96 protein-coding genes, 1 tRNA gene and 6 pseudogenes (1 of these 103 cut by a window edge) are annotated in these 112,749 nt (G+C 70.6%); 51 read left to right on the top strand and 52 right to left on the bottom strand.

Annotated elements, in window-relative coordinates:
• Nucleotides 1-247 precede the first annotated feature (247 nt).
• The 12 genes from EAT51_RS04640 to EAT51_RS04690 all read left to right on the top strand — a co-directional run bounded on the left by EAT51_RS04640 (nt 248) and on the right by EAT51_RS04690 (nt 13,382).
• Complete coding sequence (locus EAT51_RS04640; protein ID WP_130514586.1) at nt 248-2,905, top strand: sensor histidine kinase; 2,658 nt, start codon at nt 248-250, stop codon at nt 2,903-2,905.
• The gene (locus tag EAT51_RS04645; RefSeq protein ID WP_130514587.1) at nt 2,889-3,602 is read left to right on the top strand and encodes a response regulator; all 714 of its coding nucleotides are present in this window, start codon (nt 2,889-2,891) and stop codon (nt 3,600-3,602) included. The genes EAT51_RS04640 and EAT51_RS04645 overlap by 17 nt, the downstream gene beginning before the upstream one ends.
• Nucleotides 3,603-3,839: 237 nt before the next feature.
• A complete protein-coding gene (locus tag EAT51_RS04650) occupies nt 3,840-4,622 on the top strand; it encodes a DOPA 4,5-dioxygenase family protein (RefSeq protein WP_130514589.1) in 783 nt (260 codons plus the stop codon).
• A gap of 96 nt (nt 4,623-4,718) precedes the next feature.
• Nucleotides 4,719-5,105, top strand: coding sequence for a BlaI/MecI/CopY family transcriptional regulator (locus EAT51_RS04655; RefSeq protein WP_130514591.1), 387 nt, complete (start codon nt 4,719-4,721; stop codon nt 5,103-5,105).
• A gap of 2 nt (nt 5,106-5,107) precedes the next feature.
• On the top strand, nt 5,108-6,949 hold the full coding sequence (locus EAT51_RS04660; RefSeq protein ID WP_130561364.1) for a M56 family metallopeptidase: 1,842 nt from the start codon (nt 5,108-5,110) through the stop codon (nt 6,947-6,949).
• A 488-nt stretch (nt 6,950-7,437) separates the two neighbouring features.
• Nucleotides 7,438-8,829, top strand: coding sequence for an MATE family efflux transporter (locus EAT51_RS04665; protein ID WP_130514595.1), 1,392 nt, complete (start codon nt 7,438-7,440; stop codon nt 8,827-8,829).
• Nucleotides 8,826-9,260, top strand: coding sequence for a glyoxalase superfamily protein (locus EAT51_RS04670; protein ID WP_130514597.1), 435 nt, complete (start codon nt 8,826-8,828; stop codon nt 9,258-9,260). Before EAT51_RS04665 ends, EAT51_RS04670 begins: the two co-directional genes overlap by 4 nt.
• A 166-nt stretch (nt 9,261-9,426) precedes the next feature.
• The gene (locus tag EAT51_RS04675) at nt 9,427-10,077 is read left to right on the top strand and encodes a hypothetical protein (RefSeq protein ID WP_130514599.1); all 651 of its coding nucleotides are present in this window, start codon (nt 9,427-9,429) and stop codon (nt 10,075-10,077) included.
• A gap of 6 nt (nt 10,078-10,083) precedes the next feature.
• Entirely contained in the window at nt 10,084-11,415 is a 1,332-nt protein-coding gene (locus EAT51_RS04680) for an XVIPCD domain-containing protein (protein WP_130514601.1), read from the top strand.
• A gap of 290 nt (nt 11,416-11,705) precedes the next feature.
• A complete protein-coding gene (locus tag EAT51_RS04685; protein ID WP_130514603.1) occupies nt 11,706-12,356 on the top strand; it encodes a hypothetical protein in 651 nt (216 codons plus the stop codon).
• A 6-nt stretch (nt 12,357-12,362) separates the two neighbouring features.
• Nucleotides 12,363-12,503 carry a hypothetical protein gene (locus tag EAT51_RS20225; RefSeq protein WP_165421902.1) on the top strand — a complete coding sequence of 47 codons (141 nt, stop codon included), beginning with the start codon at nt 12,363-12,365 and terminating at the stop codon, nt 12,501-12,503.
• Nucleotides 12,504-12,710: 207 nt separating this feature from the next.
• Nucleotides 12,711-13,382: a hypothetical protein gene (locus tag EAT51_RS04690; RefSeq protein WP_130514605.1), complete on the top strand. Its 672-nt coding sequence runs from the start codon at nt 12,711-12,713 to the stop codon at nt 13,380-13,382.
• Nucleotides 13,383-13,412: 30 nt separating this feature from the next.
• Here the strand turns inward: EAT51_RS04690 and EAT51_RS04695 are convergent.
• Both EAT51_RS04695 and EAT51_RS04700 read right to left on the bottom strand, forming a co-directional pair.
• Nucleotides 13,413-14,588 (bottom strand): annotated as a pseudogene (locus EAT51_RS04695) (ribonuclease H-like domain-containing protein); the annotation flags it as partial.
• Nucleotides 14,570-17,110, bottom strand: a complete 2,541-nt coding sequence (locus tag EAT51_RS04700) for a DEAD/DEAH box helicase (protein ID WP_130514609.1) — start codon at nt 17,108-17,110, stop codon at nt 14,570-14,572. The gene EAT51_RS04700 and the pseudogene EAT51_RS04695, both read right to left, overlap by 19 nt.
• Before the next feature lie 200 nt (nt 17,111-17,310).
• Between EAT51_RS04700 and EAT51_RS04705 the strand changes: the two genes are divergently transcribed.
• The 4 genes from EAT51_RS04705 (at nt 17,311) to EAT51_RS04725 (ending at nt 20,181) form a co-directional block, all read left to right on the top strand.
• A complete protein-coding gene (locus EAT51_RS04705) occupies nt 17,311-18,294 on the top strand; it encodes an AI-2E family transporter (RefSeq protein ID WP_130516108.1) in 984 nt (327 codons plus the stop codon).
• A 175-nt stretch (nt 18,295-18,469) separates the two neighbouring features.
• A complete protein-coding gene (locus tag EAT51_RS04710) occupies nt 18,470-18,955 on the top strand; it encodes a hypothetical protein (RefSeq protein ID WP_130514611.1) in 486 nt (161 codons plus the stop codon).
• A gap of 4 nt (nt 18,956-18,959) precedes the next feature.
• Nucleotides 18,960-19,412 carry a hypothetical protein gene (locus tag EAT51_RS04715; protein ID WP_130514613.1) on the top strand — a complete coding sequence of 151 codons (453 nt, stop codon included), beginning with the start codon at nt 18,960-18,962 and terminating at the stop codon, nt 19,410-19,412.
• Nucleotides 19,413-19,713: 301 nt separating this feature from the next.
• Nucleotides 19,714-20,181 (top strand): hypothetical protein, encoded by a 468-nt coding sequence (locus EAT51_RS04725; RefSeq protein WP_165422686.1) that lies wholly within the window; start codon nt 19,714-19,716, stop codon nt 20,179-20,181.
• On the opposite strand, the gene EAT51_RS20545 is transcribed toward EAT51_RS04725, so the two are convergent.
• The 3 genes and pseudogenes from EAT51_RS20545 to EAT51_RS20745 form a co-directional block, all read right to left on the bottom strand.
• Complete coding sequence (locus EAT51_RS20545) at nt 20,178-20,561, bottom strand: helix-turn-helix transcriptional regulator (RefSeq protein ID WP_228257834.1); 384 nt, start codon at nt 20,559-20,561, stop codon at nt 20,178-20,180. The two genes, EAT51_RS04725 and EAT51_RS20545, sit on opposite strands and share 4 nt — an antisense overlap.
• A gap of 81 nt (nt 20,562-20,642) precedes the next feature.
• Nucleotides 20,643-20,729 (bottom strand): annotated as a pseudogene (locus EAT51_RS20835) (hypothetical protein); the annotation flags it as partial.
• Nucleotides 20,730-20,818: 89 nt separating this feature from the next.
• A pseudogene (locus EAT51_RS20745) lies at nt 20,819-21,145 on the bottom strand (AraC family transcriptional regulator); the annotation flags it as partial.
• Between the two features lie 91 nt (nt 21,146-21,236).
• Between EAT51_RS20745 and EAT51_RS04735 the strand changes: the two are divergent.
• A complete protein-coding gene (locus tag EAT51_RS04735) occupies nt 21,237-22,070 on the top strand; it encodes an oxidoreductase (RefSeq protein ID WP_130514619.1) in 834 nt (277 codons plus the stop codon).
• A 281-nt stretch (nt 22,071-22,351) separates the two neighbouring features.
• Here EAT51_RS04735 and EAT51_RS04740 read toward each other — a convergent pair whose 3' ends face one another.
• Nucleotides 22,352-23,059, bottom strand: a complete 708-nt coding sequence (locus EAT51_RS04740) for an outer membrane protein (RefSeq protein ID WP_165421901.1) — start codon at nt 23,057-23,059, stop codon at nt 22,352-22,354.
• 628 nt (nt 23,060-23,687) lie between these two features.
• Here EAT51_RS04740 and EAT51_RS04745 point away from each other — a divergent pair.
• Both EAT51_RS04745 and EAT51_RS04750 read left to right on the top strand, forming a co-directional pair.
• Nucleotides 23,688-24,641, top strand: a complete 954-nt coding sequence (locus EAT51_RS04745; RefSeq protein WP_228257816.1) for an alpha/beta hydrolase — start codon at nt 23,688-23,690, stop codon at nt 24,639-24,641.
• A gap of 43 nt (nt 24,642-24,684) precedes the next feature.
• Nucleotides 24,685-26,172 (top strand): OprO/OprP family phosphate-selective porin, encoded by a 1,488-nt coding sequence (locus EAT51_RS04750; protein ID WP_130514623.1) that lies wholly within the window; start codon nt 24,685-24,687, stop codon nt 26,170-26,172.
• Here the strand turns inward: EAT51_RS04750 and EAT51_RS04755 are convergent.
• Entirely contained in the window at nt 26,157-27,275 is a 1,119-nt protein-coding gene (locus tag EAT51_RS04755) for an HDOD domain-containing protein (protein WP_130561365.1), read from the bottom strand. The two genes, EAT51_RS04750 and EAT51_RS04755, sit on opposite strands and share 16 nt — an antisense overlap.
• 164 nt (nt 27,276-27,439) lie before the next feature.
• Nucleotides 27,440-28,039, bottom strand: coding sequence for a nitroreductase family protein (locus EAT51_RS04760; RefSeq protein WP_130514626.1), 600 nt, complete (start codon nt 28,037-28,039; stop codon nt 27,440-27,442).
• 332 nt (nt 28,040-28,371) lie between these two features.
• Here EAT51_RS04760 and EAT51_RS04765 point away from each other — a divergent pair, with 332 nt between their 5' ends.
• Both EAT51_RS04765 and EAT51_RS04770 read left to right on the top strand, forming a co-directional pair.
• A complete protein-coding gene (locus EAT51_RS04765) occupies nt 28,372-30,540 on the top strand; it encodes a sensor domain-containing diguanylate cyclase (RefSeq protein WP_130514628.1) in 2,169 nt (722 codons plus the stop codon).
• Between the two features lie 234 nt (nt 30,541-30,774).
• Entirely contained in the window at nt 30,775-31,137 is a 363-nt protein-coding gene (locus EAT51_RS04770; protein WP_130514630.1) for a hypothetical protein, read from the top strand.
• 443 nt (nt 31,138-31,580) lie between these two features.
• Here EAT51_RS04770 and EAT51_RS04775 read toward each other — a convergent pair whose 3' ends face one another.
• The gene (locus EAT51_RS04775; protein ID WP_130561366.1) at nt 31,581-33,407 is read right to left on the bottom strand and encodes a family 43 glycosylhydrolase; all 1,827 of its coding nucleotides are present in this window, start codon (nt 33,405-33,407) and stop codon (nt 31,581-31,583) included.
• 140 nt (nt 33,408-33,547) lie between these two features.
• Here EAT51_RS04775 and EAT51_RS04780 point away from each other — a divergent pair, with 140 nt between their 5' ends.
• From EAT51_RS04780 to EAT51_RS04805, 5 genes are all read left to right on the top strand, one after another.
• The gene (locus EAT51_RS04780) at nt 33,548-33,901 is read left to right on the top strand and encodes a hypothetical protein (RefSeq protein WP_130514634.1); all 354 of its coding nucleotides are present in this window, start codon (nt 33,548-33,550) and stop codon (nt 33,899-33,901) included.
• A gap of 138 nt (nt 33,902-34,039) precedes the next feature.
• Nucleotides 34,040-34,930, top strand: a complete 891-nt coding sequence (locus EAT51_RS04785; protein ID WP_130514636.1) for a TauD/TfdA dioxygenase family protein — start codon at nt 34,040-34,042, stop codon at nt 34,928-34,930.
• A gap of 78 nt (nt 34,931-35,008) precedes the next feature.
• Nucleotides 35,009-36,079 (top strand): ABC transporter substrate-binding protein, encoded by a 1,071-nt coding sequence (locus EAT51_RS04795; RefSeq protein ID WP_130514638.1) that lies wholly within the window; start codon nt 35,009-35,011, stop codon nt 36,077-36,079.
• Between the two features lie 19 nt (nt 36,080-36,098).
• Nucleotides 36,099-36,905 (top strand): ABC transporter ATP-binding protein, encoded by an 807-nt coding sequence (locus tag EAT51_RS04800; protein WP_165421914.1) that lies wholly within the window; start codon nt 36,099-36,101, stop codon nt 36,903-36,905.
• Nucleotides 36,902-37,783: an ABC transporter permease gene (locus tag EAT51_RS04805; protein WP_130553968.1), complete on the top strand. Its 882-nt coding sequence runs from the start codon at nt 36,902-36,904 to the stop codon at nt 37,781-37,783. Before EAT51_RS04800 ends, EAT51_RS04805 begins: the two co-directional genes overlap by 4 nt.
• A 63-nt stretch (nt 37,784-37,846) precedes the next feature.
• On the opposite strand, the gene tcuC is transcribed toward EAT51_RS04805, so the two are convergent.
• The 3 genes from tcuC to EAT51_RS04820 form a co-directional block, all read right to left on the bottom strand.
• Complete coding sequence (tcuC, locus tag EAT51_RS04810; RefSeq protein WP_130553967.1) at nt 37,847-39,136, bottom strand: MFS transporter; 1,290 nt, start codon at nt 39,134-39,136, stop codon at nt 37,847-37,849.
• 323 nt (nt 39,137-39,459) lie between these two features.
• Nucleotides 39,460-40,665, bottom strand: a complete 1,206-nt coding sequence (gene fabV, locus EAT51_RS04815; RefSeq protein WP_130553966.1) for an enoyl-ACP reductase FabV — start codon at nt 40,663-40,665, stop codon at nt 39,460-39,462.
• Nucleotides 40,666-40,768: 103 nt separating this feature from the next.
• Nucleotides 40,769-41,401, bottom strand: coding sequence for a LysE family translocator (locus EAT51_RS04820; RefSeq protein ID WP_130553965.1), 633 nt, complete (start codon nt 41,399-41,401; stop codon nt 40,769-40,771).
• Between the two features lie 169 nt (nt 41,402-41,570).
• Between EAT51_RS04820 and EAT51_RS04825 the strand changes: the two genes are divergently transcribed.
• Complete coding sequence (locus tag EAT51_RS04825; RefSeq protein WP_484565991.1) at nt 41,571-43,562, top strand: bifunctional 2',3'-cyclic-nucleotide 2'-phosphodiesterase/3'-nucleotidase; 1,992 nt, start codon at nt 41,571-41,573, stop codon at nt 43,560-43,562.
• 27 nt (nt 43,563-43,589) lie between these two features.
• Here EAT51_RS04825 and eutC read toward each other — a convergent pair whose 3' ends face one another.
• From eutC to EAT51_RS04850, 5 genes are read right to left on the bottom strand one after another with little or no spacing between them, the layout of a single operon-like run.
• Complete coding sequence (gene eutC / locus EAT51_RS04830) at nt 43,590-44,369, bottom strand: ethanolamine ammonia-lyase subunit EutC (RefSeq protein WP_130553963.1); 780 nt, start codon at nt 44,367-44,369, stop codon at nt 43,590-43,592.
• The gene (locus EAT51_RS04835) at nt 44,366-45,769 is read right to left on the bottom strand and encodes an ethanolamine ammonia-lyase subunit EutB (RefSeq protein WP_130561368.1); all 1,404 of its coding nucleotides are present in this window, start codon (nt 45,767-45,769) and stop codon (nt 44,366-44,368) included. The genes eutC and EAT51_RS04835 overlap by 4 nt, the downstream gene beginning before the upstream one ends.
• Entirely contained in the window at nt 45,766-46,452 is a 687-nt protein-coding gene (locus EAT51_RS04840; RefSeq protein ID WP_130553961.1) for an RraA family protein, read from the bottom strand. Before EAT51_RS04840 ends, EAT51_RS04835 begins: the two co-directional genes overlap by 4 nt.
• On the bottom strand, nt 46,449-47,252 hold the full coding sequence (locus tag EAT51_RS04845) for an HpcH/HpaI aldolase family protein (RefSeq protein WP_130553960.1): 804 nt from the start codon (nt 47,250-47,252) through the stop codon (nt 46,449-46,451). Before EAT51_RS04845 ends, EAT51_RS04840 begins: the two co-directional genes overlap by 4 nt.
• On the bottom strand, nt 47,245-48,120 hold the full coding sequence (locus tag EAT51_RS04850; protein ID WP_130553959.1) for an alpha/beta hydrolase family protein: 876 nt from the start codon (nt 48,118-48,120) through the stop codon (nt 47,245-47,247). The genes EAT51_RS04845 and EAT51_RS04850 overlap by 8 nt, the downstream gene beginning before the upstream one ends.
• Before the next feature lie 287 nt (nt 48,121-48,407).
• Here EAT51_RS04850 and EAT51_RS04855 point away from each other — a divergent pair, with 287 nt between their 5' ends.
• From EAT51_RS04855 to EAT51_RS04875, 5 genes and pseudogenes are all read left to right on the top strand, one after another.
• On the top strand, nt 48,408-49,190 hold the full coding sequence (locus EAT51_RS04855; protein WP_205956271.1) for a helix-turn-helix transcriptional regulator: 783 nt from the start codon (nt 48,408-48,410) through the stop codon (nt 49,188-49,190).
• 183 nt (nt 49,191-49,373) lie between these two features.
• Nucleotides 49,374-50,297: pseudogene (locus tag EAT51_RS04860) on the top strand (proline iminopeptidase-family hydrolase).
• Complete coding sequence (locus EAT51_RS04865; protein ID WP_130553958.1) at nt 50,294-51,148, top strand: nitrilase-related carbon-nitrogen hydrolase; 855 nt, start codon at nt 50,294-50,296, stop codon at nt 51,146-51,148. The pseudogene EAT51_RS04860 and the gene EAT51_RS04865 overlap by 4 nt, the downstream one beginning before the upstream one ends.
• 79 nt (nt 51,149-51,227) lie before the next feature.
• Nucleotides 51,228-53,447, top strand: a complete 2,220-nt coding sequence (locus EAT51_RS04870; RefSeq protein WP_165421900.1) for a TonB-dependent siderophore receptor — start codon at nt 51,228-51,230, stop codon at nt 53,445-53,447.
• A 76-nt stretch (nt 53,448-53,523) separates the two neighbouring features.
• On the top strand, nt 53,524-54,762 hold the full coding sequence (locus tag EAT51_RS04875) for an MFS transporter (RefSeq protein WP_165421899.1): 1,239 nt from the start codon (nt 53,524-53,526) through the stop codon (nt 54,760-54,762).
• Nucleotides 54,763-54,977: 215 nt separating this feature from the next.
• Here the strand turns inward: EAT51_RS04875 and EAT51_RS20555 are convergent.
• The 3 genes and pseudogenes from EAT51_RS20555 to EAT51_RS04890 all read right to left on the bottom strand — a co-directional run.
• A pseudogene (locus EAT51_RS20555) lies at nt 54,978-55,082 on the bottom strand (IS5/IS1182 family transposase); the annotation flags it as partial.
• A 290-nt stretch (nt 55,083-55,372) separates the two neighbouring features.
• Nucleotides 55,373-56,434 carry an ATP-binding protein gene (locus tag EAT51_RS04885; RefSeq protein WP_130553955.1) on the bottom strand — a complete coding sequence of 354 codons (1,062 nt, stop codon included), beginning with the start codon at nt 56,432-56,434 and terminating at the stop codon, nt 55,373-55,375.
• Nucleotides 56,431-57,162 (bottom strand): response regulator, encoded by a 732-nt coding sequence (locus tag EAT51_RS04890; RefSeq protein ID WP_130553954.1) that lies wholly within the window; start codon nt 57,160-57,162, stop codon nt 56,431-56,433. The genes EAT51_RS04885 and EAT51_RS04890 overlap by 4 nt, the downstream gene beginning before the upstream one ends.
• Before the next feature lie 148 nt (nt 57,163-57,310).
• Between EAT51_RS04890 and EAT51_RS04895 the strand changes: the two genes are divergently transcribed.
• Entirely contained in the window at nt 57,311-58,459 is a 1,149-nt protein-coding gene (locus tag EAT51_RS04895) for an efflux RND transporter periplasmic adaptor subunit (RefSeq protein WP_130553953.1), read from the top strand.
• A gap of 15 nt (nt 58,460-58,474) precedes the next feature.
• Nucleotides 58,475-61,600, top strand: coding sequence for a multidrug efflux RND transporter permease subunit (locus tag EAT51_RS04900; protein WP_130553952.1), 3,126 nt, complete (start codon nt 58,475-58,477; stop codon nt 61,598-61,600).
• Between the two features lie 193 nt (nt 61,601-61,793).
• On the opposite strand, the pseudogene EAT51_RS04905 reads toward EAT51_RS04900, so the two are convergent.
• Both EAT51_RS04905 and EAT51_RS04910 read right to left on the bottom strand, forming a co-directional pair.
• Nucleotides 61,794-62,184, bottom strand: a pseudogene (locus tag EAT51_RS04905) (transposase); the annotation flags it as partial.
• Between the two features lie 151 nt (nt 62,185-62,335).
• A complete protein-coding gene (locus tag EAT51_RS04910) occupies nt 62,336-63,760 on the bottom strand; it encodes an amino acid permease (RefSeq protein WP_130561369.1) in 1,425 nt (474 codons plus the stop codon).
• A 124-nt stretch (nt 63,761-63,884) separates the two neighbouring features.
• On the opposite strand from EAT51_RS04910, the gene EAT51_RS04915 reads away from it, so the two are divergent.
• Nucleotides 63,885-64,697 (top strand): NYN domain-containing protein, encoded by an 813-nt coding sequence (locus EAT51_RS04915; protein WP_130530109.1) that lies wholly within the window; start codon nt 63,885-63,887, stop codon nt 64,695-64,697.
• 75 nt (nt 64,698-64,772) lie between these two features.
• Entirely contained in the window at nt 64,773-65,096 is a 324-nt protein-coding gene (locus tag EAT51_RS04920) for a thioredoxin family protein (RefSeq protein WP_130514667.1), read from the top strand.
• Between the two features lie 335 nt (nt 65,097-65,431).
• Here the strand turns inward: EAT51_RS04920 and stpA are convergent, their stop codons facing one another.
• Nucleotides 65,432-66,697 carry a glucosylglycerol 3-phosphatase gene (stpA, locus tag EAT51_RS04925; RefSeq protein WP_130553950.1) on the bottom strand — a complete coding sequence of 422 codons (1,266 nt, stop codon included), beginning with the start codon at nt 66,695-66,697 and terminating at the stop codon, nt 65,432-65,434.
• 112 nt (nt 66,698-66,809) lie between these two features.
• Nucleotides 66,810-67,196 (bottom strand): winged helix-turn-helix transcriptional regulator, encoded by a 387-nt coding sequence (locus tag EAT51_RS04930; RefSeq protein ID WP_130553949.1) that lies wholly within the window; start codon nt 67,194-67,196, stop codon nt 66,810-66,812.
• Between the two features lie 158 nt (nt 67,197-67,354).
• On the opposite strand from EAT51_RS04930, the gene EAT51_RS04935 reads away from it, so the two are divergent.
• Nucleotides 67,355-67,969 carry an NAD(P)-dependent oxidoreductase gene (locus tag EAT51_RS04935; protein WP_130553948.1) on the top strand — a complete coding sequence of 205 codons (615 nt, stop codon included), beginning with the start codon at nt 67,355-67,357 and terminating at the stop codon, nt 67,967-67,969.
• 94 nt (nt 67,970-68,063) lie between these two features.
• Here the strand turns inward: EAT51_RS04935 and EAT51_RS04940 are convergent, their stop codons facing one another.
• The 3 genes from EAT51_RS04940 to EAT51_RS04950 form a co-directional block, all read right to left on the bottom strand.
• Entirely contained in the window at nt 68,064-68,651 is a 588-nt protein-coding gene (locus EAT51_RS04940; RefSeq protein WP_130553947.1) for a TetR/AcrR family transcriptional regulator, read from the bottom strand.
• Nucleotides 68,652-68,726: 75 nt separating this feature from the next.
• Nucleotides 68,727-70,859, bottom strand: coding sequence for an ATP-dependent DNA helicase DinG (dinG, locus tag EAT51_RS04945; protein WP_130514672.1), 2,133 nt, complete (start codon nt 70,857-70,859; stop codon nt 68,727-68,729).
• 253 nt (nt 70,860-71,112) lie between these two features.
• Entirely contained in the window at nt 71,113-71,928 is an 816-nt protein-coding gene (locus EAT51_RS04950; RefSeq protein WP_130561370.1) for a dioxygenase family protein, read from the bottom strand.
• 102 nt (nt 71,929-72,030) lie between these two features.
• Here EAT51_RS04950 and EAT51_RS04955 point away from each other — a divergent pair, with 102 nt between their 5' ends.
• Both EAT51_RS04955 and EAT51_RS04960 read left to right on the top strand, forming a co-directional pair.
• Entirely contained in the window at nt 72,031-72,975 is a 945-nt protein-coding gene (locus tag EAT51_RS04955; RefSeq protein ID WP_130514674.1) for a LysR family transcriptional regulator, read from the top strand.
• Nucleotides 72,972-74,351 (top strand): FAD/NAD(P)-binding protein, encoded by a 1,380-nt coding sequence (locus tag EAT51_RS04960; RefSeq protein ID WP_130514675.1) that lies wholly within the window; start codon nt 72,972-72,974, stop codon nt 74,349-74,351. Before EAT51_RS04955 ends, EAT51_RS04960 begins: the two co-directional genes overlap by 4 nt.
• Nucleotides 74,352-74,421: 70 nt before the next feature.
• Here the strand turns inward: EAT51_RS04960 and cls are convergent, their stop codons facing one another.
• The 12 genes from cls to EAT51_RS05020 form a co-directional block, all read right to left on the bottom strand.
• Nucleotides 74,422-75,843, bottom strand: coding sequence for a cardiolipin synthase (cls, locus tag EAT51_RS04965; protein ID WP_130514676.1), 1,422 nt, complete (start codon nt 75,841-75,843; stop codon nt 74,422-74,424).
• Between the two features lie 427 nt (nt 75,844-76,270).
• A complete protein-coding gene (gene rpmG / locus EAT51_RS04970; RefSeq protein WP_122231031.1) occupies nt 76,271-76,438 on the bottom strand; it encodes a 50S ribosomal protein L33 in 168 nt (55 codons plus the stop codon).
• 9 nt (nt 76,439-76,447) lie between these two features.
• Entirely contained in the window at nt 76,448-76,684 is a 237-nt protein-coding gene (gene rpmB, locus EAT51_RS04975; RefSeq protein WP_014159265.1) for a 50S ribosomal protein L28, read from the bottom strand.
• A 226-nt stretch (nt 76,685-76,910) separates the two neighbouring features.
• Nucleotides 76,911-77,168 carry a hypothetical protein gene (locus EAT51_RS04980; RefSeq protein ID WP_130514678.1) on the bottom strand — a complete coding sequence of 86 codons (258 nt, stop codon included), beginning with the start codon at nt 77,166-77,168 and terminating at the stop codon, nt 76,911-76,913.
• A 97-nt stretch (nt 77,169-77,265) separates the two neighbouring features.
• The gene (locus EAT51_RS04985; protein ID WP_130514680.1) at nt 77,266-78,036 is read right to left on the bottom strand and encodes an enoyl-CoA hydratase-related protein; all 771 of its coding nucleotides are present in this window, start codon (nt 78,034-78,036) and stop codon (nt 77,266-77,268) included.
• Nucleotides 78,029-79,543: a 3-hydroxyacyl-CoA dehydrogenase gene (locus EAT51_RS04990; protein ID WP_130561371.1), complete on the bottom strand. Its 1,515-nt coding sequence runs from the start codon at nt 79,541-79,543 to the stop codon at nt 78,029-78,031. Before EAT51_RS04990 ends, EAT51_RS04985 begins: the two co-directional genes overlap by 8 nt.
• Entirely contained in the window at nt 79,536-80,138 is a 603-nt protein-coding gene (locus EAT51_RS04995; RefSeq protein ID WP_130514684.1) for a glutathione S-transferase family protein, read from the bottom strand. Before EAT51_RS04995 ends, EAT51_RS04990 begins: the two co-directional genes overlap by 8 nt.
• Nucleotides 80,138-81,364 carry a CaiB/BaiF CoA transferase family protein gene (locus tag EAT51_RS05000; RefSeq protein ID WP_130514686.1) on the bottom strand — a complete coding sequence of 409 codons (1,227 nt, stop codon included), beginning with the start codon at nt 81,362-81,364 and terminating at the stop codon, nt 80,138-80,140. The genes EAT51_RS04995 and EAT51_RS05000 overlap by 1 nt, the downstream gene beginning before the upstream one ends.
• 55 nt (nt 81,365-81,419) lie before the next feature.
• Entirely contained in the window at nt 81,420-82,196 is a 777-nt protein-coding gene (locus EAT51_RS05005; RefSeq protein WP_130514688.1) for an enoyl-CoA hydratase/isomerase family protein, read from the bottom strand.
• Between the two features lie 141 nt (nt 82,197-82,337).
• A complete protein-coding gene (locus EAT51_RS05010; protein ID WP_130514690.1) occupies nt 82,338-83,135 on the bottom strand; it encodes an amidohydrolase family protein in 798 nt (265 codons plus the stop codon).
• The gene (locus tag EAT51_RS05015) at nt 83,132-83,701 is read right to left on the bottom strand and encodes a carboxymuconolactone decarboxylase family protein (protein WP_130514692.1); all 570 of its coding nucleotides are present in this window, start codon (nt 83,699-83,701) and stop codon (nt 83,132-83,134) included. Before EAT51_RS05015 ends, EAT51_RS05010 begins: the two co-directional genes overlap by 4 nt.
• 100 nt (nt 83,702-83,801) lie before the next feature.
• Entirely contained in the window at nt 83,802-84,782 is a 981-nt protein-coding gene (locus EAT51_RS05020; RefSeq protein WP_130514694.1) for a LysR substrate-binding domain-containing protein, read from the bottom strand.
• 231 nt (nt 84,783-85,013) lie between these two features.
• Here EAT51_RS05020 and EAT51_RS20235 point away from each other — a divergent pair, with 231 nt between their 5' ends.
• From EAT51_RS20235 to pcaF, 5 genes are all read left to right on the top strand, one after another.
• Entirely contained in the window at nt 85,014-85,157 is a 144-nt protein-coding gene (locus tag EAT51_RS20235) for a hypothetical protein (RefSeq protein WP_165422688.1), read from the top strand.
• Nucleotides 85,158-85,285: 128 nt separating this feature from the next.
• Nucleotides 85,286-86,137, top strand: a complete 852-nt coding sequence (locus EAT51_RS05025; protein WP_130514696.1) for an alpha/beta fold hydrolase — start codon at nt 85,286-85,288, stop codon at nt 86,135-86,137.
• 95 nt (nt 86,138-86,232) lie between these two features.
• Nucleotides 86,233-87,507, top strand: coding sequence for a porin (locus EAT51_RS05030; protein ID WP_130514698.1), 1,275 nt, complete (start codon nt 86,233-86,235; stop codon nt 87,505-87,507).
• 94 nt (nt 87,508-87,601) lie between these two features.
• The gene (locus tag EAT51_RS05035; protein ID WP_130514700.1) at nt 87,602-88,921 is read left to right on the top strand and encodes an MFS transporter; all 1,320 of its coding nucleotides are present in this window, start codon (nt 87,602-87,604) and stop codon (nt 88,919-88,921) included.
• Nucleotides 88,922-88,947: 26 nt separating this feature from the next.
• Nucleotides 88,948-90,147: a 3-oxoadipyl-CoA thiolase gene (gene pcaF / locus EAT51_RS05040; protein ID WP_130514703.1), complete on the top strand. Its 1,200-nt coding sequence runs from the start codon at nt 88,948-88,950 to the stop codon at nt 90,145-90,147.
• Between the two features lie 48 nt (nt 90,148-90,195).
• On the opposite strand, the gene EAT51_RS05045 is transcribed toward pcaF, so the two are convergent.
• From EAT51_RS05045 to galE, 3 genes are all read right to left on the bottom strand, one after another.
• Complete coding sequence (locus tag EAT51_RS05045; protein ID WP_130514706.1) at nt 90,196-91,908, bottom strand: M61 family metallopeptidase; 1,713 nt, start codon at nt 91,906-91,908, stop codon at nt 90,196-90,198.
• A 284-nt stretch (nt 91,909-92,192) separates the two neighbouring features.
• Nucleotides 92,193-92,269: transfer RNA gene (locus EAT51_RS05050), tRNA-Arg, on the bottom strand.
• Between the two features lie 189 nt (nt 92,270-92,458).
• Entirely contained in the window at nt 92,459-93,430 is a 972-nt protein-coding gene (gene galE, locus EAT51_RS05055) for a UDP-glucose 4-epimerase GalE (RefSeq protein WP_130514708.1), read from the bottom strand.
• Nucleotides 93,431-93,813: 383 nt separating this feature from the next.
• Here galE and ubiA point away from each other — a divergent pair, with 383 nt between their 5' ends.
• Nucleotides 93,814-94,710 (top strand): 4-hydroxybenzoate octaprenyltransferase, encoded by an 897-nt coding sequence (ubiA, locus tag EAT51_RS05060; protein ID WP_130514710.1) that lies wholly within the window; start codon nt 93,814-93,816, stop codon nt 94,708-94,710.
• Between the two features lie 140 nt (nt 94,711-94,850).
• Entirely contained in the window at nt 94,851-96,251 is a 1,401-nt protein-coding gene (locus EAT51_RS05065; protein ID WP_130516116.1) for a short-chain fatty acid transporter, read from the top strand.
• Nucleotides 96,252-96,260: 9 nt separating this feature from the next.
• Here the strand turns inward: EAT51_RS05065 and EAT51_RS05070 are convergent, their stop codons facing one another.
• Nucleotides 96,261-96,809, bottom strand: coding sequence for an HdeD family acid-resistance protein (locus EAT51_RS05070; protein ID WP_130514713.1), 549 nt, complete (start codon nt 96,807-96,809; stop codon nt 96,261-96,263).
• A 127-nt stretch (nt 96,810-96,936) separates the two neighbouring features.
• Nucleotides 96,937-97,638, bottom strand: coding sequence for a ComF family protein (locus tag EAT51_RS05075; protein ID WP_130514715.1), 702 nt, complete (start codon nt 97,636-97,638; stop codon nt 96,937-96,939).
• 188 nt (nt 97,639-97,826) lie between these two features.
• Here EAT51_RS05075 and EAT51_RS05080 point away from each other — a divergent pair, with 188 nt between their 5' ends.
• From EAT51_RS05080 to bioC, 3 genes are all read left to right on the top strand, one after another.
• The gene (locus EAT51_RS05080; protein ID WP_130514717.1) at nt 97,827-99,029 is read left to right on the top strand and encodes an 8-amino-7-oxononanoate synthase; all 1,203 of its coding nucleotides are present in this window, start codon (nt 97,827-97,829) and stop codon (nt 99,027-99,029) included.
• Between the two features lie 97 nt (nt 99,030-99,126).
• Entirely contained in the window at nt 99,127-99,897 is a 771-nt protein-coding gene (bioH, locus tag EAT51_RS05085; RefSeq protein ID WP_130516117.1) for a pimeloyl-ACP methyl ester esterase BioH, read from the top strand.
• A 59-nt stretch (nt 99,898-99,956) separates the two neighbouring features.
• The gene (bioC, locus tag EAT51_RS05090) at nt 99,957-100,835 is read left to right on the top strand and encodes a malonyl-ACP O-methyltransferase BioC (RefSeq protein WP_130514719.1); all 879 of its coding nucleotides are present in this window, start codon (nt 99,957-99,959) and stop codon (nt 100,833-100,835) included.
• Nucleotides 100,836-100,856: 21 nt separating this feature from the next.
• Here the strand turns inward: bioC and EAT51_RS05095 are convergent, their stop codons facing one another.
• From EAT51_RS05095 to EAT51_RS05110, 4 genes are all read right to left on the bottom strand, one after another.
• Nucleotides 100,857-101,177, bottom strand: coding sequence for an EthD family reductase (locus EAT51_RS05095; protein ID WP_130514721.1), 321 nt, complete (start codon nt 101,175-101,177; stop codon nt 100,857-100,859).
• Between the two features lie 148 nt (nt 101,178-101,325).
• On the bottom strand, nt 101,326-101,754 hold the full coding sequence (locus EAT51_RS05100; RefSeq protein WP_130514722.1) for a ketosteroid isomerase-related protein: 429 nt from the start codon (nt 101,752-101,754) through the stop codon (nt 101,326-101,328).
• A 73-nt stretch (nt 101,755-101,827) separates the two neighbouring features.
• Nucleotides 101,828-102,448, bottom strand: coding sequence for a YdcF family protein (locus EAT51_RS05105; protein ID WP_130516119.1), 621 nt, complete (start codon nt 102,446-102,448; stop codon nt 101,828-101,830).
• Nucleotides 102,433-103,389 carry a pyridoxal-phosphate dependent enzyme gene (locus EAT51_RS05110; protein ID WP_130514724.1) on the bottom strand — a complete coding sequence of 319 codons (957 nt, stop codon included), beginning with the start codon at nt 103,387-103,389 and terminating at the stop codon, nt 102,433-102,435. Before EAT51_RS05110 ends, EAT51_RS05105 begins: the two co-directional genes overlap by 16 nt.
• 133 nt (nt 103,390-103,522) lie before the next feature.
• On the opposite strand from EAT51_RS05110, the gene EAT51_RS05115 reads away from it, so the two are divergent.
• Nucleotides 103,523-104,059 carry a hypothetical protein gene (locus tag EAT51_RS05115; RefSeq protein WP_205953456.1) on the top strand — a complete coding sequence of 179 codons (537 nt, stop codon included), beginning with the start codon at nt 103,523-103,525 and terminating at the stop codon, nt 104,057-104,059.
• 523 nt (nt 104,060-104,582) lie between these two features.
• On the top strand, nt 104,583-106,478 hold the full coding sequence (mnmG, locus tag EAT51_RS05120; protein ID WP_130514726.1) for a tRNA uridine-5-carboxymethylaminomethyl(34) synthesis enzyme MnmG: 1,896 nt from the start codon (nt 104,583-104,585) through the stop codon (nt 106,476-106,478).
• A 65-nt stretch (nt 106,479-106,543) separates the two neighbouring features.
• Here the strand turns inward: mnmG and EAT51_RS05125 are convergent, their stop codons facing one another.
• The 4 genes from EAT51_RS05125 to EAT51_RS05140 all read right to left on the bottom strand — a co-directional run.
• Nucleotides 106,544-107,503, bottom strand: a complete 960-nt coding sequence (locus tag EAT51_RS05125; RefSeq protein WP_130514728.1) for an alpha/beta hydrolase — start codon at nt 107,501-107,503, stop codon at nt 106,544-106,546.
• Nucleotides 107,504-107,630: 127 nt separating this feature from the next.
• Nucleotides 107,631-109,067, bottom strand: coding sequence for an efflux transporter outer membrane subunit (locus tag EAT51_RS05130; RefSeq protein ID WP_130514730.1), 1,437 nt, complete (start codon nt 109,065-109,067; stop codon nt 107,631-107,633).
• Complete coding sequence (locus EAT51_RS05135; protein WP_130514732.1) at nt 109,064-112,192, bottom strand: efflux RND transporter permease subunit; 3,129 nt, start codon at nt 112,190-112,192, stop codon at nt 109,064-109,066. The genes EAT51_RS05130 and EAT51_RS05135 overlap by 4 nt, the downstream gene beginning before the upstream one ends.
• Nucleotides 112,193-112,204: 12 nt before the next feature.
• Nucleotides 112,205-112,749, bottom strand: partial view of an efflux RND transporter periplasmic adaptor subunit gene (locus EAT51_RS05140; RefSeq protein WP_165421898.1) — the 3' end only. The gene runs 646 nt beyond the window's last position; the window shows 545 of its 1,191 coding nt (coding positions 647-1,191); its start codon lies beyond the right edge, outside the window; the stop codon is at nt 112,205-112,207.

Raw genomic sequence — 112,749 nt, forward strand, 5'->3', positions numbered from 1 at the left:
CGTTGCTTCTCGCTTTGCGCATGCGGCGCACTCCCAGCGACAGAACCCGGAGCAAAAGCTTCACCCCACGGGGTACTGACTTGGAATAAGGAAGCCCAAGGCAAAGGCAAAAGCGCAAAGTCCCTGGATTCCCGCTTTCGCGGGAATGACGGATTTCAGGTTGGCGCCCCGTGCCGGCGCTTGGCTCCGCGCAGATCGAAAGCCCCCCAACCCACAAAACCGCAGGCAACCCAAGCAAAATCTCCCCATGACCGACCCCCGCACCCGCCAGGCCGACGCCCTCATCGAGGGCTTGCAACGCGAGCATGGCGGCCAGCTCACCGTGTTCCTCGGCGCGGCGCCCGGCGTGGGCAAGACCTACGCCATGCTCGGCCGCGCGCGCGAGCAGCTCCGGCGCGGCACCGACCTGGTGGTCGGCATCGTGGAGACCCATGGCCGCAGCGAGACCGCCGCCCTGGCCGAAGGCCTGCCGCAGCAGCCGCGCAAGCGCGTCGAGTACCAGGGCCGGGTGCTGGAGGAGATGGACCTGGACGCGCTGCTGGCGCGCAAGCCGGCCTTGGTGCTGGTGGACGAGCTGGCGCACCGCAACGCGCCGGGCAGCCGCCACGAGCGCCGCTGGCAGGACGTGGTCGAGCTGCTCGATGCCGGCATCGACGTGTGGACCACGATCAACGTCCAGCATCTGGAAAGCCTCAACGACATGGTGCTGCGCATCACCGGCGTGCGCGTGTCCGAGACCGTGCCCGATGCGGTGTTCGACCGGCTCAACGACATCGTGCTGGTGGACATCCCGCCGCGCGAGCTGGTCGAACGCCTGCAGCAGGGCAAGGTCTACCTGCCCGACCAGGCGGCGCAGGCGCTGCAGGCGTTCTTCTCGCCGTCCAATCTGACCGCGCTGCGCGAGCTGGCCATGCAGACCGCGGCCGAGCACGTGGACAACGCGCTGCGCGAGGACGCCGCCGCGCGCGGCCAGGCCGGCGTGCCCGTACGCCGGCGCGTGCTGGTGGCCATCGACGGCGGCGGCCAGAGCGAATACCTGGTGCGCGTGGCCCGGCGCATCGCCGAACGCCGCGGCGCGCCGTGGACCGTGGTCACCGTGCAGCGGCGCGGGTTCGACGCCGAGAGCCAGCAGGAGATCGACCGCGCCTTCGCCCTGGCGCGCCGCCTGGGCGGCGAGGCCGAACTGCTGCACGGCCCCAACATCGCCGACGCCCTGCTCGACCACGCCGGCCACACCGGCGTGTCCACCCTGGTGCTGGGCCGCACCCGCGAGCGGCCGCTGGCGCGCATGGTCAACCGCACCCTGACCCAGCAGCTGATCCAGCGCGGCGCGCACCTGGAGATCAACATCGTCAGCACGCCGGCCGCGCGCGCCCGGGCGCGGCGCAGCCTGCATGCGCTGCCGCAGCGGCTGAGCCGGCACGATGCCGGCTTCTCGCTGCTGGCGACGGTCGCCGCGGTGGCGCTGGCCTGGATCGCGCAGCGCTGGGTCGGGCTGGACGACCTGTCGATGGTGTTCATCGTCGCGGTGGTGGTGGTGGCCGCGCGCACGCGCATGGCCGCGGCGGTGCTCAGCGCCGTGCTGTGCTTTTTGGCCTACAACTTCTTCTTCATCGAGCCGCGCTTCACCCTGCACATCAGCGCCGAGCAGGGCGTGGTGACGGTGTTCCTGTTCCTGGCCGCCGCGCTGGTGGCCGGGCGCCTGGCCTCGCGCCTGCGCATGCAGGTGCTGGCGCTGGCGGCGGCCAACCGCCACGCCACGGCGATGCAGCAGCTGGGGCGCGAGCTCTCCACCGCCGCCGACCTGGGCCAGGTGCTGCGGGCCGGGCGCCGGGCGCTGGATCGCGCCCTGGACGCGCAGGCCTGGCTGCGCGTGGGCGAGCAGGTCGAGGCCGCGCCCACCGCCGCGCTGGGCGACACCGACCACGCCGCCGCGGCCTGGACCCAGCGCCACGGCGCGCCCAGCGGCCGGCATACCGACACCCTGGCCGGCGCGGGCTGGTGGTTCGTGCCGATGACCGCCGGCGAGCGCACCACCATCGGCGTGGCCGGGCTGCGCATGGACGATCCCTCGCCCCCGGGGCTGGAGCGCCGCCGCCTGGCCGAGGCCATGGTCGAGGACATCGCCCAGGCTGCCCTGCGCACGCGCCTGGTCGGCGACCTGGAGAACGCCCGCATGAGCGGCGAGACCGAGCGCCTGCGCTCGGCCCTGCTGTCCTCGGTCAGCCACGACCTGCGCTCGCCGCTGGCGGCGATGATCGGCTCGGCCAGCAGCCTGTCCGGCTACGGCCAGGCCATGCCGGCCGAGGACCGGCGCGCGCTGCTGGACACCATCCTCACCGAAGGCGAGCGCCTGGACCGCTACATCCAGAACCTGCTGGACATGACCCGCCTGGGCCACACCGGCCTGACCCTCAACCGCGACTGGATCGGCGTGGACGAGCTGATCGGTTCGGCGGTGCGCCGGCTGCAGCGCTACCAGCCCGGCGTGCGCGTGGAGACGGCGCTGGCGCCGGAGCTGCCGATGCTGTGGGTGCATCCGGCGCTGGTCGAGCAGGCGGTGTTCAACGTGCTGGAGAACGCGGCCAAGTTCTCCCCGCCGGACCAAGCGGTGCGCGTGTCGGCCCAGCTGGCGCCCGGCGGCCTGCGCATCGATGTGGCAGACCGTGGCCCGGGCATCCCCGAGGACGAGCGCGCGCGCATCTTCGACATGTTCTACAGCGTCGAGCGCGGCGACCGCGGCCGCCACGGCACCGGCCTGGGGCTGACCATCTGCCAGGGCATGATCGGCGCGCACGGCGGCAGCGTGGAGGCACTTCCCGGTCAGGATGGGCGCGGTACGCTGATCCGCATCACCCTGCCGCTGCTGCAGCCACCGCCCCGCAACGATGCCGACGACGACTGAAGCCCCCACCACGCCCGCGCGCGTGCTGGTGATCGACGACGAAGCGCAGATCCGCCGCTTCCTCGACATCTCCCTGCGGGCGCAGGGCTACGTGGTGCTGCAGGCGGCCGATGGCCGCGCCGGCCTGGAGACGCTGGCCACGCAGGGCGCGGACCTGGTGATCCTGGATATCGGCCTGCCCGATCTGGATGGGCACGAAGTGCTGGCGCAGCTGCGCCAGTGGAGCCAGGTGCCGGTGCTGATGCTCAGCGTGCGCGCCGCCGAGAGCGAGAAGGTCGCCGCGCTCGACGGCGGCGCCAACGACTACGTCACCAAGCCGTTCGGCACGCAGGAGCTGATGGCGCGCGTGCGCGGCCTGTTGCGCCAGCACGTGGTGGCCGATGCCAGCGCGCCGCCGCTGTTCGACGACGGCCACCTGCACATCGACCTGGTCCGCCGCGAAGTGCACCTGGACGGCGCCCCCGTGGTGCTGACCCGCAAGGAGTTCGCCCTGCTCTCCCTGCTGGTGGCCAACGCCGGCCGCGTGGTCACCCAGCCGCAGCTGCTGCGCGAGGTCTGGGGCCCAACCCATACCGAAGACACCCACTACCTGCGCGTGCTGGTCGGCAAGCTGCGCGCCAAGCTCGGCGATTCGGCGCTGGCGCCGAAGTACCTGGCGACCGAGCCGGGGGTGGGCCTGCGCTTTCTGGGGTGTTGAGCGGCGGGTCGCTCCTCCACCCGCCCGGATCGGGCTTCGCGATGCAGTGCCGGTCTTCGGCCTGACTTGAATGTGCCGATCTCAAGCTGTCGGTGCTCAAAGCAACTTGGACGCGACGGCTTGGGCATGCCCAGCGCATGAGCTCATGCGCGATCGCCATATCGAGGGGTCCGATGCGCTGCCTACCATGGCCGCGAAGCACGCATGGGGTGCGTGCACGAGCCCTGGACCTGCACGATGTCTGCCACGCACGACGACGCCCTGCGCCCGCAGGATGAGGAACACGCCCACCGCCTGGTGGACCGACACGGGCGCCTGGTGCGCAACACGCCGCAGGATCAGGACTGGGCCGATCTGCTGTCGCCGGCGCGGCGCCGCCTGATCGGGGCGAGTGCGCTGGCCGCCGGTGGGCTGGCGCTGTCGGCGCAGGGCGCGGTGGCGGCGCCGGCGGCTGGCGAAAATTTCACCGCGCCGGGCAAACCCGGCTTCCGCGCCATCGTGCCGCCGCCGGACGCGGGCAAGAGCCCCTGGGGCGAGCACACCGCCGCCGAGGCCACGCCGCGTCCGCGCAGCATCCGGCCCGGCGAGAAGACGCTGCCGGCCAGGCCGCGCGCCTATACCGACGTGAAGAGCTATCACGCGCATATCTACTTCGACGAGGACACCTACGAGAAGGCCGCCCTGATCCGCCGCTGGACCGCCGAGCGTTTCCCGGTGGAGCTGGGCAACTGGAACCTGGAGCCGCGCGGCCCGCACGTCACCCCGTCGTTCTACTTCGGCTTCACCAACGATCTGCTGCCGGTGGTGGTGCCGTGGCTGCAGTTGAACAGCCTGGGCCTGACCATCCTGCTGCACCCCAACACCGGCGACGAGCGCGCCGATCACCTGTACTACGCGCTGTGGGTCAACCGCTCCCAGCCGGTCAACGGCTATCTGATGCCCGACCTGGAGAAGGGTGCCGAGCCGCACCTGGAGCGGATCTACCCGAACATCGTGCCGACGGTTCCCCTGGAGACCTGACACCCACGCCGTTCGTCGGCCATGACCTCCGGCAGGGTTGACTACAGTTGTCGGCACGGCTAGGTTGACTACAAGTGTAGGCAACCGGAGACGGCCATGCGCCGCAAGAGCATCGGGGACCAGGAGCTGGCGCTGCTCCAGTACATCGGCGAGCAGGGCGAGGCGACGGTAGGCGAGGTGGCCGCCGGCTTCGGCGAGGCGCGCGGGCTGGCGCGCTCGACCGTGCTGACCATGATGGAGCGCCTGCGCACCAAGGCCTACCTGCGGCGCAAGCAGGTCGACGGCGTGTACCGCTACGCCGCCACGGCCGGCCAGGACGCGGTGGTCCAGGGCGCGGTGCAGAGCTTCGTGGAGAAGACGCTGCAGGGCTCGGTCTCGCCGTTCGTGGCGTGGATGTCCCAGCGCAGCGAGGTCAGCGACGATGAGCTTGCCGAACTCGAGGCGCTGGTCGCCAAGCTGCAGTCGCAGCGCAAGGAGGGCTGAGCATGGACGCCTTCGCCTCGGAACTGATCACGCGCCTGGCCACGACCAGCGTGCAGACCGCGCTGCTGGTCGCGCTGGTGTGGGCGCTGTGCCGCGCGCTGCCGCGTCTGCCGGCGTCCACGCAATGCTGGCTGTGGTGGACGGTGGCGCTGCAGGCGGTGATCGGCCTGGTCGCCGCGCCGCTGGAGCTGCCGTGGCTGCCGGCCGCCGCGCGCGCGTCCGTCGTGTCGCCCGTCGTCATGCCTGCGGCCGAAGCGACCGCGCCGCTCGTGATCGCGCCGGTCGCGCCGCTCGCTTCGGCGCCCACCCTCGCGCCGCTGTGGGCGCTGCCGGCCTGGCAGACGGTGCTGCTGGCGCTGTGGCTGGCCGGGATCGTCGTGACGGGCCTGCGCACGGCGCTGGCCTGGCGCGCGAGCCGCGCGCTGGTGCGCGCCTCGCATCCCTGCGACGACGCGGTGCTGTCCGGCGCCCTGCGCCTGGCGGCCGAGGCCCACGGCCTGCGCACCGCACCGCCGCTGCGGCTGTCGCGCCAGATCAGCTCGCCGCAGCTGGTCGGCGTGCGGCGCCCGGTGCTGCTGCTGCCCACGCCCGAAGCCGCCCGCATCGGCGACGACGAGCTGGACATGGCCCTCACCCACGAGCTGGTCCACCTGCGTCGCCGCGACCTGTGGTGGGGCCTGCTGCCCGCGCTGGCCCAGCACGTGGCCTTCTTCCATCCGCTGGTGCATTACGCGGTGCGCGAATACGGCGTGGCCCGCGAGGCTGCCGTCGATGCCGCGGTGATCGCCGGCAACCGTCACTGTCGCGGCGATTACGGCCGCCTGCTGGTCCGCCTCGGCGTCGCGCCGAGACCGGGGGCGGGCCTGGCCAGTGCCTCGCCGTCCTTCCTCAGCCTCAAACGGAGACTGCTCATGCTGCAGAACACGCACTCTTTCCCGCGCATCGGCGCGGCCCTGATCCTGGCCGGTGTTGCGGTGGCCGGCGTCACTCCGCTGCGGCTGGTGGCGGCCGCGCCGGCCCCGCAGACGCCGGTAGCCGAAGCCAAGCCCGCTGCCGCCGCGCAACCGGCCGCCGCCGCCGCGCCCGCGGCGCCTGCGGCCCGGGCGGCCGGCATGCGTGCCCTGCTGGCGCCTCCCGCTCCGCCGCCGCCGCCGCCGCCCGCGCCGCCGGCAAATGCGGTTCCTGCGCCGCCGGCCCCGCCCAAGCCGCCGGTCACGGCGTTCAGCACCCGGGGCCTGTTCCACCAGTCGCATGACGCCAGCCGCGACGCCTACGTGCTGGTGCAGGGCAATGAGAGCACGATGAGCGGGTCCTCCGAAGATCTGCGCCGGGCGCGCGCGCTGGACGACGGCAAGGGCGTGCTGTTCGTGCGTCGCGCCGGCAAGAGCTACGTGATCCGCGACGCGGCCACCCTGTCGCGCTTCAAGGCGGTGTATGCCGAGACCTCTCGCATTGGCGAGGCCCAGGGCAAGCTCGGCGAGCAGCAGGGCGCGCTGGGCGAACGGCAGGGCCGCATCGGCGGGCGCATGGGCGAGATCGGCAGTCGCCTGGGTGATCTCGCCGTGCGCGAGGCGCAGCTGAGCCTCGCCGGCGGCGACAGCGCCGCCGCACGCAAGGCCATCGAGGACGCCCACCGCGCCACCGAGAAGGCCCGCGCGGAAATGGAAGACCCGGCCATGCAACGCGAGATGGCCGAGCTGTCCCGCCAGCAGGAGGCGCTGGGCCAGCAGCAGGCCGTGCTGGGCAAACAGCAGGCCGCCGCCAGCGCACGCGCGCAACGCGAGGCGGAGCTCATCATCAACCAGACCCTCCAGAGCGGCCTCGCCCAGCCCATCGACGGCTGAGTGCTTGGTGCGAGAAGCGGGCGGGTCGTGAACGAGGCTTCGGCACCCGCATGATGCGGGTGCCGAATGCTTTCCGGGTTCTTCGAATCGCGGCACCGCCGCCGGTCTCGGCACTCGCTGGGCCACGGCGACGGTGAGAGCGAAGCAGACATGCTGCAGGCCGGCATCCCGTCAGTGAGGCGAGCAGCGGCTACGGGACGCGTCGCGAATCGAAGCTTGGAGCGATCTCCCTGAGCGGCACGCTCAGGGGCCGTCCTCGTCAGCCCTCGGGCATGAACCAGCGTCCCGCAGCGGCTTCCATCCGCTTCGCCGCGACAGCGGTGCCGGCTTGTCGGGTAAGATGCGCGCCGGTCTCGGGCACCGGCCGCTTGCTGACGCCATGTCACGGTGAAGCCCCGAAGCAGTGAATCCTCACCCTCGAAGCATTTCGCAGGTGGGCAACGCAAGCGCCCCACCCCCATCGAAATGCCTCGGATGAGGAGTGAGCGATGTCGTCCCGACACGCCCAGCAAGCCGGAGCGGCGCAGCTGTTCCTGACGGCTCCGGTTGGCCGTCTATTCGTTTCCAACGCCCTGCCGATGGCGATCGTGTTGTCGCTGGGCGGCCTGCTCAATGCGGTCGATGGCGTCTTCGTCGGGCGCTTTGTCGGCCCCGACGCACTGGCGGCCGTCAGCGCGCTCTTTCCCCTGGTCATGCTGACCACGGCGCTGTCCGCGCTGGTGGGCGGTGGCCTGTCCAGCCGCATGGCCCGCCACCTGGGTGCCGGGCAACACGCCGCAGCGTTCGATGACCTGCGCGCGGCACGGGCCTTAGCCCTGGTCATCGGCTTCGGACTGATGGCGCTGTTCCTGACGTGCGGCAGGCCGCTTGCGGCGGCGTTGGCAGGCGGCGGCTCGTGGGCGGCACAGCTGAGTCACGACTACCTGCGCGTCATCGCGCTGGCCGCGCCCTTGCAGCTGCTGCTCGGCGTCTACGCCGACGCCTCGCGCACCGAGGGCCGCGCCGCCCTGGTCGCGCGGCTTTCGGTCGTGATGAACCTGGTCAACATCGCGGCCAACGCGGTGCTGATCGCAGGGTGCGGCCTGGGCGTGGCCGGTTCCGCGCTCGGCACGCTGCTGGCGCAGGCCGTGGGATTGGTCCTGTTGGTCGCCGCACGCCGGCGCGCGGTGCGGGGGTTGCCGACGCCCCCGCGACCCGGCGCGATTCCCGCCCAGGCCTGGCGCAGCATCCTGCTGCTGGGCCTGCCGGTCAGCCTGGGGCTGCTGGGCACCGTCGTGGTGTCGGCGACGGTGATCCTGGCGCTGCGCACGGCGCCGGATCGCGAGACGACGCTGGCGGCCTATGGCATCGTGACCCGCCTGATGGGGTTGGCCTTCCTGGTGCAGATGGCCATGGCGCTGGCGGTGCAGACGATCGTGGGCCATCACCTGGGCGCGGGCCTCCCGCAGCGCGCCACGGCGTGCGTGCGTCTGGGCATGGTCGCCGCCGCGCTCTGGTGCCTGTGCGTGGCGGTCCTGCTGCTGGCCGGCGGTGCCGAGCTGGGGTGGTGGTTCACCCCCTCGCGCGAGGTTGCCCACGACGTCGCCAGGATCCTGCACGCACAGCTGCTGTTCTACGTCTGCTCCGGGCCGCTGCTGGTATTGGCGCTGTCCGTCCAGGCGGCGGGCAGGGCGCGCGAGGCGGCGCTGCTCACGCTGCTCAAGCCCTGGTTGCTTACTCCGGGACTTGTCCTGATCTGCGTCGCGTCGTGGGGCAGCCGCGCGCTGTGGTGGGCGTTTCCATTGGCGGACGCGATGCTGCTGTGCGCCGTGTTTGTCGTCTGGCGTCTGCGCCGTGGGCGAGGTCCGGTTGGCGATGCGACCCGCGAGGGGACGCCATGACCCTGACCCTCATCGAAGCCAAACGCCAGGCCAAGGCATTGCGCCTGGCGCTGCAGGCGCAGGGGACGGCAATCCGTCATGCCCAGGCGCTGGAGGCGATCGCCGCCCAGCACGGCGCGAAGGACTGGAACACCTTGCATGCGCGCCTGGCGCGGCAGCAAGGGCTGCCCGCCCTGGACTTGAACGCGCGGGTGCATGGGCGCTACCTGGGGCAGCCTTTCACCGGCCGCGTCGTGACGTTGTCTGCCGTCGGCGACTTGTTCCGGATCGAGATCCGGCTCGATGCGCCGGTGGATACGGTGCGGTTCGCCAGTTTCTCCAACCTGCGCAGCCTGGTGCGCGCCACGGTCGATGCGCACGGGCGATCGCCGCAGAAGACCTCCGACGGCGTGCCGCATCTGGTGCTGGACGCAGGCGCCGGGCGGCGCTGAACGCGTCCGCGTCGCGACACGTACGCCCGGCATCAGCGGTCGAGCCTCGAATGCGATGCCTGCAGACAGGCGGCCCCGGCGCAGGTTGAAGTCGTCACCGAAGTGCGCTTAGATCGGCCTGCCTGCTCGGAGCAGGCCGATCTCCCTCCCGCCAAGGACGCTGCCCATGAAATCCGCATCGGTCATCGCGCCCGGCCTTCTTCTGGCGCTCGTCGCCACCGCCTGTGGATCCACGCCCATGCAAAGCCAAGTCCCGCGCACCCATGTGGACGTCAAGGACAACCAGCCCCCGAAGCCGGTCATCCACCGCAATCCGCATCCCACGGCGTACGAGGTCACCGTGGCCATCAAGGATGCGCCGGGGCCGTTCGAGGTGGTCAAGGCGGCCATGCAGTACGAGGTCCTGGACCCCGCCTGCCGTCCCGATCTCGGCGGCATGGCCGGCACGCGCGCCAGCCTGCTGGAGTGGGTGCCCGTCGAGCTGGCGAAGCAGGCCGATGGCACCTATCGCGGCACGATCTACGACGGGCTTCTGAAGGACGAGGACTACTACGGACTCGGTGTTTGCCATTGGTCGCTGGTGACCGTGCAGTTCAAGCTGAAGGCGCACGACAACGAGGCAGATACCGAGTTTTCCTATCATCTCTGGCACGAAGATATTGCCGCTGGTGCGGCCAAACGCGCTTACTTCCCGAGGCGGGCCTACCCAAGCACCTCAATCCCTGGCATGACATTCCCTGGCGAGGAAAAGATCGAGCGTTTCAAGCCAGAAGCCCGCGACAAACTGTTCACTCTCAATCTGTCCATCAAGGAATGATGTGCCATGACAGTCAGCACTCAGGCGAGTGCAGCGCTTGCTGCTGATGCCTATGTCTTCTATCCCAAGGACGACTGGAAGAAGGGCGTCGTCGCCGACGGTGTTGAGTATGAGATCGTCGATCAGGTTTCCAAGCCAAGCGGCTACCAGGGGACGCTCTATCGCAACAAGGATACGGGCGAGTTTGTTGTAGCCCATCGCGGCACCGAGTTTGATCGGCAGCTCGTGAAGGACGGCATCGTCGCCGATGGCGGCATGGTGCTGGTGGGTGTGAATTCTCAGGCGCATGACGCGGTGGCGTTTACCCAACGCGCCATCGATCGGGTCAACGAGATAGGCGCTAACGGGCTCGAGGTCAACCCGCCAATCGTCGTCGGTCACTCCCTTGGCGGCACGCTTGCTCAGATCAGTGCTTTTGAACTGGGCCTCAAGGGCGAGACCTTCGATGCATACGGCGCCGCAGGCCTGACGCGGCACATCCCGGAAGGTGGCCAGGACGTGGTCAATCACGTGCGCGCGACCGACTTCGTAAGCGCCGCCAGCCGCCATTACGGTGAAGTCCGCACCTATGCGACCGAGCAGGACATCGCCGCGCTCAAGGGCCACGGCTACGCCAACGACCACCGCGTGCTGACCGATCTGCGCAATCCGTTCGGCGTGGCGCTCGGTGTCGGGGTCGTCGCGCACTACAGCAGCAACTTCCTGCCGACCAATCCCGAAGGGGGCGGCTCGATCATCAACGCCGAGGACGCGGCGCGTTACGCCGAGTATCGGCCGATGATCGACAAGTACCGCGACGACATCCATCTGGTGCATCAGGGCCTGGCCCTGCCGCGCAACGTCGTCCACGGTGTGGCCGATGTGCTGGGCCATGGGCGCGAGGCGCGCAATGGGCAGGTCGGTGGCGAGGTCGAGCCGGTCTCCGTGCCGCTGCCGGGCCGTGCGGATCTGCGGCTGGATCCGATGTTCCAGCAGATCCAGGGGCATGTGGCCCGGCTGGATGCGAGCCTGGGCCGCACGCCGGATGCCGCCAGCGAGCGCATGAGCGCCAGCCTCTACGCCAAGGCGGTCGAGTCGGGCATGACCCGGGTCGATGGCGTGCATCTGAGCATCGAGGGCGCACAGTCCCGCGCCGGCGAACGCGTGTTCGCCGTGCAGGGCAACCCGTCCGATCCGGCGCATCTGCGCACGTCCGTGTCCACGCAGGAGGCGGTGCAGGCGCCGGTCGAGCAGTCCCTCAGCCAGGCCGAGCAGAGCCGAACCCTGCAGCAGCAGGCGGCCGCGCAGGCGCGGCAGGCGCGGCAGCAGCACGAATCGATGGGTGCGCTCGGCCGCTGAGCGCGTCCTGACGCTACGGCGTCTCTTCGAACGACAGCACCTCGCGGTCGTCGGCTTCGGCCTGCACCAGACGCTGGAACAGCTGGACCAGCGTGACCCATCCTGGTGGTTGTGCTCGGCGACGCGGCGCAGGTTACCGGCGCTGCTGCAGTAGCGAAGCTGTCTTGTAAGTGCGACGTTCGCACAGGCCTGGCGAGCCACCTCGCAGGTTGAAGTCGCTCTCGAACTGCGCTTAGATCGGCTTTCATGCTCGGAGCAGGCCGATCTCCTCGTCGCCAAGGACGCTGCCCATGAAATCCGCATCGGTTTTCGCGCTCGGCCTTCTCGTGGCGCTCGTTGCCACCGCCTGTGGATCCGCGCCCATGCAAAGCCAGGTCCGGCGCACCCATGTGGACGTCAAGGACAACCAGCCCCCGAAGCCGGTCATCCACCGCAATCCGCATCCCACGGCATATGAGATCACCGTCGCCATCAAGGATGCGCCGGGGCCGTTCGAGGTGGTGAAGGCTGCAATGCAGTACGAGGTGCTTGACCCGGCATGCCGTCCCGACCTCGGAGGCATGGCTGGAACCCGGGCTAGCCTGCTGGAGTGGGTGCCCGTCGAGCTGGCGAAGCAGGCTGACGGCACCTATCGCGGCACGATCTACGACGGGCTTCTGAAGGACGAGGACTATTACGGACTCGGTGTCTGCCACTGGTCGCTGGTGACCGTGCAGTTCGTATTGAAGGCGCATGACAACGAGGCAGATACCAGATTCTCCTATCATCTCTGGCATGAAGATCTTGCCGCCGGTGCAGCCAAACGCGCGTACTTCCCAAGGCGGCCCTACCCAAGTACTTCGATCACAGGCATGACATATCCTGGGGAAGAAGACATCGAGCGCTTCAAGCCAGAAGTCCGCGACAAGCTTTTTACTCTCAATCTGTCCATCAAGGAATAATGCGCCATGACGGTCAGCATTCAGGCCAGTACATCGCTTGCTGCTAATACCTATGCCTTCCATCCGAAGAACGACTGGAAGAAGGGCATTGCCGCCGACGGTGGTGAGTATGAGATCGTCGATCAGGCTTTCAAGCCGAGTGACTAACAGCGGGCGCTCTATCTCAACAAGGATATTGGCGAGTTTGTTGTGGCGCATCGTGCGCACCGAGTTTGACCAGCAACTCCTAAAGGGTGGCATCGTTGCCATTAGAGGAATGGTGCTGGCGGGGGCGAACTCTCAGGCGCATGATGCGCTGAGATCGGTTTGCCTGCTCGGAGCTGGAATATTCCCTCGTCGCCAAGGACGCTGCACATGAAATTCACATCGGTCATCGCGACCGGTATTCTCCTGGCGCTTTTCGCCATCGCTTGTGGATCCACGCCCATGCAAAGCCAAGTCTTGCGCACCCATGTGGGCGTCAAGGACAACCGGCCCCCGAAGCCGGTCATCAACCGCAATCCGCATCCCACGGCGTACGAGGTCAACGTCGCCATCAAAGATGCGCCGGGGCCGTTCGAAGTGGTCGACGCTGCCATGCAGTATCAAGTCCTTGATCCAAGTTGCCGACCCGATCTGGGCGGCATGGCGGGGACGCGCGCGGCGCTTGTGGAGTGGGTGCCGGTTAAGCTGCTACCCGCTTCGAATGGTGGTTACCGGGGTGTTATCTATGAGGATTTTCTCAAGGACGATGACTACTACGGACTAGGCGTATGCCATTGGACGATGGTGGCGGTTCAATTCCGGCTCAAAGCGACCTCAAAACCCTCGGATGCTGAGTTTTCATATCACCTGCATCGAGATCACATTAGCGATGGCGCAAGTCTCAAGGCTTACTTCTGGAAGGGGATGTACCCGAGATCACCCGTCGATGGGATGACCGTGCCTGGTAACGAAACTCCTGACAAGTTCAAGACCGAGGTCAGGAATCAACTCTTCTATCTGCAGATGGACCTGAAGAAGGAAGCATATAGCCATCTCCACTGAGCAGGATGCTGTAGCGAAGCGAGGGCCGCGCTATGGCGCCTCCTCGAACGACAGTACCTCGCGATCGTCGGCTTCGGCCTGCACCAGGCGCTGGAACAGCTGGGCCAGCGTGACCACGTCCTGGTGGTTGTGCTCGGCGACGCGGCGCAGGTTGCCGGCGCTGCCGCCGCGCAGGAACGACAGCCACGCGGCCGGCGCCTCGGCGCCGGGCAGATCGTCCTGGCGCACGATGCGCAGCAGCTGGCGCTCGATGGTGGCGAGCCGGCAGTTCTCCCAGGTGCCGCGATAGCGGCGGCGGGTGGGGAACAGCAGGTCGACATGGTCGAGCGCGGACAGCGGCTCGGCCATCCTCGCCAGGCGGTAGCGCGTTTTCAGCAGCGGTGCGTCGTAGCAGCGGCCGTTGTAGCTGGACAGCACCGTGGTCGGCGACAGCCAGCCGGCGAAGGCGCGCAGCATCGGCGCTTCGGCCGCCATGGTGGAGATCATCAGCTGGCGCACGCGCAGGCCTTCGCCGCCGTGGGCGTCCACATGCCAGTCCGCCGCGCCGATCATGAAGGCGCGGGTGCCGGTGCCGCCGGCCAGGCCGGTGGTCTCGGTGTCGAAGAACAGCAGGTCGCGCGGGTGCACGGCTTCTTCGTGGCGCTTGGCGAAGGCCAGCGACAGGGCCGCGCGCGGGATGGGTTGCGGCAGGAAGGCCTCGATCAGGTGCAGGCCGGGCGAGAGTTCGCGCCCGGGCAGGCTGCGATCCAGTGAGGCCGGCTTGCGTGCCGGTACCGGCGTCGTGCCGGGTTTGCGTTCGCGGGTGGCGATCAGCCGGCGCAGGGCGTCCAGGCTGCGCGGGGGTTGGGTGTCGTTGGCGGCGGGTGCCGAGGGTGTCCCCAGGCGCATCGGGCGTGTGGACTTTGGATCAAGATCAAAAGCTTGACCCCTCCCCAGCCCTCCCCTTGCTTCGCAAAGGGAGGGGGCAGAAGCGGGACTGGCGCGGTCGGAGGTACTGAGGGCGCTCTGTCTTTCGCGCTGCGAGGCGGAGTTCGGGATTGCGGGAAACGACTGAGAAGGTTGGGCGCCGCTGTCCTGCGCCGTTTCCACAGCAGCAGACGCGGCGGTGCTCTCCGCCGCAGGCGCCTGCCGTACCGTCGTGTCGCCCGCCTGTCTGCGCAGCGCCCGCAAGCGCTCCAGGCTCATGCTCACGAGCGCGCCTCCCGGGCCGGACGGTCTTCATCCAGCATCTGCAGCGCGGGGTCGATCGGCGCGAACACCGCTTCGCCGTCGAAGGACGCTTCGTGCCGTGCGTGCGCTTCCAGGTCCGACAGCAGCGCCAGCACCTTCAGCGCCAGGGTCTTGGGCGAGGCGCCCTTGCCGTCCTCGTGCGCGGCCAGGACCGGGCCGACGCAGGCGGGGCAGCCGGCGCTGCAGTCGCAGCGCTGCACCAGCTCGCCGGCGCGCTGCACCAGTTCGGCCTGGCGCAGCCACAGCGGTTCGCTCAGGCCCACTCCGCCGGGGAAGTTGTCGTACAGGTAGACGGTGGGCACGAAGGCCTGCTCCAGTTCCACCACGCCTTCGGCGCCATCGGCGCCGCGCAGCTGGCCGCGGCCGGTCTGGTCGGCCAGCGCGAACCACGCGCCATCGCCATTGCCCACCGCCTTCTGCAGGTCGCGCGCGTCGGCCATCACCGCCACCGTGGCGACCACGTGCAGCGCGTAGGCGGCGCCGAGGAAGCCGTCCAGTGCGTCCTGCTTGGAGGCGAAGGCCTTGCCGAGCGTGGCCTGCGGCAGCTGCCACCACAGCGCGGTGGTGTGCAGCTCCTGGTCGGGCAGGTTGACCGGGCCGTAGCCGATGTTCTCGTGGGTGTAGTAGCGGATCTTCTTGTAGCCGCTCACGCGCCGCACCACGTGCACCTCGCCGTGGTGCGCGTCGCCGCGCCCGGCCGGGCCGCCGTCGAAACGCTCCAGCACCTTGAGCTTGGTGTAGTCGATGCTGTCGGTGTAGTAGTCCACGTGCGTGCGGGTGACGAAGGCCTTGCGTCCTTCCCAGTCCAGGTGCTCGACCTGGTAGGGCGTGGACTGGACCATGTGGATCGCGCCCTCGTACAGGGTCAGCGCGGCGGCCGAGTAGTCGACCTCGGCGATGATGGTCTGCTTGCCGTTGGTCTTGTCGACCACCACGAAGTTGCCGTCGGCCACCGAGCGCAGGCTGACCGCGTTGGCCGGATAGCTGTCGGCGATCCACTCCCAGCGCTCGCCTTCCTGGTGCACGACCTCGCTCTCGGCCAGGGCCTGCAGATAGACCAGCGGGTCGATCGGGCCGAAGGCCTCGCCCGCATTGAACGGCAGCTCGAACGCCGCGCAGCGGATATGGTCGAACAGGATCAGCGGCTGGTCCGGCGCGGTGCGCGCGTGTTCGGGCGGCGCGTCGGCGAAGAACTCCGGGTGCCGCACCACGTACTGGTCCAGCGGCTGCGAGCTGGCCACCAGCACGCCCAGGCTGGCGCGCTGGCGGCGGCCGGCGCGGCCGAAGCGCTGCCAGGTCGCCGCCACGCTGCCCGGATAGCCGTTGAGCACCACCACGTCCAGGCTGCCGATATCCACGCCCAGCTCCAGCGCGGAGGTCGAGACGATGCCGTCGATGCGGCCGTCGCGCATCGCGCGCTCGGCCTCGCGCCGTTCGGTCGGCAGGTAGCCGCCGCGATAGGCGCGGATGCGCGGCGCCTTGCGCGGGTCATGATCGAAGATGTCCTTCAGGTACTTGGTCAGCACCTCGACCATCAGCCGGCTCTGCGCGAACACCAGCGTCTTCAGCCCCGACTTGATCGCGATGCGCGCGATGCGGTTGGACTGCGAACGCGCCGAGGCGCGCAGGCCCAGGTCGGCGTTGACCACCGGCGGGTTCCACAGCAGCACGTGCTTGTCCCCGGTCGGTGCGCCGGATTCGGTGATCGCATGCACGCGGTCCTCGATCAGGCTTTCGGCATGCGCCTGCGGGTTGCCGATGGTGGCCGAGCACAGGATGAACTGCGGGTTGGCGCCGTAGAAGGCGCAGATGCGCTTCAGCCGCCGCAGCACGTTGGTGACGTGGCTGCCGAACACGCCGCGGTAGGTGTGGATCTCGTCGATCACCACGAAGGCCAGGTTCTCGAAGAACTGCGCCCACTTGGTGTGATGCGGCAGGATCGCCTGGTGCAGCATGTCCGGGTTGGACATCACGATGTCGCCATGCAGGCGGATGGCCTGGCGCGCATCGCCCGGGGTGTCGCCGTCGAAGGTGAAGGCCTTGACGCCCAGCTCGCCGGCGCGGTTGAGGTCCAGCAGCTCGGCCACCTGGTCCTGCGCCAGGGCCTTGGTCGGGAACAGGTACAGCGCCTTGGCCTTGCCGCGCATCGCCGCGCTCACCACCGGCAGCGTGTAGCACAGCGACTTGCCGCTGGCGGTGGGCGTGACCACGGCGATGTGCTCGCCGCGCTGCGCGGCGGCCCAGGCCTGCGCCTGGTGCGCGTACAGCTGCTCGATGCCGCGCGCGCGCAGGGCGTCGGCCAGCGCACGCGGCACATCGTCCGGGATCGGCGCGTAGCGGCCTTCGCGCCCGGGCAGGGTGAAGCGCCCGGTGATGCGGTCGGCATAGCGCTGGGCCAGGCGCGCGCCCAGCACCGCGCCGTCGCGCGAGGGCTGCCCCTGGGTGGTCGCCAGGGCGCGTTCGCTGGCTTCGGTGCGGGGGGCGAGGGAGTAGGTCATGCGAGGGCCCGGGCGGTCAGGGCGAGGCAGGGGAGCACGGCGGCGTCTCAGCCGGCGAGACCGGCGCGGGCGCCTTCGCTTCGTTTCGACCCGGGTTGCGGCTACTGTCTGCGCACTTGCCTACCTGGATGTCCTGGATGACCGCCACCCCTGTGCCTTCTTCCCCGCTGCGGCCCTTCGCGGCGCGCGTGCTGGTCGTGCTGGCGATCGGCGCGCTGGCGCTGCTGGCCTGGCAGCTGTCCGAGCTGCTGCTGATCATGTTCGGCGCGGTGGTGGTGGCCGTGCTGCTGCACGGGCTGACCCTGCTGGTGCGGCGCTGGATCCGGGTGCCCGACTGGGCCGCGCTGGGCCTGGTGGTCACCGTGCTGGTGGTGGTGCTGGCCGGGATCTTCACCCTGTTCGGCACCGAGGTGGCCGGGCAGATCGACACCTTCCGCGAGACCCTGCCGGCGGCCTGGAACAAGTTCCACGCCTGGCTGCAGGCAAGCCCGCTGGGCCCGCAGCTGGAGCGCCTGCCCGAGCAGCTGCGCCAGGGCGCCTCGACCCTGGCCGCGCACGCCGGTGCCTTCGTCATGTCGGCCGGACGTGGGGTGACCGACGCCGTGCTGATGGTGGTCGGCGGCCTCTACCTGGCCGCGCAGCCGGACCTCTACCGCCGCGGCGTGCTGCGCCTGCTGCCGCTGGACCAGCGCCCGGTCGCCGACGAGGCCCTGAGCAGCAGCGGCAAGGCCCTGCGCGCCTGGCTGGGCGGGCAGCTGCTGGCGATGGCGGTGATCGGCACGCTGACCGGCCTGGGCCTGTGGGCGCTGGGCGTGCCGGTGGCGCTGGGCATCGGCCTGCTGACCGCGCTGCTGGATTTCATTCCCATCGTCGGCCCGGTGCTGGCGGCGATCCCGGCCATCCTGCTCGGTTTCACCGTCTCGCCGGAGGTGGCGCTGGGCACGCTGGCGCTGTTCGTGGTGCTGCAGCAGCTCGAAGGCCATGTGCTGCAGCCCCTGATCCAGGCGCGCGCGGTGGACCTGCCGCCGGCGCTGCTGCTGTTCTCGCTGTTCGGCATCGGTGCCCTGTTCGGGCCGATGGGCGTGGTCCTGGCCGCGCCGATGACGGTGGTGCTGTACGTGCTGGTCAAGCAGCTCTATGTGCGCCACGCGCTGGGCGATACCGAAGTCGATCCTCAGGCCTGAACCGCCCCTGCGCGCGGCGGGCGTGCTCGCCGGCCGCGCAACGGAAAACCAACCCGCGGCCCCGGGCGATGGCGGTAGAGTCTGGCGCGCCGTGCAACGGCGCCTTTCGCACTGACGGCCGACAAGGAGCAGCACTCTGAGCAGGATCGCCATCGTCCGCAGCCTCTGGCTGGCCATGCTGGCCTGCGCGCCGCTGGCCAATGCGCAGCAGGTGCCCGACGACCGCTCCGCCGGCACCCAGGCCACGCAGGACACGCAGGACACGGCCGCGCCGCCGCCCGGCCTGAGCGCCGGCAGCGACGTGCCCACCCTGGGCGAGGTCAAGGCGCTGCCGCCGGAAGAGGGCGAGGTGGTGGATCTCTATCGCTTCCGCAATCCGATCCAGGTCGATCCGAATCCCTTCTCCAAGGCCTATCAGCCGCCGCCGTCGGTCAAGGACATCTCCGAGAGCGGCGGCTATGTGGCCTACGGCCTCTCCAAGCTGGTCGGCGCCGCCGCCAAGGGCCTGCAGGCGATCCCGGGCGTCAAAGGTCAGGTCCACCCCCCGACCGCGCGCCCGCCACCGCTGAGCCTGGAGCAGATGGACCGCGCCGCCCGCGCCTGCGGCGAGGACGGCCAGGGCTGTACGGACGGCGCGTCGGCCAACGATGTGAGCAGGTGAGCGCATGAGGGCGCCGCGGCGTGCGCGGCTGCTCGCCTACGCCGTGCTGGCGTCATGCATTGGCGCGACTCCGGCCTTCGCTCAACAGGCATCGCCCGCGCCACCCACAACGCCGCCCACCGCCGTCACCACCCTCGATCGCGTCCAGGCCCTGCGCCCGGACGAGGAGGTGCTGGATCTCTACACCTTCAAGAATCCCGTCACCGTCGAGCCCAATACGTTCGACAAGGTCTACAACCCCGGCATCAGCCCTGAACTGATGGGCAAGGATCCTCGCGACGGCGGCTATGGAGGCTACGTCTACTACGGCATCAACCAAGGCCTGCTGCACACCTGGAAAGGCATCAAGCAAGTCACCGGCATGCGCCCCTACGAGCACCCCGCCATCGCCCGCCCGCCGCCGTTGACGGAGGAACAGATGCGCAGAGCGGTGCAAGAGTCAGGGGTCACCGATTAAACGCGCTCAGTGCTTTGCTCTAAGGTGGCATCCGCTGCAGCATCGTCCTGCGGCCTAAGGGGGGAGGCAGGATGCTCAAGAAAATACTGCTGGTGCTCTGCACCTGGGGGCTCGCCTGGGCCGTCGTCGCCAATACGCCGTGTTCCGGATCCAAGGGCGGCGTCAGTCACTGCGCCAACGGACGCTTTGTCTGCAACGATGGCTCGATCAGTGCCTCCAAGCGCATCTGTAGTGGTGGTGGGGACGCCACGGATGCGCTGCAGTTGGCGCCGCCTTCCCCCGCTGCCTCAGGAAGTTGCCCTTGCAGCACCGCAACGTTCTGTACCGGCCCGCGCGGCGGACGCTATTGCCTGACGCCCTCTGGCCGCAAGAGCTATATCCCCAGGGACTGACGCCCGAATGCGAAAGGGCATCTCGATGCGAACACGCGAACATCAAGGAAGACGTCATGGGTGAGGTCTATCTGACCGTCATTGTCGGGACGTTGCTGCTAACGCTGTACCTCCTGTATAGCTTGCCGGCGCCCGAGATCACTCCATTGGTGCGGATCATGACGGTGCTTGGGTGTTGCGTGCTTGGATACTGGATGCTGTCCGCCATCCAGGATTCATTCGAGTTGGGCAGGATCGATTGTGGACGGCGTCTACATCACACCTGCAAACGGGATAAGGATCCTTTTAGCTTCATCGCCGCGCAGAGCTTGCACGTTGGTGTAGCGATCGTGGCCTTTTCGGCGGCCATCCATTCGCTAATCAAGCGCAGTAACTAGTGCGACGAAACATACTCCGCCACCGCCTGCTTGGGCGGCACGGCGAAGCTGTCGCGCATGCGCCGCACCTCGCGCGCGGGGGTCAGGCCGAACAGGCGCTTGAACTCGCGGTTGAACTGCGAGGTGCTCTCGTAGCCGACCGCGTGGCAGGCCGCGGCGGCGGTCATGCCTTCGCGCACCATCAGCAGGCGCGCCTGGTGCAAGCGCGTGGACTTGAGGTACTGCATGGGCGAGGTGCAGGTGACGGCCTTGAAGTGGCTGTGGAAGGACGGCGCGCTCATGCCGGCTTCCTCGGCCAGCTGCGCGACGGTCAGCGGCTGCGCGTAGGCCGCATGCAGGTGGCGCAGCGCCTTGCCGATCCGGCCGAAGCGGCCCTGCATCGCCAGCGCCGCGCGCAGCGTGGGGCCCTGCGGTCCGGTGAGGAGCCGGTAATACAGCTCGCGCAGCTGCTGCGGGCCGAGGATGGCCGCCTCCATCGGCGTGGCCAGGGCCAGCAGCAGGCGCTGCACGGCCTGGTGCAGCGGCGGATCGATCGGGCTGGACAGCAGGCTCTGCGGCGCGGCGCGGCGGTGCGGGGCGGGCCGCCGTGGCGGTCGATCTCCAGCATCAGCTCGACGGCGAGCGGGAAGTCCAGGTGCAGGTACAGCGCCAGCAGCGGCGCTTGCGCGGTGGCGTCGGTCTCCATGGTGAAGGGCACCGGCACCGAGACGGCCAGGTACTGGTGCGCGTCGTAGACATAGGTGCGCCGGCCGAAGTAGCCGCGCTTGCGGCCCTGGCAGACGATGACGATGCCGGGGTCGTACAGCACCGGCGTGCGCGCCAGCGGCCGGTCCGAGCGCAGCAGGCGCACGCTCTCCAGCGTGGTCAGCGTATAGCCCTCGCGCGGTGCCAGCGCCTGCACCAGCGGCGCCAGCGGCAGCAGCCCGGCGCAGGTCGCATCCGACGGTGATGGAGGGTCGTTCATAGGAATAGGCAAGGATCGGAGGCGGATTGGCCTTCGAAGGCGGGTTGCGGATTTCTATTGTGCACTACCCTCACACGACCGGAGCCCGCCCATGTCCAAGTCCAAACAGCTGCTCATCACCGGTGTCAGCAGCGGCTTCGGCCGCGCGCTCGCCCAGGAGGCGCTGGCCGCCGGGCATCGCGTGGTCGGCACGGTGCGCAGCGTGCAGGCGGTCGACGCGTTCGAAGCCCTGGCGCCGGGGCGCGCCGTCGCCCGCGTGCTGGACGTCACCGACACCGCGGCGATCGCGCCGGTCGTCGAGGGCATCGAGGCCGAGTTCGGCGCGATCGATGTGCTCGTCAACAACGCCGGCTATGGCCACGAAGGCGTGCTGGAAGAATCGCCGCTGGAGGAGCTGCGCCGGCAGTTCGAGGTCAACGTGTTCGGCGCCGTGGCGATGATCCAGGCGGTCCTTCCGCACATGCGCGCGCGACGCGCCGGCCACATCCTCAACATCACCTCGATGGGCGGCTTCATCACCCTGCCGGGCATCGCCTACTACTGCGGCAGCAAGTTCGCGCTGGAGGGCATCGGCGAGGTGCTGGGCAAGGAGGTGGCCGACCTGGGCATCCGCGTGACCTCGGTGGCGCCTGGCTCGTTCCGCACCGACTGGGCCGGACGCTCGATGGTGCGCACGCCGCGCAGCATCGGCGACTACGACGCGCTGTTCGATCCCATCCGCCAGCGCCGCCAGGAAGTCAGCGGCAAGCAGCTGGGCGACCCGCGCAAGGCCGCGCGCGCCATGCTGGCGGTCATCGATGCGCCGGTGCCGCCCGCGCATCTGCTGCTGGGCAGCGACGCCCTGCGGCTGGTGCGCGAGAAGCTCAGGGCACTGGAAGCCGAGCTGGCGCAGTGGGAAGCGCTGACGGTCTCGACCGACGGCTGAAAGCGGTGCGCCCCAAGCGCTAACCCAAGCTCGCCGCCGCAGCCAAGAACAAGGTCATTGGCGCCGTGGCCAGGGCTGCGGAGGAATCCCGATGTCGGCGACCCGATGCGATCGTCCTTGGCGCTCCCACCAGCGGCTGCTGCGCGCGTGCGAGGTTGCGCAGTGCTGCCCTGGTCACGCCCAAGCCCAGCGGACACTCATCGAAGAGCTATTAATCAATAAGCCCCAACGCGGGATTTGACGCCCGCGATGGGGGTGGTTCAATGCGCTGCGGAAGGGACCTAGAACGCGTACTCCGCCGTCAGGCCCAGCAGGGCGGTCGAGCGCTTGGGACCATCGAAGCGGATGCCGGTGGCCGGGTCGCGCACCTCGCCGGCCTTGGCCCGGAAGTAATCGTAGTGCAGGCCGACGCTGAAGTTCTGCGTGGCGTTCCAGCCGGCACCGATGCCGGCGTAGTAGCTGTTGCGACCGCTGTCGCCGCCGCTCTTCAGGCCCAGGTTCTGGCCGACGGAGTTGTAGTAGTCGATGTTGTTGTCCGAGGCGCGGAAGTAGCCGCCGCGCGCGCCGATGTACCACTGCGGGGTCACGTTGAAGCGTGCGTTGCCGCCCACGTGCCAGCCGCGCAGGGCGTTCTCGCTGTCGCGCTGATTGACCTCATCGCTGTTGAACGCGTTGGAGACCTTGAGGTTGCCGAGGTCGGCGTAACCGCCTTCCACGCCGAGGCCCCACTGCGGGCCGACCTTCCAGCGGTACCCCACGCTGCCGTCATAGCCGGTGCGGCGGCCATGGCGGCCTTCGAACACGTTGAAGTCGCCGCTGCCGAAGCGACCCGCGGTGCCTCCGTCGGTGCGGCCGACGCTGCCCGAGACGAACCAGTTGCCCTGGCCGACCTGCAGGTCCGGGCGATAGGTATCGCCGCCGCTTTGCGCAAATGCGGACGGGGCGATGAGGGCTGCGCTGATGGCCGCAGGGAGGAAAATCTTCTTCATACAAATGACCTTTCGACTGGGGGCGAACGTGGTGATGTCCACAGGGATCGCCGGTTTTAGAACCGTCGCTGGCGCAGGTGCGCGGTGTGCGACACAAACCAGTAGGAGGCTTCGCATCTGAAGCGCATCCAAACCTTCACGTTTGTCTCAGATGGATTTAACGCGTGAGTTCAAGCGGGAGTTATGCGGGTGAGAAGCGTGCGAAGAAGCGCACTGTGCGTACGAGTTGTCACCAGCGATTGCGGCCACGGGATACCGTCGCCGGTGCTCAGCACTCATGGGCGAGGCAGGAAGCGCTACATGACGGCTCTCGATATCCAGGACGTTGAAGCTGTCCTGTCCGCGCACGATCTCGCGGTACCGCAAGGCCTCCATGACGCCCGCTCCTGGCGCACCGACGACCTCTGACCCCACAGCTGGCGACAGTGCGTCGTGCGGGCAGGACCGGTCGCCCGGGACACCGCTAGCACCAAGGCATTAGCTCCAATGGGCTATCTGCCGCGTCGTCGCGCTGGTCTATAACTCCGCACCGGCTCTTCGCGTCTGTCTTCGATGTCAGTCGCGCAGGGCACGACAGCCTTGGGAGGGGTGGACGATGCGACGATTGATGCATGCGATGCGCGGGTGCATGGCCTGCCTGCTGCTGGCGACGATGCCGGCATGGGCGCAGGCCGGCGAGACGGCGACACAGACCCTGGCGCTCTGGCCCGAAGGCAGCCTGCCGCAGGTGGTCAAGGGGCCGGAGAAGATCGGCAAGCAGGGCAGCGCCACCGGTTCGGTGAGCCAGATCTCCAACCCGCGCATCGAGATCTATCGCGCCGCGCATCCCAACGGCACCGCGGCGCTGATCGTGGGCGGTGGCGGTTATTTCCGCATCCAGGTCGGCACCGCGGCGCGGCCGATGGCACAGTGGCTGGCCTCGATCGGCGTGACCAGCGCGGTGCTGTACTACCGGCTGCCGGCCGATGGCTGGAAGGCCGAGGCGCCCTTCCAGGATGCGCAGCGGGCGATGCGGCTGATGCGCCAGCATGCGGCGCAGTGGGGCTTCGACGCGGACAGGATCGGCATCATCGGCTCCTCGGCCGGTGCCAACCTGAGCGGCATCATCGCCACGCGCTGGGACTACGATTTCTATCCGCGCGTGGACGCGGCCGATGCGCTGTCCGCGCGTCCGGCTTTCTTAGGGATGCTGTATCCGGTGGTGTCGATGAAGCCGCCGCTGGACAAGACCCGCAGCGCGCGCGAGCTGTCCACCCAGGCCGACTACCGCACCGCGTATTCGGTCGAGGACCACGTGCGCGCCGACATGCCGCCGGTGTTCCTGGCCCAGGCGGTGGACGACCCCATCGTCGATGTCGGCCACAGCCTGCTGATGTACCAGACCGCGCTGAAGGCCAAGGTGCCGGTGGAACTGCACATCTTCGAACGCGGCGGCCACAGCTGGGGGCTGGGCAAGCCGGGCACCGAACCGGCGCAGTGGCCGCGCCTGTTCGCCACCTGGGCGCGCATGCATGGCTTCATGCAGGCGGCCGGCGCGTCCGGCGCCGATCCTGCCGCGTCCGGCACCGCCGACGGCGAATGACACCCGCGGCCCGCGGGCCGCACCTCTACGGGGAATCCTCACCATGAAGCACGTCCGACACGCCGCGCTGGCCGCGGCGATCGCCAGCGCCTTGTCCACGCTCAGCGCCCCGGCGCTGGCCGACAGCGCCACCGAGGCGCAGCTGCGCAAGATGATCGAGCTGCAGGCGCAGCAGATCGCGCAGCAGCAGCAACAGCTCAGCGCGATGAACGCACGCCTGTCGGCGCTGGAAGGCGGCAAGCCGGGCGCGGCGGTGGCCGGCACGTCGGCCGATCCCACCCAGGCCCAGGTCGCCGCGGCGGTGGCCGACACGCGCAGCGACGACGAGCTGGCCATCCTCAAGGCCCAGGTCGCGCAGATGGCGGTCGCCGGCGGCGGCGCCAAGCGCGACGGCAACGTCAGCTGGAGCGACGGCGGTCCGGAGTTCAAGAGCGCCGATGGCCGTTTCACCTTCCATCCGCGTGGACGCGTGCTGATGGACTTCACCAGCACGCACGGCTCGCGCTTCGACGCGCGCAACGTCACCGGCACCGACATGGCCAGCGGCCGCCTCGGCGCCGAGGGCGAGGCCGGCCCGCTGGGCTACAAGATCGAGGCCGACTTCGCCGGCAACGAAGTGACCATGAAGGACGTCTACCTGTCCTGGGACACCAAGCTGGGCGGGCTGCCGGCCGAGGTCTACGTGGGCAGCAAGCTCAAGGACCGCAGCATCGACGGCGCTACCGGCGGCACCACCACGCCCTTCATGGAGCGCAACGCGGTCGGCTCGGTGGGCGGCATGCAGAGCGGCTTCTTCGGCCTGGGCGTGACGACCAAGCTCTACGGCAGCAACTGGCACGCCAGCCTGGCGGTGACCGGCGACGACATCGGCGGCGACAGCAGCGCCAGCGACACCATCGCCTACACCGCGCGCGCGCACTGGAATCCGGTCAAGACCAGCGCCGGCTTCCTGCATGTGGGCGGCTGGTATTGGTACGAGGACCTGGGCAAGGACATCACCAGCATCAACAAGACCTCGCGCGTGGCGCTGGGCTGGAACGGCCAGGTCGCCATCTCCGCCAGTTCGATCGGCGGGGTGACCGACGACCACGCCTGGGGCGCGGAACTGGGCGGTACCTGGCGCAGCGGCTGGGCCTTCGCCGAGACCACGGTGCGCACCATCAATTCTTCCACCGAGGCCTCGCGCGAGCAGAAGGCCAGCAGCTACTACGCCGGCTGGCTGCTGACCGGCGAGAAGCCGGGCTTCTCCTCGCGTTCGGGTGTGTGGACCACCACCAAGGTGCTGCGTCCGGTGACCGAGGGCGGCTGGGGCGCGTTCGAGGTGCTGGCGCGCTACGACGACTACGACTTCACCGACGCCGCGCGCGGCGGCGAGGGCGAGGCCTTCACCTTCGGCGTCAACTGGTATCTGACCAGCTTCGCGCGGCTGATGCTCAACGTCGTGCACTGGCGCACCGACAACAAGGTCGGCAGCTACCAGGGCCCGGACTCGGGCAATACGGTCGGCGTGCGCGCTCAGGTCTCGTTCTGAGCCGAGGCCTTCAGTCGGTCGGGGTTTTCGGCGCGCAGGCGCGTCCACAGGCGCGCGTTGGCCTGGGCGTCGGGTTCGAGCGCGGCCAGCTGGGCCAGGGCGTCGGCGTCGCTCAGCTGGTCCAGGCGCGCCAGCGCGGCCAGTGCGGCGGCCAGGCGGCCGTAGCGCAGGGCGATGCCCAGCGGCGTGGCCGGGACCTGTCCATCGCGCTGCGGGCGCTGCTCCATCAGCGCCTCGGCCATCGGCAGCGGCAGGTCCCAGCCGGCGGTGACGGTGCGGGCGGTGGCGATGGTATGGCGGTCCAGCAGGGTCGCGGCCACCGCGAGCTCCGGCGCGGCGCCTTCATGGCGGGCGTAGGTCTCCTGCAGCACACGCAGCACCACCACCGCGCCCAGGCCCTGCAGCAGGCCCAGCAGCTGCGCGGACAGCGCGTCCTCGCCGCGCCCGTGGCGCGCGGCATGGTCGGCCGCGGCGGTGGCCGCGTGCAGGGCGTAGCCCCAGATCGCGGCGGGGAGCTGGGCGAACATGCCGCCTTCCAGGCTCAGCACCGGCTGCATCAGGGCGGTCGCGGCGATGCGGCGGATGCCATCGGTGCCGATCAGCGCCACGCCGCGTTCCAGCGTGTCCACCGGCGGCGCGCCGGCGGCGCGGTACAGCGCGCTGTTGGCGATGCGCAGCAGGCTGGTCGCCAGGGCCGGGTCCTGGGCGATGATCGCGGCGATCGCGCGGCCGTCGGCGGCCGGATCGTTGACCGCGCGCATCAGCTGCGGCAGCAGGTTGGGGCGGCGCGGCATGTACTGCGGCTGCAGGTCCAGGCAGTCCAGGATCGAGTTGGCCTGGTGCAGCACCTGCGCCTGGAGGCCCTCGATGGGCTGGGTCGCGTCGGCCAGGTCCGGCCGGTGCATGGTCGCCGCGTACAGCCTGCGCATCAGTGGATGCAGGCGCGGGACCTCGGCCGGGGTCGAAGGCGGCGGCGCATGCTCGGCCGCAGGCGTGGCCGCGACCACGGCGAGGGTCTTGCCGGGTCGACGACGCCGTGCCGCCCACCACACGCCAACGACGAGCAGCAGCACGAGACCCAGCAGCAGCGGCGCAAGTGTCATGGCGTTCGCCTGACGCAGAAGTTGGAGCTGCGTCACTATCCGTTGCCTTGCCGGTGCCGGCAAGGGCTCAAGCAGCGTCGGCGCAAACGACCGCGCCCCCGCAGGTGTCCTGCGGGGGCGCGGTGTTGGATCGCTTCGACCGAGGGTCGGCCGGGCGTGCGGGCTCAGCCGAAGACGCGGAAGCGCTGGGCGTCGTCGATGAAGTCCTTGCCGCCGATCTCGGCCTCGTGCGAGCCGAACGGCATCTGCGCGCGCAGCTTCCAGCTGGCCGGCAGGTTCCACTCGGCCGCCGCGGCGGCGTCGGGCAGCGGGTTGTAGTGCTGCAGGCTGGCGCCCACGCCGACGGTGGCCAGCGCGGTCCACACCGCCAGCTGGGCCATGCCGCTGGACTGCTCGGACCACACCGGGAAGTTGTCGGCGTACAGGGCGAACTGCTCCTGCAGGCCCTTGACCACGTCCTGGTCCTCGTAGAACAGGATGGTGCCGGCGCCGGCCGCGAAGCTGGCCAGCTTCTTCTCGGTCGCATCGAACGCATCGGCCGGCACGATCTTCTTCAGCTCCTGGCGCACCAGGTCCCAGAACTTGTCGCTCTGCGCGCCGTAGAGGATGACCACGCGCGAGCTCTGCGAGTTGAACGAGGACGGCGCGTGTTTGACCGCTTCCTGGATCAGCGCGGTGAGCTCTTCGCGCGAGACGGGCAGCGACTTGCCGAGGGCGTACTGGGTGCGACGCGTCTTGTGCGCGTCGAGGAAGGCGTTGGTCATGGCGGCAGGGCCTTAAGGTGAGAATCCAGCGGCCAGCCTAAACAGGCCCGCGCCGGGCAGACAGCCCGCTGTGCGACAAAGTCCGTTGCCGATGCTGCAACAGCACATCGCCTTGGGCGCCCAGGCCCTGCCAGCGCGGGATCGGCCGTCGGCGCGATGCGGGGGCGCGCCCGGCCTGTCTGTACGGACGTTCAGGCAGGTCCGCCCGCGCTCACCACGGCATGCCGCCGGCGCAGGCAGGCTGCAGCGGGCTGTGTTCCGAACCGGGCGCGCTGGCCCGATAATTCCTCGAGGCCGGCGCCGTGCCGGACGGTCTTCCACGAGACGTTCGCATGTCTGCACCCGCCGATCCTGCCAAGCCGACGCCCCCGCACGAACCCGATCGACTGGCCGCCTTGCGCGCGCTGCAGGTGCTGGACACCCCGGCCGAGCCGATGTTCGACGATCTGACCTGGCTCGCCGCCTGCCTGTGCCAGGCGCCGATCGCGCTGGTCAGCCTGGTCGACGAGGAGCGGCAGTGGTTCAAGGCGCGCGTCGGCCTGGGCCTGCCGCAGACGCCCCGGCACATGGCGCTGTGCGCGCACGCGCTGGAGCACGGCGGGCTGCTGGAAGTGTCCGACCTGAGCGCCGATGCGCGCTTCGTGGACAACCCGCTGGTGCTGGGCGAGCCGCACATGCGCTTCTACGCCGGCGCGCCGCTGGTGGGCAGCGGCGGCCATGTCTACGGCGCGCTGTGCGTCATCGACACGGTGCCGCGCCAGCTCACCGAGGCCCAGCGCGAGGGCTTGCTGCGGCTGGCCACGCGCACCACCGGCGCGCTGGAGACACGCAGCGTGCTGCACCACGCCGAGGCGCGCGAGCAGACCCTCGAGCGCCTGCTCGAGTCCATGCCCGATGCGGTGGTCACCTGCGACGCGCAGGGCCAGCTGGGCCAGTTCAATCGCCAGGCGCGCGCCTGGCACGGCCTGGACCCGGCCAAGGTGCCGCAGGCGCAATGGGCCCGGCATTTCGACCTGTTCCAGGCGGACGGCAGGACGCCGTTGAGCACCGACCAGATCCCGCTGGTGCGCGCGCTGTCGGGCGAACACGTGCAGGAGGCCGAGATCGTGATCCTGGCCGCCGGCCAGCCCTCGCGCTCGGTGCTGTGCAACGGCGACCCGCTGCGCGCGCCGGACGGTTCGCTGCTGGGCGCGGTGGTGGTGATGCACGACATCACCCGGCTGCGCGCCTCGCAGGAGGCGGCGCTGGTGGAAGGCCAGCGCTTCCGCGAAGCGTTCTCCGCCGCCGCGCAGGGCATGGCGCTGGTGTCGCTGGAAGGCCAGTGGCTGGACGTCAACGACGCGGTGTGCGCGATCTTCGGCTATACGCGCGATGAGCTGATGCGGCTGGACTTCCAGCGGCTGACCCATCCGCAGGACCTGGATGTCGATCTGGACCTGCTGGACGAACTGCTGCGTGGCGAGCGCACCAGCTACCAGCTGGACAAGCGTTACTTCCACCGGGACGGCCACCTGCTCCACGCCCACCTGTCGGTGTCGCTGATCCGCGACGCGCACGGCGCGCCGCTGCACCTGGTCTCGCAGATCCAGGATTTCACCCAGCAGCGGCAGGCCGAATCCGCGCTGCGCGAAAGCGAGCAGCGCCTGCGCACCATCACCGACAACGTGCCGGCCCTGGTGGCGCGGGTGGGCCAGGATCTGCGCTACGAGTTCGTCAACAGCCATTACGCGCACTGGCTGGGGCGGCCGCCCGGCGATGTCATCGGCCGGCACATGGCCGAGGTGCTCGCCCCCGAGCACTTCGCCAGCCTCCTGCCGCACGCCGATGTCGCACTGGCCGGGCAGACGGCCGAGTTCGACCTGGACGTGGTCGACCGCCACGGCGAGCTGCGCCACATGCACGCCATCTACGTGCCGGACGCGACCCCGCGTGCGCCCGGCGATGCGCGCCGCGCGGGCTTCCTGCTGACCGTGCACGATGTCACCGCCCAGACCCGGCTCTCGCGCATGCTGCAGGAGCGCGCGCTGACCGACCCGCTCACCGGCCTGCCCAACCGCCTGGCCTGGATGGTCGAGCTGGACATCGCCCTGGCCCGTGCGCGCACCACCGGCGAGCCGCTGGCGGTGCTGTTCATCGACCTGGACGGCTTCAAGCCGATCAACGACACCTACGGCCACGAGACCGGCGATGCGGTGCTGTGCGGCTTCGGCGAGCGCCTGCGCCAGACGCTGCGCCCGGAGGACTTCGTCGCCCGCCTGGCCGGCGATGAATTCGTGGTGCTGCTGCACCACGTGCACGATGCCTCGGACCCGGAGGCCGTGGTGCGCAAGCTGGAGTACGCCATGCGCACGCCGCTGCTGGCCAATGCGCACGTGCTGCAGGTGACGCCGAGCATCGGCGTGTCGGTGCAGTACGGGCCGCATTACGACATCGCGGCGCTGATGCGCGAAGCCGACGTCGCTATGTACCAGGTCAAGCGCGCGCACGCCGCGCGGGCCTGACCCTCATCCGGGCTCATCGCGCAAGTGCTTGCCGCAGTGCGGCTTGACTGCGCCAGCGAAGGCGTCCGGTGCAGCCCGGCGATCACATTCCCAACCGCTTGTTCAGTGGCAAACGCCGTAGCGGCAAGGCATGCGCGCTCTGCAATGCGGATGGCATCTGGCCTACACCCCTCGTAAACATCGCTGTGCCCACCATGCCGCCCGGTTTTGACCCGCCGCCAGGCAGCGCATCGCATGAACGCAGTAAGACAACAGCCTCTGTCGGCCGCGGCCCGCGACATCGAGGAGCGCATCTTCCGCCGGGGCGTGAGCGACCAGGAAGTGCGCCAGGCCATCGATCTGGTGGCCGAGTACGTGGCCACGCACACCGAGCAGGCGCCCGAAGGGCAGGACTGGTGGAGCGCGTTCGCCGAGGTCTACGAAGACCTGACGCGCAACTTCAGCGTCGCCCAGACCGAGGCCTTCGAGATCGCCACCGATACCATCCTGGTCGGCTGCGGTCGCCCGCGCTGGAGCTGCATGCGCGGCGGCGCCGGCGCGCGCCGCGCCATCCCGCAGTCGGGCGGCATGCCGGGCCGCTGGTCGTCGGCGGCCTGAGGCGCGCCATCGCAGCTCTCCGCTCCCCCCTGTAGAGCGGAGCTTGCTCCGCTGCGTTTCGATTTGGTTCGTGGGAAGGCCCCAGCGGAGTCCCCCAGAGGGGATTGCCACAAGCTCCGCTCTACAGACAGGCCACTGCGGGATTTGAGGAGACAGTTGCTCCCACCGAGCGGCCAGGTCCTGTGATCCGGGGCGAAAGTCGTGACCGGGTGTGCAGTCCTGCGCGCATTCGGACTTTTCCTACGCCGTAGCGGGATATCGCCCGACGGCCTGCGTCAGGCGAGACGGGCGATGCTCGATCCGCCCCGGCAGCAGCCCTCGCAACGGCAAGGAACGCCGCTCGCAAGGACCATGGGCGCGACCCTGAGCAAGTCGCACGCAGGGCCGGTGGCGTTCTCCTTCTGGCCGGTTCCCCCCGGCCTTTTTTTGCCCGCGCCCCGCGGCTACGGCAGCGCGACCGGCGCGGCCAGCGGCGAGACGCCGCGTTCGTCGAAGGCTTCCACCGACACCACATAGCCAGGGTCGGTGTTCAATGCGCGCAGGTCCAGCGTGGTGCCGCGGTCGGCGAAGACCTGGTAGGTCAGGGTCAGCCGGTCGGCGCGCAGGCCCCAGCGCACGTTGTAGCCGACCGCGCCGGGGACGGGGTTCCAGCGGACGGTCGCGTTGCGGCGATCGGTCTCGCGCGTGGCGCGTAGGCCGGTGGGCGCGGGCGGGGCGGGGCCGTCGGCGTTGCCGAACACGCGCAGGTCGCTGATCGCCAGGTGCTGCGCGCCGACATGGCCGTGCACGTAGCGGATGTAGCGCGTGCGCACCGGCTCGGGCAGCGGCAGGTAGGCGTTGGGGCGGTCGCGGCGCGTGGCCGGGTCGTCGCCGACCTCGGCCAGCGGCGCCCAGTGCTGGCCATCGTGCGAGTGCTGCAGCCGGAAGCTGGTGTACACCTGCGGCCCGTCGCCGAACACCCCGGACTGGAAGTCGGCGAAGTCGACCTGCACCGCGCGCACCGTGCGCTCGCCGCCCAGGTCCACGCTCAGCATCTGGCCGGCGTCGGCCGAGGCGGCCACCCAGAACGTGCGCGGATCCTCGTCGGTGACATTGGCCGCGCGATGGGTGCCGTCGTCGGACGAGGCCGTGGCCCGCTTGCGGTAGGACAGCAGCATCCAGCCGGTGAACAGCGCCTCGGGATCATCGACCGGGCCGTCCGGCATCCAGTGCGGGAAGTCGCCGAAGCGCGTGGACACGCGCATCTGGCCATCGGGGTAGAAGCCGGCCGGGAACAGGGCGATGCGCCGCTCGAAGGTCCAGTTCGCCCCGATCCACGGCGTGCCGCTGTTGAACCAGTTGCCGTGCGCGTCCTGGAAGGTCGAGCCGTGTCCGGCGCCCTGGACGAAGCCGCCCGGCTTGTAGGCGACCGGGTTGTACGCCGCGTAGGTGAACGGCCCCAGCGGCGCATCGCCCACATAGGTGCCGGTCGCGTAGCTGTTGTGTTCGGTGCCTGGCGCGGCGTACTGCAGGTAGTAGCGCCCGGCGTGCTTGGTCATCCACGCGCCTTCCAGGTAGTTGCCCACCGGCCGGCCGTCGGGGAAGACCGCGCCGCGATGGTCCTGGCCGAAGCGCTCCCAGCCGTGGTGCGCCGGGTCCAGCGCCAGCAGGGCCTGGGGATGGCCGCGATAGGCCAGGCCGCGCGCGGTGCGGTCCAGCGCGATGCCGTAGAGCGGGAACACGTCCGAGCTGCCCCAGTACAGATACCACTGGCCGTCGTCGTCGATGAACAGGTCCGGGTCCCAAGGGCCCGACGGGATCATGCCCGGCGGCACCTGGCTGTCCCAGTTCTCCTTCACCGCATCGGGCAGTTCGGGCAGCAGGCGGGTGAGGAAGTCCAGCCGGCCGCTGGCCGGATCGGTGCTCTGCAGCACCGCGCGCGGGGCGAAGGCCGACTGCATCAGCACCAGGCGCTGCCCGTCGGACACGGCCGCCGGCGCGACCAGGGCCTCGAACGGCCAGCGGCTGGGCCGGACGAAGGTCCAGTGCAGCAGATCGGTGGAGCGCCAGTAGCCGTCGGCGATGGTCAGGAACAGGTACCAGGCATCGCCGTGGCGCACGATCGCCGGGTCCGCGCCGGTGCGGTAGCTGATGCCTTCGTTGAGCTGCTCGAAGTTGTAGCGATAGTCCAGGTCGACCGGATTGGCCCAGGTGCGCGCCGGCGGCTGCTGGGCGAGCGCGGCGCCGGCGCACAGCGTCGTGCACGCCAGCAGGAACAGGGGACGGAACATGGCGCTCCCGGCGCGCGTAGGGGAAGCGCATGGTGCCGCAGGATCGCGCCGCCGGCTGGCGCGGCGCAGCACGCCCGGGTGGCCAGGGAGTGGGATTGCCGTCACGCCGGCTTCCCGGCCGCCGGGTAACTTCCCACCCCATGGATCAGGACGCGAGCCGGCGCGATTGGCCAGACTGGCTGGACCTCGAGGTCGAGCAGGAATACTGGCGGACGCGCTTCATGGACCTGCCCTGCGCCAAGGCGGGCGACGACATCCACCGCTGCTGGCCGCTGATCGAGCTGGTCTACACGCTGTACGTGCGTTACCCGCGCGCCTCGCTGATCGAGGCGCTGGCGCATTACGAGGCCGGATCGCGCGGCCATCCGCACGGCATGGACCATCCGCAGCTGACCGAGCTGTTCGCCCGCATCTGGGGCCGCATCCTCAAGGTCGCCCGCGGCCGCACGCTGCCGGCCTGGGCGCCCGGCGGGCCGGGCGCGGCGCGTTCCTGACTGCCGCCGTGCGCGGCATATGCCATCGAAGGCGGACGACATGCCCGATGGCTATTTCAGTCGCCGTCTGACGGCCCCTAGGGTGGCAGGTCCGGCGGCGCACGGCGCCGTTGGACGTGATCCCTCCCGGAGCCGCCCATGGCTGTCGCTGCCCACGCCGTTTCCCCTGCCATCGCCGATGCGGTGGAGATCGTCCCGTTCGATGCGCCGCTGGGCGCGGAAGTCTGGGGCCTGGACCTGTCGCGCCCGCTGAGCGCGGCGACCTTCGCGCGCATCCACCGCGCGCACCTGGACCACCACGTGCTGGTGTTCCGCGATGCGCGCATCACCCCGGCCCAGCAGGTGGACTTCAGCCGCCGCTTCGGGCCGCTGCAGATCCACGTGCTGCGCAACTTCCAGCTGGCCGGGCATCCGGAGGTGCTGGTGGTGTCCAACATCAAGCAGGACGGCAAGCCGATCGGCCTGGGCGATGCGGGCCACTACTGGCATTCGGACCTGTCCTACAAGGAGCGGCCCAGCCTGGGCTCGCTGCTGCATGCGCAGGAGCTGCCGCGCGAGGGCGGGGACACCTTGTTCGCCAACCAGCATCTGGCCTTCGACACGCTGCCGGCCGAGCTGCGCCGCGCCATCGACGGCCGCCTCGCCGAGCACAGCTACCTGGCCAAGTACGAGGAGCTGCGTGCGCGCAATCCCTATCGCCCGGCGCTGACCCAGGAACAGATCGACGAGGTCGTGCCGGTGCGGCATCCGGTGGTGCGCACCCATCCGGAGACCGGCCGCCGCGCGCTGTTCGTCAGCGAGCATTTCACCACCCGCATCGTCGACCTGCCGCAGGACGAAAGCGATGCGCTGCTGGCCGAGCTGTTCGCGCTGAGCACGCGGGAATCCTTGGTGTACCGCCATCGCTGGCAGCCGCACGACCTGGTGTTCTGGGACAACCGCTCGGTCATGCACCTGGCCGCCGGCACGCCCGACAGCGAACGCCGCCTGCTCTACCGCACCACCATCGAGGGCGACGCGCCGTTCTGAAGCAGCGCGCCCAATCCCCAATCCCCAATCCCCAATCCCCAATCCCCAATCCCCAATCCCCAATCCCGAGCCTGTCAAATGCCCCCACGTTCCGCATCGACCCGCGCGTTCCTGCGCCGCCGTCTGCTGCCCGCCACGGCGCTGCTGCTGTGCGCCGCGCTGCTGGCGGCCTGCGGCAACGCCGGCCAGGGCGAAGCGCCGGCGGGCGCGGCGCCGCAGCAGGCCACGCTGCGCATCGGCAAGCAGTTCGGCATCGTCTACCTGCTGCTGGACGTGGCCGACGCCAAGGGCTTCATCGTCGAGCAGGCCAAGACCCAGGGCCTGGCGGTCAAGGTGGAGACCCGGCAGCTGTCGGGCGGCGCGGCGATCAACGATGCGCTGCTCAGCGGCGCCATCGACGTGGCCGGCGCCGGCACCGGGCCGCTGTTCACCCTGTGGGACCGCACGCGCGGCCGCCAGGACGTGCGCGGCGTGGCCTCGCTGGGCAACTTCCCCTATCAGCTGATCAGCAACGCGCCGTCGGTGCGCAGCATCGACGATCTGCGCCCGAGCGATCGCATCGCGGTGCCCGCGGTCGGCGTGTCGGTGCAGGCGCGCATCCTGCAGTACGCCTCGGCCCAGCGCTGGGGCCAGGCGCAGGCGCTGAAGCTGGACGCGCAGCAGGTCGCGCTGCCGCATCCGGACGCGGCGGCGGCGATCATCTCCGGCGGCAGCGAGATCACCGCGCATTTCTCCACTCCGCCGTTCCAGCAGCAGGAGCTGGCGCGCAATCCGGCCGCGCACGTGATCCTGGACTCCTACCAGGTGCTGGGCGGTCCGTCCTCGGCCACGGTGCTGTACGCCACGGCGAAGTTCCGCAAGGACAATCCCGCGCTGTACCACGCCTTCCTGGCCGGGCTGGACCAGGCGGCCAAGTTCATCGTCGCCCATCCCGAGGAGGTGGCCGAGGTCTACGTGCAGCGCAACCCGGGCAGCGAGCGCGAGCAGGTGCTGGCCGTGCTGCGCGATCCGCAGGTGCAGTTCACCATCGCGCCGCAGAACACGCTGGGGCTGGGCCGCTTCATGCAGCAGGTCGGCGCGATCAAGCAGGCGCCGGGCGCGGTGGGCGACTACTTCTTCGACGACCCGCTGATCGCGGGCGGGAGCTAGGCCGGTGAACGTGCACGCATTGCCGCAGCCGATGCTGCAGGTGGACCACGTCAGCCTGGAGTACGCCGAGGCCGGGCGCGTGGTGCGCGCCACCCACCGGGTGAGTTTCGACGTGCATGAGGCCGACCGCTTCGTGCTGCTGGGCCCGTCGGGCTGCGGCAAGTCGACCCTGCTCAAGGCGGTGGCCGGGTTCCTGACGCCGAGCGAGGGCCAGATCCGCCTGGACGGGACGCCGGTCGCCGCGCCGGGGCCGGATCGCGGCGTGGTGTTCCAGGAGTTCGACCAGCTGGCGCCTTGGAAGACGGTGCGGCAGAACGTCGAGTTCGGCTTGCGCGTCGCGCGCAGGCTGGGCCGGGCCGAGGCGCGCGAACGCGCCGGCGATGCGCTGGAGAAGGTCGGCCTGACCGCCTTCGCCGACGCCTATCCGCATACCCTCTCCGGCGGCATGAAGCAGCGCGTGGCCATCGCCCGCGCGCTGGCGATGCAGCCGCGCGTGCTGCTGATGGACGAGCCCTTCGCCGCGCTGGACGCGCTGACCCGCCAGCGCATGCAGGCCCAGCTGCTGGCGCTGTGGGAGCAGGTGCGCTTCACCCTGCTGTTCGTCACCCATTCCATCGACGAGGCGTTGGTGGTCGGCAGCCGGGTGCTGCTGCTCTCGCCGCACCCGGGCCAGGTGCGCGCCGAACTCAACGCGCACCAGTTCGATGCCGGCAGCGGCGCCAGCGTCGCCTTCCAGCAGGCCAGCGCGCATATCCACCACCTGCTGTTCGAGGCGCCGCATGCCGCGCCGACGCCGCTGCGCACGCGCACCGAGGCCCAGGCATGAGCGCGGTGGCCACCCCGCTGCGCCGGCAGCCGCCGGTGCGCCCGGAATACACGCGCAGCGTGGTGCCGGTGGAGGCCGCGCGCGCGATCCCGCAGGCGCGGCGCCGGCCCTGGCCGGACGGCCTGCGCCGCGCGCTGGTGCTGGTGGTGCTGGCCATCGTCTGGGAGATCGCCGCGCGCCTGGTCGGCAACGACCTGCTGCTGCCGAGCTTCCTGCAGACCACGCGCGCCTTCTACGACGGGCTGATCTCCGGCGAGCTGCCGCGGCGCGTGGCCGCCTCGCTGTGGGTGCTGGCGCAGGGCTATGCGCTGGGCGTGCTCGGCGCGTTCGCGCTGACCGCGCTGGCGGCCTCCACGCGTATCGGCCGCGATGTGCTGGGCACGCTGGTGGCGATGTTCAATCCGCTGCCGGCCATCGCGCTGCTGCCGCTGGCGCTGCTGTGGTTCGGGCTGGGCACCGGCAGCCTGGTGTTCGTGCTGGTGCACTCGGTGCTGTGGCCGCTGGCGCTGAGCACCTTCGCAGGCTTCGAGGCGGTGCCGCAGACCCTGCGCATGGCCGGGCGCAACCTGGGCCTGCGCGGACCGCGCTATGTCGTGCAGCTGCTGGTGCCCGCGGCGCTGCCCTCGATCCTGTCGGGGCTGAAGATCGCCTGGGCCTTCGCCTGGCGCACGCTGATCGCCGCCGAGCTGGTGTTCGGCGCCACCTCCGGCCAGGGCGGGCTGGGCTGGTACATCTTCCAGAACCGCAACGAGCTCTACACCGACAAGGTGTTCGCCGGCCTGGCGATGGTGATCGTGCTGGGGCTGCTGGTGGAAGTGGTGGTCTTCAGCGGCCTGGAGCGGCTGACCGTGCGGCGCTGGGGCATGCAGCGCAGCTAGGAACGCGGGCGAAGCGGGGCGGTGAGCGCACCGCCTGGCGTTCGCCCATGCCCGCCACCAGGCTCAGGAAGGCGTCGGCTCGCCGACCTGCACCCGCGCGCGGCGGAACAGCACCAGCGTGGCCACCAGGCCGATCAGCGCGGCCAGCGACAGCCACAGCGCCGGGGCCGCCTTGCTGCCGGTGGCATGGATCAGCCAGGTCGAGACCGCCGGGGTGAAGCCGCCCATGGTCGCCGTGGCCAGGCTGTAGGCCAGCGAGAAGCCGGTGGTGCGCACCGAGGCCGGCATCACCTCGGTCAGTGCCACCACCATGGCGCCGTTGTAGGCGCCGTAGAGCAGCGAGAGCCATTCGCCCGCGATCAGCAGCCGCACGAACGAGGGCGAGGCCACCAGCCAGTGCAGCAGCGGCCAGGCGGTGAGCAGGGTGGCCAGGGATGCGGCCACCAGCAGCGGGCGGCGGCCGACGCGGTCGCTCAGCGCGCCGAACACCGGCAGCCAGACGAAGTTGGACAGGCCGATGCAGCAGGTCACCAGCAGGCTGTCCAGGTCGGACAGCTGCAGCGCGTCGCGGCCGTAGGTCGGCATGTAGGCGGTGATCAGGTAGAAGGACACCGTGGTCATTATCACCATGCCCACGCCGGCCAGCACCACGCCGGTGTTCTGCCGCAGCGAGCGCAGCACCGCGCGGCCGTCCGGGCGCTCGGTGCGCGCGGCGAACTCCGGGCTTTCCTCCATCGAGCGCCGGATGAGGAAGATCACCGGCACGATCAGGCAACCGATGAAGAACGGGATGCGCCAGCCCCAGGCGTCCATCTGCGCCGGCGCCAGCCACGCGTGCAGGGCCACGCCCAGCGCGCCGGCGAACACCACCGCCACCTGCTGGCTGGCCGACTGCCAGGCCACGTAGAAGCCGCGGTGGCCGGGCGTGGCGATCTCGGACAGGTAGACCGATACGCCGCCCAGCTCCGCACCGGCCGAGAAGCCCTGCAGCAGCCGGCCCAGCAGCACCAGCAGCGGCGCCAGCACGCCCAGCGTGGCGTAGCCGGGCACGAAGGCGATCAGCAGCACGCCCAGCGACATCAGCCCCAGCGTCAGCAGCAGGCCTTTGCGCCGGCCGTGGCGGTCGATGTAGGCGCCCAGCACCAGCGCGCCCAGCGGGCGCATCAGGAAGCCCGCGCCGAAGGTCGCCAGCGACAGCATCAGCGAGGCGAAGGCGTTCTGCGAGGGGAAGAAGGTGTGACCGATGGTCGTGGCGTAGAAGCCATAGACCATGAAGTCGTACATCTCGAGGAAATTGCCGGCGGTGACACGGATCACCGCGGGCGCGCCGTGGGGGGGCGAGGCTGGATTCATCGTGGCGGAAGTGGGGGAGACAGGGGGAGAGCGGAAGCGGCAAACATACGCCGCGCGGGGAAATGTTCCGTGAGAAACAGGAGCGAGGGACGAGGGGAGAGGAGCCAGAAAGGAGCAAAAGCCGGCAACAAACCCACTACCGTCATTCCCGCGAATGCGGGAATCCATGGACGTTCGCGCGGTGAAGCCAGCGGCGCTGCATGGTCAGACGTGCGTCTGCCGAAAAGCACTTCCCGCGTTTGCGGGAACGACGGTGGGAGGTTCAAGGGAGGCGCTTACGCGTCGTCCCTTGTTCCTTCCTACCCGTCCCTGCGCAACGCTCCTCAGAGCTCGATCACATCGAACTTCACGTCCGGATCGACATCGGCGTCGTAATCCACATCGTCGCGCTCGAAGCCGAACAGCTTGAGGAACTCGCGCTTGTAGTTGGCGTAGTCGGTCAGCTCGAACAGGTTCTCGCTGGTGACCTGCGGCCAGATCGCCTTGGCCGCGGTCTGCACCTCGGGCTTGAGCTCCCAGTCGTCCAGGCGCAGGCGCTGCTCGTCGTCCAGCTCGGGCGCGGCGCCGTCGGCGCGGTACATGCGCTCGCGGAACAGACGGTCCAGCTGCTCGATGGTGCCCTCGTGCAGGCCCAACTCCTTCATCACCTTGAAGACGATGGAGATGTACAGCGGCATCACCGGGATGGCCGAGCTGGCCTGGGTCACCACCGACTTGAGCACGGCCACGTTGGCGCTGCCGCCGGTCGCGGCGAGCCTGGCGTTGAGCCGCTGCGCGGTCGCGTCCAGGTCGGCCTTGGCCTTGCCCAGCGCGCCGTGCCAGTAGATCGGCCAGGTGATCTCGGTGCCGATGTAGCTGAAGGCCACCGTCTTGGCCGCCGGGGCCAGCACGCCGGCCTGGGCCAGCGCATCGATCCACAGTTCCCAGTCCTGGCCGCCCATGACGGTGACCGTGTCGGCGATCTCCTCCTCGGTGGCCGGCTCGATGCTGGCGGTGGTGATGGTGTCCTTGTTGGTGTCGATGGCGGTGGAGGTGTAGGGCGCGCCGATCGGCTTGAGCGCCGAGCGCTTGAGTTCGCCGGTGGACGGCAGCTTGCGCACCGGCGAGGCCAGCGAATACACCACCAGGTCCACCTGGCCGCCCATCTCGGTCTTGATCAGCTCGATGACCTTGGCGCGCGCCTCGTCGGAGAACGCATCGCCGTTGATCGAGCGCGCGTACAGCCCGGCCTGCTTGGCGAACTTGTCGAAGGCGGCCGCGTTGTACCAGCCGGCGGTGCCGGCCTTCTTGTCGCTGCCGGGCTTCTCGAAGAACACCCCCAGCGTGTCGGCGCCGAAGCCGAACGCCGCGCTGATGCGCGCGGCCAGGCCGTAGCCGCTGGAGGCGCCGATCACCAGCACCTTCTTCGGACCGTCCTGGCGCACGCCGCGCGCGCGCGTGGCGGCGATCTGGTCGCGCACGTTGAGCTCGCAGCCCAGCGGATGGGTGGTGGTGCAGATGAATCCGCGGACCTTGGGATGGATGATCAAGACGATGCCTCTCGAATGGGGAACACGTTGCGCGCGGCATCTTAAGCCCCGCATCGCCCCACGGCCACGTGCGCCGGCGTATGGCGCGGCCCGGCGCCGCAGGCTAGCGGCGCGATTCGGTGGCGATGCGCACCGCCAGCGCGGCCAGCACCGTGCCCATCAGCCAGCGTTGCACGCGCTGCCAGGTCGGCCGCTGCGCCAGGAACTGCGCGATGCGGCCGGCGAACATGGCGATCACGGCGTTGACCGCCACGCTGATGACGATCTGGGTGGAGCCCAGCACCAGCGACTGGCCCAGCACATCCCCGCGCGTGGGATCGACGAACTGCGGCAGCAGGGACAGATACATCACCGCGATCTTGGGATTGAACAGATTGGTGAGGAATCCCATCGTGATCAGCTTGCGTGCACCGTCCTTGGGCAGGTCGCGCACCTGGAACGGCGAGCGGCCGCCGGGCCGCAGCGCCTGCCAGGCCAGCCACAGCAGATAGGCCGCGCCGGCCAGGCGCAAGGTGTCGTAGGCATAGGGCACGGCCACCACGAAGGCGGTGATGCCCAGCGCGGCGCACAGCATGTAGAACACGAAGCCGAGCGCGACGCCGATCAGGGAGATCAGGCCAGCGGACGTGCCCTGGCTGATCGAGCGCGAGATCAGATAGATCATGTTCGGTCCCGGCGTGAGGACCATGCCGAAGGCGACAAGGGCGAAGGCAAGCAGATGGCTGATCTCGGGCATCGGGGACGTCCCTGGAGCGGAAGGAGCCGGAGCGCTGCGCGCAGGCCTTCAGTATAGCGAGCGCGTCGCCTGGTCCGCGCCGCAACCGCAGCCGATGCGCCGGTGTGACATTGGCAGGCCAACGAGATCTGCTACTTTCGCCCGCCCGCTCCGCCGCGTGACGCTCGTGATCTCAAAACGCCTGCTCCTGCTGTCCTGCTCCGTTCCCGCCGCGCTGGCCGGCTGCGCCTCGGCGCCCGCTACGCGCTCGGCGCTGGCCGATGGCGCCACCGCGCAGGTGGCGATCCTGGAAACCACCGACGTCCACTCCAACATCCTCAGCTACGACTACTACAAGCAGAAGCAAGACCCGACGCTGGGCTATGAGCGGGTGGCCACGCTGATCCGCCGCGCGCGGGCGGAGTTTCCCAATACCTTCCTGTTCGACAGCGGCGACACCATCCAGGGCTCGGTGCTGGCCGATTTCCAGGCCAAGGTGCAGCCGGTCGGCTGCGAGGAGGAGCTGGGCATCTACCAGGCCTTCGACGTGATGGGCTACGACGGCGGCACCGCCGGCAACCACGAGTTCAACTACGGCCTGGGCTTCCTGTCGCAGGTCACCGGCACGCCGATGAACGTCGAGGGCGGCACCAAGGCCAAGTGCAAGGGGCCCGACTTCCCGCTGGTGCTGTCCAACGTGTTCAGCGCGCGCGACGGCCAGCCGATCTTCCAGCCCTGGACCATCGTGTCCAAGGACATCACCGTCACCGGCGCCGACGGCAAGCCGGCGCGCGTGCCGCTGCGGGTGGCCATCATCGGCTTCACCCCGCCGCCGATCCTGGACTGGGACAAGCAGAACCTGGAAGGCAAGGTCACCGTGACCGGCGTGGTCGAGGCCGCGCAGCGCTACCTGCCGCAGATCCAGGCCCAGCACCCTGACCTGGTGGTCGGCATCCTGCACGGCGGGCTCAACGCCGCGCCGTACACGCCGGACATGGAGAACGGCGGCTGGCACCTGGCCGGCGTGCCCGGCATCGACGTGCTGCTGCTGGGCCATTCGCATACCGAGTTCCCGGGGCCGCGCTACAAGGATCTGCCGCAGACCGACGCCACGCGCGGCTTCGTGCGCGGCAAGCCGGCGGTGATGGGCGGCTTCTTCGGCAAGGACCTGGGCGTGATCGACCTGAAGCTGGTGCGCCGCGACGGACGCTGGGCGATCGATCCGGCCGGCACGCACAGCGAGGTGCGCCCGATCTGCACGTCCAAGACCGAGTGCGTGCCGGTCGATCCGGCCATCGCGCCGCTGGTGGCGCGTGCGCATGCGGCCGCGCAGGCCTATGTCGACACGCCGATCGGCACCAGCACCGTGCACTTCTCCAGCTACTTCGCCGATGTGGGCAACAGCACCGCGCTGGCCGTGGTCAACGCCGCCCAGCGCGACTACGTGCTGCGCGAGCTGCCGGTGCAGCATCCGGAACTGAAGGACGTGCCGGTGCTCTCGGCCGCCGCGCCGTTCCGCACCGGCTTCGGCGGGCCGGACGACTACACCGACGTGCCTGCCGGCACGCTGACCCTGCGCAGCGCCGCCGACCTGTACTTCTATCCCAACACGCTGACGGCGGTGAAGACCGACGGCGCCGGGGTCAAGGCCTGGCTGGAGACCTCGGCCCAGCGCTACAACACCATCGACCCGGCCAAGCCCGGCCCGCAGGCGCTGATCAACACCCGCTACGTGCCCTACAACGTCGACCAGCTGCAGGGCGGCGTGGCCTATGTGATCGATGTGACCAAGCCGGCCGGCCAGCGCATCACCCAGCTGACCTACCGGGGCAAGCCGATCGACCCGAAGCAGCCGTTCGTGGTGGTGACCAACAACTACCGCGCCAGCGGCGGTGGCGGCTTCCCGGGCCTGGATGGCCGCAACATCGTGCTGGCCGCGCCCGACGGCAGCCGCGAGATCCTGGCGGCCTGGATCAAGGCCAAGGGCAGGATCACGCCGTCCGATCTCGAGCCGACCTCCTGGCACTTCGCCCCGGTCAAGGCCGCCGGCCCGCTGACCTTCGACTGCCCGGCCGGCAAGCTCGACATCGCCCGGGCGCAGCAGCTGCCGCCGATCCGCGAGCTCTCCGGCGGCGGCGACGGCGCGGCGGTGTGCGCGATCGATCTGTCCGCGCGCAGGTAGGCCAACACAGGCCTGCCGGCCAGACCCTCAGCCGGGCAGCAGGCCCTGACTTTCGTCCTTGAGCGCCACGCCGGTGGCGCCCAACAGCTGCGCCGCGCCGATCAGCCACCAGAGCTTGGCGGCGGCCTGGGCCGGCGACAGCCCGGCGCCGTGGATGTTGGAGATGCAGTTGCGGTCGGCATCGGTCAGGCCCGGGCCCGGGGTGTGGGTCAGGTAGATCCCCAGGCTGTCGCAGGTGCTCAGGCCCGGGCGCTCGCCGATCAGCACCGCCACCATCGGCGCGCCGAGCAGATCGCCGCAGGCATCGCCCAGCGCCACGCGCGCCTGCCGGGCCAGGACCACCGGGCCCACCGACCAGTCGGCCGGGCGCTGGGCCAGGATCTGGGCGCAGACCGCCACGGCGTGCCGCGCGATGGCGGTGGCCGACAGGCCATCGGCGATCACCAGCAGCAGGGCGTCGTCCTGGCGCAGGCGCGGGTGCTGGCCCAGCGCCTGGCGGCTCTCGGCGGACAGCTGCCGTCCAAGGTCGGGACGGCGCAGATAGCGGGCGCGATCCGGCGCTGCGCTGTCCACCTCGATCGCCTGCAGGCCCAGCCGCGCCAGCGCGGCGCGCAGGGCCGCGCAGTCCATCGCGGCGTGGACCGCATCGCGCGCCCGCGCATGCGCCACGCCGGCGGCGAGTACCTCGCGCGTGGGCAGGCTGGTGCCGCTACGGCCCAGGCCGATCCTGGCCGGGGTGTGCTCGCGCAGGGCCTGCCAGGGGTCGGGCAGGGGCGCGCGCAGGTCCGGATCGGTGGCCTCGCTCATGGGCCGGCCTGCGGCGGCATGCGCTCTAGCAGGCGCTGCATCATGTCCGGCTGCCGCCCGTGCTGCAGCAGCGCGCCGTTGGCGTCCACCAGCGACACGCGCTGCAGCCAATGTTCGAACTCCGGCGCGCGCCGCAGCCCCAGCAGCCGGCGCAGGTACAGCGCGTCGTGGAAGGCGCTGCTCTGGTACATCAGCATGATGTCGTCCCCGCCGGGCACGCCCATCATGTAGGTCAGGCCCGCGGCGGCCAGCAGGGTCATCAGATTGTCCATGTCGTCCGCGTCGGCCTGCGCGTGGTTGGTGTAGCAGACGTCGCAGCCCATCGGCAGCCCGAGCAGCTTGCCGCAGAAGTGGTCCTCCAGCCCGGCGCGGATGATCTGCTTGCCGTCTAGCAGGTATTCGGGGCCGATGAAGCCCACCACCGTATTGACCAGCAGCGGCTGGAACCAGCGCGCGACCGCGTAGGCGCGCGCCTCGCAGGTCTGTTGATCCACGCCATGGTGCGCACCGGCCGACAGCGCGCTGCCCTGCCCGGTCTCGAAATACATGACGTTCTGGCCCACGCTGCCGCGCCCCAATGCGCGCGCGGCCTGGTGGCCCTCCTCCAGCAGCGCCAGGTCGATGCCGAAGCTGGCGTTGGCAGCCTGGGTGCCGGCGATGGACTGGAACACCAGGTCCACCGGCGCGCCGCGCTCGATCATGCGCAGGCTGTTGGTGATGTGGGTCAGCACGCAGCTCTGGGTGGGGATCTCCAGCCCGGCGATGATGTCGTCGAGCATGCGCACCTGCGCGGCCAGGCCGCGCGGATCGTCGCTGGCCGGGTTGATGCCGATGACCGCATCGCCGGCGCCGTACAGCAGGCCATCGACGATGCTGGCGGCGATCCCGCGCAGGTCGTCGGTGGGATGGTTGGGCTGCAGGCGCACCGATAGCGTGCCGGCCAGCCCGAGCGTGTTGCGGAAGCGCGTGACCACCTCGCAGCGGCGCGCGATCAGGATCAGGTCCTGGTTGCGCATCAGCTTGCTGACCGCGGCCACCATCTCCGGGGTCAGGCCCGGCGCCAGCTGGGTCAGCGCCGCGGTGGTGGCGCGCTCGGACAGCAGCCAGTCGCGCAGCTCGCCCACGGTCAGGTGCGCCACCGGCGCGAAGGCGACCGCGTCGTGCGTGTCCAGGATCAGCCGCGTCACTTCGTCCTGCTCGTAGGGGATCAGCGCCTCGTGCAGGAAGCGCCGCAGCGGCACCTCGGCCAGGCACAGGCGCGCGGCCATGCGCTCCAGTTCCGAGTCGGCGGCCAGCCCCGCCAGCTGGTCGCCCGAGCGCAGCGGGCTGGCCTTGGCCAGCAGCGTGCGCAGATCGCAAAAGTCCCAGACCGTGCCGTCGATGACGTGGCGGTAGCTCATCGCGTGGGCCCGGCGCCCGCCATCACCAGGGCGCTGGCGCCGCTGTGCAGGCCCAGCGCCTGGCCCGCGCGCACCGCGTCGAGCAGGGTCTCGGCCCGCGCCTGCAGGGCCAGCGCGGCGCGTGCGATCTCCGCGGCCTCCTGGCGTGGCAGCACCAGCACGCCGTCGGCATCGGCGACCACCGCATCGCCGGGCTGGACCACCACGCCGCCGCAGCTCACCGGGTGGTTGAGGCGACCGCCCCAGTCCAGCAGGCGGGTGGTGACCGATGAGGTGCCGCGGCACCACACCGGCAGGCCGCTGGCCTGCAGCTGCTCCAGGTCGGTGCAGGGGCCATCGAGGATCACGCCGACGGCGCCGGTGCGCTGGATCGCCGCGGCGACGATGCCGCCCAGGCAGGCATGGTCGCGATCGCCCAGGCGGTCGATCACCAGCGCATCGCCGGGGCGCAGCAGGCTCAGGGCGTGGTGCAGCAGGGTCGAGTCGGCGCCCGGGATGGCCAGGGTGACCGCGGTCCCCACCAGGCGCAGCCCGGGCGCGACCGGACGCAGGTCGCGGCGCATCAGCCCCCACGGGACGCCATGGCCGACGGTGGAGGTTTCCACCTGGGCCAGTGCGGTGCGCAGGGCGGCGTCCAGCGGCTCGGGGAAGTCGCCGAGCCGGTAGCGGGGCAGGGCGCTCATGCCTCGGCCTCCGCGGTCGAGGCCAGCCGGTGCGCCGGGTCCTCCAGCGTCGCCGCCACGCCGGCGCGCAGGAAGCCCACGTCCGCGCCCAGCGTGACCAGCCCATAGCCGCGCGCGGCCAGGCGCGCGGCGCCGTGGCCGGGCAGGACGGTGCCGCCCAGCGCCAGCCCGGCCTCGCGGCAGCGGCGCTCGCCCTCGTGCCAGAGCTCGAGGAACTCCGGCGCGTCGTAGCGGCCTGGCACGCCGATGCTGGCCGACAGATCCAGCGGGCCGAAGAACAGCATGTCCAGGCCCGGCACCTGCGCCAGCTCGGGAATGGCGGCCACGCCGCGCGCCGACTCGATCATCGCCACCACCAGCGTGTTGGCCTCGGCCTGCGCGGCATAGGCCGAAGCCTGCGCGCCCCAGCCGGCGGCGCGGCAGACCGTGTAGTGCAGGCCGCGCCGGCCGGCGGGCGGGTAGCGGCAGTGCGCGACCAGCTGCGCGGCCTGTTCGGCCGACTCCACGTTCGGCGCGAGGATGCCCTGCGCGCCGGCATCCAGCAGCGGCTTGATCAGCCGGCTGTCGGCCGCGTCCACCCGCGCCAGCGGCGTCGGGCCGTGCGCGCCGATGGCGCGCAGCTGGGCCAGCGCCAGGTCCAGGCTGGTCGGCGTGTGTTCCAGGTCGAGGATCAGCGCGTCCAGGGCGAAGCCGGCCAGGATCTCGGCGACATCCGCACTGGGGGTGAACAGCCACGCCCCGCGCGAGACCGCGCCTGCGCGCAGGCGTTGGACCAGGCGATTAGTCGGCAGCTCATTCATCGCCCAGCCCCCGCTGCCGCAGGAAGAAGCGCGCCGCGGCGGCCTGCAGCGGCGCGCGCTGGTGGCCGGCCCCGGGCACCAGTTCGAACTGGTGATGGACGCCGCAGCTGCGGTAGTTGGCCGACAGCGCCTGCAGGCGTTCGATGCGGGTCTGGCCCGCGCCATGCTGCAGGGTCGGCACGCCGGGCGCGGCGCGCGGCGAGAGCGGCGGCAGTTCGGCGTTGTCCAGTTCGCCCACGGCCAGGTGGATGGCGACCTGGCGGATCGCCGGCAGGTCCACGGCCTGCCCGTACTGCTGCTCCAGATCGGCCACGCCCAGCCAGCACGGCGCGTGCAGGTTCAGCGGCGTGGGATGGCCGGGGGCGCAGATCGACACCGCCTCCAGCGTGCGCGGATGCAGGTAGAGGAAGCGATGCGCGAAGTGGGCGCCGCCGGAGAAGCCGAACAGCTGCAGCGGCGCCGGCTGCAGGCCGTAGCGCTGGCGCACCTCCTCGACCATGCGCAGCAGCACCAGATCGAAGCGGATGTCGTGGTAGCGGATGTACTTGTAGTTGTCCATGTCGTCCGGGTCGCCGATGCCGCAGGGAAACAGCGGCGCCAGCACGACCGCCCCGGAGCGCTCGGCCAGCTGGGCGAAGCCATCGCAGTAGTCCTGGTGGCTGCGCTCGCTGCCGTGCATGGCGACCACGATCCGCGAGGCGGTGGTGTACGGCGTCTGCGGCAGATACAGGCAGTAGCTGAAGCGCTGGTCGTAGCGGCACGCGAGCTGCGGGGTGCGGCCGCGAGTGAACAGCTTGCTGTTGTTGACGGTGATGTTGATGACGCGACTCCGGAATAAATGGGGAAATCCAGGGCGATCGGTGCACATCAATCCGTCGGAGCCTGCGTGCGTGCGCGCCGAAAAAACCGCGCTATGATCCGGACGCAGGCGCTCGGGGTTGCACCAGCGCGGCCCTGGCGATCGGTCGGCACGGATGCGCGAGGCAGCGCGACGCAAGGCGCTCGGTGGGCCGCAGCATCGGCCCGCGACCGGCCAGGACCCCGCAAGCGACCCTGGGGAGGGGCGCTACACGCCCGGACAGGACGACCGGGTTCGCCATTGCCGCTTCCTGGCCCGCAGCGGGCCGGGGCGAGATGCTTGGGGACATCCGTCTCATGCACGCCATCGACAATTCGTGGGAACTGCCCGACATGGTGCCCGCGGCGACCAGCGTCCAGGATTGCCTGCGCAATGCGCTGCAGATCGCGCGTCGCTTCGGATTCGACGCGCTCATCTACGACTTCGCCCCGGTGCCGACCACGCCCGAAGGCGTGCTGATGATGCCCAGCGTGATCGAGCCCTGCAACGTGCCCTCGGACATGCGCGACCTGTGGGTGCGCCAGGGGCTCTACCAGAAGGATCCGGTGCAGGCGCTGGCGCTGCGCGGGTCCTGCCCGTTCTTCTGGTCCTATCACCGCAAGGAGGCCTCGGCGCTGCAGCCGCATCTGGACGAGGACAGCCACGCGGTGGCCGAAGTGCTGCACGACTGGCACTACACGCGCGGGGTCACCGTGCCGCTGCACATGCCCGGCAACCGCTTTGCCACCATGACCGCGCTGTGGCACGACGCGTGTTTCGCCGAGGCGCGTCAGGCGCTGGACCTGCACGTGCTGCGCCTGGCCTACCTGGCGCATGCGACCAACGATCGGCTGGCGCAGCTGTTCGGCCGCGAGGAGCTCACCCCGGTCGGCATCGGCCTGAGCGTGCGCGAGCAGGAGTGCATCGTGCTCTCGGCCCAGGGCCTGTCCTCCAAGCAGATCGCCTGGAAGCTCAAGCGCTCCGAGTCGACCGTGGTGCTGCATCTGCAGAGTGCCGCGCGCAAGCTGGGCGGGCGCAACCGGGCGCAGGCCATCGCCCGTGCCGCGCATTTCGGCTATCTGCGCGAGCCGCTGGATTGATGTGCGGATTCTCAAAGAGCGGGCCGTCGCCGCGGCGGTGAGGCCGGCGGGGTCTGGCGGGTTGCGGATCCATGCTAGCGACCGGCCCTCGCAATAAAACTGCAATTTCTTACAGTTGTCGCAAGGCCGCCGGATCGCGAGTCTTGGTTGCGAAGGGGACTGTCCCCGCAACCGGAACGATCGATGCACCAGCGCAGTGTCCCCCGCGAAGGCCATGTCTCTTTCAGGGGGCATGCCACGTGGTATCGGGTGATCGGCGACCTGCGCTCCGGCCTGGTCCCGCTGGTGTTGCTGCACGGCGGGCCAGGCTGCACGCACGACTATCTGGAGGCCTTCGCCGACCTGGCGCGGGGCGGCCGGCCGGTGGTGTTCTACGACCAGCTGGGCAACGGGCGCTCCACGCACCTGCGTGAGGCGCCAGATGCCTTCTGGACGGTGCAGCTGTTCCTGGACGAGCTGGACGCGCTGCTCGAACACCTGGGCATCGCCCAGCGCTACGACCTGCTGGGCCAGTCCTGAGGCGGCATGCTGGCGGCCGAGCACGCGGTGCGCCGGCCGGCCGGGCTCAACGCCCTGGTCATCGCCTCCTCGCCTTCGTCGTTTCCGCTGTGGGTGCGCGAGGCGCAACGGCTGCGCAAGGCCTTGCCGCAGGACGTGCGCGAGGCGCTGGAGCGCCACGAGGCCACCGGTGACTACCAGCATCCGGACTACCAGGCCGCCACCCAGGTCTTCTACCAGCGCCACGTCTGTCGCCTGGACCCATGGCCGGCGGAAGTGCAGCGCACCTTCGCCGCGATGGCCGACGATCCCACCGTCTACTTCAGCATGAACGGGCCGACCGAGTTCCACGTCATCGGCAGCCTGCGCGACTGGGACATCGGCGCGCGCCTGGACCAGGTGCAGGCGCCGACGCTGGTGATCTCCGGCGCCCATGACGAGGCTACGCCGGCCTGCGTGGCCGCCTATGTCGAACGCATCCCCGACGCGCGCTGGGTGTGCATGCCGGCCTCCTCGCACATGTGCCATGTCGAGGAGCGCGAGGCGACGATGCGGCATATCGATGCCTTCCTGGCCGCGCACGACCGCCTCGGTGGAGGCGCGGCATGAGCGCGCCGGTGCAGGTGGCCGCCGTGCAGCTGTGCAGCGGCGCGGACGTGGCCGCCAACAACGCCGCCATTGCCGCGGCGGTGCGCGCGGCGGCGCACGCCGGTGCGCAGCTGGTGTGCCTGCCGGAAGCGGCCAACCTGCTGCTGCGCGACAACCGCGACTATCCGGGCACCTGCCTGCCCGAGGCGCAGGACACCACGCTGGCCCTGTGCGCCGACCTGGCGCGCGAGCTCGGCATCTGGCTGCACACCGGCTCGCTGCTGCTGCGCACCGAGGACGGTACGCGCATCTGGAACCGCAGCCATGTGATCGACCCGCGCGGCGAGGTGGTGGCGCGCTACGACAAGCTGCACACCTTCGACGTGCGCCTGGGCGGCGCCGGCGACTTCCAGGAATCTGCCAGCGTGCGCCCCGGCCAGGGTGCGCCGACGGTGGTGGAGATCGTGCCGCTGGGCCTGCGCCTTGGGCTGTCGATCTGCTACGACCTGCGCTTCGGCTATCTCTACGAGGCCCTGGCCCAGGCCGGCGCCGATGTCCTGCTGATCCCGGCCTCGTTCTCGGTGGTGACCGGCCCGCTGCACTGGGAGGTCCTGCTGCGCGCCCGCGCGATCGAGACCTGCAGCTACGTGGTCGCGCCGGCCCAGTGCGGCCAGCGCGATGGCGTTTACACCTACGGCCACAGCCGCATCGTCGCGCCGTTCGGGCAGGTCATCGCGGCCGCCGGCGATGACCCCGCCGTGCTCGGCGCGCGCCTGGATCCGGCCGAGGTCATCGAAGCGCGCCAGCGCTTGCCCACCCTGTCCCAACGGCGGCAGCTGCCGCCGACGCACTGCATCCGCATCGGCGACTGACCCGCTCAGCGCACCCGCTCCTCCCGACGTTCCACTGCTCGCCAGCCCTCCCTGTCAGCCTTCTCAGGAACACCTCCCCATGACCCGCTCCGCCCTCCCCGTCGTGTCTCATGCCCATGCGCGGCGCGCCCTCGCGCGGCCCCGCCTGCTGTGTTGTGTCATCACCGCCGTGCTGCTGGGCGCGGCCGGCCCGCTTGCCGCGCAGACCGCCACGCCCGCCGACGGCGGCGAGGACAACGTCAAGGAACTGGGCAAGGTCATCACCAAGGGCACCCGCCAGATCAAGGACGTGACCGGCGGCGCGCTGGGCGTGGTGTCCAAGCTCAACACGCCGTTCTCCATCTCGGCCGTGTCCTCCGAGGCCCTGCAGGACAAGCAGCCGGCCTCGCTGTACGACGCCTTCGGCGGCGACGCCAGCGTGACCCGCCAGGCCGGCAGCGCCTACACCGGCTGGTCGTCCTTCATCTCGGTGCGCGGCATCGCGATCTCCTCCACCGACGGCAGCCAGAAGCTCAACGGCGTGCCGGTCACCACCTGGGGCCTGAGCCTGCCGATCGAGGTCATGGACCAGATCCAGCTGATGAAGGGCGCCTCGGGCTTCATGTACGGCTTCACCTCGCCGGGCGGCGCGGTCAACTACGTGACCAAGAAGCCGGTCGAAGGCAGCCTGCTCAGCGCCGACGTGGGCTGGACCTCCAACAACATCCTCAAGGAGCACGTGGACATCGGCCGCGGCGCCTCGGACGGCAGCGGCCTGGGCTTCCGCCTCAACGCGGTCAACGAGGACGGCACCACGCCGACCGGCACCGACGTCAAGCGGCGCGCGCTGTCGCTGGCCACCACCGCCAACCTCACCGATGCGCTGACCTGGTCGTTCGATTCGATCTACGTCAAGTCGCGCTTCGGCAAGCCGGCGCCGATGGTCTTCCTGACCTCCTACAACCAGGAGCGGCTGCCCTCGCCCGAAGGCGTGGTGCGCAATCCGCAGGCCGACCAGGCCTACGACAACCCGCGCTTCCTCTACGTGGGCACGGGGTTGAACTGGAAGTTCGCGCAGGACTGGAGCGCCGACCTGCGCCTGACCCACAGCCGCACCGACCAGGTGTTCTCCAAGGACTACCTGAGCCTGATCAACGCCGCCGGCCGCTATCAGGACCGGACCTTCGAGGGGCTGCAGATCTACAACAACGACGCGGTGCAGCTGCTGCTGACCGGCACGGTGGACGTGTTCGGCCTGGAGAACCGGCTGGTGCTGGGCGGCACCACCATCAAGCAGCGCGAGACGCGCGGCCTGTCGCACCAGCTGCCGGGCTATCGCAACTACGGCTATCGCAACCTGTATGTCGATCAGGACTTCAACTACACGCCGATCGACGTGGACGGCCAGGCGCGTTTCCCCAACAACTGGAACCGGCAGCAGGCGCTGTTCGTCAGCGACACCGTGCAGCTGACGCCGCACTGGCTGGCCATCGCCGGCGTGCGCTTCACCCATTACAGCCAGCAGCAGAGCCGCTACACCTTCGCCTCGCCCACCAGCTACACCAAGTCCAGTCTCGAGGTGACCACCGACGAGACCACCCCGACGCTGGCGCTGATGTACAAGCCGCGCGAGCAGACCACGGTGTACGCCAGCTATTCGGAGGCCCTGGAGCCGGGCAGCGCGGTCGGCGCGCAGTACGTCAACTATGGCGAGCTGAAGGAGCCGGGCACCAGCAAGCAGTGGGAGCTGGGCTTCAAGAACGACGGCAGCCTGGTGCGCACCGCGCTGGCCGCCTTCCGCGTGGACCGCGCCACCGGCTACGGCAACGAGCGCAACGTCTGGGTGCAGAGCGGCATCAGCCGCTACCAGGGCCTGGACGGCCAGCTGGACCTGAAGCTCAGCGACGATCTGGTCGTCGGCGGTTCGGCCGTGTGGCTGGACAAGGCCGATTACCTCAACGCCTCCTTCCCCTGGCTGCTCAACAAGCGCGTGCCCGGCGCGTATCGCACCAGCGCCTCGCTGCACGCCGACTACACGGTGCCGACGGTGGAAGGGCTCTCGTTCTCGGCCCAGGCCCGCTACACCGGCAAGACCGTGGCCTACCAGAACACCGCCCTGAAGCTCACCGTCAGCACGCCCAGCTACACGCTCTACGACCTGACGGCCAAGTACCAGCAGCTGGTCGGCAGCCACGCGGTGACCTACCGTGCGGGCGTGAGCAACCTGTTCGACAAGACCTACTGGATCGGCGGCTCGGCCACGTACATCTTCCTCGGCGATCCGCGCACGTTCTTCGCCAACGTGACCTTCGACTTCTGATCCAGCGCCATGGCCTGGCATCGGTCCGTCGGCCCGATGCCAGGTCCGGTTCCCCCCACCAGAGGATGCAATGAGCATGGGTGAGCAGAGCGCGCGTACCACCGGCGCAGGGATCCGGCCCTGGGTGCCGTTCTTCTTCGCGCTGGCGCCGATCAATCTGATCCTGTCGGTGGATCGCAACGCCTTCGTCATGGTGGCGCCGGTGATCCAGCGCGAGTTCGGCTTCGGACTGGCGCAGATGTCCTACATCCTGGCGGCCATCTCCTGGACCTATGCGCTGTTCCAGCTGCCCTCGGGCTGGCTGATCCAGCGCTACGGCTTCCGCAGGCTGCTGGCGATCGCGCTGTTCGGCTGGTCGCTGGCCATCGGGCTGATGCCGCTGGCGGCCGGCTTCTGGACCATGCTGCTGCTGCGCCTGCTGTTGGGCGCGGCGCAGGCGCCGGACTGGCCCAGCTCGGTGGCCGCGATCGCGCGCTGGTTTCCCGCCGAGCGGCGCTCGCGCTTCACCTCCATCGCGCTGTCGGGTCAGTACCTCGGCCCGGTGGTGGGCTCGATCCTCACCGGCGCGCTGGCCTACCGCTACGGATGGCGGGTGTGCTTCTACGCCTATGCGCTGATCGGCGTCGGCCTGTGCGGGGTGTGGTGCCTGCTCACCCGCGGCCAGCCCGGCGGGCCGGTCGCGGCGGCCGACGGCCAGACGCACATCTGGCCCGAGCTGCGCCAGATGCTGGCCTCGCGCACCACCTGGCTGCTGTCCTCGTTCTACTTCTGCCTGATCAGCGTGCAGGCCTTCTTCCTCAGCTGGCTGCCGCTGTACCTCACCGGCGAACGCGGCGTCACGCTCACCGCCTCGGGCTGGTACAACGCGATGCCGTGGCTGGCGCTGTATGCCAGCGTGACCGCCTACGGCTTCTTCGCCGATCACCTGCTCAAGCGCGGCGGCTCGCTCAAGCAGGCGCGCCTGCCGGCCGGCGTGCTCGGCCTGTGCATGGGCGGCGGCGCGCTGGCGCTGGTGCCGTTCATCAGCAACCTGCACCTGGTGGTGGTCACGCTGTGCCTGTCGCTGTGCGGCGTGGGCCTGGTGCAGGGCGTGCTGTGGTCGTCCGTGCAGGACTTCGGCGGGCGCCGCACGCCGCTGCTGGCGGCCTGGACCGCATTCTGGGGCAACGTGAGCGCGGGCATCTTCCCGGTGGTGATGGCGCAGCTGGTGGCACACACCGGCAACTGGACCTATGCGCTGTGCGTGCCGCTGGTGTTCTGCGTCATCGGCATCGTGCTGATCTGCCTGCTGCGCTTCCCCGCCCAGCGGGCGTAGGACAACGCGGATCAAGTCGCTGCAGCGCGAGGCGTCCTACCGAGCTGGATCATGACGGTCTTCGGTCAGTGATGTGCAGTCGTTTCGCGCCCAGCACAGGTTCGCCCGCCCCAGCGCCGCGAAGCCGCGGTCGGTGTTCTTGTCCAACCCGCCATAGCGCACCTTGGCAAAGCTCCACAGCCGCTTCGCCACCACGAACACCGGTCTGGTGCATCTTGAGGATCACGCGCCTTGCCCGCGTGCTTGGTCGAGCTTGGCGCCCCGACGATCGTCGCGTCCACGCTTGTAGCCGTGCCCACCTTCAGCCCCCGCAGGGTGAGCATCAACGACGTGGCCTGCGCATCGCAGGCGCTGGCCTGGCGCGCGGCCTGGCGCCGCTGCAGCGGCTTGAGCTCCACGTCCTGCACGCAAGCGCAGGTCGCGCCGATCACCACCAGCACCGCTGACACCTCAGCGGCGGTGCGGTTGAACCAGAGTCCTTGCCACCATTTCTGCGCAGGGGGTGATTGCGGCACGGCTCGGTTCGCTCGGCCCATCCTCCAGCGCTATCGACGCTTGCGTCGGCCTGTCTGCCAGCACGGCTGACGCCGCTGTTCCCGGACACATTCGTCTACCTGGCCAGCGGCCAGCGCAGTTCGAAACGGGTACCGCCGCCGACCGACACGCACAGCGCATCGCCGCCATGCGCCACGGCGATGGCCTTGACCACCGCCAGGCCCAGCCCGCTGCCGCCGCTCTTGCGCGCACGCGACGGATCGCCGCGGCGGAACGCATCGAACACCCGCGCGGCGATCTCCGGCGCGATACCGGGGCCGGCATCCTCCACGTAGAGCACGCACTGGCCTGCGTGCGCCTGCACCCCGACCCGCAACGCGCCCGGCTCGGCGTAGTGCTGCGCGTTTTCGAGCAAGGCCATCAGCGCCTGGCGAATGCGCATCGCATCGCACAGCACCGGCGTGCGCAGGGCCAGCGTCGCTTCCAGCACCAGCCCGCGCGCGCTCAGGCTGCCGCCGAACGCATGCAGCACCGCCGCGACTTCCTGGGCCAGATCGGCCGGCGCCGGATGCAATTCCAGGTGACCGCTGTCGTTGAGGCTGAGCACGCGCAGATCCTCGATCAGCCGGGTCAAGCCCTCCACCTGCCGCAACAGGCTCTCGAACACGGCCACGTCCGGCACGAACACCCCCTCCGCCAGGCCTTGCAGGCGTCCGCGCAGGATCGTCACCGGGGTGCGCAGTTCGTGGGCGACGGCAGCGTTCCAGAACGCGCGCTCGCGGGTCATCGTCTGCAGGCGGTCGGCCATGGCGTTGAAATCGCGCACCAGTTGCGCGGTCTCGCCCAGCGCATGCGCGCCCATCGTCGCGCGCGCATGCAGGTTGCCCTGGGCGACTTCGCGCAGGCTGTACGCCACCGAGTTCAATGGCGTGAGGATGCGCCGCGACAGCCGTACCGCCACCGCCACCGCGATCGCCACGGCCAGCGCCGCAGTGGCGCCGATCCACAGCATCTCCACGTGCGACGGCACCCAGGTGTCGGAGATGCTGTCCGGCCGGTAGGCCACCGCCAGCGCGTAGAACACGTAGGAACCCACGACCGACAACAGGATGATCCACAGCGCCAACGCGCCCAGCGACAGGATGACCTGGCGGCGCAGTCCCGGCGCGCGGCTCATGCGCCGGATCCGAAGCGGTACCCGACGCCACGCACGCTGGTCGGCGTGCCCTGGACGCCCAGCGCCTCCAGCTTCTTGCGCAGCTTGCTGATGTGGCTGTCGATGGTGCGCTCCTGGGTATCGCCTTCCGGCAGACAGGCGTCGCGCAGCTCGGCGCGGCTGAACACCCGCTTGGGCGCGCGCATCAACCGCACCAGCAGCTTGAACTCGGTCAGCGTCAGGTCCAGCGTGTGCCGGCGTTCGCCCACGCGCACGCTGGCCTCGTGCTGGTCCAGGTCGATGTGGAAGGCCCCCACGCGCAGGCTGCGTGTCTCCTCTCCCCCACTGCCGCGGATGCGCCGCAGCACCGCCTGCACCCGCGCCACCACCTCGGCCGGGTTGAACGGCTTGACCACGTAGTCGTCGGCGCCCAGGCGCAGACCCATCAGTTTGTCGATGTCCTGATCCAGCGCGGTGAGCAGGATCACCGGCGTGTCGCCGCGGTGGCGCAGCTCGGCCAGCACCTTCCAGCCGTCCACCGCAGGCAGTTGCACGTCCAGCAGGATCAGCGCCGGGTCCAGCGCCAGATGCAGGTCCAGCGCCGCGCGGCCATCGGCGGCGTGCGCGCTGCGCAGTCCACTGCGCGCCAGGTAGGCGCTGAGGATCTCGGCGATCTCGCTCTCGTCTTCGGCGATCAGGACCAGTGGCGCGGACGCGGGCGCGGCGGCGCCCGGAGAGGAAACGGACATGGCGTGGCGGCGAAAGGCGCGTCGGCCCAGACGGGCGCGGATCTCCATCATATCTCCACACAGTATCGAACGCCGCGCAATCCGCGGCCGCCACCATGCACGGCTTTGGCGTCGCCGCATCCGCGGCGGCAGCGATGAGGCACGAGGCATGGGCAAGCGGCAACAGCGACGGAATCTGGGTATCGGCGTGGCGCTGGGGTGGGCCCTGGTCGGCTGCGGCGGTGGCATGCCGCCGCCGCCGGCGGCCGCGCCGGTGCAGGTCACCGCGCTGACCCTGCGCCCGGCGCCGATGACGGTCAGCGTGGACCTGCCCGGACGCATCGCCGCGGTGCGCAGCGCGCAGATCCGCCCGCAGGTCGGCGGCATCGTGCAGCGCCGCTTCTTCGAACAAGGCGCCGATGTGCAGCGCGGCGACGCGCTGTTCCAGATCAATCCGGCGCCGCTCAAGGCCGACGTCGACACCGCCGCGGCCGCGCTGCACCGCGCCCAGGCCGCGCAGGGCCTGGCCGACGTGCAGCACGCGCGGCTGCAGCGGCTGCTGGACTCGGGCATGGTCAGCCGGCAGATGGTCGACGAGGTCGCCTCGCAGCGCGCGCAGGCCACCGCCACGGTGGCCGAGGCCCGGGCGACGCTGGCGCGGCGGCGCCTGGATCTGGCTTTCGCCACCGTCGATGCGCCGATCGGCGGTCGCATCGATCAGGCATTGCTCACCGAAGGCGCGCTGGTCTCGCCCAGCGACAGCGCGCCGATGGCGGTGATCCAGCAGATCGACCAGGTCTACGTCGACGTGCGCCAGTCCGCCGCCGACCTGGATCCGCTGGATCCGGTCGCGCGCGCGCAGGCCGCCGCCGGCGACGGCCTGCCGGCGCAGATCCTCGACCGCAACGGCACGCCGTCGGGCGTCGGCGGACGCGTGCTGTTCTCCGGCATCAACGTCGATGCCGGCACCGGCGACGTGCTGCTGCGGATCCTGGTCGACAACCCGCAGCGGCGCCTGCTGCCGGGCATGTACGTGCGGGCGCGGGTGCCGCGCGCGCACTACGCGCAGGCGCTGCGCGTGCCGCAGCAAGCGGTCACCCATATCGGCGAGCGCGCGCAGGTGTGGGTGGTGAACGCCGACAAGCGCGTGCGCAGCGCGACGGTGCAACTGGGCGAGCTGATCGAGCGGCAGTACCGCATCGTCTCCGGCCTGCAGGCCGGGCAGCAGGTGGTGGTCGAAGGCATCGACCGGCTCAGCGCCGGCGCCCGCGTCCACGTCAGCCCATGGCAGCCGCCGGCCGCCACGGTCGCGGACTGAGCCGGGGACGCCGCCATGCCGCAGTTCTTCATCGAGCGCCCGGTGTTTGCCTGGGTCATCGCGCTGTTCATCGTGCTGTTCGGCACCCTCGCCATCGGCCAGTTGCCGGTGGCGCGCTACCCGTCGGTGGCGCCGCCGTCGGTGGCGCTGTACGCCACCTACCCCGGCGCCACCCCGCAGACCCTCAACGACTCGGTGGTGAGCCTGATCGAGCGCGAATTGTCCGGGGTCAAGAATCTGCTGTACTTCGAGTCCTCGGTGGACACCTCGGGCAGCGCGCAGATCACCGCCACCTTCAAGCCCGGCACCGACCCGGAGCTGGCGCAGGTGGACGTGCAGAACCGGATCAAGGCGGTGGAGCCGCGCCTGCCGCAGGCGGTGCGGCAGAACGGCCTGCAGGTGGAATCGGCCGCCTCCGGCTTCCTGATGCTGGTCGGCCTGATCTCGCCCGACGGCCGCTACGACGAAGTGGCGCTCAACGACTACCTGGCGCGCAACATCGTGCAGGAACTGCGGCGCGTCGACGGCGTCGGCCGCGTGCAGTTGTTCGGCGCCGAGCAGGCCATGCGCATGTGGGTGGACCCGGACAAGCTCATCGCCTACGGCCTGACCATGACCGAGCTGGCGCAGGCGATCGAACAGCAGAACGCGCAGATCGCCCCCGGCCGGCTCGGCGACGCGCCGACCGTGCGCGGTCAGCGCCTGACCGTGCCGCTGACCGTGGCCGGACAATTGACCACGCCGGCGCAGTTCGCCGCCATCGCGCTGCGGACCGACAGCGGCGGCGCGCGGGTGACCCTGGGCGATGTGGCGCGGGTGGAACTGGGCGCGCAGTCCTATGCCTTCTCCAACCGCGAGAACGGCGCCGCCGCCACCAGCGCGGCGATCCAGCTCTCGCCCGGCGCCAATGCGCTGCGCACCGCGCAGGCGGTACGAGGTCGCATGACCGTACTAGCCGCGAGCATGCCGGCCGGCATGGCCTATTCGATTCCGTTCGACACCGCGCCGTTCGTGAAGCTGTCCATCCAGCAGGTGCTCAAGACCCTGCTGGAAGCGATGGTGCTGGTGTTCCTGGTGATGTACCTGTTCCTGCAGAACGCGCGCTACACGCTGATCCCGGCCATCGTCGCGCCGATCGCGCTGCTGGGCACCTTCGCGGTGATGCTGCTGGCCGGCTTCTCGATCAACGTGCTGACCATGTTCGGCATGGTGCTGGCGATCGGCATCATCGTCGACGATGCCATCGTGGTGGTGGAGAACGTCGAGCGGATCATGGCCAGCGAAGGTCTGCCGCCGCGGCAGGCCACGGCCAAGGCGATGCGCGAGATCACCGGCGCGGTGGCCGGCATCACCCTGGTGCTGACCGCGGTGTTCATTCCCATGGCCTTCGCCAGCGGCTCGGTGGGGGTGATCTACCAGCAGTTCACTCTGGCGATGGCGGTGTCGATCCTGTTCTCGGCGTTCCTGGCGTTGACCCTGACCCCGGCGCTGTGCGCCACCCTGCTGCGTCCGGTCGCGCCCGGCCATCACGCCAAGCGCGGCTTCTTCGGCGCCTTCAACCGTGGCTTCGAGCGCCTGGCCGGCGGTTACGCCGCGCGCGTGAGGTGGTTGTTGCGGCGTGGCGGGCGGGTGATGGCGGTGTTCGCGGCGCTGTGCGTGGCGCTGGTCTTGGCGATGCGCGTGCTGCCCTCGGCGTTCCTGCCGGAAGAGGATCAGGGCTATTTCATGACCTCGATCCAGTTGCCCACCGGCGCCACCAGCGAACGCACCCTGGACGTGGTCAAGGCGTTCGAGCGCCATGTCGCCACGCGCCCGGCGCTGGCGTCCAATCTGGTGATCCTCGGCTTCAGTTTCTCCGGCGCCGGGCCCAACGCGGCCATCGCCTTCACCATGCTCAAGGACTGGGACCAGCGCGGCGGCGCCAGCGCGCGCAACGAGGCCGAACGCGCGCAGCAGGCCATGGCCACCCTGCCCGAAGGCACGGTGATGAGCCTGCTGCCGCCGGCCATCGAGGAGCTCGGCACCTCCTCCGGCTTCACCCTATACCTGCAGGATCGCGGCAACCGCGGCGAGGCCGCACTGATGCAGGCACAGGCGAAGCTGCTGGAACTGGCCGCGGGCAGCATGGTGGTCCGCGACGTGTATCCCGATGGCCTGCCGCCGGGCAAGAGCATCCACCTGGAGATCGACCGTCAGCAGGCCGAGGCCATGGGCCTGTCGTTCGCCGCGGTGAGCAATACGCTGTCGGCGGCGATGGGCTCGCTGTACGTCAACGACTTCCCCAACGCCGGGCGCATGCAACAAGTGATCCTGCAGGCCGACGCTGCCGCGCGCATGCAATTGGACGACGTGCTCGGCCTGCGCGTGCGCAGCGACGGCGGCGGCATGGTGCCGCTGCGCGAGGTAGTGCGCCCCAGTTGGACCGATGCCCCGCAGCAGCTGATGCGCTTCCAGGGCTTCCCGGCCGTGCGCATCGCCGGTGGCGCCGCGCCCGGCGTGTCCAGCGGCGCGGCCATGGCCGAGATGGAACGGCTGGCCGCGCAACTGCCGCCCGGCTTCGCCGTGGCCTGGACCGGGCAATCGCTGCAGGAGCGGCAGTCGGCCGCGCAGGCGCCGCTGCTGATGCTGCTGTCGGCGCTGGTGGTGTTCCTGGTGCTGGCAGCCTTGTACGAAAGCTGGTCGATCCCGCTGTCGGTGATGCTGGTGGTACCGCTGGGCCTGCTCGGCGCGGTGGCCGCGGTGATGCTGCGCGGTCTGCCCAGCGACGTGTTCTTCAAGGTCGGTCTGATCACCATCATCGGCCTGTCGGCGAAGAACGCCATCCTCATCGTCGAGTTCGCCCGGCAATTGCACCGCGATGGCCAGGGCCTGGTCGAGGCGGCGAGCAACGCCGCGCGCCTGCGCCTGCGCCCGATCCTGATGACCTCGCTGGCCTTCGCCCTGGGCGTGGTGCCGCTGATGCTGGCCAGCGGCGCCAGCGCCGAGACCCAGCACGCCATCGGCACCGGCGTGTTCGGCGGCATGCTCAGCGGCACCGTGCTGGCGATCTTCTTCGTCCCGGCATTCTTCGTGTTCGTAGTGGGAATGCAGGAACGGATTGCGCGTTGGCGTGCGCGGCGCAGCGATGGTACGTCAGCCTAGGGCACCGCGGATCAAGTAGCTGCAGCGCGGAGCCTACCGATCTGGATCATGACGGTCTTCGATCAGTGATGTGCACTCGTTCCGCGCCCAGTTCCAGGCGCTCCTGGCTGCCTTTGTGCTGCCCGGTGCGGCTACCCTGCCAACCGCGCACGTGCCAGGGACAGGTTCGCTAGCCCCTCCGCAACTGTGCACGCACCTCAGCGAACCGCTGCGAACCCAATTCATGCTGCTCCAGCAGGCGTCGAAACCTCAGCAACGTCGTCGTCTCCAGCGCCCGCTCCCGGCCCAGGTCGATTCCCACGAAGCGCCGCAGCGCCGTGCCGTCCAGCAGCGCCTCCTCGCAGGTCTCGTCGGCCAGCTTGAACCCGCGCTGCACGAAGTACATCCGCGGCATCGGCTCCAGACCGACCGGGGGCCGGCCTTTGCCTGCTCTGGGGGAGCACGGATCAATCACCGCGCACAGCGTCGACCACGACACAATCCGCTCCCTGGTCGCCAGGAGCACGTCCCGCCGCGTCGGCCGGCGATGCTGCTCGAACCCGGCACCCCTGATCAGCGGCCATCGCCAACGCCTGCTGTTTTATCGGTCCTTTTCCGTCTAGCTGACCATGCGGCGATCTTCGCAACTGATGCGGACTTGTTCAGCGTTGCCGTAAGCAACCCGACGGCGGTGAGCTGCCGCCTAACAATTCATTCAAGCCCTAGCCGCACAAGGCAGGGAAGCGCGCCGCGGTCTCAGCGCGGCGCGTCGGACTTGCCCAGCTCGGCCTTGCGCCGCCCGTAGGCCAGGTAGGCGACCAGGCCGATCAGGTTCCACACCAGGAAGTAGAGCTGGGTGCGGCTGGGCAGGCTGAAGAACAGATACAGGCAGCCGGCGATGGCGACCGGCCCGACGACCCAGGCCAGCGGCGTGCGGAAGCTGCGCGCGCGGCCCGGTTCGCGCTTGCGCAGCACCAGCAGGCAGGCGGCCACGGCGGTGAAGGCGGCCAGCGTGCCGGCATTGGCCAGCGCGGCGATCTCGTCCAGGCGCGCCACGCCGGCCAGCGCCGCGACCAGGATTGCGGTGAACAGCGTGGTCGCCACCGGGGTGCCGGTGCGCGCGTTGACCTTGGACAGCCCGCGCGGCAGCAGGCCGTCGCGCGACATCACGAAGAAGATCCGGCTCTGCCCGTACAGGAAGGCCAGCAGCACCGTCGGCAGCGCGATCACCGCGGCGATGCCGATCACCGCCGCGGCCGTGCCGTGGCCCAGTTCGCGCAGGATCAGCGCCAGCGGCTCGGCGCTCTTGCCGAACACGGTGAAGTGCATCGCGCCTACCGCCGCCAGCGCCACCAGCACGTAGATCAGCGTGCAGCCGATCATCGAGCCGACGATGCCGATGGACAGGTCGCGGCCGGGGTTCTTGGTTTCCTCCGCCGCGGTGGAGATGGCATCGAAGCCGTAGAAGGCGAAGAAGATGATCGCCGCCGCGGCCATCACCCCGTGCTCGACGCCATCGGCACCCACCGACTTGGAGAAGCCATAGGGCATGAACGGGGTGAGGTGCGCGCTGTCGAAGGCCGGCAGCGCCAGCGCCACGAACACCGCCAGCGCGATCAGTTTGATCACCACCAGCACCGCATTGAGCGTGGCGCTCTCCCTGGTGCCGGCCATCAGCAGGCCGGCCACGGCGAAGGTGATCAGCACCGCCGGCAGGTTGAGTACGCCGCCGGCGTGCGGGCCGGCGATGAGCGCATGCGGCAACGAGACGCCCAGCCACTGCAGGAAGCCGACGAAGTACCCCGACCATCCCACCGCCACGGTGCTCACCACCAGCGAGTACTCCAGGATCAGGCTCCAGCCCACCACCCAGGCGATGACCTCGCCCAGCGCCGCGTAGCTGTAGGTGTAGGCGCTGCCGGCCGCGGGCATCATCGTGGACATCTCGGCGTAGGCCAGCGCCGCGCAGGCGCAGACGATGCCGGCGGCCAGGAACGAGATCAGCACCGCGGGCCCGGCCAGGTTGGCGCCCACGCCGATGAGCGTGTAGATGCCGGTGCCGACGATGGCGCCGATGCCCAGCGCCACCAGATGCGGCCAGGACAGCGTGGGCACCAGGCGGTGCCCGGCTTCGTGGACGGTGATCTGGTCGAGCGGTTTGCGGCGCAGCCAAGCGGACATGCGGTAAGCCTTGGAATCCGGACGGGTGCGCAAGTGTGGCCGAAGCACGGCGCCCATTGCACGCTGCGGCGACGCGGCGCTTCGTGGGTGGCGCGTAGGATGTCGGCTTTCAGAAGGAGTCCGCATGAAACCCAAATCGCCGCTCAAGGCCGCCAGCGAGGACGACCAGCAGCGCCTGGCCGTGCTGATCGATGCCGACAACGCCCAGCCGGCGGTGATCGAAGGCCTGCTGGCCGAGGTCGCCAAGTACGGCGTGGCCAGCGTCAAGCGCATCTATGGCGACTTCACCAGCTCGCGCATGACCCAGTGGAAGGCCGCGCTGCTCAAGCATTCCATCGCGCCGGTGCAGCAGTTCGCCTACACCAGTGGCAAGAACGCCACCGACAGCTCGATGATCATCGACGCGATGGACCTGCTGTACACGCACCGCTTCGACGGCTTCTGCCTGGTCTCCAGCGACAGCGACTTCACCCGCCTGGCCCAGCGCCTGCGCGAGGAAGGCCTGGTGGTCTACGGCTTCGGCGAGCGCAAGACGCCCGATGCCTTCGTCCAGGCCTGCGACAAGTTCATCTACAACGATGTGCTGCGCGCCGAGCCCGCCAGTGCCGCGCCGGAGACGGCCAAGCCCGCGCCGGCCAAGCGCGCGAGCAAGCAGGCCGCGAGCGCCGCGGCGAGCGAGCCGGTGCAGGCCAAGGGCAATACGCCGCCGCTGTCGCTGCTGCGCCAGGCCATCGAGGAGGCTTCCGACGAAGAGGGCTGGGCCTCGCTGGGCGCGGTGGGCACCTATCTCAACAAGATCCGCCCCGACTTCGATCCGCGCCTGTACGGCCATCGCAAGCTCAGCGACCTGTTCCGCAGCCAGTCGCGCCACTTCGCCGTGCAGGAGCGCGCCGCCGGCGGCAACGGCGGGCAGCTGGTCTACGTCCGGGCGCTGTAGCCGGCCATGTGCTGGCCGGCGTCAGCTGCGCTGCGGTAGGGTGCGATGCATCCACGCCTTGGGAGGGGCACCACGATGGCCTACACCGGACAATTCACCAGCCCCGAGCCGGCGCGCACGCAGATCGACGCGATGCCTGGCCTCACCGCCCTCGAGTTCGGCACCGCCTGGTGCCCGCACTGCATCGAGGCGCAGGCGCATTTCAAGCGCGCCTTCGACGCGCGCGGCGACATCGCCCACATGAAGATCGAAGACGGCCGCGGCCGCCCGCTGGGCCGCTCGTTCCGGGTCAAGCTGTGGCCGACCGTGGTGCTGCTGCGCGACGGCGAAGAGATCGCGCGCATGATCCGCCCCCGCACCGCCGAAGACGTCCAGCGCGCCCTGGCCCTGCTCGACTGAGCCACACGGCAGGGCGCACGGGGCGCACGGCAAGCGCACAAGCTTTTAGCCCCCTCCCTTTCGCGCAGCGAAGGGGAGGGCCGGGGAGGGGTGAGCTGTTGCTGTTGCTTTTTCCGTTGCTACTGGCGTGGAGCAACAGCAACAGCGCAAGAGCAACCCCCTCCCAACCTCCCCCTTGCGCTGCGCGCAAAGGGGAGGGGCAGAAGCGGAGCGCTTGGAAAACACGTTACCCGCTCAGCCGACGGCTTCCTGCTTCCAGGTCCATCTCAATGCCAATGCCGGCGCCGCTGTGAGTCCAAGTGCCAGCCCCGGCAATTCCAGCTGCGTCGCACGCGCTACGCCGCACGCCGCTGCGCCAGCGCGCAGAAGAACTCCACGTACTGCGCATGGCCACCGGGGAACACCACATCCAGCCGCAGCGGATCGTCCGCATCGGTGATGCCGAGCGCCGCGGTGCGCGGATCGAAGCCCGCATCGCCCGCGCCCGCCGACAGGCGCGCCGCATCCAGCCCGGCCCGTCGTACTGCTCCGGCGCTGCTGTCCACGAACAGCACGCGATTGTCGGTGCCGAAGGCCTCGCCCAGGCGCTGCACCAGGGTCAGGAAGCCGCGGTCGCTGCCGCCGCGCAGCTGCGCGCCGTCGTGCGCCACGCTGGTGACGGTGTCGCCCACGCCGACCAGGCGCGGCATGTCGGCCGGCGCGATCTGCGCCCGCGCCAATGCCACCTGGGCCTCCAGCGTGCGCGGTGCCTGGCGCGCATTGAAATCCGCGCCCAGCGGCCAGCGGCCGGTGCGCGCGTGCACATGGTGGTTGAGCAGCACCAGCACGCCGGCTTCCTTGACCGCGCCCTCGAGCATGAACTGGAAGTCGGTGGTGCCCGCATCGCCCTCCGCGGCCGGCTTGAGGCGCTCGGCACCGGCGTCGTCGCGCCCCAGATTGGGCGCGTAGTGGACGAAGAACGCGCCGTCCAACCCCTCCGCCCGCGCCTCACGCAGCAGCGCCTGCATGAAGTCCGCCGCCTGCCGCTGCAACTGCGCGTACAGCGCCGGCTGCTCGGCCAAAGCATGGTGCAGGGCGTTGAGGTTGAGCGTGGGCGAGGCCGGGTTGTCCAGTACGCAGGTGGCCGCCAGCGTGGCCACGCGATGCGGTTCGAGGTGGTAGGGCGCGCCGAGCAGCAGCGTGGAGAGCCAGCGCGTCATGCGCGTGGGCACGCCCTGCAGGAAGGCCAGTTCCGCATCGCTGACGCCCGGATGGCTGAGCGTGCCGAAGCGGTCCTGCAACTGCACGCCACCGGCCGCCAGGCCGGGCAGGTAGGCGCCGTGCGCGGCGGCATGGCCGGGCGCGCCGAACACGCGATCGACGATGGCGTTCACCCCGCGCGCGCCGATGTGCTCGCCATTGGTCAGCACGGCGAACGCATCGCCCAGCCGGGCCGCCGCCTCGAGGTAATCACGCTCCAGCGTGCGCGTCAGCGGGTCGTGCACCAGCCCCATGCACACCCCGTCCAGATCCTGGATCAGCAGCAGGTCGGGCGTGGCCGCGAGCGAATCGAGCAGGGCGGCGTGGTCCTGCGAGAAGCCGTGGTTTACAGCAGAGGTCATGCGCACAGGGTAGCGTCCTGGCGCGCATCGGTTCGTGACCGCGCCGCGCCAGCGACACGAAAAAGCCTCCTGCAACCCGGTGACGGTGGCGCCTGTCGCAGCGGCCGCGACCTCAGCGTCCGCCGTCGTGCGCGGGCGCGGCCTGATAGCGGCGGCGCGCGCTGCGGATCGCATCGTGGTGCGTCTCCGCCCAGGCCACCAGCGCCTCGATATGCGGCACGAAGCTGCGGCCCAGCGGTGTCAGCGCGTACTCCACCGCCGGCGGCTTGCTGGGGAACACCGTGCGCGTGACCAGCCCGTCTTCCTCGAGCCCGCGCAGGGTCTTGGCCAGCATGCGCTTGGACACATCGTCGATGGCCCGCTGCAGCGCGGCGAAGCGCAGCGGCGCGTCCTTCAGCGCCTGCAGCACCAGCGTGCTCCAGCGATCGCCCAGGCGGTCGAGCACATCGCGCACGGGGCAGTGGGCGGCGTAGGGGGCGGTGGAGCGGTGGAGGGTCATGGCGTGGGATTGGGGATTCGGGATTGGGGATGTTGGGGACCTGGGTGACGGGGTTACCTGGGGGTTACCTGGACACGTCGGGTTCCCTTCTTGGCAGACGCGGGCGTGACGCCCATGATGGCATGGTTATTTTTCGTAACCAGCTAGGAGTCGCTCCAATGGCATCCATCGCTCTGCTCGGCGGGACCGGCAACGTCGGTCGTCGTCTTCTGGCCGAGGCCCTGCGCCGCGGCCACACCGTCACCGTCATCGCGCGCAAGCCGGTCGACGATCTGCCCGAGGGCGTGGCCTTCGTCCAGGGCGACATCACCGCCGACCCGGCGGGGCTGGGCGCCAAGCTGACCGGCCACGATGTCTTCATCAGCGCCGCCAGGTTCGCCGAGGTCACGCCCGAGCACGTGCTGACCGCGGTGCGCGCCGCGAAGATCCCGCGCCTGGCCGTGGTCGGCGGCGCCGGTTCGCTGGAAGTCGCCCCGGGCGTGCGCCTGGTCGACACGCCGGAGTTCCCGGCCGCGTACAAGTCCGAAGCGCTGCCCGGCGCGACCTTCCTGGATGAGCTGCGCGGGGTGAAGGACATCACCTGGACCTTCCTGTCGCCGGCGGCGTTCTTCGGCCCGGGCGAGCGCACCGGCCAGTTCCGACTGGGCGGCGATGCCTTCCTCACCGATGCCAAGGGCGAGAGCCGCATCTCCTACGAGGACTACGCGGTGGCCCTGCTCGACGAGATCGAATCGCCCAAGCACAGCGGCCAGCGCTTCAGCGTTCTGTACTGAGCTGACTATCGAACATTGCGCGAAAAGCACCCCCTCCCAGCCTCCCCCTTGCGCTGCGCGCAAAGGGGAGGGGCGAAAGCAGGCGCACGCGGCCTTAGCCGGCCGCGTCGGCCTCGCCCGCGACGGGCTGCACGATGTCTATCGCGAAGCCCCAGATGCGCTCGAACGGCGCCAGCGGCTGCATCATCGGCACAGCGCAGGCGCTGAACAGCTTGAGCAGCAGCAGCACGTCGGTGGGCACCAGGTCGGCCCGGCAGCGGCCTGCGTCGACCGCGCGCTGCAGCGGCGGCTGGAAGATCGTCACCAGCCGCATCATCGCCACCTCGATCTCCGGCTGGTCGCGGCCCTGGGTCTGCCAGTAGTCCACCAGCGGCGCATGGGTCGCCACCCGGTCCAGCACGAAGCGCAGCAGCGGCACCAGCGCGTCGGCATCGTCGCCCAGGCGCTGGGCCTCGGCCTCGATCTGGTCCAGGCCGCGCTCCAGCAGCGCCAGCACCAGGGTGTGGCGGTCGGGGAAGTTGCGGAACAGCGTGGCCCGGCCGACGCCGGCGCGGCGCGACACCAGCTCCAGCGGCGCCTGCACGCCGTGTTCGGTGAACACCTCCTCGGCCGCCTGCAGCAGCAGGGTGCGGTTCTGCTCGGCGTCGGCGCGGCGTTTGGGGGCGGGGGCGATGGCGCTCATCTTCAAGAAGCGTCGGCGATGTGACCGTAGGCACAATACCGGCAAACGGCGACAACCGCTGCGTCCGCGGAGCGGTCAGCCGATCACGCGTGCGAACGGCGGCAGGGCGTCGATGATCTGGCGGCCGTAGCGGCGGCTGAGCAGGCGCGAGTCGAGGATGATCACCCGGCCAGTGTCGGTCGAGGTCCGGATCAGGCGGCCGGCGAACTGGGTCAGCGTGCGCAGCGCGTGCGGGATGGCGATCAGGTTGAAGGCGTTGTGCCCGCGGCTCTCCAGCCACTCGCTCAGGGTCGCCGTCTGCGGGTCGGTCGGCACGGCGAACGGCACCTGGGTGATCACCACCGTGGTGCAGGCCTCGCCGGGCAGGTCCAGGCCTTCGCCGAAGGAATTGAGGCCGAACAGCACCGAGCCCTCCCCGGCGGCGATGCGGCGCAGGTGCTCGCCGATGATCTGCGACTTGTTGCCCTCGCCCTGCACCAGCACGCGGTTGCGCTGGCTCACCGGCAGCAGGTCGGCGACCTTCTCCATCTTCCAGCGCGAGGTGAACAACACCATCGAGCCCTTGCCCCAGTCCAGCTCGCGCACCAGATAGCGCGCGACCTCCTTGGGATGGCCCTCGCGGTCGTCGGGCGCGGCGGGGAACTTCGGCACCACCAGCTGCGCCTGGCGCGGCAGGTCGAAGGGCGATTCCAGCGTCACCGTCTCGGCATGCTCGGGCAGGCCGGTGTCGATGGCCAGCGCGGTGAAGCCGTTGCCGCCGGTCAGCGTGGCCGAGGTCATCAGCACCGAATCGACCTCCTTCCACAGCAGCTGGCGCAGCACCTGCGCGGCCGAGACCGGCGAGCAGTGCAGCACCAGGTCGCCATCGCGGTCGCGGGTGATCCAGCGCGCCATCGGCGGTGCGCCGTCCGGGTCCTCGCGGCGCCAGCCGGCCCACAGGTCGTACTGCGCCTGGACCAGCTCCAGGGCCATGCCGAGGTTGCGCTGCACGCGCTCCTTGGTGGCGTCGTCCTGCTTGGCCTTGCCCACCAGCGGCGCGGCGGCGCTGACCCAGTTCAACAGGCTGCGCGTGTCGTCGGCCAGGGCCTCGATCGGCACCGACCAGTCGGCCGGCAGCCGGCCGTTGGGCGCGCGCCACTGCGGCTCGCGCTCGGACGGGTCGGGCGTCCACGCCGCCTCCAGCAGGCCGTGGAAGGCCTTGAGCTGGCGGCTGACGCTGACCGCCAGCTCGATCGCCTCGTTGGGATGCAGCTTGGCGATGGTCTCCTTGTCGACCAGCCGATAGGTGGCCGCGATCAGCGTCTGCAGGCGGCTGGTGCGCCGGCCCATGTCGTCCAGCGGCAGGCGCGCGGCGCCCTGGTCGATGGCCACGCCGGCCACGTGGTGGCCTTCGTCCAGCACCAGCAGCATCTCGCCGGGCGCGGCGATCAGCGGCTGGCCGTTCTCGTTGTCGCCCAGCGCCAGGGTGGACAGCAGCAGCGCGTGGTTGGTGACCACGATCTGCGCCTCGCGCACGGCGGTGCGCGCCTTCAGCACCGGGCACTGGTTGGCGTAGGAGCACTTGCGCCCGGCGCAGCCGGCGGCGTTGGTGGTGATGCGCCCGCGCAAGGCCGGGCCGACCGCCTCGGGCGCGGCGTCCAGGTCACCGTTCCACTGGTTGTCGGTGAACAGCTTGGCCAGCCGGTTGGCCAGGGTCGCGTCGGCCGGGCTCAGCGGGCGGTCGTACAGCGCGCCTTCGTCGCCGAACATCGAGTCCTGCGCCGGCGCGGTGCCCTGCAGTTCGGCCACGTTGCGCGTGCACAGATAGCGGGTGCGGCCCTTGGCCAGGGCCACACTGGCCTGGATGCCGGTGGCCTTGAGAAAGGCGGGCAGATCGCGTTCGACCAGCTGCGACTGCAGCGCGACCGTGCCGGTGCTGATGACCAGCTTCTTCTTCGCCGCCAGCGCGATGGGCACGCCGGCGGTCAGATAGCCCAGCGACTTGCCCACGCCGGTCGGCGCCTCGACCACGCCGACGCCGCCGCTGCTGCCCAGCGCGCGCGAGGCCACGCCGATCATCTGGCTCTGCGCGCGGCGGGTGGTGAAGCCGGGCGTATTGGCGCGCAGTGCGGCGTAGGTGTCGCGGATGCGCGCCTTCAGGGCGTCATCGAGGCTGCGCTGCCCCTCGCCCGTGTCCTTGCCTGCCGCCGGGCGGGTGCCGTCACTCATGCGCGCTATTTTCGCATGGGGTGTCGCAGGGGGCGCGATTGGGTTTGCGCTCGCGCTACGAGCGGCTGATAACCGTCGTCTCCACAAGTGAAGCCGTCTTTCCCGCGAAAGCGGGAACCCAGCGCCTCAAGCGCTACGCGCAAAAGTCCATGGGTTCCCGCCTTCGCGGGAACGACGGGAGTGGGACGCTGGCGGCGCGGTGGGATCGCGGCGCCGGTCGGACAGCGATAAGTCGCGGCGCCAGCGCGGCGCGCTACGCCGCCGCCTGCGCCGGTGCCGCGTCGTCGAAGCGGTAGATGTCCATCGCCAGGAAGCCCATGTCGATGCCCGCATCGATGCGCGTGGCGCGGAACCGCTCGCCGGCCGCGCCCAGGGCCACGTAGATCGGCTGCCAGTGCTCGTCGGTGGGATGGGCCTGCGCGGCGTTGGGCGCGCGCAGGCGGTAGTCCAGCAGCGCCTGCACGTCGCCCTGGCGCAGCGTGGCCTCGACCCAGTCGATGTAGGGCTGCACATACGGCGCCTGCCGGGTGCGGTCGGCGCCGCGCCAGTCGTGCAGGTTGTGGGTGAGGCTGCCCGAGCCGATCACCAGCACGCCCTCATCGCGCAGCGGCGCCAGCGCGCGGCCCACCGCCAGCTGGTGCGCCGGCCCGGCCAGCGGCTGGATCGACAGCGGCACCACCGGCACGTCGGCGTCGGGATAGAGCAGGCGCAGCGGCACCCACATGCCGTGGTCCAGGCCGCGGTTCGGGTCGATGTGCGGCGCCAGGCCTGCCTGGTCGAGCAGCTGTGCCACGCGCCCGGCCACCTCCGGCGCGCCCGGCGCGGGGTACTGGATGTCGAACAGCGCCTGCGGGAAGCCGCCGAAGTCGTGGATCGTCTCCGGCCGCGCGCTGCCGCCCACCAGCGGCGAGCGCGCCAGCCAGTGCGCCGAGGCGACGACCACCGCGCGCGGGCGCGGCAGCGCGCGCGCCAGCTCGCCCAGGCGCACGCCGAACAGCTTGGGGTCCAGCGCGGTCATCGGCGAGCCGTGGGAGATGTACAGCGAGGGCAGGCGGGCGGAGGCGTTCATGGGCGAACCTGTCACGACAGGGAAGCAGGCCACCACCCTATTGTGGCAACGCTCGGGGATAAACTGTGCCCCGGGCCAGAATTTGTTACAGGGCGAGCAACAATGGACACCATCGATGCCATGCGCGTCTTCGCGACCGTGGTCGAACGCAGCGGCTTCTCCGCCGCGGCCGAGGCCCTGGACATGTCCACGCCCAGCGTCACCCGCCACGTGGCCTGGCTGGAGCAGCGCCTGGGCACGCGCCTGCTCAACCGCACCACCCGCCACGTCAGCCTGACCAGCGCCGGCGCGGCCTACCACGAGCGCTGCCTGAAGCTGCTGGCCGAGTTCGACGAGACCGAGGCCGCCGTCACCGCGCAGACCCTGGAGCCGGCCGGCCTGCTGCGCATCAACGCGCCGGTGAGCTTCGGCATCGCCCGCCTGGGCGGACTGGTGGCGCGCTTCGCCGAGCTGCATCCGCAGGTCACCGTGGACGTGGACCTGTCCGATCGCCTGGTCGACCTGGTCGAGGAAGGCTACGACCTGGCCATCCGCATCACCCGCCAGCCCACCCCCTCGCTGATCGCCCGGCCGCTGGCGCAGGCGCAGATGTTCCTGTGCGCTTCGCCCGCCTATCTGGCCCGGGTCGGCACGCCGCAGAGCGTGGCCGATCTGGAGCGCCTGGGCGTGCTCGGCTATCGCTACTCCTCCGGCGGCGACACCTGGACGCTGGAAGGGCCGGGGGGCGCGGAGAGCCTGCGCGTGACCGAACGCCTGCGCGCCAACAACGGCGACCTGCTGCGCGAGGCCGCCATCGCCGGCATGGGCATCACCCTGCAGCCGGACTTCATCGTCGGCCAGGCGCTGGAGGATGGCCGCCTGGCGCGGGTGCTGCCGGACTACGAGGTGCCGCCGCTGCGGATCTTCGCCGTCTACGCCAGCCGCAGCCACCTGGCGCCCAAGGTGCGCAGCTTCATCGACTTCCTGGTCGAGTTCTTCGCCACCGGCTGCCCGCAGCCGCTGGTCGAGACGGCGCCGCCCGAGGCCGCCAAGGCCAGGCGCCGATGAGCGCGAGCCCGTTCGATGTCGCCATCGTCGGCGGTGGCGCCGCCGGCACACTGGTGGCGATCCAGCTGCTGCGTCAGGCCACCACGGCGCTGCGCATCGCGGTGCTCGAGCCGCGCGCCGTGCTGGGCCGCGGCGCCGCGCACGCGACCGAGCGCCCGGAGCACCTGCTCAACGTGCGCGCCGGCGGCATGAGCGCCTTCGACGCGGCGCCCGGCGACTTCGTCGACTGGCTGCAGGACGCCGAGCCCGACACGCCGCGCGCGCGGATCGCCGAGGCCTTCGTGCCGCGGCAGCGCTTCGCTGACTACCTGGCCGCGCGCCTGGCCCAGGCGAGTGCGGACAGTCCCGCCACGCTGCAGCACCTCCCGGCCCGCGCGCTGAGCCTGGAACGCGAGGCCGAGGGCTTCCTGCTGCAGCTCGACGGCGCCGGCCCGGTGCGGGCGCGGGCGGTGGTGCTGGCCACCGGCAACGCGCCGCGTCCGCTGCCGGCGCGCGGCGCGCGCTCGCTGCCGCCGGCGCGCCGGATCGAGGCCTGGGACAACGCGGCGCTGGCCGGCATCGAGGCCGATGCCGCCGTGTGCATCGTCGGCTCCGGCCTGAGCATGGTCGATGCGGCGCTGGCGCTGCTGGCGGCCGGGCATCGCGGCCCGCTGCATGTGCTGTCCCGCCACGGGCTGACGCCGCTGCCGCATGTCGACGGCGCACCGGCGCAGGCCGTCGATGTGGAGGCCCTGCTCACCCTGCCGCTGCGGGCGCGCCTGCTCGCCGTGCGCCGCGAGGTCGCCCGCGCCCAGGCGCAGGGCGTGCCGTGGCAGGCGGTGATGGATGCCCTGCGCCCGCACGTGCAGCGGCTGTGGACCACGCTGTCCGGCGCCGACCAGCGCCGCTTCCTGCGCCACGTCGTGCGCCTGTGGGACGTGCACCGCCACCGTATCGCCGCGCCGGTGCACGCGCAGCTGCAACAGGCGCTCGCCCGTGGCCAGCTGCAGCGCCATCGCGCGCGGCTGGACACGGCCATGGCCGGCGCGCGCTGCGTGCAGCTGCATGGCCACGGCCCGCACGGCGAGATCCTCGCCCTGGAAGTGGCCCACGTGATCAACGCCACCGGCGTGGAGCTGCGCGTGCAGGCCATGCGCAATCCGCTGCTGGCCGAGCTGGTCGGCAGCGGCCTGGCCGCGCCCGGTCCGCACGGCATCGGCCTGGACACCTGTCCCAACGGCCGCCTGCGCGATGCCGACGGCCAGCCCGTGCCCGGGCTGCTGGCGATCGGCAGCCTGCGCATCGGCGCGCTGTGGGAATCGCTGGCGATCCCGGAGCTGCGCGGGCAGGCCGAGACGGTGGCGCGCGAGGCGCTGGCGGTATCCGGGCCGCGTTGAAGGGCGGGGCGCCTCGCGCCAATCCGGCGGTCGTCGCGCGCAACGCGCTTCGCCGCCGCCACGCGCAGCTTCAGATGAACGAGTCGGCCAGCCGCGCGATGCCCTCGCGGCTGCGCTTCCACGCCGGCCGCCTGTTCCAGCGCTCCAGCGTCAGCTGCTCGGCCTGGGCCAGGTAGCCGGCCTCGATCCTGCGCATGCTGGCCACCACGTCGGCGTCGTAGCAGAGCATGCCGACCTCGGCATTGAGCGCAAACGAGCGGATGTCCAGGTTCATCGAGCCGACCAGCGCGATCGAGTCGTCCACGCTCATGTGCTTGGCATGCAGGAAGTGCGGCCGGTAGTGCGCGATCTTCACTCCCGAGGCCAGCAGCTCGCCGTAGTAGGACTCCTGCGCCCAGGCAGTCAGGGTCTGGTTGTTGCTGGCCGACAGGATCAGCTGGGTGTCCACGCCGGACAGCGCGGCGATGCGCAGCGCACTCAGCGTGGCGTCGTCGGGCACGAAGTACGGGGTGACCATCACCAGCTTCTGCTGGGCCAGATGGATCAGCGCGCACACCATGTCGCGCGCATTGGAGAACGGATAGGCCGGCCCCGAAGGCAGCAGCTGCGCGGCCACGTTGGCGTCGCGCACCGGGGTGGTGGCGATCACCTCCAGGCGCTGCCCGGTTTCCAGGTACCAGTCGCTGGCGAACACCGCCTCCAGATGTGACACCGCCGGGCCCTCCACGCGCGCGACCAGTTCGCGGTTGGGATAGCCGCGCACGAAGGCGCCGGCATCGGCCAGGTTCTGCGAGCCGACATAGGCGGCGCGGTTGTCGATCACCGCGATCTTGCGGTGATTGCGCAGGTCGATGCGCCCGCTGCGGCGCCAGCGCAGGCCGCCGGGCAGCAGCTCCTGCACCTGCACGCCGCCGGCGCGCAGGCGCGCGGTGTAGGCGCGCAGGCCGCGCTTGGCGCCGACCGCATCCAGCATCAGCCGGCACTGCACGCCGCGCGCGGCCGCCTGCAGCAGCGCCTCGCACACCAGATCGCCGACCTGGTCGTCGAACATCAGGTAATAGAGCAGGTGCACCCGGTCGCGCGCGCCGGCGATGTCCTCCAGCAGCGCGCGCAGCGAACCCTCGTAGTCGTCCAGCAGCGTTACCGCGTTGCCGTGGGTGGGCATGAAATCGCCCAGCCGTTCCACCAGCGGCACCATCTCGGTGTCGGCGCCGTCGCCGGTCGGATGCCAGCGCAGCTGGACCAGGGGCTTCTGCTCGTCGCGGATCATCTGCGAGGCCTCGGCCTGGCGGCGGATGCGCTCGCGCGAGAGCCAGGGATGGCCGAACAGCAGATACAGCGGCAGGCCCAGCAGCGGCACGAAGCCCACCAGCAGCAGCCAGCTGCGCGCCGCCGCCGGCGTGGTGCGCGAGGGAATCCACGCCAGCGCCGCCAGCCGGATCACCCAGTCCAGGAACAGCAGCCAGCCGCCGATGGCAGAGGTCTCGGTCATCCAGTCACCGCGGATCGGGTCATCGCCCGATTCTGCCGATCCGCGCGCCGCGCCGATAGCCGGTGCAGCCCTGCACACCCCGATCCGGTCGACGCTGTCATCCCGAAGCCCCTGCTGTTGTGGGAGCCGCCATGGCGGCTCCCAACTGTAGAGCGGAGCTTGCTCCGCTGGAGCCTTCCCCACAAACCGAACGAAGAGCAGCGGAGTCCCCAAGAGGGGATTGCCACAAGCTCCGCTCTACAGACAGGCGGCTGCGAGATTGAGGAGACAGTTGCTCCCACCGAGCAACGCGCATCGAGCTCGGTGCCCCACCATCCGCCCACGAAAAAGCCCGCCTTGCGGCGGGCTTTTTCTGGAGGCGCTGGATCCCCGCTTTCGCGGCGATGACCTCACGGCAAAGGCGGGCGCTTGCGCCCGCGCCGTGAGGTCACTTGATCTTGCCTTCCTTGTAGACCACGTGCTTGCGCACCACCGGATCGTACTTGCTCATTTCCATCTTGCCCGGGGTGTTCTTCTTGTTCTTGTCGGTCGTGTAGAAGTGACCGGTGCCTGCCGAAGAAATCAGGCGGATCTTGTCGCGCTTGCCTGCCATGATTGATCTCCTTTAGATCTTTTCGCCGCGCGCACGCAGCTCAGCCAGAACGGAGTCGATGCCGTTCTTGTCGATGGTGCGCAGGGAGTGCGCGGAAACCTTCAGCTTGACCCAGCGGTTCTCGCTGGCGACCCAGAAGCGGCGCTCGTGCAGGTTGGGCAGGAAACGGCGGCGGGTCTTGTTGTTGGCGTGCGAGACGTTGTTACCCGTCATCACTCGCTTGCCGGACACTTGGCATACGCGGGACATCTGTGCACCTCGATGTGATTTTGATCGCCCATAGCCTGGGAGATGGCGGCCCCGGCCGATGCCGCCGATGCGGTCAGGCCATGCGATACGGGATGGGTCCGCTGCCAGGCGGGCAAGGAATCGCGCTTCCTGACCCTGATCCGGCCGAAAGCCAGACGCAGCGAGCCGCGCATTATGCGCAGCTTTCCCCAGTCCACGCAAGCACTTGGCGCCGGCCCCGCGTCGTTCAGCCGCGCAGGGAGGCCTCGGCGCCGGTCGGGCAGGCGACCTGATCAGACCCGCAGCCCGCAGAACTCGGGGCGGCGCTAGGGCCAGGGCTGGCCGCAGGCCGAACCGCGCCTTGCTCCTGCAGCGCGCCGCTGGCGCTCACCCGCTCGGTGGTCGGGGTTGCGGTTTCGGGCAAGGGCTGGTCGCGCACGGCGCTGATGACCGAGCCGATCGACAGGCCCAGCGCGAAGAACAGCAGGGAGGAGAGCAGTCGCATGACGCACTTCCAGCAGCCCCGGGGAGCCAGCTTCCTGCCGCCCATGTGCGGGCGGTGTGACGGCGAGCGAACCGCATGGACGCCCGCTCATCAACGCTCAGCGCCCGCTGAAGACCGCGGGGCGCTTCTCGAGGAAGGCGCGCATGCCTTCGCGCTGGTCGGCCGTGTCGAACAGGCGCTCGAACAGGCGGCGCTCCAGGGAGAGGGCGGTGTCCAGCGGGGCGTCGGCGCCCAGTCGCAGGGCCTCGCGGATGGCCTGCACGGCCAGCGGCGGCATCCCGGCGATCTGCAGGGCGATCTCACGCGCGGCATCGAGCGCCTGGCCGCTGGGGACGAGCCTGGAAACCAGGTTCGCGGCGTAGGCCTCGCCGGCTGGGATCATCTCGCCGGTCAGCGCCCACAGCGCGGCCTTGTAGCGGCCGGCGGCGCGCAGCAGGCGCTGGGTGCCGCCCGCGCCGGGCATGATGCCGACCTTGATCTCGGGCTGGCCGAAGCGGGCGTCCTCGGCGGCGACGATCAGGTCGCAGGCCAGCGCCAGCTCGCAGCCGCCGCCCAGCGCATAGCCCTCGACCGCGGCGATGATGGGCTTGGAGGCGTGACGCACGACCTCGAACAGGTGTCCCGAGCGCTGCAGCACATGATTGATCGGCCGCATGTCGGCCATCTCGGCGATGTCGGTGCCGGCCACGAAGTAGCCGCCGGCGCCGGTGAGCACGATCGCCGCGACCTCCACGTCGGCCAGCGCCCCTTTCAGCGCGTCGACCAGTTCCCGCTTCACCTGCAGGTTGAGGGCGTTGCGGCGCGCCGGCCGCGACAGGGTCACCACCGCCACGCGCGCCTGCGTGGCCACGCTGACGAACTCAGCCATGCGACACCTCGTGCGCGCGCGCCTGCAGCCAGGGCGAGACGCGATAGTGGTCTTCCCCGTAGCCCTGCGACAGATGGGTCAGCACGGCGGCGACATAGTCCAGGCCCACGCGGCGGCCCCAGGCCAGCGGCCCGATCGGGTAGTTCACCCCGCCGGTCATGGCCGCGTCGATGTCGGCTTCCGAGGCGATGCCTTGCTGCACGGCGTCGGCGGCTTCGTTGACCAGCATGGCCACGGTGCGCGAGACCGCCAGGCCGGCGGCGTCGCCCAGCAGCGAGACCTGCTTGCCCAGCGCGGTGAACAGGCCTGCGGCCTGGGCGATGACGTCGGCGGGTGTGCCCTCGGCGGCCGACAACGCGATCCGCTTGCTGGCGGCATAGTCCAGGGCCAGGTCGAACAGCACCACCGGCTCGCCCAGGGCCTGGCTGCGTGCGCCGGCGCTGCGGCCATCCGTCAGCGCCAGGGCGACGCCGTCCACGCGCAGCAGGCCCGCGCCTTCGGTCTTTTCGACATTCAGGCCGGCCTGTTCCAGCAGCGCCACCAGGCCGTGCGCGGGGCCGAGCGCGCCTTCGATGCGGACCTTTGCCGGCGCGGGGCCCTGAAGGTCGCGCACATCGGGGCGCGGCGCATCGTCGCGGTAGTCGTAGAAGCCGCGACCGCTCTTGCGCCCCAGCCAGCCGGCGTCCACCAGCTGCTGCTGCACCAGCGAGGGCTGGTAGCGCGGATCGTGGAAGAACGCCTGCCACACCGAGCGGGTCACGGCGAAATTGACGTCATGGCCGATCAGGTCCATCAGCTCGCACGGCCCCATGCGGAAGCCGCCGCACTCGCGCATCACCGCATCGACGGTCTCCGGCGTGGCCTGCTGTTCCAGCAGCAGGCGCAGCGCCTCGCCGTAGAACGGGCGCGCCACGCGGTTGACGATGAACCCGGGCGTGGACTGGCACACCACCGGCGTCTTCTTCCAGGCGCGCGCGGTGGCGACCAGCGTCTCGACGAGGGCCGGGTCGGTGGCGTGGCCGCGGACCACTTCGACCAGCGGCAGGATGGTCGCCGGATTGAAGAAATGCAGCCCGGCCACGCGCTCCGGCGCGGGCAGGCGTGCGGCCAGCGCGGTCACCGACAGCGAGGAGGTGTTGGTGGACAGGATGGCATCGTCGTCCACGCGCCTGGCCATCTCGGTCAGCGCGGCGACCTTGATGTCGAGGTTTTCGACGATGGCCTCGATCACCAGGCCCACGCCTTGCAGCGGCGCGCTCGGGCCCGCGGCGATCACCCGGGCGAAGGCGGAGGCGGCATCCTCGGCGCTGGCCTTGCCCTTGGCCACGCGCCGGTCGAGGCTGGCGCGGATCTGCGCACGGCCCCGGTCCAGCGCGGCCTCGCTGGTGTCGCACAGGTAGACGCGATGGCCGGCGACGGCGGCCACCTCGGCGATGCCGGCGCCCATGGTGCCGGCGCCGATGACGACCACGGCGCGATCCAGCGCGAGGGCATGGGCATCAGCCATCGGCCGGCTCCGTGGCAAGGAAGGACGGACGCTGCGCCAGCGTGGCGTACCAGGCGGCCAGCTTCGGCGCACGCGCGCGCCAAGCGAACGCATCGAAGCGATAGTCCAGATAGCCCAGCGCGCAGCCGATCGCGATCTGACCGATGTCGATCGTCGCGCCGGGGCGGGTTTCGATCTCGCGCTCCAGGCGTGCGAGCGAGGCCTCGGTCTTGAGCGCGAAGGCATCGATCAACGACTGCAGCGGAAGCGCGCGTTCGCGCTCGTTGCGCCACAGGATCAGCACGTCCAGCAGCCCGTTGCCCAACGCCAGCTGCTGCAGGGCCTTCCAGCGCGCATCGCTGGACGGGAACAGCGCGCCGTGGAAGCGCGCGTCCAGGTACTCGCAGATGACCGCCGAATCGAACAGCACCTGGCCATCGTCCAGCACCAGGGTGGGGATCTTGGACAGCGGGTTGTCGGCCATGATGGCCGGATTGGGCTTGAGCATCGCCGCCACCGAGCGCTGCAGCTGCAGCGCCTCGACGCAGCCCAGCTCATGGGCCACCACCATCACCTTGCGCACGAACGGCGACTTGGGCGACCAGTGCAGTTTCATCAGATCACTCCCTTGGCCCGCAGGGCCTGGATGTCATTGTCGGTGTAACCCAGCGCCTGCAGCACGCGCTCGCTGTGCTGGCCCAGCAGCGGCGGCGCCACGCGCGGCTGCAGCGGCGCATCGGCGAAGCGCATCGGGCTGGACACCAGCGGCACCTCCACGCCCAGCGGATGCGGGACGCGGCGGACCATCTGTCTGGCCACCACCTGCGGGTCTTGGAGCACTTCGGGTACCGAGTTGATGGCGCCGGCCGGCACGCCGGCCGCATCCAGTGCGGCCAGCAGGTCGGCGCGCCGCCACCCGGCGAAGGCCTCGGAGAGCCGCGCGGACAGCGCCTGGATGCCTTCCACGCGCCCGGCATTGGTGGCGAAGGCGCCCTCGGCCAGCGCGGGCTGGCCCAGCACCTGGCACAGCTTGGCGAACTGGCCGTCGTTGCCGACCACCAGGATGACGTCGCCATCGGCGCAGGCGAACACGTCCTGCGGCTGGATGTTGGGATGCGCATTGCCGTTGCGCTGCGGCGTGCGGCCGGACACCAGGTAGTTCATCGCCTGGTTGGCCAGCGAGGCGACCTGGACATCCAGCATGGAGATGTCGATGGTGTCGCCCAGGCCGGTGACGTGGCGCCGGTTGAGCGCGGCCAGTACCGACACGGCGGTATACATGCCGGTCATCAGGTCGACGATGGGGATGCCGACCTTCTGCGGGCCGCCGCCGGGCTTGCCATCGTGCTCGCCGGTGACGCTCATCAGGCCGCCCATGGCCTGGATCAGGAAGTCGTAGGCCGGCTGTTCGGCGCGCGGGCCGTCCTGGCCGAAGCCGGTGACCGAGCAATAGATCAGCCTGGGGTTGATGGCGCGCAGGCTGTCGGCGTCCAGGCCGTAGCGCTTGAGCGTGCCGACCTTGTAGTTCTCCAGCACGATGTCGGCCTGCGCCGCCAGCCTGCGCACGATGTCCTGGCCCTCGGGCGTGTCGATGCGGAGGGTGATCGACTGCTTGCCGGCGTTGACGGCCAGGTAGTAGCCCGCCTCGCCGGTGTTGCGGCCGTCGGCGTCCTTGAGGAAGGGCGGCCCCCAGGCGCGGGTGTCGTCGCCGACGCCGGGCCGCTCCACCTTGATCACCTCGGCGCCCAGGTCGGCCAGGATCTGCCCGGCCCACGGTGCGGCCAGGATGCGGCTCAGATCCAGGACCTTGATGCCCGACAGCGGGCGTGCGTTGGAGCTCATCGGGATATCCGTGCGACATCGCCGCGCGGCGGCGATGGGAGAGGGAAGGAGGGCATCAGCGGCCGACAAAGACCGGCGCGCGCTTCTCGCGGAAGGCAGCCTGCGCCTCGCGCGCGTCCTCGGTGCGGCCGATCGCGGCGGTCATGTCCTGCTCGTAGCGATAGCCGTCGCGCAGGCTCAGCTGCTCGATCGTGTTGAGCGTGTGCTTGCTCATGCGCGTGGCGACCGGGCTCTTGGCGGCGATGGTGTGGGCGATCTCCAGCGCGGTGGGCAGCAGCGCCTCCGGCGCCACGCAGGCTTCGACCAGGCCAAGCCGGTAGAGCTCGGCGCCGTCGACGCGCAGGCCGGTCAGCGCCATGCGGCGCAGGCGCGAGTGGCCGAACAGCCGCATCGCGTGGCGGCAGCCACCGAGCAGGCCGACGTCGATCTCGGGCAGGCCCAGCGAGGCGCGCTCCGAGGCGACCAGGATGTCCGAGGAGGCGACCATCGCCAGGCCGGAGCCGAGCGCGGCCCCGTTGATGGCCACCACCACCGGCTTGGCGCATTCGCGGATCGCGTGGAAGCATTCGCGGGTGCGGCGCAGGTGCGCGCCCAGATCGCCCGGGCCCTTGATCACTTCGGCACGTCCCTTGAGGTCGGCGCCTGCGCAGAACACCTTGCCGGCGCCGGTGAGCACCACCGCGCGGACCTCATCCAGCTCGCCGATGCGGTCCAGCGCCAGCACCAGCTCGTCGTTGAGCGTGCGGGTCAGCGCGTTGACCGGCGGCGCATCCAGCGTCAGCACCGCCACGTGGGCTTGGATCTCCACGCGCAGCTGGGTCAGGTCGTCCATTGCGGCAAGGCCTTGATGATTCGTCGAAGGCCAGTCTAGGAAGCCCCTGCGCGCGCGCCGACGCGATGCCAGGCAGAGCTGCTATGCGGCTGCGCGCATAGCCGTTAGGACCAAGGTCGTATTGCGCGCGCGCCGCGCCGGTCAGGCATACAGCGCGCGCGGATGGTCTTCCAGGATCCGGCGCGCCAGCGCGGCATCGCCCGCCCAGTCGCGGAAGGTCGCAAGCAGCGCGCCGGTGTCCGGCGCCGGTTCCACGCGCAGATGCGGCCAGTCGCTGCCCCACAGCATGCGGTCCGCGCGCGCGTGCTGCAGCGCCTGCTGGAAGGCACGGCCTCGCTCGGGCTGCGGCTTGCGCAGCAGGTTGCGGTACATGCACAGCTTGATCCAGGTGTTGCCGCCTTCCAACAAGGACAGCAGCGCGCGGAACGCCGGCGCGTCGACGCCGGCCTCCAGGTCGAAGCCGCCCGCGTGGTCGATCACCAGGGGCACGGGCAGTTCGCGCAGCGTGCCGGTGACGCCGGACAGCGCCGCGGTGTCGCTCCACAGTTCGGCATGCAGGCCCGCCGCGGCCAGCGCCGGCGCCAGCCGCTTCAGATCCTCCAGCGTGGCCGCGCCGGGGAAGTCGCCGCCGCTGCGGTGGCTGAAGCGCAAGGCCCGCACGCCGCGCTCGCGCAGCCCGCGCAGGTCCATACCATCCTGCACGCGCGCCACGGCCACCCCGCGCAGCTGCGGAAAGCGGTCCAGTGCGTCGAACAGCGCGGAAAAGTCCCGGCCGTAGGCGCTGGGATGGATCAGCACGCCATGCTGCAGGTCCAGCGCCTGCAGCAGCGCCAGGTACTGCTCGACGCTGGCCTGCGGGGGCGAATGCACGCTGGTGTCGGCCAGCGGAAAGCGCGCATACGGGCCGAAGACATGCGCATGGCAGTCCCAGCCGCTCACAAGCCGTTGCGCTGCGGCAGGTCGAAGGCCGGCGCGACGCCCTCCGGCAAGGGGATCTCGTGGGTGTTCAGCGTCATCGCCACCATCGTGTAATAGCCGACCAGCGCGGTGAGCTCGACCACGGCCTTCTCGCCCAGTAGGGCCAGCGCCCGCGCGTAGGTCGCATCGCTGACCGAGTTGGCGGCGTTGAGCTCGCGGGCGAAGCAGACGATGGCGTGCTCGGTCTCGTCCAGCCCCGCGGGGATCTGCTGCGCCAGCAGCGCCTCGAGGATCTCCGCGGACAGGCCGGCCTTCTCGCCCTCCAGCCGATGCGCGTGCCACTCGAACGGCGAGTTGCAGGCCCGGCCGGTGACCAGGATGGCCAGCTCGCTCTGGCGCGGCGTCAGGGACGTGTCGTAACGCAGCAGTTCGCCCAGGGCCGACCAGCGCGCCGCCAGCTCCGCGTTATGCAGCGCGGCACGCAGCGGGCCCTGGATCCTGCCGCGCTTGCCGTTGACGATGCGGTCGTGGACCGCGCGCTGGTCGGCATCCATGTGGGCAGGATCGGGCAGGGTGATGCGGGGCATGGCAACTCCGGTTCGAACGCAGGACGGCGCGCATCGGACGCGCGATCGGTCGTTATAGGGTGGGGCGACGGGGCGCGCTACGCGTCCGCCGGCATGTCTGCTATGCGTCGGGGGTCGGGGCGAAGGCGCGCTGCCACAGGCCTTCGGCGGCCAGCGACTGGAACGCGTGATCGATCTCGCTGGCCACGGCCGAGACCGCGCGGGCCGGCCCCTTGGAGCGGCTCAGCGCCATGGAGACGATCCGCTGCATGGGCGGATCCACCAGGCGCGCGGCCTGCAGCACGCCGTCGGCCAGTTCCTTCCACACCGCGTGGATGGGCAGCACCGTGTAGACGCCGTCGCCGGCGGAGAGCGATTTCTGCAGCGGCAGCGAGTCCGCCTCGATCGCCGGCGAGAGCCCGATATGGCAGCTGCGCGCCAGCGCATCCAGCGCTGTGCGCAAGCCGTTGGGCGCGCTGGGGACCACCAGGGGCAGCTGGTCGAGACGGGTGAACGGCACGGTCTCGGCGGCGGTCAGCGCATCGCCGCGTCGGCCGATCAGATAGCTGTCGACCACGGCCAGGGACTGCTCGCCTTCCGGCAGCGAGGTGCCATAGCGGTACAGGACGGCGATATCGACGCGGGCATCGGCCAGCCACTCCTCGACCTGGCCGCCGGAGCCTTCCAGGATCTTGAGCATGACCGCGGGATAACGCGTGCGCAGGGTCGAGAACAGGCGGCCGGTCACCGCCTGCGAGATCGACGGCAGCATGCCGATCGTGACCCGGCCGGTCGGCTCCAGCGCTTCGCCGCGGATGTCGCGCTCGAGCTGCGCCGCGTCGGCCAGCAGCGCCTTGACCTGCGGGAACAGGCGTTCGCCCAGCTCGGACAGCTGCACGCCGCGCCCGGTGCGATTGAACAGCCGCGCGCCGCAATCGCGCTCCAGCGCGTTGATCTGGCGGCTGAGCACCGACTGGTTGGTGTCCAGGAACAGCGCCGCGCGCGTGACGCTGCCCAGCTCGCCGATCGCCACGAACGCGCGCCAGCGCCCCAGATCGGTCACCAGATCGAGCGAAAGATTGGTGACCTTGGGTGTGGGCATGACGGAACGGCGGGCGCGCTGGATCAGGTGAACGAGGGTAGCAAACCGCCCGATGGCCAACGGCGCCAAATGCCTCCCGACGCGCCCTTCGACTAAAGGATAAGGGCCGCTGCGACGCCTTGAATCCCCTGGAAACCTCGCGTTTGCGGGCGATCGGCAGGGCCGCTGCGAGCCATCGCATTCGCGCCATAGCTGGATTGACCGTCGACGGCGTGCGCCCGAAAAAACACCGTGCCTAGACTCCGCCCCATCGACGCCTGCAGCGCAACGCAGGTCCACACCATCGAGGAGGAGGGCCTCATGTCCAGCCAGGACGCGCGCCAGGCGATCGCCTGCGACACGCGACAGGTGCCGGTGCCAAGACCGGTCCACTAACACCGTCCGGCCGCGTCAGGCCGGTCATCCGATTGAAGTCCGTCGTGCCGTCGTCCCCGGGATGCGGCGCACAGGCGTCGTGCGGCCGCGTCCGGCCCGGCGCCTGCAATACCGGGAGGGATTGCCTGATGAAGCGCTCGTGGGTGCGTGTTCTGTTCTGTCTGGCCTTGCCGGCCACCGTGGGCGCCGCCGAGGCGGCAGGTGCGCGTGCGCATCGCCAGCTGAGCTGCGGCGATGCCAGCATCGACGTGGTGGTGGAAGGCCAGGGGCCGACCATCGTGCTGCTGCCGTCGCTGGGCCGCGATTCGCTGGATTACGACCCGATCGCCGAGGGCCTGGCCGCCAAGGGCTACCAGGTGCTGCGCCCGCAGCCGCGCGGGCTGGGCGAGAGCCGCGGGCCGATGGAAGGCATCACGCTGGCGGATCTGGCCGACGATGTGGCCTGCGCGATCGACCAGGCCGGCAAGGCGCCGGCGATCGTCGTCGGGCATGCCTACGGCAACTGGGTGGCGCGCATGCTCGCCGCACGGCATCCGCAGTCCGTGCGCGGTGTGGTGGTCGCGGCCGCGGCGGCCAAGACCTATCCCAAGTCCCTGTCGGCCAGCATCATCCGTATCGCCGATCCCAGGACCTCGCGCGAGGATCGGCTGAAGGAGCTGCAGGCGACCTTCTTCGCGCCGGGCAACGATGCCTCGGTGTGGCTGGACGGCTGGCACCCCGAGGTGCGCACCAGCCAGCGCAACGCCAGCGATGCCACGCCCAAGGCGTTGTGGTGGAGCGCGGGCGGCAAGGTGCCACTGCTGGACCTGCAGGCCGAATCCGATCCCTTCATGCCGGCCGATCGCCGCCAGGAGCTGCGCGAGGAACTGGGCCCGCGCGTCAGCGTGGTCACCATTCCCGGCGCCAGCCATGCCCTGCTGCCAGAGCAGCCGCAGCAGGTGGTCGAGGCCATCGCCCGCTGGTCGGCCGGCCTGCGTTGAGCCGGCGCGCGCCCGTTCCGCGCTTCATCCATCCAGCGTGCCGCCGCAGGCGGCCTCGCTCCCGCTTCTCGCATCCACTCCTGGGAGGGAACTCGATGCCTGTCCGCAACACCTCGCCGCGTCCGCGCCGCCATCGCATCGCCGTCGGCGCCTGCCTGATGGCCATGGTCGGCAGCGGCCATGCCGCCACCTTCGGCAACGAAGACGCCAACATCGAGTTCTTCGGCAACCTGTATCCGCAGTACCAGTGGACCTCGTTCGGTCAGCACACCGCGGTTGGCAGCCAGGTCAGCACGCTGACCACCAAGTCCAACACCAGCACGACCCTGCGCAGCGTCACCGACAAGCCGGATGCCGACCGGGTCAACTGGTCGCAGTCGTTCTTCGCCATGCGCGGACACTACCGCTTCAACCCGGACTGGGACGTCGGCTTCCGCCTGGACGAGCAGGTCACCGAGCCCTACGACAACAGCGAGTACTTCAACCGCAGCCGCGATGCGTACGTCTACGTGGCGCATCGCGTCCTGGGGACCTTCACCGGCGGACGCATCAACAGCATCCTGTCCAACTGGGGTGATCCGGTGCGCATGCTCGGCGTGAGCGAAAGCAATTTCGTGTCGACCTCCGCGCTGCTCGGCGGCGCGGCCTTCGGCACGGGCAGTCGCGCAGGGACGACGACGTGGGTCACCCGCGCCAGCCATGGCTACAAGTGGGAGAGCGCCAAGTGGAACGGCTTCTCCCTCGGGACCAGCTACATGCCGCACCGGGACGGCCCGGACTACGGCCGCCCTCGCCGCGCCTACTCCTACGGCATCCGCTGGGAGCAGGGGCCCTGGTACGCCGCGCTGCAATACGAGCGGCATACCAACCATCTGGTGATCAGTGGTGTGCCGACCACCACGCCGGCGGCCACTTCGATCACCAACCAGGGCGGCGGTTCGCAGGACCGCAACCTGCGCCTCAGCGCCGCCTACCAGGCCAAGCGCGTCAAGCTGGGCGTGGACCTCTCGCGCGTGCAGTACGCCGAAGACCCGACCGCGGCCTACGGCAAGTTCAAGTCCTACACCGTGCCGACCTGGAAGGTCAGCGCGGAATGGCAGGCCACGCCGAAGCTGACCCTGGCGGCCAACTACATCCACGCCGGCGCCGGCCACTGCGTGCTGTCGGGCGCGGCGCCATGCAGCAGCTACGGGCTGGGCGCGCAGGCCTACAACGTCGGCGTGCAGTACAGCCTGTTCAAGTACACCTCGCTGGTCGCCCTGGCCGGTCGCATCGACAACGGCGTCTCGTCCAGCTACGGCTCGCCGGTGCGCGCGCCGGTGGGCGCCACGGTCGACAACCTGGCCCTGGGCCTGCACGTCAAGTATTGAATGCCTGCCCGCAGCCTCCTCCTAACGCAGCGCGTCGCCGCCGGCCAGTCTGGCGGGGCGCGGCGCCGCCTGACACCCTGATGCGAGATTTCCGATGAGTTCCCAGGTGCAACCCTCTTCCGCTACCGGCGTGGCCGCGCCCTCGCCGGCCGATGCCACCTACCGCAAGATCAAGTGGCGCATCCTGCCGTTGATCATGCTGTGCTACACCGTGGCGCTGATCGACCGCAACGTGATCGGCTTCGCCCGCCTGGACTTCATGCACCAGCTGGGCTTCAACGAGGTCATGTACGGCATCGGCACCGGCATGTTCTTCATCGGCTACTTCGTGTTCGAGGTGCCCAGCAACCTGTGGCTGCAGAAGATCGGCGTGCGCCTGACGTTCCTGCGCATCATGATCCTGTGGGGGCTGGCCTGCGCGGCATTCGCGATGATGCGCTCGCCGACCGAGTTCTATCTCTATCGCTTCCTGCTGGGCGCGGCCGAGGCGGGCTTCTTCCCGGGCGTGCTGCTGTACATCACCTTCTGGATCCCCAAGGCGCGCCGCGCCAGCGTCACCGCGCTGTTCATGGCCGCGCTGCCGATCGCCGGCATGCTGGGCGGACCGCTGGCGGGCACGATCATGCGGCTGTTCGACGGTGCGCTTGGCCTGCACGGCTGGCAGTGGCTGTTCATCGTCGAAGGCCTGCCGGCCTGCGTGCTGGGCGTGGTCGTCTACTACTTTTTGGACAACAAGCCGGCCGACGCCAAGTGGCTGACGGCTCCGGAGAAGGCGCTGGTCCAGGCCGACGTGGACCGTGACAGCGCCGCCTCGCCGGGCCAGCACCACTCGCTGTGGCAGGCCTTCGGCGACAAGCGCGTCTACATCCTGTCCTTCGTCGCGCTGGCGGTCTTCAGTGGTGCGGCGGCCAATGCGTACTGGATCCCGACCATCATCAAGAACTCGGGCATCAAGGACGTGCTGCACGTCGGCCTGCTGTCCTCGATCCCCTTCCTGGCCGGCCTGGTCACCCAGTTCCTGGTGGCGCGCCACTCGGACAAGGTCGGCGAGCGCCGCTGGCACGTGGCCCTGTGCCTGGGCACGGCCGCCGCCGCCTGGCTGGTACTGGGCACGACCCACCTGACCACCGCACCGGCGATCGCGCTGCTGACCGTGTGCACCGCCGCCACCCTGGGCGCGACCGGACCGTTCTGGACCCTGCCGGGCAGCACCTTCTCCGGCCCCAAGGCGGCGGGCAGCATCGCGCTGGTCACCACGCTGGCCGGCCTGGGCAACGTGTTCGTGCCGATGATCGTCGGCGTGCTGATCGACAAGACCGGGACCCTGGCCGCGTCGCAGCTGGCCTACGGCACGCTGCTGCTGGCCGGCGCCATCACCATCGTGGCCGCCACGCGCGCGCCGGCCCGGCCCTGACTTCCCCCTCGCTTCACGGAGTTCCCATGCAGGACGTTTTCATCTGCGATGCCGTGCGCACGCCCATCGGCCGCTATGGCGGTGGCCTGGCGCCGGTGCGTACCGACGATCTGGCCGCGCTTCCGCTGCGCGCGCTGATGCAGCGCAATCCCGGCGTGGACTGGTCGGGCCTGGACGAGGTCTTCATGGGCTGCGCCAACCAGGCGGGTGAGGACAATCGCAACGTCGCGCGCATGGCGCTGCTGCTGGCCGGCCTGCCCCAGGAGGCGCCAGGCGTCACGCTCAACCGCCTGTGCGCGTCCGGCATGGAAGCGGTGGGCGCGGCGTACCGGGCCATCGCCTTGGGCGAGATGGAGCTGGCGATCGCGGCGGGTGCCGAGTCGATGTCGCGCGCGCCATTCGTGATGGGCAAGGCAGGCAGCGCGTTCGGCCGCGATCAGAAGCTGGAAGACACCACCATGGGCTGGCGCTTCGTCAATCCGCAGCTCAAGGCGCTGTACGGCGTGGACACCATGCCGCAGACCGGCGACAACGTGGCGGCCGACGCGGGCGTGTCGCGCGAGGACCAGGATGCCCTGGCCCTGCGCAGCCAGCAGCGCGCCGCGCGGGCGCAGGCTGCGGGCTACTTCGCCGAGGAGATCGTCCCGGTGCGCATCCCCGGGCGCAAAGGCGAGACGGTGGTCGATACCGACGAGCATCCGCGCCCGCAGACCGATGCGGCGACTCTTGCCGCCCTCAAGCCGGTGAATCCGGGTGGCACGGTCACGGCCGGCAACGCATCGGGCATCAACGACGGCGCCGCGGCGATGATCGTGGCCTCGGCCGACGCCGTGCAGCGCCACGGCCTGACGCCGCGCGCACGCGTGCTGGGGATGGCCAGTGGCGGCGTCGCGCCGCGCGTGATGGGCCTCGGCCCGGTGCCGGCGGTGCGCAAGCTGCTGACGCGGTTGCAGCGCCCGCTGCAGGCCTTCGACGTGATCGAACTCAACGAAGCCTTCGCCGCCCAGGCGCTGGCGGTGACCCGCGCGCTCGGCCTGGCCGACGACGACGCCCGCGTGAACCCGAACGGCGGCGCCATCGCCCTGGGCCATCCGCTGGGCATGAGCGGCACCCGCCTGGTACAGACCGCCGTGCACCAGTTGCATGTCGGCGGCGTCAGGCTGGGCCTGGCCACGATGTGCGTCGGTGTCGGCCAGGGGCTGGCGATCGCGGTGGAAAGGGTCTGACGCTGCGCGGTCCGTGCGGCGCCGTGTTCGCCGTCGCGCGGCCAGCCTCTAGCCGGCGAGGGCCTGGCGACACGCCTCCGGCCTGGCGGAGAAGCGCGCGGCGTTCAACTCGATGCGCTGGAGCCTCACCATCTCCCGCCCGAGGGGCCTGAAACGCAGGCGATGCTGGCCGGACGCGTCCTGGGCCACGAGCGTGATCTCGACCTGTGGGTCGGCCGGGTTTCCGCCGGATTGCGAGAGCAACTTCATCCCATCCCGCAGTCCCGCGGCATAGGCCATGGAGGCAGGGTCGAGCCCGGTGATGACGTCGCCCTGCCGCGTCGTCGCCTCGGTGTCCCAGCCTCTGTCGAACACCGGCGTGTCGACGGAGACCACGCGGGCGCATTCGCCAAAAGCGTCTTCCGGCAGCAGCACGGGCGCTGCGTGGTCGACGTACCTGGAGATCTCCGGCCGCAGGTCCAGCCCGGCGTGGGCGGCCGCCGCGACCAGCGCGTCCTGCAGCGCAAGCGCGGGATCGGCCTGCGCGCGCCTGCGTTGGTCCTGGAGTACATCGTCGAGGCTCGTGCGCCCGCCGGAGCGCTGACGCAAGCGGCGATCCCAGACCGCAGCCAGCAGCGCGCCGCGCTGGTACGGCATCATGCGGGCGCGCTCGTCCTTCCAGAAGCGATCGGCGACGACGGCATTGGGCGAGGTGCGATACGGCGAGCGGGCGTAGTGGGTGAGGACGTCGTTCCACTCCTCGACGAACCGCTCCGGCGAAAGCAGCCCCGCCCGCAGCATCAGCCTGCGCGCGAAGAAGTCGGTGAACCCCTCGCTGATCCAGTACGTCCGGGCCTCGGTCGCGTCTTCGGTATGCCCCAGCTGCCTGGGATTCCAGCTATGGAAGTATTCGTGCGCAAGGAACCAGGCCAGATCCGGCAGCGGTGTGTCCTGTCCGATCCAGGTGGCAAAGGCATCGCCCAGGCCCGTCCCGCTGAATCCCGTCTGCTTCGGCTCCGAAGCCAGGGGGATGGCCGTGATCAGGAAGGGGCCTGCCTGGTCGTCGCCCCAGAACGCGCGCTCGGACGCAATGACCTTCCCCGCAAGGCGGGCGAAGGCCGCCATATCGAAACCGAAACGGCCGATGGAGGCCACGCGCAGCGGCTCACCGCCCACCCGCATGGTCGAGACCCGCAGGCCGCGGCCGCCGATGGCCACGCTTTCCCGGATGTCCTTGCCCGTGCGCGGTTGGTGCATCAACCCTTGCAGGTGCTGCGCGTCCGAAGCGAAGCCGATGCCGTGCGGACCGCGCCAGGTGAACGTCGCCGGCAGGTCCTCGCGTCCGGCGGGCTGGGCATAGAGCGAGAACCCGACCGCGTAGAACCAGTCGGGACGCACGATCGGATCCGGCTGCCTGCTGTTCGAGACAGCGGGAGCGGCCTGATGGGCCGACAAGATCCGATAGCGCATCACCAGCGGCGCGCCGGGCGCCGAGTCCACGATGCGTCCCCCGTGTGGCGCCACCGCGGTGCGCCGCGCACCTTCGACTGAAATATCGCGCGCCCACTGGCCCAGATGCTCCTCGCCCCCCCATTGCTCGGCCCAGTCGATCACGGTCCGCCCGGAGGGGTCGGCCTGCAGCCGGATGGTCACATCGAGCGCGGTGATCCGGCCGTCATCGGTCTCGGCGCTGAGCTCGTAGCGCGTCGAAGCATCAAGCCGTGGTTGGCCGGAAACCAGCGACAGCAGCGTCAGCGCCCCTGCAAGTGCATGGCTCGGCATCACTTCGATCCTCCATTGCGGCGCGCGAGATCGCCCGGCTGGAAGTCTCTTACGCAGGCCACGTGCCAACCGTCGGCGTCCGTGGTGCGGCGTGTTCTGGATGCAGGGTGTCCGACCGGACAGCGTCGCGTGTCCGGTCGGACGCGGGAGGGTGAGCGACGGCCCGTGCCCAAAGTCAGGGCGGAACTCAACGCACCTGGGTGGAACGACCCGGACGCCGGACAACAAAAGCCCCCGATCGCTCGAGGGCTTTGGGCGGCTCCGTCATGATCCGGAACGAGTGCTGGCGCGCCTGGAGGGATTCGAACCCCCGACCAATGGCTTCGGAAGCCACTACTCTATCCGGCTGAGCTACAGGCGCATGGTGCAACAACACGCCGCGGCGGGCCGACGGCGGCGCGCATTATCCCTGAAAACATCGGCCGACGCGAACTTGCCGCCAGCCGCGCCAGCCAATGGCGCGTCGCCGCGTGCGTCCGATGCAGCCGGGCGGGACCGCCGCACCCGCGCAACGCGCCCCGGGTGCTGTGCAGGCCGCTCGCGGCGGATCTCAGTACGCCTGCGCGCGATGCCAGCGCCAGGCGCTGCCGATCATGGCGTCCAACGTGGCGTGCCGCGGCTGCCAGCCGAGCACCGTGCGCGCCCTGTCCCCGGAGGCCACCAGCATCGCCGGATCGCCCGCGCGGCGGGGCGCGAGCGTGTAGTCGATCTGGCGCCCGCTGATCGCGCGCGCGGCCTGCAGCACCTGCAGCACGCTGAAGCCCTGGCCGTTGCCCAGGTTGAACGCATGCGCGCCGGGCGCCCGCTCCATCAGCGTCAGCGCGCGCAGGTGCGCGTCGGCCAGATCCAGCACATGGACGTAGTCGCGCACGCAGGTGCCGTCGGCCGTGTCGTAATCGTCGCCGAAAATCTGCAGCGCCGGCCCGCGGCCCAGCGCCGCGCGCAAGGTGTTGGGGATCAGATGCGTCTCGCGGGCATGCGATTCGCCGATGCCTTCCTCGGCCGCGGCGCCGGCCGCGTTGAAGTAGCGCAGGCACACCGAGCGCAGCCCGTAGGCGCGCGCGGCGTCGGCCAGCATGCGCTCGACCATCAGCTTGCTGGCGCCGTAGGGGCTGATCGGGGCGCAAGGATGGGCCTCGTCGATCCGTGCGCCCTGCGGATGGCCGAAGATCGCCGCGCTCGAGGAGAACACCAGCCGCTCCACCCCGTGCCGGCGCATCGCCTGCAGCAGGTTGAGCGTGCCGACCACGTTGTTCTCGTAGTACGCGTACGGATCGCGCACCGACGCGTCCACCAGCGAGTGCGCGCAGAAATGCATCACCGCGTCGACCGGGCGCTCGAAGGCCGCGTCCAGCGTCCGCGGCTGCAGCAGGTCGGCCTCGACCAGCCGCCCCCAGCGCACCGCCGCGCGGTGGCCGGTGCTGAGGTTGTCCAGAACGGTGACCTCATGGCCCGCACGCGCCAGCGCCAGCGCGGCGTGCGCACCGATGTAGCCGGCTCCTCCACAGACCAGAACGTGCATGCGATCGAGTTTTCCTGGGGTGTGGGCGGTAATGGGGGCATCGGGGGGGCGCGCAGCGCGCCCTGCGGGGGACTAACGCCAGTTGTGGCCGGAAGCGGCAATGCGGCGCGGGGCGGCGTGGGGAAGGCCTCTCGCCGCCATGGGCCGAAGGGCTGCTCCCGCCTGTAGAGCGGAGCTTGCTCCGCTGGGGCTTTCCCGCGGACCGGGCCAAGAGCAGCGGAGTCCCCAAAAGGGGATTGCCACAAGCTCCGCTCTACAAGAGGGCGCGACGTGATCGGAGGAGACAGTGGCTCCCCCGCGAGGCCGACGAAGAGAGGCAGGCGACGACTTCGGGCGAGCGCACGCCGCCGTGGTGGCTTGCGCGGGCCTGCTACCCTTTTGCGATGGCTTACGAACGATTCGACGCGCCGCCGGCGCCGCGGCCCGGGCGGCTGGCGGAATACTGGAAGCTGGTCCGTGGCGACCGGCCGATCGGGGCGCTGCTGCTGCTGTGGCCGACCTGGTGGGCGCTATGGCTGGCCGCGGGCGGGCTGCCGCCCTGGTGGACGCTGCTGGTGTTCACCGCCGGGGTCTGGCTGACGCGCTCGGCCGGGTGCGTGATCAACGACTACGCCGACCGCTGGCTGGACCCGCAGGTCGAGCGCACCCGCGAGCGGCCGCTGGCCGCCGGGCGGGTCAGCGGCCGCGAGGCGCTGTGGGTATTTGCGGTGCTGATGCTGGTGGCCTTCGGCCTGGTGCTGACCATGAACCGGCTGACCATCGGCCTGAGCGTGGTGGCCGCCTTCCTGGCCGCCAGCTACCCCTATCTCAAGCGCTATACCTACCTGCCGCAGGTCTATCTGGGGCTGGCGTTCGGCTTCGGCATCCCGATGGCTTTCGCCGCGGTGCAGGGTACGGTGCCGGCGCTGGGCTGGCTGCTGTACGCGGCCAACATCCTGTGGGCCACCGCCTACGACACCTGGTATGCCATGGTCGACCGCGAGGACGACCTGCGCGCCGGGTCCAAGTCCACCGCCATCCTGTTCGGCGATCTGGACCTGGTGATCCAGGGGCTGCTCTACGCGCTGGTGTTCGTGGCGCTGGCGCTGGTCGGGCGGCAGGCGGCGCTGGGCTGGCCGTACTGGCTTGGCCTGGGCGTGGCCGTCGCGCTGGTGGCCTACGAGTTCTGGCTGTGCCGGCACCGCGAGCGCGGGCCGTGCTTCCGCGCCTTCCTGCACAACAACTGGGTCGGCGCGGCGGTGTTCGCCGGGATCGCGGTGTCGCTGGCGCTCAAGGCCTGACGCGCCGCGGCCGGGCGGCCGTCGCCTAGACCATCGTCCAGCAGACCGCGCCGGGCCGGGGCTTGGACAATGCCGGTCGGGGATCGGATGACGAGGGCAGGCTCATGGCGGCGAACGAAGGCGAGGCCCGGCAGGGCGTGATGGCCCGCGCGGCACTGCGCAGCGCGGCCTGGGCCGAGAAGTGGTTCCCCGATGCCTACGTGTTCGCGGTGCTGGGCGTGATCCTGGTGGCCATCGCCGCGATGCTCGCCGGCGCCACGCCCAAGGCCACGGCCGAGGCCTTCGGTGGGGGCTTCTGGAGCCTGATCCCCTTCACCATGCAGATGGCCTTCGTGGTCATCGGCGGCTACGCGGTGGCGACCGCGCCGATCGTGGCGCGCTTCATCGACCAGCTGGCCCGGGTGCCGCGCAGCGGCCGCGGGGCGATCGTGTACGTGGGCCTGGTGAGCATGTTGGCCTCGCTGCTGAGCTGGGGCTTCTCGCTGGTGTTCGGCGGCCTGCTGGTGCGCGCGCTGGCCAGGCGCAGCGAGCTGAAGATGGATTACCGCGCCGCCGGCGCCGCCGCCTACCTCGGACTGGGCGCGGTGTGGGCGATGGGCCTGAGCTCCTCGGCCGCGCAGCTGCAGGCCAATCCGGCCTCGATGCCGCCCGGCCTGCTGGAGATCACCGGCGTGCTGCCCTTCACCGAGACGATCTTCCTGTGGCAGTCGATCGTGCTGACCGCGGTGCTGATCGGGGTCTCGCTGCTGATCTGCTGGGTCACCGCGCCGCAGGGCCGGGCCGCGCGTACCGCGGCCGATTTCCCCGAGGCGGCGCAGAGCGAGCCGGACAAGGCGCTGCCGCCGCGCGCGCGTCCGGGCGAATGGCTCGAATACAGCCCGCTGCTGACCGTGCTGCTGTCGCTGCTGGCCTTCGGCTGGCTGGCCGGCGAGTCCGCCTCCAAGCCGGTGGTCACCGCGATCGCCAGCCTGAACACCTACAACTTCCTGTTCCTCTCCCTGGGCCTGCTGCTGCACTGGCGCCCGCGCAGCTTCCTCAACGCGGTGGCCAAGGCCGTGCCCAGCACCACCGGCGTGCTGATCCAGTTCCCGCTGTATGGGGGCATCGCGATGATCCTCACCGGGGCCAAGGGCGCCGATGGCGACACCCTGGCGCACCATCTGTCGCAGCTGTTCGTGCACGTGGCCACGCAGGACACCTTCCCGGCGGTGATGGGCGTGTACTCGGCCATCCTGGGCTTCTTCGTCCCTTCCGGCGGCGGCAAGTGGCTGATCGAGGCGCCGTATGTGATGCAGGCGGCCAACGAACTGCACGCTCACCTGGGCTGGGCGGTGCAGGTCTACAACGCCGCCGAGGCCCTGCCCAACCTGATCAACCCGTTCTGGATGCTGCCGCTGCTGGGCGTGCTGGGGCTGAAGGCGCGCGACATCGTCGGCTTCACCTTCATCCAGCTGCTGGTGCACATCCCGCTGGTGATCGGCCTGCTGTGGCTGCTCGGCCTCACCCTGCCCTACGTCCCGCCGGTGATGCCGGCCGGTTGAGCGACGGGCTCAGGCCGCCAGGCGATGCCCGCGCAGGCGGAAGGCGACCACCAGCTGCAGCACGCCGTAGACGATCGCGCCGATGCCGAACCACAGCGCCATCGTCAGCAGCCCGGCCGCCGGGTAGACGAAGAACAGCACGCCCAGCAGGATCGACAGCACGCCGCTGAGCACCAGCAGCCACTCGCCGCGGATGTGCTTGCGCACCTGCACGGCGAACACGATGCGCGCCACCCCGGCGATCACCAGCCACACCGCCAGCAGCCACAGCAGCGCGGCGGCCATCTGCGCCGGCTGGGCGATGGCGAGCACGCCGAAGGCGATGGAGATCAGCGCATAGAGCGCCAGCAGCCAGCGCGGCAGCACGTGTTCGCGACTGAAGGCACTGATCAGGCTGACGATGCCATCGGCCAGCGAGAACGCGCCGAAGACCAGCACCAGCGCCAGCACGGTGCCGCCCGGCCAGATCAGCGTGGACACGCCGAACAGCACGGCCACCAGACCGAACAGCAGGAACACCCACCAACTGCGCGAAACCGAAACGGCGGCGAAGGACATCGGCATTCTCCTGACAAGCGGGCGAGGGCAGGATGACACGCGGGCGCGCTGCCGCGGCGGTCTGCCCAGCAGCATAAACCTCTCGCCGTTGCTCCAGCATTCAAGACAGGCCCAATGAGCAGCCGACTCATTCCACCCGTGAGCAGACCCAACCATCGACTCGCGCGACACCGGCGCGCAGCAGGGCGCGCGTCGCGGCGTGCAGGGTGGCGCCGGTGGTCATCACGTCGTCGACCAGGGCCACGTGCGCGGGCAGGGCGGCGCCTGGCCGCACGGTGAAGGCACCGCGCAGATTGCGGCGGCGGGCTTGCGCATCCTGTTCGGACTGGGGGGCGGTGTCGCGGCTGCGCAGCAGCGCGGTGTCCAGGACCGGCAGGTCGAGGCGGCGGCCCACGGCGCGCGCCAGTTCCAGGGCCTGGTCGTAGCCGCGGCGGCGCAGGCGCCGGTCGTGCAGCGGCACCGGCACCAGGGCCTGCGGCCGTGGCGCGCCGGACATGGCCTGGGCCATCAGCGCGGCGAGCAGCCGGCCGGCCGCCAGGTCGCCGTGGAACTTCAGGCGCGGCACCAGCCGGTCCAGCGGCGGGCCATAGACCAGCGCGGCGACGGTGAGGGTCATCGGCGGCGGATGGCGCAGGCAGTGCCCGCAGGTCTGGGCGTGCAGCATCGGCAGCGCGCAGCGGGGGCAGGCGGTGGTATTCCACGGCAGGGCGGCGGCGCAGTCCGCGCACAGGTCCAGCCCGCTCTCGCCGCGCGCGTCGCAGACCAGGCAGCGCGGCGCCAGCAGCGCGCGTCCCAGGCGTTGCAACCACTGTGTCGGGGAAGCCTCCATGCGGATCGTCCAGGGCAGTCCTTGCCGATGCATACGGCGACTTTAGCGCCTGTCGGGCCGCCGGGCGCCATGGCCGGGCCGGCGCTGGCGGATACGCGGCGCCTTTAGGCGGCGTGGCCGGTCATCCGGGTCGCCACCGGCTGGATTACGCTAGCCGGCCGACCCACGCCAGACGCACAGGACGCAGCATGGCCCGCCCCGATCTGCACGACCGCATCGCCGCGCTGCGCAAGCTGCGCGTGGCCCAGGACCGCGTGCGGGTGCGCCGCGCCGTCGGACGCCGCGACGGTGTGCGGGTCGAGGTCGACGGCCGCTGGCTGGTCGAATGCTGTGGCAACGACTACCTGGGCCTGTCGCAGCAGTTCCAAGTGACCAACGCGCTGGCCGAGGCGGCCGCGCGCGAGGGCGCCGGCGCAGGGGCCTCGCCGCTGGCCGGCGGCTATCACGCCGCGCACGCGGCGCTGGAACGCGACGTCGCCGATTGGCTGGAGGCGCCGGCGGCGCTGCTGTTCGGCAATGGATTCCTGGCCAATCTGGCCGTGCAGCAGGCGCTGCTGGGCGAGGAGGGCGATGTCTGCGTGCAGGACCGGCTCAACCACGCCAGCCTGATGGACGCCTCGCGCCTGGCCGGCTGCCGGCTGCGCCGCTATCCGCATGGCGACGCCGAAGGCGCGATCCGCCAGCTGCGCAACGTGCCCGATGGCGCGGCGCTGCTGGCCACCGATGGCGTGTTCGGCATGGACGGCGACGTGGCGCCGCTGCGCGCGCTGGCCCTGGTGGCGCGGGTGCAGAAGGCGCTGTTCTACGTCGCCGATGGGCACGGCGTGGGCGTGCGCGGTCCGGCCGGTCGCGGCAGCGTCGCCGAGGCGCGCCTGACCGTGGAAGACGTCCCGCTGCAGCTGATCAATCTGGACAAGGCGCTGGGCGGCTACGGCGCGCTGGTTGTCGGCGATGCCGCGCTGATCCAGCACCTGGCCGAGACCGCACGGCCCTACAGCCACAGCACCGCGCTGCCGCCGGCGCTGGCCCGCGCCAGCAGCGAGGCGATCCGCCACGCGCGGCGCGACGACTGGCGGCGCGAGCGGCTGGCCGGCCTGATCGATCGCTTCCGCACCAAGGCCGCGGCGGCCGGGCTGGACCTGCTGCGTTCGGACACGCCGATCCAGCCGGTGCTGTGCGGCGCCGACGCGCAGGCGGTGGCCTGGTCGGCGGCGCTTGAAGCGGCCGGCTACTGGGTCAAGCCGATCCGCCCGCCGACCGTGCCCGAAGGCACCGCACGCCTGCGCGTCACGCTGACCGCCCTGCACACGCCCGAAGACATCGACGGCCTGGTCGAGGCATTGGCCCGCACCCGCGCGCCGCAGCTGCAAGAGGCGGCCGGGGTGGCGTGAGCGCTGCGCCTGTCGCCGTGCCGCGCGGGGTCGATGCCCGTTCGCCGTCCGCGCGCGTGGCAGATCGCTTGCAGCCCACACCGCGACCCTCATGACCCTGCACATCGAAACCCACGGCCGCGGCGCGCCCCTGGTGCTGGTGCACGGCTGGGCGCTGCATGGCGGCGTGTTCGCGCCGCTGGTCGAACGCCTGGCCGACCGCTTCGAACTGCACGTGGTCGATCTGCCGGGCCACGGCCTGAGCCGCGACAGCACGGTGCCGCTGGCCCTGGCGGCCACGGTCGCGGCGATCTGCGCCGCCACGCCGCCGGCGGCGTGGCTGGGCTGGTCGCTGGGTGGCCTGTTCGCGCTCAAGGCCGCGGCCAGCTCGGGCCAGGTGCGCGCGCTGGCGATGCTGTCCTCGGTGCCGCGCTTCACCGCCGCGCCGGACTGGCCGCACGCGGTGCCGCCGGCGGTGTTCGCCCAGTTCGGCCGCGACCTGACGCAGGACTATCGCGGCACGCTGGAGCGCTTCATCGCCCTGGACACGCTGGGCAGCGCGCACGGGCAGGCCACGCTGCGCAGCTTGCGCGCCATGCTCTTCGCCCGCGGCGAACCGGCGCCGACCGCGCTGCAGGCCGGCCTGGCGCTGCTCGAACGCAGCGACCTGCGCCACCTGCTGCCGGGCCTGGGCATGCCCTCGCTGTGGATCGCCGGCGCGCGCGACCGGCTGGTGCAGCCGCGCGGCATGGCCGCCGCCACCGGGTTGGCACCGCAGGCCGGCTTCGTGGAGATCGCCGGCGGCGGCCATGCGCCGTTCCTGGCGCACCTGGACGCGGTGGAGGCGGCGTTGGTGCCGTTCCTGGATGGCGCCTTGCGCGGACGGTGAACTGGAGCGTGCCAGCGTCGCGCCTGACGCGGGACGGTGCGCTGGCGGACAATAGGCCCATGCCTCTGTTCGATGTCCGCCATCAGCGCCGCGCCCTGGCGCGCGCCGCCGGCACCTATGCCGATGCCGCCGTCCTCCACCGCGAGGTCGAGCAACGCCTGTTCGAATCGCTCGACTACCTGGACCAGCGCGTGCCGCAGGTCGTGCTGGACCTGGGCAGCGGCCCGGGCAGCGCGGCGGCCAGGCTGCGCAAGCGCTGGCCCAAGGCGCAGGTGGTGGCGCTGGATTTCTCGCTGCCGATGCTGCGCGAGGCGAAGAAGCAGGCCGGCTGGTGGAAGCCGTTCGCGCGGGTGTGCGCCGATGCGCGCGCGCTGCCGCTGGCCGAGGGCAGCGTCGATGTGCTGTTCGCCAACCTGTGCCTGCAGTGGGTCGACGACCTGCCGGCCGCGTTCGCGGGTTTTCGCCGCGTGCTCAAGCCCGGCGGGCTGCTGCTGTGCTCCACCTTCGGCCCGCAGACGCTGATCGAGCTGCGCGAGGCCTTCGCCGGCGATCCGGCGCCGCACGTGAGCCCGTTCCCGCAGATCGCCCAGTTCGGCGATGCGCTGATGATGGCCGGCTTCCGCGATCCGGTGCTGGACCGCGATCTGTTCACCCTGACCTATCCCGATCTGCCGGCCCTGATGCGCGAACTGCGCGCGCTGGGCGCGACCAATGCGCTGGCCCAGCGCCGCGCGACGCTGACCGGCAAGGCGCGGCTGGCGGCCGCCGCGCGCGCCTACGAGGCGATGCGCACGCCGCAGGGCGTGCTGCCCAGCAGCTGGGAAGTCATCTACGCCCACGCCTGGGCGCCGCAGGCCGGCGCGCCGATCCGCGAAAGCGGGCGCGACGTGGCCGCGGTGCCGGTCTCGCGCATCCCCATCCGCCGCCGCGGCGAATGAGCCGCGGCGACGCGCGCCCGCTCAGGGCTGGCCGATCACGACCTCGCTGATCTGCATGACCGGCTCCAGGTCGGTGTAATTGGGGATGTCGCCCAGGATTTCCTGCGCATGCGGCCCGAAGCCCGCGGTGAAGCTGTCCACCGAGTCGCTATAGATGTGGCACATGGCCACGAAGGCCGGATCGCTGCCGGGCAGCCCGCCCGACAGGCCCTTGTCGACCGTGTAGAACAGACAGGCATCGCCCATGCGCGCCTTGAGCAGCGGCATGTGGGTGTTGGCGTAGTAGGCGTGATCGAACCGCGCGCCGGCCACGTAGGGATACATCACGCTGACCTTGATCATTGCAGGCTCCGTTGAACGGACAGGGACGCAGGGGGACGCCAGCATCGCACGCCCGCGTCGATCGCCATGGCACGCCGCAGCAACGGCAAGGGCGCCCGGCACGTCGCTGGCGCCCGGGACGCGTGGAGCGTGCGATCCCGCCGCGGCCTCAGCCGCCGACCTGGGCGATCCAGTCCTGCAGGTTGTAGTAGTTGCTGACCCGCGCGATGCGCTCGTCCTCGATCTCGAAGAAGGCCCCGCCCGGCAGCACATAGGTCTGGCCGGAAGCCTCGGGCAGCCCGGCATCGCTGTGGTGGTAGGTGCCATGCACGACGTACTCGGCCGCCGCGCGCCGGCCATCGGGCGAGACCATCACCACGATGTCGCGCAGCTGCTCGCTGTAACTGGCATCCATGCGCTGCAGGAAGGCGGTGAACGCCTCGCGCCCGATCTCGCGCGCGCCCTGGTTGAGGTCGTGGGCCACATCGTCGGTGAGCAGGGCCAGCATCGCCGCGCGATCGCTGCGGTTGAAGGCCGCGTAATAGGCCAGCACCAACTCGGTGGCGCGGTCCTGGCGCCGGGTACCGTCGATCTTCATGTAAGCCAGTCGCTTCTGTGGGGTGAGGCGGAATGATAACGCCCGGGGGATGGCGGGGCTCGAAGGGGCCGGCCTAGACCGCTTCGAGCACCAGGTCGCGGTGGAAGAAGTACAGCTCCTGCAGGAAGAACTTCCAGCTGGCCCGGACGCTGCGGAAGCGGCTGGTCGGCGTGGCCGAGGCGAGCGCGCTGATGCCTTCCTGGCGCGCCAGCCGCATCGCCCGGGCCATGTGCAGCGGGTCGGAGACGATGATCGCGGTGTGCAGCTGGTGCGCCTGCATCAGGCGCGCGGCCTGCTGCAGGTTCTGGCGCGTGGTGCGCGAGGTGGTCTCGATCAGGATCGCCTGCTCGGGCACGCCGGCCTTGAGCGCATAGCGTCGCCCGACCTGCGATTCGGCGAAGCGCGCCCCGGCCCCGCCGAAGCCGCCGGTGAAGATCAGATGCCCGGCCAGGCCGCGCTGGTACAGGTCGATGCCGTGGCGCAGGCGCTCCTCGAACACGGGCGAAGGCCGCGCGTCGTAGGCCGCCGCGCCCAGCACGATGATCGCGTCGGCCGGCGCGGCCTGGTCGCGCCAGCCCACGCCGATGATGTAGGCCGAGACCCCGACCAGCCACAGCAGCAGCACGCAGACCAGGCGCCACGCCCAGCCCCACAGGCCCCAGCGGCGACGCGTGCGGCTCACACCCTGGACCAGGGCAGCGCGTCCAGGTCGACGTTGCCGCCGGACAGCACCAGGCCCACCCGCTTGCCGGCGAAGGCCTCGCGGTTGGCCAGCACCAGGGCCAGGACGATGGCCGAGGAGGGCTCGACGATCTGCTTGGTCACCTGCCACAGCAGGCGCATGGCGGCGATGGTGTCGGCGTCGGACACGGTGACCACGCGGGCCCGGTGCTGACGCAGCAGGTCGAAATCGGGCGCGCCCAGCGTGCCGCGCAGGCCGTCGCAGACCGTATCGGGGACGAAGTCCAGCTGCAGCGTCCCGGCCGCCAGCGAGCGCGCGGTGTCGGCGGCGCCTTCCGGCTCGGCCAGCCACAGCTGCGCCTCGGGATGGCGCGCGTGCAGGGCAAGCGCCGAACCGGAGGCCAGCCCGCCGCCGCCGACCGGTGTGACCAGCGCATCGAGCGGGCCGGCCTGTTCCAGCAGCTCCAGGGTCGCGGTGCCCTGGCCGGCGATCACGAACGGGTTGGTGTAGGGATGGACCAGATGCGCGCCGGTCTCGGCCTGGATCCGGGCGGCGCCCGCCTCGCGCGCGGGGATGGTCGGCGCGCACAGGTGCAGCACCGCGCCGTTGCGGCGGATCGCGGCCAGCTTGGTCTCGACCGCGTTCTCTGGCACCACCACATGGCAGGGGATGCCGCGCGTGGCCGCGGCCAGCGCCAGGGCGCCGCCGTGGTTGCCCGAGGAATGGGTGACCACCCCGCGCGCGGCCTGCGCATCGTCCAGCGCCCAGACCGCATTGCAGGCGCCGCGGAACTTGAAGGCGCCGGTGCGCTGCAGGTGCTCGGCCTTGAAGAACAGCCGGGCGCCGCTCATGGCGTCGAGGGTGGAGGAGGTCAGCGTCGGGGTGAGGCGCGCATGCGGCGCAATGCGGGCGGCGGCGTCGAGAACGTCGTCGAAATGGGGCAGGTCGGACATGCCCTTAAGCGTACCCGATGCGCTTTTGCCGCCGCACTGCAGCAAGTCACGCGCCTGACAGAATTAATCACGGGTTCAATGCGTTAGGCCCAATCTGGCGACCTTGAGAACGGTGCAGACCGGGGGGTCCACCATGAAACGCCTGCTGATCGCCGCCATCGCCCTCACCGCGCTGGGCGGTTGCGCCACCTACGACTACGCCGGCGGCAGTGGCCCGGGTGGCTACTATCGGGGCAGCCCGACCTACCGCTACACCTATCCCGACGGCTACTGGGGCGGCTACTACGGCGGCGCCCCGGGCTATGGCTATTACGGCTATGGCGGCGGCTATGGCGGCTATGGGTATGGCTACGCGCCGTACTACTACAACCGCCCCTACTACGTGATCCGCCCGGTGCCGCGCCCGCCGCACGACGGCCGACCCGGCGATGGCGACCATCGCCCGCCGCCGGGCGGCTGGCCGCGCCCGCCGATGACCGGCGACAACGGGCGTCCGCAGCTGCCCGACCGCCTGCGCCCGCAGCGGCCCTCCAATCCGGCCAACCCGGCCGGCATGTCGCGCCCGGCCATGCCGCCGCGCGCCGAAGGCGTCGAGCGGCCGATGCGGTCCATGCCCAGCCGCCCGGCCCTGCCGCCGCGGCTGACCCCGCGTTCGCGCAACGAGGAATAGGCAATGCCACGGGCGTCTCACTTCCGTCATCGCCCGATCGGCAACGATGAATGAGTGCTTGCGTCCGAGCCGGTCGCGCCCGCAAGCTAGCGCCACGTTGACCGGTTGCGTCGTTTTCTGACGTAACACGAGCTGACAACGGCTTCCATGCCGACGCCCGGTGGGGAAATCTGGATCCCCCCTGTTCCGGCCCTTGCCGGTCGTCGGCGCCTAAACAGCACAACGCCCGGCCATGCCGGGCGTTGTGTTTTCTGGGGATCCGCTGGATTCCCGGCCAGGGCGCGCCGCTGTTCGACCGCCGCCGTGGCCACAAAAAAAAGAGGGGCCGGCAGTCCCCCGACTGCCGACCCCGGCGTCCCCAACGTGCGCTAGCGGCTGGCCCCTGTTCCAATACCAGCCTTAGGCGCCCGAAGTCGCTTGCCACGATGGGTGCCGATGGGGTTACGCAGAAGCCGTGCCAACTTTTTCGCGCCGGCCCCGTTGCCGGGCCCGCGACCGCCCTTCGCATGAGAAAATCCGCGTCATGAATGCGTCCTTCCACCGCTACGAGGTCATCGTGGTCGGCGGCGGCCATGCCGGCACCGAGGCCGCGCTGGCGGCCGCGCGCGCCGGTGCCCGCACCCTGCTGCTGACCCACAACATCGAGACGGTCGGGGCGATGAGCTGCAACCCGGCCATCGGCGGCATCGGCAAGGGCCACCTGGTCAAGGAGATCGACGCCCTGGGCGGGGCCATGGCCCACGCCGCCGACCTGGCCGGCATCCAGTGGCGCACGCTCAATGCCTCCAAGGGCCCGGCCGTGCGCGCCACCCGCTGCCAGGCCGATCGCGCGCTGTACCGCAGCGCGATCCGGCGCATGGTCGAGTCGCAGCCGGGCCTGACCGTGTTCCAGGCCGCGGTGGACGACCTGCTGATCGAAGGCGACGCCGTGCGCGGGGTGCTGACCCAGACCGGGCTGCGCTTCGAGGCGCCGGCCGTGGTGCTGACCGCCGGCACCTTCCTGGCCGGCAAGATCCATATCGGGCCGACCCAGTACGCCGCCGGGCGCATGGGCGATGCGCCGGCCACGACCCTGGCCGCGCGCCTGCGCGAGCGGCCTTTCGCCATCGACCGGCTCAAGACCGGCACGCCGCCGCGCATCGACGGGCGCACGCTGGACTACGCGGCGATGGTGCCGCAGCCCGGCGACGATCCGCTGCCGGTGATGAGCTTTCTGGGCGATGTGCGCGAGCACCCGCGCCAGGTCAGCTGCTGGATCACCCACACCACCGAGCGCACGCATCAGATCATCCGCGACGCGCTGCACCGCTCGCCGCTGTACAGCGGTCAGATCGAGGGCATCGGCCCGCGCTACTGCCCCTCGATCGAGGACAAGGTGGTGCGTTTCGCCGAGAAGGCCAGCCACCAGATCTTCGTCGAGCCCGAAGGCCTGGACGTGGCGGAGATCTATCCCAACGGCATCTCCACTTCGCTGCCTTTCGATGTGCAGCTGGAGCTGGTGCGCAGCATCGTCGGCTTCGGGCAGGCGCACATCACCCGGCCGGGCTATGCGATCGAGTACGACTTCTTCGACCCGCGCGGGCTGAAGGCCTCGCTGGAGACCAAGCTGGTGGCCGGGCTGTTCTTCGCCGGCCAGATCAACGGCACCACCGGCTACGAGGAGGCCGCCGCGCAGGGCCTGCTGGCCGGGCTCAACGCCGCGCGCGTGGTGCAGGGCCGGGACGCCTGGTCCCCGCGCCGCGACCAGGCCTATCTGGGCGTGCTGGTGGACGACCTGATCACCCACGGCACCTCCGAGCCGTACCGCATGTTCACCAGCCGCGCCGAATACCGCCTGCAGCTGCGCGAGGACAACGCCGATGCGCGCCTGACGCCGATCGGCCGCGCGCTGGGTCTGGTCGACGACGCGCGCTGGTCGCGCTTCGAGGCCAAGCGCGAGGCGGTCGAGCGCGAGACCCAGCGCCTGCGCGCGCTGTGGGCCACCCCGGCCAACGCGCTGGGCCGCCAGCTTGAGGCCGCGCTCGGCGTGGCGGTCAGCCGCGAGAGCAGCGCGCTGGACCTGATCAAGCGCCCCGAGCTGGACTACGCCAGGCTGATGCGGGTCGAGGGCATCGGCCCGGGCGTGGACGATGCGCAGGTGGCCGAGCAGGTCGAGATCGCGGTGAAGTACGCCGGCTATCTGGATCGCCAGCGCGTAGAGATCGAGCGCCAGCAGCGCAACGAGGGCACGCCGATTCCGGAGGCGTTCGACTACGCCGGCGTGCGCGGGCTCTCGGCCGAGGTGCAGGGCAAGCTCGAACGCGTGCGCCCGCAGACCGTGGGCCAGGCCCAGCGCATCCCCGGCATGACCCCGGCGGCGATCTCGCTGCTGCTGGTGCACCTGGAACGCGCGCGGCGCGGTGCCAGCCGCGTCGCCTGAGGCGCCAAGCCCTCACTTCAACGCGTGACCGATCCGACGCCCGGCGATGCCGGGCGTCGTGCGCTTCACGGTGCGGGCTTCGCCGGCACGCGTGGGCGGCTGAGGAAATCGGTCACCGCGCGCACCCAGCCGGCGTGGCCGTCCTCGATGTGGGCGACGTGGTCCGCATCCGGCAGGGTCACCAAGGTCTTGTCGCCGCTGCCCAGGCGCCGGTACAGGTGGCCGCTCTCGTCCTGGGTGGCCAGCGGGTCGTGGGTGCCGCGCAACAGCAGCACGGGTAGGCGCACCTGTTCGGGGGCGAAGCGGAACTGCTCGGTCGCGCGCCAGTCGCTGCGCACCGGGTCGGCGGCCAGCGCCTGGGCGACATAGGCCTCGCGCACCGCCGGCGGGAACGCGCCGGCGGTGATGAAGTCCGAGGCCGCCGCTTCGGCGGTGGTGGGCTGGCGCGGGGGCTGGGCCGGCGTGTCGGCGGGCGGCGAAGGCGGGGCGTCGACATCGACCGGGAAGCCGTACAGCACCAGCGTCGACAGCGCGGCCGGCTGCTGCTGCGCGACCAGCAGCGCCACCAGCGAACCGTTCGAATAGCCCAGCAGGGCAGGCGCCGGCAGCTGGGGATGGCGTTGAGCGATCCAGCGCAGCGTGCCGATCACATCGCTGGCCGCGCGCTCCGGGGTATCCCAGCCGGAGGCGTCGCGCGGGGTGGCGCCGTAGCCGCGCAGATCCAGCGCGTAGGCCGCGTAGCCCGCCTTGGCCAGCGCCCCGAGCACCGAGCGCGCATCGGCCGGCTCGCCGGGAACCTGCAGGTCGAAGTTGGGACGCGAGCTCCAGGTGCGCCCGTGCACCAGCAGGATCGTGCCGCGCGGATGCGCCGGCACGCGCGCCCAGACCGCCAGGGGCAGGCCATCGTCGGCGGGCACGGTCAGGTGGGCGGTGGGCGGTGCCGCGCCCTGCGCCGGCGTGCGCGCCGGGGCCAGGGACGAGGCGAACAGGCCCAGGATCAGCAGGGCGGCAAGGCGGCGCGACATCGACGATCTCCCCAGAAGCGATGGACCGCGATTATCGGCCACGCGCCGGCCTTGCGATGCCCGGCGCAGATGGCGATCGCGCATGGGCTCATGCGCGCTGACGGGCGCATGCCCGCGCCGCGGCGGCTCAGCGCGCGGCGGTGGCCTGGGCGTCGGCGCCGCCGCCCAGCACCTGGTACAGCGTGACCCGGTTGCTGGCGTCCTGCTGGCGCAGGGCGATCAGCGCCTGCTGCGCGGCGTACAGCGAACGCTGCGCATCCAGCACCGCCAGGTGACCGTCCAGGCCGGCGCGATAGCGCGCGTCGGCCAGGGTGTAGCTGCGCTGGCTGGCGTCCACCAAGGCCTGCTGCGCGGTCAGCTGCGCCTGCAGGTGGTCGCGCGTGGCCAGGGCGTCGGCCACTTCGGCGAAGGCCGACTGGATCGCCTTCTCGTACTGCGCCACGGCGATGTCCTTGCCGAGCTCGGAGGCATCCAGCGAGGCCTTCAGCGCGCCGGCGTGGAAGATCGGCGCGGTGATGCTGGGCACGAACGACCAGGTGCGGCTGCCGGCCGAGAACAGCGTGGACAGCGCATCGCTGCTGCGGCCGGTGGACGCGGTCAGGCTCAGCGAGGGGAAGAACGCCGCGCGCGCGGCGCCGATGTCGGCATTGGCCGCCTGCAGGCTGTGCTCGGCGGCGAGCACGTCCGGGCGCTGCAGCAGCACCGCCGAGGACAAATGCGCCGGCAGCGGGGCCAGGGCGACGCTGTCCTGCAGCGCCTGCTCGGTCGGCAGCAGGGTGGCATCGACCGGCGCCCCGACCAGCAGCTGCAGCGCATCGCGCGCCTGCGCCAGCTGGGTGGCGGCGCTGGCCACAGCCACCCGCGCCGACTCCACGCTGGTCTGCTGCTGGGCCAGGTCCAATCCCGACACGCTGCCGACGCTGTGCTGGCGCTCGGTCAGCTGCAGGGTCTGCGCCTGGCTGTCCAGGGTCTGCTGGGCCAGGGTTAGCTGCGCCTGGTCGGCGGCCACGGTCAGCCAGGCCGCGGCGACCTGGGCGATCAGGCTCAGGCGCACGCTGCGCTGGTTCTCCGCGCTGGACAGCCAGTTCTGCTGGGCCTCCTGGCTGAGGCTGCGCAGCTGGCCGAACAGGTCCAGCTGCCAGCTGCTCAGGCCGACCTGGAGCGCGTCGCTGGTGCTGACCTCGGACACGCCGCCGTCGTTGCTGGCGGCGCTGGTGCGACCGCGGCTCATGCTGGCGTTGGCATCGAATGACGGCAGCTGCGCGGCGCGCTGGAGGCGGTACTGCGCGCGGGCCTTGTCGATGGACAGCATCGCCACGCGCAGGTCGCGGTTGTCCTGCAGCGCCAGCGCGATGGTCTGGCGCAGGCGCGGATCCAGGAACACCTGCTGCCAGTCCGGCAGCGCCAGCGTGTCGACGGCGGCGCCGGCGGCGGGCGCGGCATCGGCCGCGGCCAGGTCGGCCGGCACCGGTGCGGCCGGGCGCTGGTAGGTCGGCGCCAGGGTGCAGCCGGCCAGGGCCAGCAGCGTGGCCGCGGTCATGCCGATGCGGGCGGGCGTGCTCATGCCTGCACCTCCTTGCTGGCCGCCGTGCGATCCGGGAACAGCCGCCGCACGATCACGTAGAACAGCGGCACGAAGAATAGGCCCAGCGTGATCGAGGCCAGCGTGCCGCCGGTGACGCCCGTGCCCAGCGAATGCCGCGCGGCCGAGCCGGCGCCCTTGCTGAACACCAGCGGCAGCACGCCGAGCAGGAAGGCCAGCGAGGTCATCAGGATCGGCCGCAGGCGCATCTGCACCGCATGCAGGGTGGCGGCGAGCAGGCTCTCGCCCTTGTGCTCGAGCTCGCGCGCGAACTCGACGATCAGGATGCCGTTCTTGGCCGCCAGGCCCACCGTGGTCAGCAGGCCGACCTGGAAGTACACATCGTTCTCCAGCCCGCGCAGGCTCATCAGCGCCACCGCGCCGAACACGCCCACGGGCACCGCCAGCATCACCGCGAACGGGATCGACCAGCTCTCGTACAGCGCGACCAGGCACAGAAACACGAACAGCAGCGAGATCCCGTACAGCGCCGGCGCCTGGTTGGCCGACAGCTTCTCCTGGTAGGCCATGTCCGACCAGGCGTAGCCGAAGCCGTGCGGCAGCTGCTTGCTCAGTTCGGCCATCTCGTCCATCGCCGCGCCCGAGCTGACCCCGGGCACCGCCTGACCGGTCAGCTCCATCGCCGACACGCCGTTGTAGCGCTCCAGCGCGGCCGGCGCGCTGGTCCAGTGCGACTGGGTGAAGGACGACATCGGCACCATGTCGCCGCCGGCGTTGCGCACCGTCCAGCGGTCCAGGTCCTGCGGCGTCATACGCGCCTGCGCATCGCCCTGGACGAAGACCTTCTTGATGCGGCCCTTGTAAATGAAGTTGTTGACGAAGTCGCCGCCGAGCGCGCTGTTGAGCGTGGCGTTGATGTCGCCCGGGTCCAGGCCAAGCGCCTGCGCCTTGGCATCGTCGATCTTGACCGCGTACACCGGCGCGTCCTCCAGGCTGGCGTAGCGCACGTTCATCAGCTTGGGATCGTGCTGGGCCAGGCGCAGCAGCTTGTCGCGCGCGGCGACCAGGGCGTTGTGGCCGGCGCCCTCGTAGTCCATCAGCTCGAAGGTGAAACCCGAGGCGTCGCCCAGGCCGGTGATCGCCGGCGGCGAGGTCACGAACAGCTCCGCATCCGGTACATCCGCCAGCGCCTTGTTCAGATGATCGGCGATGGTCGCCGCGTCGTCGTCGCGGTCGTCCCAGTCCTTCAGGCGGATGAAGGCCATGCCGACGTTCTGGCCGGCGCCGGTCACGCTGAAGCCGGCCGAGGACAGCACCGAGCGCACGCCGGCATCCTTCAGCGCCGCCTGGGTCAGGCGGTCGGTCACCGCCAGGGTCTGCTCCAGGGTGGAGCCGGCCGGCAGCTTGACCAGCACGTTGAGCATGCCCTCGTCCTCGTCGGGCAGAAACGCGCCGGGCAGGCGCCACAGCAGCACGCCGGTGACCGCGATCAGCAGCGCATAGGCGATCAGGCCCAGCGCGCGCCGGCCCAGCACGCGCTCGACCAGCCCGCGGTAGCGCTCGGACAGCTGGCGGAAGCGGGTGTTGAACCAGAGGAAGAACCGGCCCAGGCGCCCGTGCGAGCCGATCGCCTCCTCGCCCTGGTGCAGCGGCGTGAGGATGGTCACGCACAGCGCCGGGGTCAGGGTCATGGCCACCAGCACCGACAGGATCATCGAGGCGGCGATGGTGATCGAGAACTGCCGGTAGATCACGCCGGTGACGCCGTTGAAGAACGCCATCGGCACGAACACCGCGGTCAGCACCAGCACGATGCCGACCAGCGCGCCGCCGATCTGCTGCATCGAGCGCAGCGTGGCCTCCTTGGGCGGCAGGCCTTCCTGGCTCATGACGCGCTCGACGTTCTCCACCACCACGATCGCATCGTCCACCAGCAGGCCGATCGCCAGCACCATGGCGAACATGGTCAGGGTGTTGATCGAGTAGCCGAACGCGGCCAGCACGCCGAAGGTGCCCATCAGCACCACCGGCACGGCGATGGTCGGGATCAGCGTGGCGCGCCAGTTCTGCAGGAACAGGTACATCACCGCCACCACCAGCAGCACCGCCTCGATCAGGGTGATCACCACCTCCTTGATCGAGGTGGTGACGAAGGGCGTGGTGCTGAAGGCGATGTGGTAGTTGTAGCCGTGCGGCCAGTACTGCTTGAGCTGCTGCAGGCGCTGCTCGATCGCCTTGGAGGTCTCCACCGCGTTGGCGTCGGAGTTGAGCTCGATGCCCAGCGAGGCCGAGGGCTTGCCGTTGAAGCGGGTGATGCTGTCGTAGGTCTCCGGGCCCAGGCCGATGGTGGCCACGTCCGACAGGCGCACCGCCGCGCCGCTGGCGTCGCTCTTGAGCACGATCGCGCCGAACTGCGCCGGGGTCTGCAGGCGGCTGCGGGTGGTCACGGTCGCGTCCAGGCGCTGGCCGCGCAGCGCCGGCTGGCCGCCGATCTCGCCGGCCGACACGTCGGTGTTCTGCGACTGCAGCGCGTTCTCCACATCGGACGGCATCAGCGCGTACTTGCGCAGCTTCTCCGGATCCAGCCAGATGCGCATGGCGTATTCCGAGCCCAGCGGCTGGATGTTGCCCACGCCGCTGACGCGGCTGATCTGGTCATCGATGTTCGACTCCATGTAGTTGGCGACATCGAAGTTGTCCATGCTGCCGTCGTCGGAGGTGAACGCCACCACCTCGAACAGCGAGCCGCTGGACTTGGTGATGACCAGGCCGTTCTGCTGCACGGCCTGGGGCAGCACCGACATCACCGACTGCAGCTGGTTCTGCACCTGCACCTGGGCGGTGTCGGCGTTGGTGCCGGTCTCAAACACCAGGTTGACCTGGGCGCTGCCGTCCGAGGCGCTGGTGGAGGTCATGTACAGCAGGTGGTCCAGGCTCTGCTGCGACTGCTCGATCAGCTGGGTGACGGTGTTCTCCACCGTCTGCGCCGAGGCGCCGGTATAGCTGGCGCGCACGGTGATGGTCGGCGGCGCCATCTGCGGATAGCGTTCGACCGGCAGCGCGTGGATGGCGAGCATGCCGATGAGCACGATGACGATGGCCATGACCCAGGCCACCGTCGGGTGATTGACGAAGAAGCGCGACATGCGAGGGGTCCCTTACTCGGCCTGGGCGTCGTCGGTCGGCAGCGCCGGCGTGGCGTCCAGCTGCGCGGCGCTGACCGGGTAGGGCTGCGCCGGCTTGCCCAGCTCGGCGCGGCTGCCGTTGATCACGATCAGCCGATCGCCCGGCTTCAGCCCCGACTCCACCACCCAGTCGTGGCCGACCACCTCACCGATGCGGATGCGGCGCTCGACCACCTGGTTGTGCGCATCGAGCAGCTTCACCAGCGGCTCGCCCTTGCTGTCGCGGGTCACCGCCTGCTGCGGCACCAGCACCGCGCCCGGGTCGGTGGCCATCGGCAGCACCGCGCGCAGGTACATGCCGGGCAGCAGCAGGTGCTCGGGATTGGGCACGACCGCGCGCAGGGTGACGTTGCCGGTGCCGGCGTTGACCTGGGTGCCGACGAACTCCAGCGTGCCGGCGTGCGCATAGGGGCTGCCGTCCTCCAGCCGCACCTGCACCTGGGCCTTGCCGTCGATGGCATGGATCTGCCCGGCATCGAGCTGACGGCGCAGGGCCAGCATCTGCGTGCTGGACTGGG

Source organism: Pseudoxanthomonas winnipegensis, assembly GCF_004283755.1.
Taxonomy (GTDB): Bacteria; Pseudomonadota; Gammaproteobacteria; order Xanthomonadales; family Xanthomonadaceae; genus Pseudoxanthomonas_A; species Pseudoxanthomonas_A winnipegensis.

Bases quoted from the DNA above. Each gene is read 5' to 3' on its own strand.
- EAT51_RS05100 (WP_130514722.1), bottom strand. From the start codon at position 101,754: ATGAAGATCGACGGTACCCGGCGCCAGGACCGCGCCACCGAGTTGGTG.
- EAT51_RS04805 (WP_130553968.1), top strand. From the start codon at position 36,902: ATGAGCGCGGTGGCCACCCCGCTGCGCCGGCAGCCGCCGGTGCGCCCG.
- ubiA (WP_130514710.1), top strand. From the start codon at position 93,814: ATGGCTTACGAACGATTCGACGCGCCGCCGGCGCCGCGGCCCGGGCGG.
- pcaF (WP_130514703.1), top strand. From the start codon at position 88,948: ATGCAGGACGTTTTCATCTGCGATGCCGTGCGCACGCCCATCGGCCGC.
- EAT51_RS04980 (WP_130514678.1), bottom strand. From the start codon at position 77,168: ATGCGACTGCTCTCCTCCCTGCTGTTCTTCGCGCTGGGCCTGTCGATC.
- EAT51_RS04865 (WP_130553958.1), top strand. From the start codon at position 50,294: ATGAGCGCGCCGGTGCAGGTGGCCGCCGTGCAGCTGTGCAGCGGCGCG.
- EAT51_RS04900 (WP_130553952.1), top strand. From the start codon at position 58,475: ATGCCGCAGTTCTTCATCGAGCGCCCGGTGTTTGCCTGGGTCATCGCG.
- galE (WP_130514708.1), bottom strand. From the start codon at position 93,430: ATGCACGTTCTGGTCTGTGGAGGAGCCGGCTACATCGGTGCGCACGCC.
- EAT51_RS04870 (WP_165421900.1), top strand. From the start codon at position 51,228: ATGACCCGCTCCGCCCTCCCCGTCGTGTCTCATGCCCATGCGCGGCGC.
- EAT51_RS04840 (WP_130553961.1), bottom strand. From the start codon at position 46,452: ATGAGCGCCCTGCCCCGCTACCGGCTCGGCGACTTCCCCGAGCCGCTG.
- EAT51_RS05025 (WP_130514696.1), top strand. From the start codon at position 85,286: ATGAAGCGCTCGTGGGTGCGTGTTCTGTTCTGTCTGGCCTTGCCGGCC.
- EAT51_RS05015 (WP_130514692.1), bottom strand. From the start codon at position 83,701: ATGCCCCGCATCACCCTGCCCGATCCTGCCCACATGGATGCCGACCAG.
- EAT51_RS05000 (WP_130514686.1), bottom strand. From the start codon at position 81,364: ATGAGCTCCAACGCACGCCCGCTGTCGGGCATCAAGGTCCTGGATCTG.
- EAT51_RS04750 (WP_130514623.1), top strand. From the start codon at position 24,685: ATGAAGCACGTCCGACACGCCGCGCTGGCCGCGGCGATCGCCAGCGCC.
- EAT51_RS04715 (WP_130514613.1), top strand. From the start codon at position 18,960: ATGAGGGCGCCGCGGCGTGCGCGGCTGCTCGCCTACGCCGTGCTGGCG.
- EAT51_RS04760 (WP_130514626.1), bottom strand. From the start codon at position 28,039: ATGACCAACGCCTTCCTCGACGCGCACAAGACGCGTCGCACCCAGTAC.
- EAT51_RS04770 (WP_130514630.1), top strand. From the start codon at position 30,775: ATGAACGCAGTAAGACAACAGCCTCTGTCGGCCGCGGCCCGCGACATC.
- EAT51_RS04935 (WP_130553948.1), top strand. From the start codon at position 67,355: ATGGCATCCATCGCTCTGCTCGGCGGGACCGGCAACGTCGGTCGTCGT.
- bioC (WP_130514719.1), top strand. From the start codon at position 99,957: ATGCCTCTGTTCGATGTCCGCCATCAGCGCCGCGCCCTGGCGCGCGCC.
- mnmG (WP_130514726.1), top strand. From the start codon at position 104,583: ATGAATGCGTCCTTCCACCGCTACGAGGTCATCGTGGTCGGCGGCGGC.
- EAT51_RS05115 (WP_205953456.1), top strand. From the start codon at position 103,523: ATGAAACGCCTGCTGATCGCCGCCATCGCCCTCACCGCGCTGGGCGGT.
- EAT51_RS05020 (WP_130514694.1), bottom strand. From the start codon at position 84,782: ATGCCCACACCCAAGGTCACCAATCTTTCGCTCGATCTGGTGACCGAT.
- EAT51_RS04645 (WP_130514587.1), top strand. From the start codon at position 2,889: ATGCCGACGACGACTGAAGCCCCCACCACGCCCGCGCGCGTGCTGGTG.
- tcuC (WP_130553967.1), bottom strand. From the start codon at position 39,136: ATGAATCCAGCCTCGCCCCCCCACGGCGCGCCCGCGGTGATCCGTGTC.
- dinG (WP_130514672.1), bottom strand. From the start codon at position 70,859: ATGAGTGACGGCACCCGCCCGGCGGCAGGCAAGGACACGGGCGAGGGG.
- EAT51_RS04845 (WP_130553960.1), bottom strand. From the start codon at position 47,252: ATGAATGAGCTGCCGACTAATCGCCTGGTCCAACGCCTGCGCGCAGGC.
- EAT51_RS04930 (WP_130553949.1), bottom strand. From the start codon at position 67,196: ATGACCCTCCACCGCTCCACCGCCCCCTACGCCGCCCACTGCCCCGTG.
- EAT51_RS04960 (WP_130514675.1), top strand. From the start codon at position 72,972: ATGAGCGCGAGCCCGTTCGATGTCGCCATCGTCGGCGGTGGCGCCGCC.
- EAT51_RS05070 (WP_130514713.1), bottom strand. From the start codon at position 96,809: ATGTCCTTCGCCGCCGTTTCGGTTTCGCGCAGTTGGTGGGTGTTCCTG.
- EAT51_RS04795 (WP_130514638.1), top strand. From the start codon at position 35,009: ATGCCCCCACGTTCCGCATCGACCCGCGCGTTCCTGCGCCGCCGTCTG.
- EAT51_RS05095 (WP_130514721.1), bottom strand. From the start codon at position 101,177: ATGATCAAGGTCAGCGTGATGTATCCCTACGTGGCCGGCGCGCGGTTC.
- EAT51_RS04675 (WP_130514599.1), top strand. From the start codon at position 9,427: ATGAAATCCGCATCGGTCATCGCGCCCGGCCTTCTTCTGGCGCTCGTC.
- EAT51_RS05045 (WP_130514706.1), bottom strand. From the start codon at position 91,908: ATGCCGAGCCATGCACTTGCAGGGGCGCTGACGCTGCTGTCGCTGGTT.
- cls (WP_130514676.1), bottom strand. From the start codon at position 75,843: ATGACCGAGACCTCTGCCATCGGCGGCTGGCTGCTGTTCCTGGACTGG.
- EAT51_RS04755 (WP_130561365.1), bottom strand. From the start codon at position 27,275: ATGACACTTGCGCCGCTGCTGCTGGGTCTCGTGCTGCTGCTCGTCGTT.
- EAT51_RS04915 (WP_130530109.1), top strand. From the start codon at position 63,885: ATGAAACCCAAATCGCCGCTCAAGGCCGCCAGCGAGGACGACCAGCAG.
- EAT51_RS04895 (WP_130553953.1), top strand. From the start codon at position 57,311: ATGGGCAAGCGGCAACAGCGACGGAATCTGGGTATCGGCGTGGCGCTG.
- EAT51_RS04885 (WP_130553955.1), bottom strand. From the start codon at position 56,434: ATGAGCCGCGCGCCGGGACTGCGCCGCCAGGTCATCCTGTCGCTGGGC.
- EAT51_RS04890 (WP_130553954.1), bottom strand. From the start codon at position 57,162: ATGTCCGTTTCCTCTCCGGGCGCCGCCGCGCCCGCGTCCGCGCCACTG.
- EAT51_RS04850 (WP_130553959.1), bottom strand. From the start codon at position 48,120: ATGTGCACCGATCGCCCTGGATTTCCCCATTTATTCCGGAGTCGCGTC.
- EAT51_RS05075 (WP_130514715.1), bottom strand. From the start codon at position 97,638: ATGGAGGCTTCCCCGACACAGTGGTTGCAACGCCTGGGACGCGCGCTG.
- EAT51_RS04655 (WP_130514591.1), top strand. From the start codon at position 4,719: ATGCGCCGCAAGAGCATCGGGGACCAGGAGCTGGCGCTGCTCCAGTAC.
- EAT51_RS05035 (WP_130514700.1), top strand. From the start codon at position 87,602: ATGAGTTCCCAGGTGCAACCCTCTTCCGCTACCGGCGTGGCCGCGCCC.
- EAT51_RS05005 (WP_130514688.1), bottom strand. From the start codon at position 82,196: ATGGACGACCTGACCCAGCTGCGCGTGGAGATCCAAGCCCACGTGGCG.
- EAT51_RS04685 (WP_130514603.1), top strand. From the start codon at position 11,706: ATGAAATCCGCATCGGTTTTCGCGCTCGGCCTTCTCGTGGCGCTCGTT.
- EAT51_RS04690 (WP_130514605.1), top strand. From the start codon at position 12,711: ATGAAATTCACATCGGTCATCGCGACCGGTATTCTCCTGGCGCTTTTC.
- EAT51_RS04735 (WP_130514619.1), top strand. From the start codon at position 21,237: ATGTCCAAGTCCAAACAGCTGCTCATCACCGGTGTCAGCAGCGGCTTC.
- EAT51_RS05135 (WP_130514732.1), bottom strand. From the start codon at position 112,192: ATGTCGCGCTTCTTCGTCAATCACCCGACGGTGGCCTGGGTCATGGCC.
- EAT51_RS04920 (WP_130514667.1), top strand. From the start codon at position 64,773: ATGGCCTACACCGGACAATTCACCAGCCCCGAGCCGGCGCGCACGCAG.
- EAT51_RS04875 (WP_165421899.1), top strand. From the start codon at position 53,524: ATGGGTGAGCAGAGCGCGCGTACCACCGGCGCAGGGATCCGGCCCTGG.
- EAT51_RS04660 (WP_130561364.1), top strand. From the start codon at position 5,108: ATGGACGCCTTCGCCTCGGAACTGATCACGCGCCTGGCCACGACCAGC.
- EAT51_RS04910 (WP_130561369.1), bottom strand. From the start codon at position 63,760: ATGTCCGCTTGGCTGCGCCGCAAACCGCTCGACCAGATCACCGTCCAC.
- EAT51_RS04995 (WP_130514684.1), bottom strand. From the start codon at position 80,138: ATGAAACTGCACTGGTCGCCCAAGTCGCCGTTCGTGCGCAAGGTGATG.
- EAT51_RS04785 (WP_130514636.1), top strand. From the start codon at position 34,040: ATGGCTGTCGCTGCCCACGCCGTTTCCCCTGCCATCGCCGATGCGGTG.
- EAT51_RS05065 (WP_130516116.1), top strand. From the start codon at position 94,851: ATGGCCCGCGCGGCACTGCGCAGCGCGGCCTGGGCCGAGAAGTGGTTC.
- EAT51_RS20225 (WP_165421902.1), top strand. From the start codon at position 12,363: ATGACGGTCAGCATTCAGGCCAGTACATCGCTTGCTGCTAATACCTAT.
- stpA (WP_130553950.1), bottom strand. From the start codon at position 66,697: ATGACCTCTGCTGTAAACCACGGCTTCTCGCAGGACCACGCCGCCCTG.
- eutC (WP_130553963.1), bottom strand. From the start codon at position 44,369: ATGAGCGAGGCCACCGATCCGGACCTGCGCGCGCCCCTGCCCGACCCC.
- EAT51_RS04950 (WP_130561370.1), bottom strand. From the start codon at position 71,928: ATGAACGCCTCCGCCCGCCTGCCCTCGCTGTACATCTCCCACGGCTCG.
- EAT51_RS04820 (WP_130553965.1), bottom strand. From the start codon at position 41,401: ATGCCCGAGATCAGCCATCTGCTTGCCTTCGCCCTTGTCGCCTTCGGC.
- EAT51_RS04710 (WP_130514611.1), top strand. From the start codon at position 18,470: ATGCTGGCCTGCGCGCCGCTGGCCAATGCGCAGCAGGTGCCCGACGAC.
- EAT51_RS05110 (WP_130514724.1), bottom strand. From the start codon at position 103,389: ATGTCCGACCTGCCCCATTTCGACGACGTTCTCGACGCCGCCGCCCGC.
- EAT51_RS05030 (WP_130514698.1), top strand. From the start codon at position 86,233: ATGCCTGTCCGCAACACCTCGCCGCGTCCGCGCCGCCATCGCATCGCC.
- EAT51_RS04650 (WP_130514589.1), top strand. From the start codon at position 3,840: ATGTCTGCCACGCACGACGACGCCCTGCGCCCGCAGGATGAGGAACAC.
- EAT51_RS04665 (WP_130514595.1), top strand. From the start codon at position 7,438: ATGTCGTCCCGACACGCCCAGCAAGCCGGAGCGGCGCAGCTGTTCCTG.
- rpmB (WP_014159265.1), bottom strand. From the start codon at position 76,684: ATGTCCCGCGTATGCCAAGTGTCCGGCAAGCGAGTGATGACGGGTAAC.
- EAT51_RS04835 (WP_130561368.1), bottom strand. From the start codon at position 45,769: ATGAGCTACCGCCACGTCATCGACGGCACGGTCTGGGACTTTTGCGAT.
- EAT51_RS20545 (WP_228257834.1), bottom strand. From the start codon at position 20,561: ATGCAGGGCCGCTTCGGCCGGATCGGCAAGGCGCTGCGCCACCTGCAT.
- EAT51_RS04855 (WP_205956271.1), top strand. From the start codon at position 48,408: ATGCACGCCATCGACAATTCGTGGGAACTGCCCGACATGGTGCCCGCG.
- EAT51_RS04740 (WP_165421901.1), bottom strand. From the start codon at position 23,059: ATGAAGAAGATTTTCCTCCCTGCGGCCATCAGCGCAGCCCTCATCGCC.
- EAT51_RS04700 (WP_130514609.1), bottom strand. From the start codon at position 17,110: ATGACCTACTCCCTCGCCCCCCGCACCGAAGCCAGCGAACGCGCCCTG.
- EAT51_RS04940 (WP_130553947.1), bottom strand. From the start codon at position 68,651: ATGAGCGCCATCGCCCCCGCCCCCAAACGCCGCGCCGACGCCGAGCAG.
- EAT51_RS04955 (WP_130514674.1), top strand. From the start codon at position 72,031: ATGGACACCATCGATGCCATGCGCGTCTTCGCGACCGTGGTCGAACGC.
- EAT51_RS05130 (WP_130514730.1), bottom strand. From the start codon at position 109,067: ATGAGCACGCCCGCCCGCATCGGCATGACCGCGGCCACGCTGCTGGCC.
- EAT51_RS04640 (WP_130514586.1), top strand. From the start codon at position 248: ATGACCGACCCCCGCACCCGCCAGGCCGACGCCCTCATCGAGGGCTTG.
- EAT51_RS04765 (WP_130514628.1), top strand. From the start codon at position 28,372: ATGTCTGCACCCGCCGATCCTGCCAAGCCGACGCCCCCGCACGAACCC.
- EAT51_RS04990 (WP_130561371.1), bottom strand. From the start codon at position 79,543: ATGGCTGATGCCCATGCCCTCGCGCTGGATCGCGCCGTGGTCGTCATC.
- EAT51_RS05125 (WP_130514728.1), bottom strand. From the start codon at position 107,503: ATGTCGCGCCGCCTTGCCGCCCTGCTGATCCTGGGCCTGTTCGCCTCG.
- EAT51_RS04985 (WP_130514680.1), bottom strand. From the start codon at position 78,036: ATGGCTGAGTTCGTCAGCGTGGCCACGCAGGCGCGCGTGGCGGTGGTG.
- EAT51_RS04680 (WP_130514601.1), top strand. From the start codon at position 10,084: ATGACAGTCAGCACTCAGGCGAGTGCAGCGCTTGCTGCTGATGCCTAT.
- EAT51_RS04780 (WP_130514634.1), top strand. From the start codon at position 33,548: ATGGATCAGGACGCGAGCCGGCGCGATTGGCCAGACTGGCTGGACCTC.
- EAT51_RS04775 (WP_130561366.1), bottom strand. From the start codon at position 33,407: ATGTTCCGTCCCCTGTTCCTGCTGGCGTGCACGACGCTGTGCGCCGGC.
- EAT51_RS04745 (WP_228257816.1), top strand. From the start codon at position 23,688: ATGGCCTGCCTGCTGCTGGCGACGATGCCGGCATGGGCGCAGGCCGGC.
- EAT51_RS05080 (WP_130514717.1), top strand. From the start codon at position 97,827: ATGGCCCGCCCCGATCTGCACGACCGCATCGCCGCGCTGCGCAAGCTG.
- EAT51_RS04670 (WP_130514597.1), top strand. From the start codon at position 8,826: ATGACCCTGACCCTCATCGAAGCCAAACGCCAGGCCAAGGCATTGCGC.